Genomic DNA, 115,343 nt, shown 5'->3' on the forward strand with positions numbered 1-115,343 from the left:
TTCGTGTTCGGCGGTGACATGCAGTTTGTCGCGCAGCTTGCCTGCGCGAATGCCGCTCATGTCGCCGTTGAGGTTACGCAGGGCCGGACGCCCTTCCTTGTCGCGCACGAATTCAAGGTTGAGATCGAACGGACAGCGGATCATGAAATACCGGCTTTCCAAATTGATCACCGCGGGACAACGCGACGCCGATTTGGCGTGCTTCTTGTTCATATCCGCAGATCGCACGCGTTCTGGCGGGAAATAGACCACGCCGGCCTTTTTGATATTCAGGAACCAGCCGACCTGGACAGGGCCCGACCCCGCGGTCGTCCCTTCGGTGTTTTCAAAGCTCACTGACAAATGCATTTAACTAACCTTTTCACACGACAGGCCCTATTCTTGCGCAGCCCAGCAAAAACAAAAGTCCCCGGCAGGGCAAGAGCATAGAATTCAGGCGTTATTTTGACACTTGCGGCCCCAAGGTCACAAAGTCGTACTTTGCCAGAAACAGAACGATCCCGTTCAGGCGGGGTGCAAGTGCTGGCAGGCGTCCCAACAAATCCCCCATTGTGAGGGGTTGATGCGCGGCGATAAGCGCCAGCGTTTCAAAAACTTCGCTGTCCGGCGCGACCTTTCGCTTGTAGAGTTTGCGCCCGTTGATCATGTCCAAATCCGCCAGCTTTTCGGCGTCGAGGGGTTCGGCGGTCACAATGACCGTGTCGGCAGTCAGAGGCCTGCTTGGATAGTGCCGATAGGTATCGAACGGCGATGCTTCCATCGGGTTTTGCACGCGCGGGATCTGTTTCGCGCTCTGACGCTGGCGCGCAAGTTCGTCGGCCAGCGCCATATATTGCGGGATTACTGCGGACCAATCGAAATTGCGGGTGACATGCGCGCGCCCTGCCGCGCCCATCTTCTTGCGCAGATCCTTATTCTGCACCAGACGATCGAGCGCTTTTGTATAGGCTTGCACATCAAGCACGGTCTGTTGCTGCACGCAGGACAGATAATAGAGATATCCGTCACTGCCGTCAGCAAAACGCGAGGCCAGAAGCCTGCCTGTTGCATCATCTGGCGGCGCCATGATCGTCGGAACCAGCATTCCGGTCAGACCGTCCACGACTGTATCGCGAAAACCATTCCAATCCGGCATCACAACCGGCAAGCCAGCGGCCATTGCTTCAACCGGAACCAGACCAAATGTTTCCTGAATGTTGTCGACCGGCAGCGTGAAAATATCGGCACCCGACCAGATATGCCGGCGCACGTCCGGTTCGCGCCCATCAATGAAATGAACGGTGACAGATGGACAAAGCGCGTTCGCGCCCGTTTCATGCAGCACCCTTTCGCCTTCGCGGTCGCTCCAGCCAACCATCCAGAGGTGAACCTGCTGCCCGCCTTTCGCGATACGCTCCAAGGCCATGAACAGCGGCACGGGATTCGCCTTTTCAACCGACGTGAGGCGGCCCATGGTCATGACCACAACAGCGTCATCCGGTGTTTCGAACCTGCCACGCATCTGGGCGCGCCCGTCATCGGTTGGCGCAAAATCCGCCGCATGAATACCCAGCGGAATGATCGGCAGCTGCGGCTGTGGAATGACCTGCGCACCAAAGCGGGCCCTGATGTAATCCGCCTCAAGCGCGAACTGGCGCGCCACGACGGATTGAACGGCCCGGCTTGTGCAAATGATCGCGTCCCACGGCTCCACGGGTTGCAGCATCAGGTTATGCAGGTTCTCGACAATCCGGCGGGTCGATACAGTGTGTGTGATCCCGACAAGCGAACATCTGCGCATATCACCGCGGGCACGCTGCCAAACCGCGTTCAGATAGCCGGGCGAGGGAAAGAAAACCGTACCGAATTTGGTGAAATCATGTCGGTCGCGCAGTACAGCCGCGTTGACCGGGCGGGTTTCCCCAAAGTCTTCGGCCAGCGCGCGGAAATCATCCGCATGGGCAGCTGTTTCGGTGACAACATTGATCTGGTCGCCAGTGCCATAGCGCTGAAAAGCGCGCACAAAGGACTGCCCAGCCGACCGGCGACCAACCAGATCGGCCCCTTTTCCTTCGACAGCGTCCGGATGAAAGTAAATCGCAGGTGTCATGGCAACATCATCACGACAGTTGTGATGCGGCGCAAGACTTAGACCGGCAAGCTTCGACAACTGTCAGCATTGGATTCAACGGCCCGATCAAGGACCCGTTGCAAGGCGGCACCGCGGGTAAAATCGGGGCGCACCGAGTCACCTGACTGGATCGCCTTGATGAAGCGCACGTAATTCGTGTCCACGTCGGGTGTGGCGACCTCTTGCCATTCCGCTTTTTCCAGATTTGCACCGGTGCATTTGCGCAACTGGCTCTTCCCGCCTTCGAACAAGACTTCCAATCCGCCTTGGGTGCCATAAAGCCGCAAGCGCAGGTCGTTCAGATGCCCCGATGCAAAGCGCGTCGCATGGATCACACCGGCCGCGCCGTTAGCAAGCGTCAGGTGCATCGAAAAACTGTCATTTGCGTCCAGCACATAAGCCCCGATCCGGTTCCCTTCGGCCTTGGGAAATGTCGTCAACCGGCACGACACATCCGCCGCACCAGACCCTGCGGCGAACGTCGCGTAGTCAAGGATATGCACACCGACATCGCCCAGAACGCCAAGCGATCCATGCGCGGATGACAATCGCCACAACCACTGATCTTCAGTCTTCCAGTCGCCCCACGCAGGCTGGGTGAGCCAGCTTTGCAGATACGACGCTTCAAAATGCCGGACTTCGCCAATCTCGCCGGACGCGACAATATCAGCCCCCGCCATCAAGGCAGGTACGTTGCGATAGGTCAGGTTCACCATGTTGACGACACCTGCCGCCTGCGCGGCTGTGGCCATTTCCGCAGCATCCGCCGCCATCGCGGCGAGCGGTTTTTCACAAAGTACATGCTTGCCAGCCGCCAAAAGCGGCATGGTCGTGCGGTGATGCACCCCGTCGGGAGTCACGTTGGACACGGCATCGAAATCGCCCCACGCAAGGGCGGCAGAAACCGAGTCAAATCCATTCGGAATGCCGAATTCTTTTTGAAACGCGGCAAGGTTCTCGGGGTTGGTATCGACACCCGCGACGACACTGACACCGTCCATCGCCGCATAGGCGCGAGCATGGTCATGCGCCATCCCGCCTGTGCCGACGATCATCACGCGGATCATCAGCGGAACCCGTCTTCGCCGTCAGCGTGCAACCGCGGACCGCGTGCCTCGATCGGTTCAAGCGCACTTTCAACCGGCACATTCGGCGCATCCGTCACTCTAGACACGCGCGGTGCTGGGTTGTGTGCCCAGGCACACGCGTTGCGCAACACAGTCTGGACGTTCGCATCGTGATACGTCGGATAGGTTTCGTGCCCCGGACGGAAATAGAACACATTTCCGGCGCCCCGCTTGTAGGTGAGGCCAGAGCGGAACACTTCGCCACCCGCAAACCAACTGATGAACACGGTTTCAAGCGGTTCGGGGACGCCAAAGGGTTCGCCATACATCTCCTCGTTCTCAAGCTCGAAATGATCAGGCAGACCGGCAGCAATGGGATGATTGCGCGATGTGACCCAAAGACGTTCACGCTCGCCCGCCTCACGCCATGTTAGGTTACATGGCGTACCCATTAGGCGTTTGAAAATTTTGGCAAAATGCGCCGAATGCAGCAGGATGATGCCCATGCCCGCCCAAACATGTTCTGCGACCCGCTCGACAACCGCGTCGTCAACGTCGCCGTGTGCGGCGTGGCCCCACCAGATCAGCACATCGGTTTGGGCAAGACGGGCTTGCGTCATGCCGTGTTCCGGCTCTTGCAAGGTGGCGGTCGTCGCGGTGAAGCGCTTGTCGGTATTCAACGCATCTGCAATCGCCCCGTGCATCCCCTTGGGATAAAGTTCAGCGACGGTCTCATTACTTTGTTCGTGAACGTTTTCGCCCCAGACGGTGACATTGATCGGCATGGCTTTCGACTCCCAAAGCGCTTTGAAGGAACCTTGCGCAGAAACACGAAACAAGGCAATCCCGAATAAGGGGGGATCGTGTCACTTTGCCCCATGTGTCAACTTGACTTTACACTTGCCGACTCCCCAACTGTCCAACTAAACTGACACAATGACTGTCAGTTCTGCCATCCAGACGCCTCGCCGCTGGCCCGCACCACGGGCCGCCTTGCGTCTGATCAAACCCGTGACATGGTTTCCGCCGATGTGGGCCTATTTATGCGGCGCGGTTTCGGCAGGGGTTTCACCTGCGGGGCAGTGGTGGCTGGTGATACTCGGTGTCATCCTGGCAGGCCCGATCGTCTGCGGCATGTCACAGGCCGCGAATGACTGGTGCGACAGGCATGTGGATGCAATCAACGAACCGGACAGGCCAATCCCGTCAGGGCAAATCCCCGGACGCTGGGGGCTATGGATCGCACTGATCATGACGGTGCTGTCGCTTTTCGTGGGGTACCAGCTTGGCCCGTGGGGTTTTGCGGCAACCATCGCTGGTGTCGCAGCAGCCTGGGCCTATTCCTGCGAACCGATCCGCGCCAAACGATCCGGCTGGTGGGGGCCGGGCCTGTGCGGACTGGCCTACGAAACACTACCGTGGATCACCGGTGCCGCGATCTTGTCGGCGGGCGCACCTACAATCGAAGTTCTGATCATCGCAACACTTTACGGGATTGGCGCGCATGGCATCATGACGCTGAACGATTTCAAGGCGATCGAGGGCGACCGACAGATGGGTCTGAAATCGTTGCCGGTCACGCTCGGGCCGCGTCTGGCCGCAGGGGTGGCCTGTCTTGTGATGGCGGTCCCGCAGGTGATCGTTATCGGGGCGCTATTCACGTGGGACAAGCCAGTGCATGGCTTCGGCGTGGCTGCCATGCTTGGCGTCCAACTGGCCGCCATGCGGGTGCTGCTGCGCGATCCCGAAGGCAAGACGCCCTGGTATCAGGGCATGGGCATTCTTTTTTACATCAGCGGCATGATGATTGCCGCCTTCGCAATCAGGAGCCTCTGACATGCATCTTTCGTGGTTCCAGATTTTCCGGCTTGGTTTCGTGCAAATGGCGCTTGGTGCCATCGTGGTGCTGACCACATCGACGCTGAACAGACTGATGGTTGTCGAACTGTCGCTGGCAGCGATCCTGCCAGGGTTCCTTGTGGCACTGCACTACGGCATCCAGCTAAGCCGGCCGAAATGGGGCTTTGTCTCGGACGCGGGGGGCAAGCGCACAAGGTTTATCATCGGCGGCATGTTCGTGCTTGCGCTGGGGGCGATGCTGGCAGCGGGCGCGATCCTGGTCTTTCCAACATCGTTTGCGCTGGGCCTTGCCATTTCCATCCTCGCCTACGCACTGATCGGTGTCGGTGTCGGAGCGTCCGGAACGTCACTGCTCGCGCTGCTCGCAACAACCACACTGCCGCACAGACGGGCAGCGGCCGCGACAATCACCTGGCTGATGATGATCTTCGGCATCGCTGCAACGGCGGGCAGCGTCGGGGCAATGCTTGACCCTTACACGCCTGCACTGCTGATCAAACTGGTCGGCATCGTCTGCGCGGTAGCAACGCTTGCCACAATCATCGCCGTCTGGGGCATCGAAAAGCGTTTGATCGCGGTGAAAGAACCCGATCACACACCGTTCTTGGAAGGATTGGCACAGGTCTGGTCCGAAACACGGGCGCGCAACTTCACGATCTTCGTGTTCCTGTCGATGACCGCCTATTTCATGCAGGAATTGATCCTTGAACCATATGCGGGGTTGGTATTTGCATTCTCGCCGGGACAATCCACGGCCCTGTCAGGCGCACAGAACGGCGGCGTTTTCATCGGAATGCTCTGCGTGGGCATTCTTGCGACCGGCTTCAAGGTCGGCAGCCTGCGCAATTGGGTCATGGCCGGGTGCATCGGGTCTGCCGCATCACTCGCCGTGATTGCGATGCTGGGTCCACTCGGGCCGGGCGGGCCACTGACCCCGGCTGTGGTAATGCTCGGGTTTTTCAACGGGATGTTCGCGGTTGCCGCCATCGGATCGATGATGGCGCTGGCGGGCGAAGGACGCGCGCAGCGCGAAGGCACCCGCATGGGGCTTTGGGGCGCGGCACAAGCCATCGCCGCTGGCTTTGGCGGATTGGTTGGGGCTGGTCTGGTCGACGTGCTGCGCTTGTCCCTGCCTGACGATCAGGCCTTCGGATCGGTGTTCCTGTTTGAAGCTGCAATCTTTATCGCCGCGACTGTCATGGCCGCGAAAATCATGGACCGGCGCATGCCGTCCGCTGCAATGGTTCCGGGAGAATGATCATGGAATATGATGTAATCGTCGTAGGCGGCGGCCCATCGGGTGCCACAGCAGCCGAGGATCTTGCCAAGGCCGGGCACAGCGTTGCGATGCTGGACCGGGCCGGACGGATCAAACCCTGCGGCGGGGCCATTCCACCACGATTGATCGCAGACTTTGACATTCCGGACGAACAGATCGTGGCCAAGATCCAAACGGCCCGCATGATTTCTCCGACACAGCGACACGTCGATATCCCCATTGAAAACGGCTTTGTCGGCATGGTGGACCGCGAGCATTTCGACGAATTCCTGCGCACTCGCGCGCAAGAGGCTGGCGCGCACCGCTATTCCGGATCGTTTCAGGGAATCGAACGTCATGGCGACACGAAATCAGTCGTGTTCCGGGATGGCGTCAGCGGAAACGTTCAGAAAATGGACTGCAAACTGATCATCGGGGCCGATGGCGCACGATCCAATGTTGCCCGGCTCGAAGTGCCGGGGGGCGATACCATTCCCTATGTGATCGCCTATCACGAAATTATCGAAGCCCCTGCTCAGACCGAAACCTATGATCCCAAACGGTGCGACGTCATCTATGACGGGGCGATCAGCCCCGATTTTTATGGCTGGATTTTCCCGCATGGCGGACAGGCCAGCATCGGCATGGGGTCAATGATCAAAAGTGTCGACGTCAAGGAGGCGACCGCCGCCTTGCGCCGCACGGCAGGGTTGAGCGAATGCAAAACAATCCGCAAGGAAGGCGCACCGATCCCGCTGAAACCACTTGATCGCTGGGACAATGGCAAAGACGTCGTGCTGGCGGGTGATGCAGCAGGCGTTGTTGCGCCATCGTCCGGTGAAGGCATTTATTATGCTATGGTGGGCGGGCGCGTCGCGGCAACTGCGGCGGCATCGTGCCTTGCGACGGGTCGCGCCAAAGACCTGCAAATGGCCCGCAAACTGTTCATGCGCGAACACAAACAGGTGTTCCGTGTCCTTGGTGCGATGCAGAACGCTTATTACAAAAGCGACATGCGGCGCGAACGCTTTGTGTCATTGTGTCACGATGTCGATGTCCAGCGGTTGACCTTTGAAGCATATATGAACAAGAAGCTGGTCAAGGCGCGCCCGCTTGCGCACTTGAAAATCGGGATCAAGAACCTCGCCCATCTGACAGGGCTGGTATCGGAGCTGCGCACATGACGATCATGATCCCTGCCTGGGTGGACGGCAAACTCGAACCCGTGGAAAAACTCGCGGCGCATCAGCTTGGCTTGAAACACAAGGCAGTCAGCGTTTTCGTGATGAACCGCGGTCGGGTGCTGATCCAGCAGCGGGCGATGGGAAAGTATCACACGCCGGGCCTTTGGGCGAATACCTGCTGCACACATCCCGAATGGGATGAAGACCCTGCCGATTGCGCCGTGCGCCGCCTGAACGAAGAGCTTGGGATCAGCGGGATCTATCCCGCGCATCGCGATCAGGTGGAATACCGCGCCGATGTCGGCGATGATCTGATTGAACACGAGGTCGTCGAAATCTTTGTCGCCGATGCACCCGATGATTTGAAGGTCAACCCGAACCCGGAAGAGGTCATGGCGATCGAATGGGTCGGTTTCTACGACCTTGCCGCACAAGTCGCACGCACGCCTGACAAGTTCACACCCTGGCTGCGCATCTACCTGCAGGAATATAAGTCCGCGATTTTCGGTGACCTTGTCCGCGCCGGATAGGTCAGCCCGACACCAATCCAACCTTGCGCGGTGAAACGCCCGCTGCCTGCATCGCTGTCGCGGCGATATCGACTGCTGTCATGCCAGCCTCTGCATACATCGCGTCAGGGGCCGCCTGATCGATGTAGCGGTCAGGCAGGGTCACAGTCCGCAACTGGCAACGCCCGTCCAGCAACCCATCGTTTGCCAGATCATGCAGCACCATCGCGCCGAACCCGCCCTGACTGCCCTGTTCGACCGTGATCAGCGCCTTGTGGTTTTTCAGCAGTTGCCGGATCAGGTCACGGTCCAGCGGTTTCGCAAACCGCGCGTCAGCCAGCGTGACGGACACGCCCTGCGCCTCCATCAACGCGCGCGCCTTGACGCATTCGCCCATGTGCGCGCCGAATGACAGGATCGCGATGTCGTCCCCCTCGACAACGATGCGTCCTTTGCCGATCTCAAGTACGTCGCCCCGATCAGGCATCGACACGCCTTCGCCTTCGCCACGCGGGTATCGGAACGCAATGGGACCGTCGTCATAGGCGGCGGCCGTGCGCACCATGTGCATCAGCTCTGCCTCGTCCGAGGCGGCCATAACCACCATGTTTGGCAAAGCGGACAGATACCCGATATCGAACGCGCCCGCGTGGGTCGGACCGTCCGCCCCGACCAGACCCGCGCGATCAATCGCAAAGCGCACCGGCAAGTTCTGAAGCGCAACATCATGGACGATCTGGTCGTACCCGCGTTGCAGGAAGGTCGAATAGATGGCGCAGAACGGCTTGAGCCCCGATGCAGCCATGCCGGCGGCAAAGGTGACGCCATGTTGCTCTGCAATTCCGACGTCAAAGACCCGCGCCGGAAAACGGTCTGCCATGATGTTGACGCCGGTGCCTGATGGCATGGCGGCAGTGACCGCCACGATTGCCGGATCATGGGCGGCCTCTTGGGTCAGCGCCTCTCCGAACACCTTGGTGTAGCTTGGCGCGTTTGGCTTGCCCTTGGCCTGCTGGCCCGTGGCGGGATCGAATTTGCTGACGCCGTGGCCTTTGTCGGCGGCACCTTCAGCGGGAGCATAGCCCTTGCCCTTGGTCGTGCAGACGTGAATCAGGACCGGCCCCGTGGCCCGCGTACGCGCGGCACGCAGCACCGGTAAAAGCTGGGACATATCGTGCCCGTCAATCGGACCGATGTAGGAAAAGCCAAGCGATTCAAACAGCGTGCCCTGATTGCCTGGTGCGGCACCGGTCACAAGCTGGCGCGCGCGGCGGGCATGATCACGCAGGGGGCCAGGCAGAGCAGATTCGAACCCTTCGGCCATCTTCTGCATCTCACCAAAGGGAGAGGCATAAAGACCGGAGAGGTATTTCGACATCGCCCCAACTGGCGGCGCAATGGACATTTCGTTGTCGTTGAGGATCACGAACATGCGGCGGCCTTCGGCACCGGCGTTGTTCATCGCCTCATAGGCCATGCCGGCGCTGATCGACCCGTCACCAATGACAGCGATGGCGTCGCCCGTATCCATGCCGAGATCGCGGCCCATCGTGAAACCAAGGGCTGCGGAAATCGAGGTCGAGGAATGCGCTGCACCAAACGGATCAAAGCGGGATTCCGAGCGTTTCGTGAATCCGGAAATGCCGCCTTCCTGTCGCAAGCTTGTCATGCGGTCACGACGACCTGTCAGGATCTTGTGAGGGTAACACTGGTGACCCACGTCCCAGACCAGCTTGTCGCGCGGGGTGTCAAAGACGGCATGGATCGCCACGGCAAGTTCGACCACGCCAAGGGATGACCCCAGGTGCCCGCCGGTCTGCGACACGGATGCGATGACTTCATTGCGGACCTCGCGCGCAAGTTCCGCAAGGGCGCTGTCGGACAGGGCGCGCATGTCCGCCGGGCCTGCGATGCGGTCCAAATGGGGAGTCATGGTCATAACAGCACCTTTCTGATAAAAAAGCGCCGCAAGTGATGCCGGATCGGCACTCTTGCGACGCTAGTTCCTGTAGCCAACAGGAAGGGAACTGAGGTGTGGCCTTGGCCGCTCCTCAATATCGGACCCACCAGGGAGGGTGGCCCGATGGCAAGGGGGCGGGCAACTGGCGTCGCGCCGGCATGCCCGCCCCTGTCTCGGTCAGACGAAATACGTCTTCTGGACCAGCTCAATCGACGAGCGATTGATCGGATCGGGCGTGTCGCGGCTTTCGGCTGGCAGGGCGCGGCCAATGCCGATGATAACAGCCATGACGAACCACACGATCAGGCAGAAGGCGCAGGCGTAGCCGGCCCCTTTCAGCATCAACAGCAGAACATCACCATAAAGCCGTGACCGTCCTTCGACGCCAAGATAATCGGTATTCTCACTCATATCTTCGTCTCCTTAGTCTAGTGGGGCAAAGCCGTGGACCTGCGCCCAGACAAACCAGTTATCAACGACCGTTCCGGACAATAGGATCCCGATGCCGCCGGTCAATGTGGTCAGCACCGCAAACCACCATGCCCAGCGGTGGATACCTTCCATCGTGGCGTTAAAGCCCATGGTCCAGCGCCAGAACAAGGCCGCCCGTTCCGTCGCCGTGCCGCGGTCGACAATCTGTTCGATCTCGCGCTCGCCGCCGAAACGACTGACGGCAAGGATCGTTGCCCCGTGCATCGCGAACAACAAAGCGGACCCATAGAGGAACACAATGCTCAGCGCGTGGAACGGGTTGTAGAACAGGTTGCCATGCGTGATCGAAAACAGGTTCGTCCAGTCAAGGTGGCTGAACACGCCATAAGGCACCATTTCCGACCAGTCACCGATCAGGATCGGACGGATCAGACCCAATACAAGGAACAGCCAGATCGCAGAGGCGAATGCCCACGCCACGTGCTTGCCCATGCCCAGCGCCTCGGCACGCAGATATGTGCGCACCCACCACGTCAGAACAGAGATCAGCAGGAAGAACGAAGCGATCATAAAGTACCCGCCATCATTCATTGGTGGCATCGAAAGCCCGTAACCCGGCGGAGGTGGATCAAGCGAGAACCAGAAAAGATCGCGCATGAAAATCGCGGGGTTGTAGTCCGCCTGCGCCCAGAACGACATGCCCACCATGACAAACCAGACAAGGCCCGTCGCCAGTGAAATGACACCCATGTTGCCAAGGTAGATCGGCCCAAGCTGTGCGTTTCCAAAGTAGCCCGCCAGCGTCGAGAACCGCGCAGTGGTCCCCCGCTCGATCAGATTATCTTCGACGACACCCATTTCGGCCGGTCCCTGCACCTGAACCTGGGTGAAGATGTTTTGATATTCAGCCATTGTTCATGTCCTCCTATAGATCCCGCCACCAAGGCAGTTCGTAGTACCAATCCCACCAGACGATCCATTCCTCGAACCAGATGGTGCCCGAAATCACGATGCAGATCGCGCTCCACAGACCAGCGTTCAGCGCAAGGAACAGTCCAAGACGGTGGATGCCGAGTGGCCCGATCGAATAGCCGATCAGATCGCGGAAATACGTATCTTCGTGGTCCGGTGACTTGATAATGTCGCCCTTCTTGCCGGGATTCACGGCAGAGAGAACCAGCGATCCGTGCAGCGCAAGTGCGAGACAGGTCGTAAAGAAGAAGGTGATCGCGACCATGTGGGCAGGATTATAGTGGAAGTTGCCGTAGGCGTAGCCGACGTTGTTCACCCAATCGAGGTGGCTGAAGATGCCATAGGGAAATCCATGTCCCCAGGCCCCAAGCAGGACCGGACGGATAACGACCAGCGTCACATAAGCCAGGATCGCCACACCAAAGGCAAAAGGCACGTGATAGCCCATCCCGAGTTTGCGGCAGATTTCCACCTCGCGCATCATCCAGCTGACAAAGGCGCCGATGGCACAGATCGTGATGATCTGCCAAAGCCCGCCTTCCAGCAGCGGCGCGGCACCAAGGCCGTATTCAAGTGCCGGCGGCTCGATCGAGATCAGCCACGGGTTCCAGGTGTCCCCTTGCGAGGCCCCGTAAAAGATAAGGATCGTCCCAAGGACGGCGAAAAAGAACGTCGTGACCCCGAAGAAGCCAACGTAGAATGGCCCCACCCAGAAGTCGAACAGATCACCGCCGACCAGCGTCCCGCCTTGGACGCGGTATTTTCTTTCGAAGCTGAGCTGCGCCATCTTCCTACTCCAGTCTATCGACAAGCCCTGCGTCCCCGTTCGGGCGCGCCTTGTCGGCATGAAACTTTGTGTGTTTGCTATGGGCGGACGCCGGCCCGCCCATAGCTTTTCTTTTCAACGACCCAAGCCGGTTTATGCACCGCCGCCAAAGGCGAGGTTGAACCAGTTTGTGGATTCATTGCTGAGCAGGACGAGGTGAATCATCGCTGCAAGAAGGAACAGGAAAACGCCCTGTGCCACGAAAACGCGGCGCGGGTCGAAAACCAGCCAGATCTTGTAGAACTGTGCCATTTTGCTTTCCTTTCCTACCAGCTGAACCAGGGCAGTTTGATGTACGTCAGAATATGAGCAACGACTGCGATGATCGTGAAGATCCACAGACCGCTCATGTATACTGCGTGCAGTTCCTGCGCCTGCTCGTCTGTCAAACCTGTGAAGGACAGGTCAGATTTATCAGCCATTTTTTGTCTCCAAACATATGAACTGACGCCGCGTACCCCCCGCGGCCGGGTTACGACAGGGGCTCATCCCCTGCCCTAATCCATCACCCCGGGGGGGGATGACGAATGCTGGGTGCCGTTCATCCATGAAAGATGTGCGGCGTAATAATGCGGGCCTGCGACCAGGCCTTGGCGAGCGGACCTTTTTCAGGCAGCTCCATCCGGCGTGCCGCGCTCAGTCCCCAGGTCAGGAACGACAGCGGCAGCGTGGCCAGAAAGATGATCGCGAAATACGCGTAGTATTCCCGCTTTGGCGGGGCTGTGCGTGTGCGGATCAGCGGTGTGTCTGTGGTGAAGTCAGTCATGTGCGTCCTCCCGACGGTGATTGCAGTGCTGCGACGGTCTCGAGGACCACCCGGTCGTTGCCGGCGTCGAGTGCTGCGCGTTCTGCTGCGTCCCGCAGGGATTTGGCGGCAGAAATTCTGGTTAGGATGGGGTGGCTTGCCACGATCTCATCCAGTTTGGCCTGCGCATCGGCGTCCCAGGGGAAGTCGCGGCGCAAGGGTGTCAGTGTGGCGTCGGTCGCATCCATCTCACTGCCCAGCGGCAGGATATGGAACAGGCTGTCGAACAACCCGTTGCAGACCTCTTGCAGGACGTAGGTCGCCCCGGCGTAGCCCATCATCGGTGTGCCCGTTGCGCGACGGATCGCGGCGCCGGGGAAACTGGCCGGGATGAACGAAGGGCTGGGTCCGTGCCCGGCCTTCATTTCCGCCATATACATCTTTTCGTTGATCGACCCGAAGACGATCAGCGGACGTTTCGTGTGCATCAGACTGCGCACTTCGTCGTTGTTGGTTTTCTTGCCACGGCAACGCGCGACGGCGAAGGCACAAGGAAAGCCGAGATCGCCTTCGAGGTAATGCCGGATGCCGCGTGCATAAGTCTCGTTCGCGACGATGGCGAATTCAGCCGTTGCAAAGAAATCCTGCGTGACAGAGCGCCACAGATCCCAGACGGGTTTAATGGTCGAATGCTTTTCCTGTTCGATAAACGGTTCGGGATCGAGCCCTGTCAGCTCACCCAGCTTGCGCAGGAATTTCGTTGTAGAATCAATGCCGAAGGGCGCTTGCAGGTAAGGCTTGTTCAGCACCTCGGCCAACCCGCGCCCGAATTCGCGGTACATGCAGATGTTCACATCCGCGTTCACGAGATTGCGCATTTCGGCCAAATGGGCACCCAGTGGCATGACCATGTTGACCTCGGCACCGATGCCTTCGACAAGGCGACGGATTTCAGCAAGATCAGACGGCATGTTGAACGTGCCATACATCGGCCCAAGGATATTGACGCGGGGCTTTGCCCCTTCTTCGCGTTTCTTTTCGGGCGGCATCCGGCCTTTTGTCATGCCGAATTCCGTAAAGATCCACGTCATTGCACGGTCAGCACATTCCCACTGATCTTCATCAATGGTGCGCGGCAAAAAGCGTTGGATATTCGTGCCTTGCGGGGTCACGCCGCCGCCGATCATTTCAGCGATCGACCCTGTGACCACAACAGCGGGCAGGGCAGGATCAAGCGTTTTCCACGCTCGCTTCATCGCCTCTTCGGTGCCTTCGCCCATCTCGGATTCACCAAGGCCGGTGACGACAATGGGCAGCTCGTGAGGCGGCAAACCGTCGGTGTAGTGCAGGACGGATGTGACCGGCAGATTCTCGCAACCGACGGGGCCGTCGATGACGATCTGCAGGCCTTTTACGGCGCAGAATGCGTAGACCGCACCCCAGTATCCGCCTGCGCGGTCGTGATCCTGAACTAGCATGCTGACCCCCTCAATTCGGGTGTCACAAAGCGTGCACAAGGCGTGCACAGGGCGTATGACTGTGCGTGCATCAAATCATTGCCTCCGCAGCCTTGGCGCGGGCTTGCTTGTCGAGCTTTTTCTGATGCTGGGCGCGGAAGTCGGGGCGCAGGTTTGGCGCGCCCTCCCAGACACCGGCAGTATCACCATGACCGACGCCTTCGAAAAACGCCTTCATCTTGTTCATCTTTTCGCCACCGGCGATGGCTGCATTGACGACCTGTGCCAATGAACCGGCACCAGCAGGACCCATGAGTGGGCGTGCGGAAATCAGGTTCGTGAAATATAGCGACGGCGTTCCGCGTTCCTTGGCGTGTTGCACGACGGGTGTCGTACCGATGGCAAGGTCGGGGTTAATGGCATCGACTGCGGACAGATCGTCTTCGAGCGATGCACGGTATTTTACTTTGACGCCCTTGCTTTCGAGCCAAGCAGCATCGTCTGCGGACCATTCCGATTTCGCACAGGCTGTGCCGACATATGGCACGGTCGCACCGCTTTCGATCAGCAGGCGGGCAACGAGGAGTTCGCTGCCTTCATAGCCCGACAGCGTAATCGTGCCGTTGATTTTCGATCCGGCCAGCGCGCCTTTGATGGCAGGAAGGAATGCGTTTTGTGCGGCGGCAATCTGGTCTGGTTTGATATTGAAAGCGTCGCCGATATTGGCAAGCCACGCGGCAGTGCCATCATGACCGACAGGGGCGGAGCCGATGATCGGACGGCCAGCGGCCTCGAATTCACGCACGCTGGCGGAATAGAACGGATGGATCGCGGCGACCGCGCCACAATCAAGTGCTGCATAAAGTTCGCGCCATTCGCGGGTTGGCACGGTTGGCCCAGCAGCAAGGCCCATCGGGGCCAGCATCGCGCCGATCATCATCGGATCAGCGGGAAACATTTCACCCAACAGCGCGACGGTCGGGCGGTCGGATTTTCCGCCAACGGGGGCCTGCACCGGGCCAGCCTTAATTTCTTCACGGGCGTAGTTCAGCATCGCACCGGCGAGGACGTCCTTCGCCTCGGCATGGGTGGGGATGCCGAAACCGGGGACGTCGATCCCGACGATGCGCACACCGTTGATTTCCTTGGGAAGCAAGCGCAGCGGCACGCCGGAGGCCGTTGGCACACAGAGGTTCGTCACCACAATCGCGTCATAACGATCCGGGTCGGCCATGTCGTGCACGCTTTCGCGGATGTCTTCGAATAGCTTGCCTGTGACGAGCGTTTCGGAATTGAACGGGACGTAGCCGACCGAGCGACGCGCGCCGTAGAAGTGCGACACGAACGTCAGGCCGTAGACGCAGCAGGCAGAGCCAGACAGCACCGTCGCCACGCGCTTCATCCGCAGGCCCACACGCAAAGACCCGAATGCCGGACACATGGATTGTGGCTGGTCATGTGGTCCTTGCGGATAGTCCTTGGCGAACTGGTCAAGCATGTCGGACTGGCCCGCCTTGCGCGCGGCGTCCTCCATCGTCGCAGCACCGGCTGTGCAGCCACCGGACAACGCTGTGGCCTGCACATCATCAGACACATCGGGGCGGTCTACGCCTTCGATGATCTGAACGCTGCCCGCGTCGTCATAGCCGACTTCATAGCCCTCACGCGTCGTCATAGATCACCTCAAGGCTTTCTTTCGGCGCTGCGTTCTTGCCGCGCATGTCGACGTCGGTTGCGGGCACAAGCTGGTAGTCGCCACCTGTGTCCTTGCTGTCGAACAGGCCCAGCAGGCCGTCCTGATCCAGCGGTGTCGGGCGCACAGGTGGTGCGATGCCGACGGCTTCGGCCAGACCTTCGAACATGCTGCCCCACTTGCTTTGGTGGGTGCCGACGATCTGGTAGTTCGCGGATTTCTTGCGCAGGTCGTCGTCTTGCGGGATGGCCGCAAGGACCGGGATATCGACCGCTTTAGCAAAGGCTTGTGCTTCTCCCGTGCCGTCGTCCTTGTTGATCACCAGTCCAGCGACACCGACGTTCCCGCCAAGTTTGCGGAAGTATTCAACGGCCGAGCAAACATTATTTGCAACATAAAGCGACTGAAGGTCGTTGGAGCCGACAAGAATGACCTTTTGCGCCATGTCACGCGCAATGGGCAGGCCGAAGCCGCCACAGACAACATCCCCGAGGAAATCGAGGAGAACATAATCGAAGTCCCAATCGTGGAAGCCCAGTTTTTCGAGCAGTTCAAACCCGTGGATGATCCCGCGACCACCGCAACCGCGACCAACCTCTGGGCCGCCAAGTTCCATCGCAAAGACACCGCCGCGTTTGAAGCAGACGTCGCCGATCTTGACCTCTTCTCCGGCGATTTTCTTTTTCGCGGAGGTTTCGATGATCGTCGGGCAGGCCTTGCCGCCGAACAGCAGGCTGGTCGTGTCGGATTTCGGATCGCAGCCGATCAGCAGTACCCGCTTGCCCATTTCGGCCATCATGTGGCTGAGGTTCGCGAGCGTGAAGGATTTCCCGATACCACCCTTGCCGTAGATCGCGATGATCTGGGTCTTGGACGTGACTTCGCCTTGCGGCACTTCGAGTGTCGGTTCGGCCGCTTCGTCGCGCAGCGCTTTGTCGTAGTCCGTCAGGTTAGGGACTTCGTCTTTCATGTCGCGCTCCAATCGAGGATCATTTTGAGGCAGGCCGGATCGGTAAAGGCCGTTTCGTAAGCCGTTGCCGCATCGCGGGCCTTGGATGTGTGTGTGATAAGGTCGTCGAGCCGGAGCGTGCCGCTTTCGACCAGTGCCCGCGTTGCTGTCATGTCGTCAGCCTGCCATTCGGCGGCAATCCGGAACCGCGCTTCCTTCATGAAGGCGGGCGGGAAGGCGAACTGGATGGCTTGCGTATAGAAACCCGCGAGGACGATTTCGCCACCTTTTGCGATCCGCCCGACCATGTCGTTGAGCAGGTCCGCGCGCCCGGAGGCATCGTAGATGGATGTATAGTCGCGGCGTTCGTCAGTATCTGGATGGATCACGTCATAGCCCCGCGCGCCGTGCTGACGCTGCGGGTCGATTTCCCAGACTGTTGGTGCAGGCGCGCCGGAGGCAACTGTGAGGCGGGCCAGCAGACGTCCAAGGACACCGTGGCCGATGATCAGGTCCGGCACGGCCTTGCCCGGTCCCGCCATAGCGTGCCGCGCAGTTGCCGCCAGCGCCAGCAGCGCCCCTGCTGCCCCAAGCCCGCGGTCGATGCGCGTGACCCGGCTTGCCGGTGTGACCAGCGTTTGCGCCGCGGCCCCGAAAAGCCCGTGCGCACCATCGTAGCAGCTGGCACCTGGCACAAACACGTGTTCGCCAACGCGATAGCCGCTGTCTGCACCTGCTTCGACCACTTCTCCGGCGGCTTCGTAGCCGGGCACGAGCGGGTAGCCCATACCGGGGAATGGCGGCATGTCACCGGACCAGAAAAGCTTCTCTGTGCCTGTGGAAATGCCGCTGTGGGTGACCGACACGACAATATCCGCAGCAGCAGGCGGAACGATTCCGACCGAGTCGATTCCCAGTTTTCCGGGTGCGCTGAGTATTACTGCGTTGGTTTCCAACGATTTCTCCCCGTTGTCGCTGTGACTGCACTGCATGTGTCAAACTGCGACAATCTGTCCACTGTCAGTTTAAGCTTACACATTCACCTGTCAACGTATTTAGACAAGAAAGTTGTCAGGCTGGCTTGACACCTGTCACGACGGACGTGATGAACGGCCGCTTTGCGCGGGGTGTCAGCACGTTTTGAAAACCGGTTTTGCCAAGCAATGCCGCGATCTGGTCCTGCGATCTTGCGGTGCCCGTCTGCATCGCCATGCAATAGAGCGCGAAGTAGGCATCCCCTGCCCGTTCAGGCCTCTCACCACCTGTCATCGGTTCGGATATGATGATCCGCCCGCCGGGCGGCAGTGCTGTATAGGCTGCGGTCAGAAGCCTGCGCACGGTGTCATCGGTGTGATCATAAAGCACGCGCACCAGCGAAATCGCATCGGCACCGGTGGGCAGAGGATCATCCCGAAAGCTGCCGCTTTGAATTGTCGTGCGGTCGGCCAGATCCGCAGCGGCAAAGCGATTTGCTGCATGTGGCGCGACGGCTGGTAGATCGAAGAGCGTCATTTGCAAGGCGGGGTAGGCTGCGCCCACTGCTTCCAGAAACGCGCCTGTGCCACCGCCGACGTCCATCAGATGTTTCACACCCGAAAGCCGGATCGTTGCGAGCGTGTCTGCGGCGACGAGGGACTGGCTGTCGGCCATCAGCGCGGAATAGGTCGCGGCGGTGTTCGGGTCTTCTACGGCACCGGCCCCGAATACATAGGGCCAGAAAGCAGCAAGTTCGGGGTCGGTTTCACCGCGAAAGAATGCGACCGGATCAGCGAGATCGCGGTAAAGGACGTCGTGATGTGCGATCATGCCGGACAGCCCCGGCACACCGGCAAGCGCGGCACCCCGCACTGTCAGCGCATAAGAGCCATCACGCGTACGGCGCAAAAGATGTAGCGATTGCGCGGCTTGCAGCAGCACAGCGATGCGCTCGACAGGGGCCTGACAGCGCGCGGCAATCGCGCGGGCGGGCAGTTCTGCTTCCAGCAGCATGCCGGGGATGTCGAATTTCACGAGCGCCTGCAGGATCTGGCTGTGACAGAACCCCGCGACCAGATCGAACAAGGCCTCGCCTTCGTTGCGGACGATGCGGCGCAAGAGCGGCACGCGACTGGCCCAGCGCTGGAATGCAGGCGCCGCGGCTAGTCGCACAAGCCGAGAGGATTTGCGCGGGCGCGTCACGGCACATGGCAGATCGACGTCTGCCATTATTCGCCGGGAACGGTTGGTTTTTCGCGGGCGATGGCGGGCACCAGCCTGTCGGCGTAGGCCCGCACCATCTGCGCGAGTGCCGCTTCGCCCGGACAGGCGGGAATAGATGAGATCGCGCCGGCGAGAATATCGTCGAACCGCGCAACCGCGCCGCGCACGCCAAGCTGCGCCACGGCGTTCGGTCGCCCGTGCAGATCGTCCTGCCCTGCCGGTTTGCCAAGTGTGTCTTCGTCGCAAAGCGCGTCGCGCAGATCATCGGCGACTTGAAACGCCTCGCCAATGCGCGCGCCGAGTTCTGTCCAGGGTTCGGCATCCTGACCGGCGCAGAGCGCACCCATTTGCGTGGCCGCGATAAACAGCGCGCCCGTTTTCGACTGGTGATAGGCGGACAGGTCGATGACCTCTTCGCTTTCCCAGCCTTGCCCCGCACATATCCCGTAGGGCATGCCGGATCGGGTCGAAAGAACGTCGATCAGCGCGATTGCCGCCGTTGGATTGTGCTGCGCCGCGCGGGCGAGAATTTGAAATGCCATGATGATCAGGCTGTCACCTGTCAGCACGGCAATAGGTTCGGAGAATGCGCGATGTAGCGCCGGTTTGCCGCGCCGCAGTTCCGCATCGTCAAAGCAAGGCAGATCGTCGTGCACCAGACTGGCCGAGTGCAGAAGTTCGAGCGCCGCCCCTGCCGCATCTGTCAGTTTCGGATGCGGATCGCCGCAGGCCATTGCCACAGACGTCAGAATCGTCGGACGAATCCGTGCGCCACCAGGTGTCACCGCATAGCCAAGTGCGGCTGAAAGTTTGGCGGGTGCGGCAGATGCCTGCCCCCCTGCGATGGCGTGTGTAATCGCCGTTTCGATCCGTTCAGAAATGCGCATATGGCCCTCGCGTTGCGGTATGTCATTCTGATTAGACATGCCGTGTGTAAACTAGACTGGACAGTTTTCCGTTTCGAGTCAACTATTGGCAGTGGAGGTCTGCAATTGCGTGAGGCTGGAAATATCGTTGTGATCGGGGCTGGAGTCGGCGGACTCGCGGCCGCGTTGCGCTTGGCCGATGCCGGTTGCAGCGTCACCGTTCTTGAGGCGCATGGCACGCCGGGTGGCAAGATGCGCACTGTGCCTTCTGCCGCAGGCCCGGTTGATGCGGGCCCAACCGTTCTGACAATGCGCCCGGTGTTCGAATCCCTTTACACGCGTGTGGGCGAACGGCTGGAGGATCACCTGACCCTGACCCCGCTGCCAATTCTTGCGCGCCATTATTGGGATGACGGCACCTGTTTCGATCTGTCGGCCGACCCTGCGGAAAGTATCGCCCATGTCGCCGATGTCTTCGGTGACGGGTCCGCCGATGACTATCGCGCTTTTGCGGCACGCGCGCGACGCCTTTATGATGCGTTCGAAGGCCCAATGATGCTGAACGAGGCCCCGACGCGCGCCGCGCTGACTGCCAAAGTCATGCTGCGCCCGCGTCTGATTGCAGATATGGCACCGCATCGCACGATGGCCGGTTTGCTGAAGACCGCGTTTCGCGATCCGCGTCTGGCGCAGTTGTTCGGGCGTTATGCCACCTATGTCGGCGGATCCCCTTATGCGTCGCCTGCGATCCTGTCGTTGATTTCTGATGCAGAGGCACGCGGGGTTTGGTCGGTTGCCGGTGGTATGCATGCCTTGGCCGCATCGCTTGCCGGGTTGGCCGCCCATCGGGGTGCGCGTTTTCAGTATGACACACCGGTCCGGCGGATCGTGACGCAGGATGGTGTTGTCACAGGCGTGGATACCGATGCCGGGTTCATTGCCGCCGATCAGGTTGTGTTCAACGGTGATCCGCGGGCCTTGTCCGTCGGATTGCTGGGCGAGGGCGTACAAGGCGCGGTGCGGACCGATGCGGTTGAACCGCGGTCCCTATCAGCCTGCGTCTATGCTTTTGCCGCCGCCCCGCGTGGCGTTGATCTGGCGCATCATACGGTGTTCTTCGGCCATGATCCTGCGGCAGAGTTTGATGCACTGGCCCGCGGAGACATCCCCGAGGACGCCACCCTTTATCTTTGCGCCCAAGACCATGGTTGCGCCCCAGATGCCTTGCAGCGCTTTGAAATCATCCTGAACGCACCGCCGGTGCCCCGCCCCGAAGCAGAGGAACAGACACGATGTCAGACACAGATTTTCAGGCGGTTCGCGGACTTCGGGCTGACGTTCACGCCAACACCGGACGCGGACGCGCTGACGACGCCAATGGGGTTCGACCGGCTGTTTCCAGCCAGCCAAGGGTCGCTTTACGGGCGATCCCCACACGGGATGATGGCGGCATTCAAACGTCCGACAGCCCGCACGCCGATCAAGGGTCTGTACCTTTGCGGGGGCGGGACACATCCGGGGGCGGGCGTGCCGATGGCCACGCTCTCCGGGAAGCATGCGGCAGGGGCGATCTTGAGCGACCGAACTTTGATATCGACGTCCCCGCAAACGGCTATGCGTGGTGGTATGTCGACGGGATCAGCGACTGTGGCACCAAAGCCGTCTCGGTCATCGGCTTCATAGGATCGGTCTTTTCGCCATGGTATGCGTGGTCGGGGCGCAAGGACCCCGCCAACAACTGCTGCATCAATGTGGCGACCTATGGAAAGGGCGGGCGGTTCACGATGACGGACCGGGGTCGCGCGGCCTTGCGCACCTCTCGCGACACGTTGGAGGTGGGGCCGTCTTCGATGCATTGGGATGGTGATAAACTGGTGATCTCAATCGACGAAATCGCAAGCCCGCCGTTGGTCAGCCGCGTGCGCGGCACGATCACGGTGACGCCTTCTGCTTTGACGTCTGTGGAATTGCCCTTAAAGGCGGACGGGTCGCATGTCTGGCGTCCCTTTGGCCCGATTTCGGATATCTCTGTCGATCTGGAGGCAAACGGCTGGCAGTGGTCTGGCAAGGGATATTTCGATGCCAATTTCGGCACCCGCGCCTTGGAGCAGGATTTTGATTACTGGACCTGGGGCTGCTTTCCGGGCGCGCGGGGGGCAACGGCGTTTTATGACGTAACCCGGCGCGATGGATCGACGTTCGAAACTGCAGTCCGCTTTGATCCGGACGGGTCGGCAGAGCAGATTGCGGGCCAGCCGCAGACGCCGCTCAAGCGGTCGCTGTGGCAGGTCAAACGGGAAACGCGGGCCGATCCGGGCGCAGAGCCGCGACAGGTCTTGTCGATGCTGGATGCGCCGTTTTACAGCCGCTCGGCGGTGGAAACCGTGTTGGACGGCGAACGCTGTGTCGGCGTGCATGAGGCGTTGGACCTGACGCGGTTCCGCATGGCGGCGCTGAAGCCGATGTTGGCGGTCAGGGTGCCACGGCGACCGGCCTGGACGTTCGCTGCTGACTAACCAAGTGTCACGACTTCGCCGCCAGCGGCCGCAGCGTCCTCGGCGTCGTGGGTAACCATCAGTACCGGCAGTTGCAGGTCCTGCGCGCGGTCGAAAACCAGCGTGCGCACCTGTGCGCGAAGCGCTGTGTCGAGCCGCGAGAAAGCTTCGTCCAAGAGCAGCGCGCAAGGGTCCGCCAGAAGCATGCGCATCAGCGCAACCCGCGCCTTTTGACCACCGGACAGGGTTGCAGGATCGCGATCCGCGAAGCCTGCCAGATCGACCTGCGCCAGCGCGTCTTCGACCTTGGCCCTGCGGGTTGCCAATGAACCACCGGCTGGCAGACCGAAAGCGAGGTTGGCCCCGACTGACAGGTGCGGGAACAGCAGATCGTCCTGAAACAGGATGCCAACGTTGCGCTTGTGCGCCACCTCGTGGGTGATGTCGCGACCGTCCAGAATAACCTGACCTGTCGCGACGAAGGCTGGCGGCAGCGTGCCGGTGACGTAGGCGAGCAAGGTCGATTTACCGATGCCGGATGGCCCCATGACCGTCAGCACATCGCCCGGTCCGATCAACCGGTTCAACCTGACCAGCGGTTTTCCATCCTTGGTGATCTGCACATCGCGCAGTTCCAAACCGTCAGCCATGTCGCAATCCCTTTCGGTTGCGCCATACCATGGCAGGGATCAAAAGCGCGAGCGCGAAGGGGATCAGCGCCGCCGCCGTTTGCATCAGCCCGTAAACGCCAATAGCCCGCCGGTCACCGCCGGATGCAAGCGCCACGGCATCCGTCGTCAATGTCGCCACGCGCCCGCCGCCGATCAGAAGCGTCGGAAGATATTGGCCGACGGACACCGCAAAACCGACCGCCATCGCCGTGAGCACAGGCCGCAACAACATCGGTAAACGCACGTTCCAGAGGATGCGGTTCGGTGTCGCCCCGAGCGCGCTGGCAACGGTACCAACCCGCATATCCCACGCCCGGAACGGGTCGGCGAGAGATAGGAAGACGTAAGGGAGGACGAAGACCAGATGTGCGATCATCACCGGAATGCGCCCGATGTCCGCGCCAAGCGTCAAAAGGAACGTCTGGAACCCCGGTAGAAAGGCTGTTTGCGGGATCAGCAATGGCAGATAAAGCAACCACATGCCCCGTTGTGTCAGCTGCAAGCCATGGCGATGTTCGGCCTCCAGACAACCGATGGTGAGGATAATTGCCAGTAGCGTCACGACGATGGCAATCAGGGCGGTTTCACCAAATGACGCTAGCGCCCCGTCGCCGTGCCGCATCCAGTTTTGCAATGTGAAGCTGTCTGGCAGCGCATCCGGAAAGCCCCAGAAACCCGCAAATGACCAGACGGTCAATATGGCGATCCCCAGAAGGACAGACAGCGCGGAAACCGCCCCGAGCGATAGTGCCGTTGCGCTGACCGCGCGGTCCGCCCGACCGCGACCGCCCATCGCGGCCCAGCGGCGACCCAATCGCCCGACGATATGCTCTCCCGATCGCCAGAACAGCAGTGCACCGAGTACGAGGGCGAGTTGCAAGAGCGCTGCCGCAGCCGAGAGTGAGCGCATGCCAAGGTCCGGATCGCTCATCCATTTGACGATCTGGACCGAGAGGGGCGGCGGCGTGTTCGGCCCGAGGATCACCGCGACATCGACTGTCGACATCGCATAGGCCAGCACGACATAGACCGGTAGTCTGATCTGCGCATAGACACGCGGAAAGACAGTTTTCAGCCAGCCGGTGAGCCGCGAATACCCCAACGCTTGCGCCACGGCGACAGAGCGCGTCGCATCGACTTGCCCCAGCGCGGCGAGTGTCATCAGAAGAAGAAATGGCACTTCTTTCGCGACCAGGCCCGCCATCATGGCCAGACCGGCAGAGTCCTGAATAATCAGCACATCCGGCGGGCGGTCCCACCCTGTCAGCCAAGGTGACGCAGCACGCGAAATCCAGCCAGATGGGGCAATCAGAAAGGCGATCCCGAAGGCCGCCGCCGCATGTGGCACCGAAAGCAGCGGTGACAACAGCCGTTCGAGCGCACGAAAGCTGCGTGTTCCCGACCAGCCAGCCGTCAGCAACGTGACGATCAGCAAGGCAATAAGCGTCGATCCGATGCCGGTGACGACTGACAACCGCACCGCATCCGGCAGGCCCGGCCAAGCGAACAGTTTTGCAAACGGTGCAAGCGATGGCCCTGTCAGCCCTGCCAGCGGCAAATGGTTGAATGCCGGCAGGACCGTACCGTAAAGCCCCGCGACCACAGGGCCAAGCATCACGAGGATTGTGAGCAGGGGGAGTGGTCGCGCGATCATGACGTGTGAATGCGGCCTTGCGGCGTCACTGTTCGGACTACTGCGCCACGCCGTAGCGTGTCGCCCAGTCTTCGGCGATGCGCGTCATCCAGCTGGGATGTGGTTCTGCCTGTATCGTTCCGAGCTCGGCAGGGGACAGTGTCGCGATCCCAAGGTCGAGCGCATCGAACAGCGCGCGGTCCTCTGCTGTCAGCGCCCCCATATCCAAAACGGTGCCATAGCCCAGAATTGCCGGGTCCTGCGCGCGGGCCTGTGCCTCGGGTGACATCAGGAAGTTGGCGACGACCATCGCGCCTTCCTTGCTGCCCGAGTTGTAGGGGATTGCCACAAAGGAAGCGTTCCCGATTGTCCCGCCGCTGAGCACGAAGGTCCGCACCGTGTCGGGAAGCTGGTTGTTGGCAATGGCCGCTGTCGCTTCGCCCGGGCTGAAGGAAATCGCGAGGTCGATTTCGCCGTCCGCGATCAGTTGCAGTTGCGCAGGTCCGGTGGCGGGGTAGGCCTCTCCACTGCGCCAGAGGTTCGGTGTCAGCGCATCGAGGTAATCCCAGAGCGGGGCTGTGACCGTCGCGTATGTTTCGTCTGTTGCGGGTGCTTGCAGTACAGATGGATCGTCAAGCAGATCGACAAGCGCCTGTTTGAGGAATGTCGTGCCGAGGAAATCGGGCGGCTGCGGATAGGTGAAGCGCCCGGGGTTTGCAGCGCTCCATTCCAGAATCGCCTGCATGTCCCCAAGCGGTTCGGCAAGGTCCGCCGTGTCGTACATGAACACGACCTGCGCCATGGCCCATGGCGATTCATATCCTTCCGTCGGCACGGTGAAATCGCTCTGGACGGTTTTGCCTTCGGTATCGACCAAGGCCCAGTTCGGCAGTTGTTCGGCGTAGGGGCCAAACAGCAGACCTGCGTCTTTCATTGACGCGAAATTGGCACCGTTGATCCAGATCATGTCGATCGCACCGTCATCATTTTCGCCAGCCTGCTTTTCCGACAGCACTCGCGTCACTGCATCTGCCGTGTCTGTCAGTTTCACATGCTCCAGCGTCACACCGTACTCCTTGGACACGCGATCACCTACCCAAGCGATGAAATCGTTTGTCGTGGTCGAACCGCCCCAGGCGTTCCAGTACACGGTCTGGCCTTGGGCTGCAGCGGTCACGGCATCCCAGTCTGCCGGATCGGTATCGGCGAGTGCCACGGACGGGATCAGGGCGGCCAGAAGGGCGAGGTGTTTCATGAATTTGGTCCTTTGAAGGTCTGATAAGCGCCCCAGATCCGCAGGGCGGCGGTTGCAAAGCAAAGCGTGCCGAACACCCATGCGAGTGTCGCGAAGGATGCCGGGAACAAGCAGAGGATCACGAAGAAGACGATCGTTTCGGTCCCTTCGAGCAGCCCGTTCGAATAGTAGAGCGATTTCTGTCCCTGCGCCGTCGTCACGTGCCCGTGCTTTTCAGCGAGGATTGCAAACCCCAGAAAGCTGGTGCCGTTGAAATAGAAAGACGCCAGCAGGAAGGCCCCTGCTACGCCGTTCGCGGACGGGTCGGCAAGGACGAAGCCAAGGGGGATCATGCCATAGAACAGAAAGTCCGCCGCGATATCGAGGTAGCCACCGAAATCGGTCTTGTGCGTCGCGCGGGCGACAGCCCCGTCCAGCCCGTCGGCGATCCGGCTTGCCAGCAAAAAGACAAGTGCGAGTGCCGGCAGGCCCAGAGCAATGAGTAACGCTGCGACAAGCCCAAGCCCCAGCCCGATCAAGGTCACACCATCCGCTGTCAGCCCTTTGGCTGCAATGATCTGCCCCGCGCGGTTCAGCGGGGGGTCAATCAATCTGCGGGCGTAGCTGTCGAGCATGGATAAGCGTCCGTGAGTTGGCGAGTGTTTTGCAGCATGCGACCGTCCGACGCAATCCAGCCCACGCGAACGTGAGTTAGCTGTCATGCGCGATGCGTGGACGCCCCTGCGCGGTCACGGTCAGATCGGCGCTGATGAACATCGGCTGTCCTTCGATTTCGGCCTGCTGCACATCCCGCGCGATAATCACGTTCGGTGTTGGTACGCCTGCGCTTTGGGCTTGGGCGACGGCGTCTTGCGTGAGTGCATCTTCGAGCGCGCTGAGTGCGGCGTCCTGCGTTGCAAACTGCGCCGGGCCATTCAACAGATGCGCCACAAAACGCCCCGCGCCGGGCGAGGTGACGCTGCCTTTCGCCTGAATGGCGACTTGTCCCACAACAGCACCGATGGCGTTGGCCACGTCTGCGTGTGAGGGAAGTTCCATATCGGTGCCAAGCCGATCTCCCACCGGGCCATAATAGGCCGCGGCCGATGCGCCCAAGCCGATCACCGGCAAGCCAAGCCGCAATTCGGTACGGATCAATCCGTCGTGCCGATCCAGACCTGCGTTGGTCAGCGCATGTTGTGTCAGCTGCGCCGCACTGTTGTCGCCCCAATCGCGGGTATCTTCGCCGAATGCCGTTTCAAGCAGGCAGTCGACCGTTTGCTTGCGCAGTTGCGCGATGACTGCTGCTGCCATCTCTTCGGGGTTCTTCGCCAACCGCTCGCCCGCGCCGCTGCGCTGATAGGCGAAAAGCGTCAGCGCCTTGGTCGCGGCGTCCCCGTCCCAAGCGTCGGACAGCCCAAGGACGTGGGCGGCGTCAGAGGGCGTTACCCCTGCAATCATCGCATGGCCCCGCGCGACAATGCGCTGCAACGCCGGGCCCTCGATCCGGGTCGTCACCGCGTGACCCATCCTGAGCGGCCCTTGCGCCAGCCGGTCGATCACTGCCTGTTCGCGCTTGTCGCCACCTATGGGAGGATCGCCTTGCCAAACCGGAAACACGAAGCGCCCCCCATCAACCGCAGGCACACCGGTGCTGACTGCGGCATCCAGCGCCTTGTGCACAAGGTCCGGCTGGATCGTTGCAGCCAGTGAAACCGGCATCAGACGGCGCGGTCCAAGGAACAGACGGCCTTTCAGCCCTTCCTTGACATGCACCTCGCTATCGCCACCCAGACCTGTGGTGCGCATGGCAACTGCTTCGACCATCGTGCGGTAAGGTCCAACACGCGCGCCTTGCGGGTCGATTTTTGGGCGACCGTCGCGTAGCAGGCAAACATCCGTCGTCGTGCCGCCGATATCACTGATCAGTGCATCGGCGATACCAGTCAGCCAAGCGGCCCCTGCGATGGAGGCGGCAGGACCGGACAGGATAGTTTCAATAGGCTTTTCGCGGGCGATATCAGAGGAGACAAGCGCGCCGTCGCCGCGCACCACCATCAGGCGGGCGTCGATCCGCAGGCTTTGAAGATGGGATTCAACCGCAGCGATCAGCCCGTCGATCATCCCGATCAGACGGGCATTCAGCACAGCTGTCAGCGCCCGCTTTGGGCCGCCAAGGGCTGACGACAATTCATGCGAGCAGGTAACAGGTTTGCCTGTCCGGGTGCGGATCAGATCACGCGCGGCGATTTCATGCGCTGGGTTGCGTGTTGCAAAACTGGCGGCGATGGCAAATCCGGTGATGCTCTCGTCAAGCGTGGCAAGCCCGGCGGTCAATGCGTTTAGATCAAGCGGAACGATCTCGCCACCAGCGTGACTGTGCCCGCCAGCCACAGCGATGAGCGGATCACCTGCCAGCGCCTCTTGCAAGCCGGAGCGCATGACATCCGCAGGGTCAAAGCCGATGAAAATAAGCGCGACACGACCGCCCTGCCCTTCGACAAGGGCGTTGGTCGCAAGGGTCGTGGACAGGGACACCATGCCGATGGCTGTTGCATCGACCTCGGCACCGGCGATGGCGGCGTCGATTGCCTTTCCGACACCTATTGCCAGATCAGGACGCGTCGTCAGTGATTTGGCCTTTGCCAGCACTATGTCCGTGACATCGTCAAGGATCACCGCATCGGTGTATGTGCCGCCGGTATCGACGCCAAGAAGAAGGGGCATTTGGGCAGGCCTTTGGAACGTTTCGCGCACGTTGGCGCAGGAACGTTCGTTAGTCCATATGTGAACGAATTCTTGCCATCTGTGCAAACGAAAGCCCCGCCCCCTGAGAGGGCGAGGCTTCTTGTCGTGCGATGCGCCTTAGTTCAGCGCCTTATCCGTGATGGCATGTGTCCACGCACCTTCGGGCTCTGCCGTGATGACCGGGTCGGACCCCCCCGCAAGCAGTGTCGCCACTGTGCGATCAAAGTCCGCCGGATCAAGCGCGCCGTTTGACCCTGCAGTCAGTTTGGCGATTTCGCCCATCATGCGGATCTGTGCGGCCTCGGATTGGGCGCCGGTTTCGTCATATTCCAGCACGATGCCTGCCGCTTCTTCCGGATTCTCTTCGGCCCATTTCCAGCCTTTCATGGAGGCACGCACGAAGCGGACCATCTTGTCCTCGAACACCGGATCAGAGAGGTTCTCTTCAAGCACGTAGATGCCGTCTTCGAGTGTCGCAACACCCTGTTCTTCGTATTTGAAGGTGACCAGCTCGTCCTCGCTGACACCGGCATCAAGCACCTGACCGTATTCGTTGTATGTCATGGTCGAGATGCAGTCCGCCTGACGCTGCAGCAGCGGGTCGACGTTGAAACCCTGCTTGAGCACCGTCACGCCGTTTTCACCGCCATCGGTCGGAATGCCGACCTGGCTCATCCAGGACAGGAACGGATATTCGTTGCCGAAGAACCAGACACCGATGGTCTTGCCGCGGAAATCCTCGACCGTTTCAATGCCGGTGTCCTTCCAGCATGTCAGCATAAGGCCGGACGTCTTGAAGGGCTGCGCAATGTTCACAACGGGCAAGCCCTTTTCACGCGCGGCGAGTGCGGAGGGCATCCAGTTCAGCATCGCGTCAGCACCGCCACCGGCGAGCACCTGCGGCGGGGCGATATCGGGACCACCCGGCAGGATGGTGACGTTCAGCCCCTCTTCTTCGTAAAAGCCCTGATCCAACGCCACGTAGTACCCCGCAAACTGGGACTGCGTGACCCACTGCAACTGCAATGTCACATCATTGGCATGGCCGTCCGCCTGGGCAGTTCCACCTAAACCAACGGCAAGTGCTGCCGCCATCATCAACTTTTTCATTTTGACCTCCAAGTCAGTTTCATGTCGCGCGGGGTTCGCCCCGTCTCGTTATCTTTGCGAGGGGTGCCAGAAGGTCACCCGGGATTCGATAAATGCCACCAAGCCATAGAACGCCGATCCGGCGAGCGCTGCCACAACAATTTCGGCCCAGACAAGATCAAGTGCAAGCTGTCCGACCGATGTCGAGATACGGAACCCCATCCCGACCGTGGGAGAGCCGAAAAATTCAGCAACAATGGCCCCGATCAGTGCCAATGTCGTGGCGATCTTGAGACCATTGAAGATGAATGGCATCGCAGCCGGCAAGCGCAATTTCAACAAGGTCGCCCAATAGCCCGCCCCATAGGTGCGCATCAGATCGCGCTGCATCGCGGTGGTGTCGCGCAACCCCGCGACCGTGTTCACGAGGATCGGGAAAAAAATCATCACGGCGACAACGGCGACCTTTGATTCAGGCCCGCTGCCCAGCCATTTCACAAAGATCGGTGCCGTGCCGACAATTGGCAGGGCCGCCATGAAGCTGCCGACGGGCAGGATACCGCGCGTCAGGAAATCAGAGCGGTCTGCAAGGATCGCCATGGCAAAGGCGGACAGTGTGCCAAGGACATACCCCACCAGCGCGCCTTTGATGATCGTCTGGTTGAAGTCTGCCCAAAGCAACGGAATTTCAGCGGCAAACCGCGCGCCGATCATCGAAGGCGGCGGCAGGATTACGGCACTGATGCCCAGCCCCCTGACAAGAATTTCCCACATGATCAGGATCGTGATGCCGAAGATCGCGGGGATCAGCAGGCTGACACGCCGCGAATCCGACGATGGTCCATGCGCAAGCCGGGTATTCAGCCACCACCCTGCGATCCAGACGGCCCCTGCTGAAGCGAACGCCATCATGTCGCTTTCATCCCCATTCGGCGCAATGTGCCCCTCTCAATCATGTTGATGATGACGATCAGCAGCGCCGCCGTGATTGCAGCCGCAAACAAGGCGGCCCAGGTCACAAGTGGTTGCCCGTACTGATCGCCCACCAGCATCCGCGCGCCGAACCCGGCACGCGCGCCTGTTGGCAGTTCCCCGACGATCGCGCCCACCAGTGCTGCGGAAATCCCGATCTTGAGCGACGCAAAAAGATACGGCACCGACGCAGGCAAACGCAGTTTCCAGAACCCTTGTGACGCATTGGCATTGTAAGTGCGCAGCAGATCCAGCTGCATCGCATCCGGACTGCGCAACCCCTTAACCATGCCCACGACGACAGGAAAGAAGGAAAGATAAGCCGAAATCACTGACTTCGGAAGCAGACCCTGTATCCCGATTGCGCCCAGCATCACGATGATCATCGGAGCCAGCGCAAGGATCGGGATCGTCTGAGAGGTGATCGCCCATGGCATGACCGACTTGTCCATGGTGCGGCTGAACACGATCCCGACCGCCAACAGGATCCCGAGTGTGGTGCCGATCACAAAACCCAGAAGGGTCGCCGACAGGGTGACCCAACCATGATAAACCAAACTGCGATTGGATGTGGGGCGCTTGAGTGCGACAGTGTCCCAAAGTTCCGCCGCGACCTGATGGGGTGATGGCAGGCGTGGGCGTTCCTGCGTGAATGTCAGCGGAATGATCTGCGGATTCTTCAAGGCCAGCGTCAGTCCGACCAGCTCTTGCCGTGCAATCGGCGTATCGGGCTCCAATACCAAGCCGTCGCGCTGGGCCTGGTCTGCCGTCAAATGTGCATTCATCGGAATGACACAGACCACCCAAATCATCAAAACAGCACAAAGCACCGTGAGGACCGGAACAATGGACTTCATGCGCGCCCCGCCCCTTCATCTGGCCAGATAAACTCGCGCCGCAGGCTCCTACACATCAACATGGCCCGCCCGCAGCCCGTCTCGCACGCGGTGTGAAATCGCAATGAATTCCGGCGTGTCGCGTATATCCAGCGGCCGCTCTTTTGGCAGCGGACTTTCAATGACATCGGTGATCCGGCCCGGACGCGGCGACATGACGACGATCTTGGTCGACAGATACACCGCCTCGGGGATCGAATGGGTGACAAAGGCAATCGTTTTTTCCGTGCGCGCCCATAGCTGAAGCAGTTGTTCGTTCAGGTGATCCCTGACGATTTCATCCAGTGCACCGAAAGGTTCGTCCATCAGAAGGATATCAGCATCAAAGGCAAGGGCACGCGCGATACTCGCCCGCTGCTGCATCCCGCCGGACAGTTGCCACGGAAATTTCTTCTCGAAATTATCAAGATCGACGAGCGAGAGAACCCGCTTCACACGCTCTGCCTGTTCGACCTTGGAGAATCCCATGATCTCCAGCGGCAGGCGGATGTTCCCGCCAATCGTGCGCCACGGATAAAGTCCCGCTGCCTGAAACACATAGCCATAAGCCCGCGCACGCCGCGCGTCATCCGGGGACATGCCGTTGACAGTCAGCTCCCCCGCCGTCGGCGTCTCAAGCCCCGCGATACAGCGCAGGAACGTGGTCTTGCCGCAGCCCGATGGGCCGATAAACGAAACGAAATCACCCTTGTTGATCTCAAGGCTCACGTCTTTCAATGCGTGAACCGGACCGTCGTTGGTTTGGAAGGTAAGGTCGAGACGCGTGGCAGAGATCGTTGTTTCAGTCATGCACCATCGCCATCCCGGCCTCGATCAAGGACCTCTTCCCGCATCAGCGAATTCGTCGGTTCGATCAAATCCTCAGGTGGGCCAATAAAATCGTATTTGACCTCTTTCAGCATCTTTTGCGGCTCAAACGGGAACTGCAGGAAAATGCCAAGTCCTGCGGAGATAACGAAAAGGTAGCCCCATAAGCCCATTGCCTCACTTGCGGCTTGAAGGTTCAGGATTCCAAGAAGAATGACGCATGCCCACGCCAACGGTGCAAGCGGTCTGATTCCCAACCATGTCATTGCCAGACCTAATGCCAGTACAAACGGTAGCGGGATACTCAACCATGTTGTTGAAGCCGCGCCGAGCACCGCCTGAATGAGAACAGCTGTAACGGTAACGTTCAGGACAGCTGACAGTATGTAGTAGATTGACGGTGACCACGTGATGATCCGCCGGAGATAAAGCGGCGCGATCAGAAGGATACCAAAAATGCCTGACAGCATATCTGGACGAAGACTGACGTCCGAGCTCCCAAAGAACCCGGATTGCGTAAAGGTCATGCAACCGACAACCGTGGCAACCAAAAGAAGCACAAGCGACAAATACCGAATAGTGAGATGACCAAGTGCATCGTCGCCGACGATAATGGCATTCAACTTGCCTAGTCGGCCGTCATATTCATCAGGAGCTAGAACGTCTGTGGTTTTGGTGACTCTTTTGGACAATACTGACACTAGGTCTAAACCCCACTCGCCGGTATACCCGTTCGTTCCACTGGTCGCGGTGCGGTCAGTTCTTTCCATGATGACAGCGCCTTGTTCACCGGTGTGTTCCCTGCGCGCTTCACGAATTGGCCGTGGCCTTCCTCGGTTCTGATTTCGCCGTCGTGCACAGCGACCTGTCCGCGCGTCAGGGTGAACCGCGGCAGGCCCGTCACTTCCTTGCCCTCGAACACGTTGTAGTCGATGGCGGATTGCTGGGCGCTGGCCTGGATCGTCTTGGATTTCTCTGGGTCCCAGACGACAAGGTCTGCATCGGCCCCGACCAGCACCGCCCCTTTCTTGGGGTAACAGTTCAGGATCTTCGCGATATTGGTCGAGGTCACAGCGACAAATTCGTTCATCGTCAGCCGTCCGGTACGCACCCCATGGGTCCAGAGCATCGGCATCCGGTCCTCAAGCCCGCCGGTGCCGTTCGGGATCTTCGTGAAATCACCGACGCCATAGCGTTTCTGTTCGGTCGTGAATGCGCAGTGATCCGTTGCCACGACCGACAGCGAACCCGACTGCAAACCGGCCCAGAGGCTGTCCTGATGCTGCTTGTTGCGGAATGGCGGCGACATGACCCGCCGCGCGGCGTGGTCCCAATCCTTGTTGAAATACTCGGATTCATCCAGCGTCAGGTGCTGGATCAGGGGTTCGCCCCAAACGCGCTTGCCTTGCATGCGCGCGCGGCGGATCGCTTCGTGGCTGTCCTCGCAAGAGGTATGCACCACGTAGAGCGGCACGCCCGCCATATCGGCGATCATGATGGCACGGTTGGTTGCTTCACCCTCGACTTGGGGCGGGCGGGAATAGGCGTGTGCCTCTGGCCCGGTATTGCCTTGCGCCAGAAGTTTCGCGGACAGTTCCGCGACCACATCGCCGTTCTCGGCGTGAACCATCGCGATGCCGCCAAGTTCCGCGAGGCGCTGGAACGACGCATACATTTCGTCATCGTTGACCATCAGCGCGCCTTTGTAGGCCATGAAGTGCTTGAAGGTGTTGATGCCGCGGTCCTTGATGACCGACTCCATCTCGTTGAAGACCTGTTCGCCCCACCATGTGACGGCCATATGGAAGGAATAATCACAGTTCGCGCGGCCTGATTTGTTGTCCCACATCTGCAATGCGTCGTGCAGGCCCTGACCGGGGCTGGGCAGTGCGAAATCGACGACCATCGTTGTGCCACCGGACAGCGCCGCGCGCGTACCGGATTCAAAATCATCCGTGGAATATGTGCCCATGAACGGCATTTCGAGGTGCGTATGCGGATCGATCCCGCCGGGCATGACGTAGCAGCCGGTGGCGTCGAGTTGTTCATCGCCCTTCAGGTCCGGGCCGATTTCAATGATCTTGCCGCCGTCGATGAGGACGTCTGCCTTGTAGGTCAGATCAGCGGTGACGATGGTGCCGTTTTTGATGACTTTGGTCATGATTTTCCTCCACAGGCGGCTGCACGCGACCCCTCTAGTTTCGGCAGGCCATTTAGAGCGTTAAAAGCGGCCACCATTATAGGTTGGTCTGGAATTAGAACGCATTGCACATCAATGATCGTCCGAATTAAACTAGGGTCCACTTGAGTTATATTCGCTCTTTCTGCACAGACGTCAGTCCCTCCCAAATACAGGTTTGCTCCTGTCCAATAGCCTTGAACCCAATCTACTAAAGCTTGATCTTCAACACTGCCGAGTTTTGAGCAAGCAATTGATCCGATTCCGTCTGTCCACGCCAGTTCCGCTGCCACAGGCGGTGCCAAAAGCGGGATAGCAAAGAGTGTGCAGAAATGTCTCACCCCACAATCCCCGCCGTCTCTACCACCGCATGGAACAAGACATCAGTCCCTGCCGCCGCCCACTCCGGCGAAATCTCTTCAGCTTCGTTGTGGCTTAGCCCGTCTACACAGGGGCACATCACCATCGCTGTCGGGTAGATATCGTTGATCCAGCAGGCGTCGTGCCCGGCGCCGGACACGATATCCATGTGCGAATAGCCGAGCCGTTCGGCTGCGTCACGGACGGCTTTGACGCAGTTTTCATCAAACGCGGGCGGGTCGAATTGGCCGACGATTTCACATGAAAAATCTACACCTATATCTTCGCAGAGTTTCGGTGCCCGTTCGTTGAATTCCGCGACCATCCCGTTCAGTTTGTCCAGTAGGTGCGTGCGCATATCGACGGTGAAAACCACCTTGCCCGGGATGATGTTGCGCGAGTTCGGGTAGACGTCGATATGGCCGATGGCCCCCACCGCGTTGGGTTGGTTCTTCATCGCGATCTCGTGCACCAGCTCGGTCACCAGCGCCAAGCCTCGGCCAGCGTTTTTGCGCATGTGCATGGGGGTGGAGCCGGTATGGCTTTCCTTGCCCGTCACCGTGCATTCGATCCAGCGCAGACCCTGCCCGTGGGTGACGACGCCGATGTCTTTGCCCTCGGCTTCCAGAATGGGGCCTTGTTCGATGTGAAGTTCAAAGAAGGCGTGCATCTTGCGATCGCCGACCTTTTCATCGCCTTTCCAACCGATGCGTTCCAGTTCATCGCCGAATTTCTTGCCCTTTGCGTCGACCCGGTCGAGCGCCCAGTCAAGGGCATGCTTGCCCGCGAATACGCCTGACGCGAGCATTGCCGGTGCGTAGCGCGTGCCTTCCTCGTTCGTCCAGTTGGTCACGACGATCGGGTGCTTTGTCTTGATGTCGAGGTCGTTCAATGTGCGGATGATTTCCAGCCCGCCCAGCACACCCAGAACGCCGTCGTATTTGCCACCGGTCGGTTGCGTGTCGAGGTGGCTGCCGACGTAAACGGGCAACGCGTCAGGGTCGGTGCCTTCGCGGCGTGCGAACATATTGCCGATTTCGTCGACACCCATGGTACAACCCGCAGCCTCGCACCATGTCTGGAACAGGTGGCGGCCTTCGCTGTCTTCATCCGTCAGGGTCTGGCGGTTGTTGCCACCGGCAATACCGGGCCCAATCTTGGCCATTTCCATCAGGCTGTCCCACAGACGTTCACCATTGATGCGCAGATTTTCACCGGGGGCAGCCATGGTAACCTCATTCTTTTGACCAGATGGTAAAATGAAGGCTAACAGAGGCGGATAGGCAGTCAAGTTTCCTGTGTAAATTTGCGGCAAACGCCCAACTTTACCTCAGGGGGACTGGTTTCGATTGATGCGCGCCTAAATATCCAGCAAAGAATGGTTATGAGCAGTTCCGCACCCCGCACACGGATTCAGGAAAAAAACCGCAGCGTCATTCTGGCTGCGGGGCTGGAGGTATTTTCCCAGTATGGATTTCGCGGGACCACGCTGGACCAGATTGCCGATGCGGCAGGATTGTCCAAGCCGAACGTTCTTTACTACTTTGCGTCGAAAGAGGCGATTTACACAGAGCTTTTGACAGAGCTGTTGCGCACCTGGCTTGATCCGCTGATGGCGATGGATGCAGACGGAGATCCGGTCGCCGAGATTCTTGGCTATGCAAAGCTGAAACTTCGGATGAGTCGGGACTATCCGCGTGAAAGTCGCCTGTTCGCCAATGAAATCCTGCAAGGCGCGCCGCTGATCGGCGCTGCGCTGCGCGGTGATTTGAAAGAGCTTGTCGCCGAAAAGGTCAAGATCATCCGCGCCTGGCAGGTGGCCGGCAAGATCGCGGATATTGATCCGCATCACCTGATCTTTTCGATCTGGGCACTGACCCAGCATTACGCCGACTTCGATGTGCAGGTGCGCGCCGTGATGCCCGAAAGCGAGCCGTTTCCAGGGGCGGATGCCTTTATCGAGACCCTCTATCAGCGTCTTCTCAAGACCTGACGCATCCGTCCGTTTTCTGGAACGAAACGCGACATTGTCAGTTTCTCTGCCAAAGAGAGGTTACACTGACATGACACATACGCTGACGTTGCAAGGCATCAAACCGGTCACACATGACACGTATATGCTGACGTTCAATCGCCCCGAAGGTTTTGATTTCGAAGCCGGGCAAGCCACAAATCTGGCCTTTGACGAAAAGGGCTGGCGCGATGCCGAACGCCCGTTCACCATGACATCCTTGCCCGACCAGAAGAACGCGCTTGAGTTCGTCATCAAATCCTATCCCGAAAAGGATGGCGTGACGGATGAAATCCCGAACATGAACCCCGGCGATCAGGTCATCGCGGACGATCCGTTCGGAGCGATCACCGACCACGGCCCGGGCGTATTCATCGCCGCCGGTGCCGGGATCACCCCGTTTATTGCGATCCTGCGTGCCCATGCAAAGAAAGGCGCAATGAATTGCCAGCTGATCTATGTGAACGAAACGGACGCCGACATCATTCTGAAGGGTGAATTCGACCAGATGAACGGCCTTGAGACGATCTACCTTGTGTCGGATCAGGATGATACGGCGCATGAGAAGGGAAAACCTGACAAGGAAACCCTGTCAGGCATCATTTCCGATTTTGACCAGACGTTCTATATCTGCGGGCCCGGCGACATGGTCGACGACGTGCGCAATTCTTTAAAGGAACTGGGTGCGGCAGAAGACAAGATCATTACCGAGGACGGTTGGTAATTACTCTGCCGCGACAGCGCCGGGGTTGTTGGGATGGGTCGTCCAGTTGGCGTATTCCTTCTCGACAACCTTGCCGGTGCGGGGGTCGACCTCGCCCGGCGTCATCGGTTCCATCGTGATGCAGCCCTCGACCGGACAGACATCGACACAAAGGTTGCAGGCCACGCATTCTGCGTCGATCACGCTGAATGTACGATCCTCTGACATGGCAATCGCCTGATGGCTCGTATCTTCGCAGGCCGCATAGCACCGACCACAGGAGATACAGCTGTCCTGATTGATCTTTGCCTTGGCGACGTAGTTCAGGTTCAGATACTGCCAGTCTGTGACGTTCGGAACAGCCATCCCCACGAAATCGCTGGTCGACGCATAGCCTTTTTCGTCCATCCATAGTGACAAACCGCTGATCATTTCTTGTACGATCTTGAAACCGTAAGTCATTGCCGCTGTGCAGACCTGCACGTTGCCACAGCCCAGCGCCATAAACTCCGCCGCGTCCCGCCATGTCGTAATTCCGCCGATGCCGCTGATCGGCAAGCCATGCGTTTCGGGGTTGCGCGCGATTTCACTGACCATGGACATCGCGATCGGTTTGACTGCTGGGCCGCAATAGCCGCCGTGCGAACCCTTGCCGTCGATCGACGGTTCAGGGGACATCGTGTCCAGATTGACGTTCGTGATCGAATTGATCGTATTGATCAATGACACGGCATCCGCCCCGCCCCGCATTGCCGCTGCTGCGGGTTTGCGCACGTCCGTGATGTTCGGGGTCAGCTTCACGATGACGGGCTTGTCGTAGTATTGCTTGCACCAGCGTGTCACCATTTCGATATATTCGGGAACCTGCCCGACGGCCGCGCCCATGCCCCGTTCTGACATGCCATGTGGGCAGCCGAAATTCAGTTCGATGCCATCGGCACCCGTAGCAGCAACGCGCGGAAGGATCGTCTTCCATGCGTCTTCCTCGCAAGGGACCATGATCGACACAATCATCGCCCGATCGGGATAGTCGGCTTTGACGCGGGTGATTTCTTCGAGGTTAATTTCCAGAGGGCGGTCGGTGATCAATTCGATGTTGTTGAGACCAAGCAAGCGCCGGTCCGCACCGTAGATCGCGCCATAGCGCGGGCCGTTCACATTGACGACGGGCGGCCCCTCGGCCCCGAGCGTTTTCCAGACGACACCGCCCCATCCGGCCTCGAACGCGCGGCGGACGTTGTATTCCTTGTCTGTTGGTGGCGCAGAGGCCAGCCAGAACGGATTGGGGGATTTGATCCCCAGAAAATCTGTCGTCAGATCGGCCATTTTCTGTTCCTCTCTTGTCTTCATCTGGCAGAAAAAACTCCCGCCGGAGGCTCCCGCCGCCCCGTCAGGCGCTCAGGCTTGCATGGATATCCATCGCCGCATCACGCCCTTCGGCCACGGCAGTCACAGTCAGGTCATCACCACCGGCGGCGCAATCACCACCAGCCCAGACCTTCGGATTGCTGGTCCGACCAGTCGAGGTCACCGCGATCTTGCGACCGGCGAGTTCCAGACCGCCATCTGTTGTCAGGGTCTGGCCAATGGCCCGGAACACCTGATCTGCTGGCAGGCGGATGGTTTCGCCCGTCCCGCGCAGTTGGTTGCCGTCATCGGTTGTATATTCCAGCTCGATTTCGGCCACGCTACCGTTTCCGTGGATTGCCTTGGGCTGCACATTGAACATCAGCTTCACGCCGTTGGATGCGGCAAGGTCCTGTTCATAGCGGCTTGCGCTCATCCCTTCGCGGCCACGGCGATAGGCGATCGTGACGCTTTCGGCACCCAGAAGCTTTGACTGCACGGCCGCATCGATGGCAGTCATACCGCCGCCGATGACGACCACATGTCGCCCGACCGGAAGTGTTGTCAGGTCCTGAGACTGTCGCAATGTCTTGATGAAGGAGACCGCATCCTGCACGCCGTCCTTGTCATCCCCATCCGCGCGCAGGGCGTTCACACCGCCCAGTCCGACGCCAAGGAAGACGGCGTCATAGTCTTCCGTCAGGGTTTCAAGACGCAGCGCATCGCCAAGTGCCTTGCCGGTTTCCAGCCTGATCCCCCCGATGCCCATCAGCCATTCGACCTCGCGTGCGGCAAAGTCGTCTGTGGACTTATAGGCTGCAATCCCGAATTCGTTGAGGCCGCCCGGTTTGGCCTCGGCATCAAAAATGACGACATCATGCCCGTGCATCGCAAGCCGGTGTGCACATGACAGACCGGCTGGACCCGCGCCCACCACAGCAACCTTCTTGCCTGTGATGTCGGCACGATTGTAGGGATGGCCCTGACGCGCCATGAGGGTGTCAGTCGCATAGCGTTGCAGCCGCCCGATCTCGACCGGCTTGCCTTCGGCCAGTTCACGCACGCAGGCCTGTTCGCAAAGGTCTTCGGTCGGGCAGACGCGGGCGCACATGCCGCCGAGGATATTCTGGTCAAAGATGGTCTTGGCCGCAGCTTCGGGTGTGCCGGTGCTGATCTGCCGGATGAACAGCGGAATATCGATATCCGTCGGGCAGGCCGTGATGCAGGGCGCGTCGTGGCAGAAGTAACACCGATCTGCAGCGACAGCGGCTTCATGCGGGGCAAAAGGCGCGTGCAGATCATCGAAGTGTTCCGCGATCTGTTCCGCACTCAGGCGACCTGCGACAATTCCGGGCGTGCTTGTGGTGGGCATGGACTCTCCATCAGCAAATGATTTGCCTAGCCTGCCACAGATTATTTTTTTATCAAATGGTAAATTTTACCCGGACCGTTTTCAGAAATCGAACGCCGGAATATTGATCCGTTTGCCCAAGGTGAACGCATCCGACACATGCACCATGGGTGAGAGATCCACATCGGACGTTCCATTTGCCAGCAAATCGGACATGCGCGCGTAAAGCGCCGGATATTCATCAAGCGCCGTCTGCGACGTCTCTTCCCCGTTGATCAAACAGCGGTTTCCGCCTTCGATCAGCGTCACCTGATCCGATCCCGCGGTGATGTGAATTTCCCATTGTTCGTCTTTCTCCCGCGTCCAGTCGAAAGAAGCCGTGACATCCTGCGTGAACGTCAGGTCCGCCATGATCGGCGTGTCCCAGTTTTCAGGAAACCTGAGCGTCGCCCCTGTCAGATGCACCGCCATTGGCAAAACTTCGGTCATGATCGACAGGGCATTGATCCCAGGGTCCATGACCCCCATCCCGCCCGGTTGTGCGATCCACGTCTGGCCTGGATGCCATTTGCGCACGCTTTCCTGCCAGTCGATGTGAACATTGTCGATCTGCTTGTCTGACAGGAACGCCTTGGCTGCAGCGACCCCTTTTGCCATCCGGCTGTGCCACGTGGCGAACAGAACCACGCCCGCATCATCTGCCAGCCGCTGTAGTGCGTGCACTTCGGCCAATGTCGCGCCGGGGGGTTTTTCCAGCATCACATGCCGCCCTGCCGCAATCGCTTTTTTTGCATAGTCAAAGCGTGGCACCGGTGGCAGGCACAGCGATATAACAGAAATGTCCGGCCGTGCAGCCAGCATCGCGTCCATGTCCGTGAACGCCTCTACGCCTTTGAGGGATCCCGACCGGCTGACCGTTGCAGCCAGTTCCCAAGCGTCGCTGTTGCGAATGGACGGGTCATGCTGGTTGCGTGCGATTTCCCCGATCCCGACGAGTGCGATTTTGGTTGGCATCATTGGCTCCCTCGTCCCATATCGACCCGCCAGACACGGTGAGCGCGTACTAGTTACGCATGCCCGTCTTGCCCGAACATTTGATGACGTCGGGCATAGCGCGGCACCGGTGCGACTTCAAATATTTTGCTGGACCGCATTCCATCGGACCGCCAAACTTCGTTTCAGGAGGCCGCTTATGAACATTGCCCACAATCTCACGCACTGGACCGAACGGGTTGATCTGGCGGCAGCGTTCCGCTGGACCGCACGGCTGAACATGCACGAAGCGGTGGCAAACCACTTTTCGCTCGCGATCAACGATGACGGCACGCGGTTCCTCATGAACCCGAACCAGATGCATTTCAGCCGGATCAAGGCATCAGATCTGATTGTCGTGGATGCCAATGATCCCGCATCGCTGGAAGGCCCCAACGCGCCGGACCCGACTGCATGGGGCCTGCATGGCGGCTTGCACCGTCTGGTTCCGCATGCCCGCTGCGCCATGCACGTGCATTCGATCTTTGCGACGGTGTTGGCCAGTCTCAAGGACAGTTTCCTGCCGCCGATCGACCAGAACTGCTGCACGTTTTTCAACCGCTGCATTATCGATGAAGGCTATGGTGGACTTGCCTTCGAAGACGAGGGGGCCCGCTGCGCCACGATGTTCACCGACCCGAAAAAAAAGGTGATGATCATGGGCAATCACGGCGTTCTGGTCATCGGCCAGACAGTCGCCGAGACATTCAACCGGATGTATTATTTCGAACGCGCTTGCGAGACTTATATCCGCGCCCTGCAAACGGGTCAGCCGCTGCGCGTTTTGCCCGACGATATTGCGGAAAAGACAGCCCGTGAACTGGAAATCTATCCCGAACAGGACGCCCGCCATCTTTCCGAACTCAAGGCACTGCTGGATGAAGAGGGAAGCAATTATGCCAACTGACGGCAATGCCATCACCCACGAGGCCAGATGCTGAGATGATGTGTTTTTGGGATGACCTTTCGATCTGGACCAGTACGCGCCGCCCCGGCTGACTGCTGCCATTTCATCCTTGATCAGACCTTCCAGAACCGGGGCGACCACATGACCGTTTACGGCCTTTCAGACGAACAAAAGATGATCGCAGAGACCGTCCGCAGCTTTGTCGAGAACGAAATCTATCCGCACGAAGACCTTGTCGAACGTACGGGCGAAGTGCCGCCCGATATTGCGCAGGACATAAAACAGAAGACCATCGACCTTGGCTTTTACGCCTGCAATTTTCCCGAAAGCATCGGCTGCGCAGGTTTGAATCACGTTGAATTTGCGCTGGTCGAACGCGAGCTGGGGCGCGGGTCGATGGCGCTTAATCATTTCTTTGGCCGTCCCCAGAATATCCTGATGGCTTGCGAGGGCGAGCAGATCGAACGTTATCTGATGCCAGCCGTGCGCGGTGAACGGATGGACGCGCTTGCCATGACCGAGCCGGGGGCAGGATCGGACATCAGGGGCATGAAATGCAGCGCTGTGCGACAGGGCGGCGATTGGGTTGTCAACGGGACCAAGCATTTCATATCAGGCGCGGATCACGCCGATTTTCTGATCGTTTTCATCGCGACGGGTGAAGACCAGACCCCGAAGGGTCCGAAAAAGCGGATCACGGCGTTTCTGGTAGACCGGGACACGCCGGGTTTTACCATTCGCGATGGATACAAATCTGTAAGTCATCGCGGTTACAAGAACATGATCCTTGAATTCGACGACTGCCGCCTACCTGACGCACAGGTTCTGGGCGCGGTTGATGGCGGTTTTGCCGTGATGAACACCTGGCTTTATGCCACCCGCATCACTGTCGCCACCATGTCTGTCGGGCGTGCGCGCCGCGTGTTCGATTACGCCCTCGACTACGCGGCTGAGCGTGAACAGTTCGGCCAGCCCATCGGCAAGTTTCAGGGCGTCAGCTTTCAGCTGGCCGATATGATTACCGAGATTGACGCGGCCGATCTGCTGACACTTGCCGCTGCCGACCGGCTGGATCAGGGGCTGCCTGCCAATCGCGAAATTGCTTCTGCGAAGCTTTATGCATCTGAAATGCTGGGCCGCGTGACGGACGCGGCTATTCAGGTACATGGCGGGATGGGCCTGATGGATGATTATCCGTTGGAACGGTTCTGGCGCGATGCGCGGGTTGAACGGATCTGGGACGGCACGTCCGAAATCCAGCGGCATATCATCAGCCGTGAGTTGCTGCGGGCCCTTGGCGCATGACGGCAGACCTGACACGGCTGATGCGGTTCCGCTCGCTTGCTGTCATTGGCGGCGGGGCCTGGGGTGAAGCGGTTGTGCAGCAGGCGCAGAAGTTCGGGTTCTCGGGGAATATCTGGCCGATCCATCCGTCACGTGACAAAATCGCCGGGCTACGCGCCTATCGTGGCGTACCTGATCTTCCAGCCCCGCCTGATGCGGCTTTTATCGGGATCAATCGCGATGCGACCATCGGCGCTGTTGAACGTTTGCGTCGCGCCAACGCGGGCGGTGCTGTCTGCTTTGCGTCCGGGTTTGCCGAAGCACAGGCGGAAGATGCGACGGGCGGTGAGGCCCAGAGCCGTTTGCTGCGTGCGGCCGGTGACTTGCCCGTCCTTGGGCCGAATTGCTATGGCTTTATCAATGCGCTGGATGGGGCAATCATCTGGCCGGATCAGCATGGCATGACCCGGGTTGATCGCGGCGTCGCGATCCTGACCCAATCGTCCAACATCGCCATCAACCTGACCTTTCAAAAACGCAGCCTGCCGATCGCGATGATGATTACCTGCGGAAACATGGCGCAGCTGTCGCAGGCTGCCATCGCTTACGATCTGCTTGACGATCCACGCATCACTGCAATCGGATTTCACATCGAGGGTTTCGGTGACATCGCCGCTTGGGAAGCCGTTGCCCGCAAGGCGCACGGGAAGGACATCCCGCTTGTCGCCCTGAAAGCCGGGTTATCCGAAGCGGCCCGAATTGCCACGCAGTCCCATACCGCATCGCTTGCCGGTGATGATACAGGCGCGCAAGCCTTGCTGGATGCGTTGGGGATCGGGCGAGTGCAGTCGCCAACTGCGTTTCTTGAAGCGTTGAAACTGGGGCACGTTTGCGGTCGCCTTGCCAGCGCGAATGTGGCGTCGATCAGCTGTTCGGGGGGCGAAGCATCGCTGGCAGCGGATATCGGGCAGGACAAGGGCGTCCATTTTCCGCCGTTGCGTGATGATCAGGAGGTTGAGCTGCGTGATGTCCTTGGCCCAAAGGTCGCGCTGGCCAACCCGCTGGACTACCACACCTATATCTGGCGCGACCCCGACCGGATGGCCGCAGCCTGGTCGCAGATGGTATCGGACGCGGTGGCGATCACGCTGACCATCGTCGATGTGCCGGACGCCACCCGCGCGGATCCGGCAGACTGGCAATGCGCGATTGATGCAGCAATCAAGACGAAGATCGACACCGGCGGTTGCGTCGCCCTTGTGGCCACGTTGCCGGAAAACCTGCCGACGCATATCGCGGAGCAGCTTCTTGCCGCTGGTGTCGCGCCGCTTCAGGGCTTGTCGGATGCGATGAGTGCTGTTGCCGCCTTGGTGCGTCGCGTCCCAAAGAGCGGCATACTGTCAGGTGCATTCGGCGGTCCGGTCGTATCGCATTCCGAGGCTACGACGAAGGCAGCGTTGGCCGAGTACGGCGTGCCGGTACCGCGTGGCGCGTCCGTCGCGCAGGTCGCGACGCTGGCATTTCCGGTTGCCATGAAACGCACCGACCTGCTGCACAAGACCGACAAAGGTGGGGTCATCCTGGACCTGCCCGACGTGGCCGCGGTGCATGATGCGATAGCGAAATTGCCCGATGCTAGTGCGGTACTGATTGAGGAAATGGTCCAGGAGTGTGTCGCGGAATTGCTGGTCGCATTCTTGCGTGACCCGGCGCATGGTATCGTACTGACCATCGGTGCCGGTGGCACGCTGACAGAGCTGTGGCAGGATACGCAGCACATTCTGTTGCCCGTGACAGCGGATGACATTGAAAGCGCGCTTGCACGGCTACGCATTGCGCCGTTGCTTGCCGGTTACCGCGGTGGTCCTGCTGCAGATAGGGGCGCAATCGTTGAAGCGATCCTGCGGCTGCAAGCCTTTGTGGTTGACCATGCCAGCGGCTTTGTCGAGCTTGAGGTCAACCCGCTGATCTGCACCCCGCAATTCGCCATCGCCGCAGACGCGCTTTGGAGCCAATCCATGCCGGAGGAAGACACATGACAAATCCAATCAAGACACAGCGCGATGGTGCGATCCTTCAGGTCACACTGGACCGTCCGAAGGCCAACGCCATCGACTTGCAAACATCCCGCCGGATGGGCGATGTCTTTGCCAAATTTCGCGATGATCCGGATTTGCGCGTCGCCGTTATCACCGGCGCGGGTGAAAAGTTCTTTTGCCCCGGTTGGGATCTGAAAGCGGCCAATGATGGCGATGCGGTAGATGGCGATTATGGAGTGGGCGGCTTTGGCGGATTGCAGGAATTGCGCGGCATGAACAAGCCGGTGATCGCCGCAGTCAATGGCATTTGTTGTGGTGGTGGTCTGGAATTGGCGCTGGCGGCCGACATCATCCTTGCCGCGGACCACGCGACATTTGCGCTGCCGGAAATACGGTCGGGCACCGTCGCGGATGCTGCCAGCGTCAAACTGCCCAAACGTATCCCTTATCATATTGCCATGGAACTGCTGCTGACGGGGCGCTGGTTCGACGCACAAGAAGCCCATCTCTGGGGGATTGTGAACCATATCCATCCTGCGGCCGATCTGATGCATGCTGCCCGCGCGATGGCCGATCTGATCGCGTCGGGTCCACCGCTTGTCTATGCCGCCATCAAGGAAATCGTGCGCGATGCCGAAGACAGCAAGTTTCAGGATGCGATGAACCGGATCACGAAGCGGCAGCTTGCCAGTGTGGATACGCTTTATTCCAGCGATGATCAGGCCGAAGGCGCCCGCGCCTTTGCCGAAAAACGCGATCCGGTCTGGAAGGGGCGCTAGACCTTGGTGAAGGTCACGATCCGCGCCAGGTCCTGTCGATTCGGGGCGGCGGCGCGATCATCATAGATGCGCACGTCATGCGTTCTTAGATCCGCGATTTGTCCGGCCAATCCTTCAAATCCTGCAGCGAAGTCGGCGGCTTCGTGATGCTTTAGATTGACGGAGAGGGCGAAAACCGCTGCTGGTCGCGTGATATTCAGCAGCGGCAAAAGACCTTCGAATCCGACGTGTCCATGCGTAAAGGTTCCTGCACTGATGATACCGGCGTAATCCTCAGCACTGCCGCTGATCGGTTTCGTTACATCGGCCACCAGAATATTGCGATAAATCTGCTTGTTGCGCGCGACGTCCAGCATATCGACCGACAGATCAAGCGCGTCGATCGGGGTGACCCCCACACGGGCAAGCTGTTCTGCCACCAGCCCCGTACCGGCCCCGACATCCAGCACCGGACCTTTGCCGCCAGCCGCGACAAACGCGCGTGCGACGACGTTGGGCAGTTGATACCCCTGTGAATCGCTGAAGCCGACATCGTAACTGTGCGCCCAATTTTCATAGAGCGCAGTGACATCCTGCGCTGTTTTCAGCGCATAGGCGTCATCCAGATTTGGCGTTTTTTCGGACATGGCAGAAATCTATCACGCCCTTGCGCTTGCGCAATCCGTCCTGCACCTATGCGCCATGGAAAATACACTTCTTTCGTTCGGGCACGGCTATTCGGCCAAGGCGCTTTCGCGGCTGCTGCTGCCGCAAGACTGGCGTGTGATCGGCACAACGCGCAGCGAGGACAAGCTGGCGTCGCTGATGCAAAGCGGGATTGAACCGCGCATCTGGCCGGGTGCCGATATGACCCCAGCCCTGAATGCCGCGACCCATATTCTTGTGTCAGCGTCCCCCGATGACGACGGTGATCCGGTTCTTGCAGCACTGCGTGATGAGATCGCCGCGCGGGCGGATCAGTTCGCATGGGTCGGATATCTGTCCACCACTGGTGTTTACGGCGATCATGATGGCGATTGGGTGGACGAGAGTACCCCGCTGACGCCCACGACCAAGCGCGGCAAGGCGCGCGCGGACGCCGAAGCACAATGGGCTGCCATTCCGGGCCTGCCGCTTCATATCTTTCGCCTTGCGGGCATCTATGGGCCGGGTCGCGGACCGTTTTCAAAGGTGCGAAACGGCACCGCCCGGCGGATCATCAAGCAAGGTCAGGTGTTCAGCCGCACCCATGTATCCGATATCGCGCGCGTGTTGGAAGCCTCGATCAGGAAACCCAATCCGGGGGCGGCCTACAACGTCTGCGACGATGATCCCGCACCCCCACAAGATGTCATTGCCTATGCTGCGGAACTGCTGGGCTTGCCCGTTCCCGAAGCAGTGGATTTCGAGTCCGCGGATATGTCCCCGATGGCTCGCAGTTTTTATGCTGAAAGCAAGAAGGTGCGAAACGACCGGATCAAGGATGAACTGGGGGTCAGGTTGCTGTTTCCGGACTATCGGTCCGGATTACAGGCGCTGTTGGCTGCGGAAGAAAGCGCCGGATAAGCCACGCCAGCGCGGCAAAGCCCAAGAGGAACACGATCGCTACGCCGAAATTACTGGCATAGAACACCACCCGATCATCGAAGGTCAGATTGTTCAGGAACGGATAAGGCAATCCGGTGGTGACTGTTCCGCGCGGCGTGTCGTTCATGCGTTGCAAAACAAGTTCGCCCCACACAACGTAGATAGAGATCACGCCGAACAACCAGCCAAGTGCCGCAAACGGCCTGCGAAAACTGCGGTGGATGAACAAGGCGTCGATCCATTGCAGCAACGGTCCGGCAAGATGCAGGTACAATTCCAGATAGAGCGGCCCGATCTGCCCGTCGCTGGTCACGGACGCGGGGTCCGCGAAGAACAACCGCCAGTAAAGAAAGACGACCATTGCATTAATGACGGCAGTCATCGACACCATCCCATCAAAGCGGCGCGTCGTGCGTCCTTCTTCGCGCGCCATCATGCGGCTGGCACAGAAGAACGACAGGAACAGCGCCCAGACCGTCAGATACCGGAACGGTCCCGCGAATTCGCCGTAATCCCCCATGACGATCATGCGCAGACAATAGCCCGCGGCCAAAAGAAACACGATCCAACGGTAGAGGCGAACGGGGTAGGTAGACATGGCCGCAGACTGCGTCAGCGCGTACTGTTTCGTCCAGACTGACGATACGTCAGTCCGCGCATTTGGATCGCTGAAGAGGTCATCTGCCGATGAAACGGCACTGCTTTGCCATATCCGCGCAATGGGCCTTGTAGCGCTGGGTCTGCACCACATATCAAAGCCAAGTTTGTCAAAAGGAATACCGATGCGCCAACGCGTTGCCAGTCTGCTTGAAACATCCTGGGTCCGTTACGGGATCCTAGGGGTTATTCTGTTCAACGCGGCGATCCTTGGGCTGGAAACGTCCAAGCCTGTGATGGCGGTTGCCGGGGATTTGATCCTGTTTCTTGACGCGCTTTGTCTTGCGATCTTTGTGGTCGAGCTGCTGGCAAAGTTCTTTGCCTACCGGCTGTCGTTCTTCCGTAACGGGTGGAACGTCTTTGATTTCGTGATTGTCGGCATCTCGCTTTTGCCCAGCGCGGGTGGATTGTCGGTCCTGCGGGCATTGCGCATTTTGCGCCTGTTGCGCGTGGTGTCTGTCGCACCGTCATTGCGCCGCGTGGTCGAAGGTTTCGTGACCGCGCTTCCCGGTATGGGTTCGGTTTTCGTGCTGATGGGCATGATGTTTTACATCGGGGCCGTTATGGCCACCAAGCTGTTCGGCGACAGCTTTCCCGATTGGTTCGGCACATTGGGCGACAGCGGCTATACACTGTTCCAGATCATGACGCTGGAAAGCTGGTCCATGGGGATCGTGCGCCCGGTGATGGAGGTCTATCCGTACGCTTGGGCCTTCTTCGTGCCTTTTATCCTTGTGACGACATTCGCGGTCGTGAACCTGTTGGTTGGTCTCATCGTCAATTCGATGCAGGATGCCCATCACGCAGAAGACAACGCCAATACGGACGCCTACCGGGACGAAGTGCTGGCCAAGCTTGATGCGATTGAGCAGCGGTTGGATCGTTTGGGGCGGTGAAGTTTGCTTATGCGGTCATTGCATGACTGCCGGAACATTTCTCGGATCGCCGGACGGGAAGCTGAAACATGCCTTCTTATGTTTTCAGTTGCACGGTCCGCAGACCCGCGTTGTACCGGCCAAACTTCCGTTAGAAGCGCCCAACAGGCCTAGGCCCGCTTTCCCATTGTTACGACACCCATCACCTCGAGCACCTTCGCTTCGATATGTTCGGCGTTCAGTCCGGCGACTGCGTACATGTCGCGCGGGTTGGCCTGATCGATGAAGATATCCGGCAGGACCATGGACCGGAATTTCAGGCCGTGATCGAACACGCCTTCGTCGGCGAGGAGTTGCGCCACATGGCTGCCGAAACCGCCGACTGCGCCTTCTTCGATGGTGATCAACGCCTCGTGCTCTGATGCGAGTTTGAGGATCAGTTCGCGATCGAGCGGTTTGGCAAAGCGGGCGTCCGCGATGGTCGGGGTGATCCCTTTCGCGGCAAGCGATTCGCAGGCTGCTTCGACTTCTTGCAGACGTGTCCCGAATGACAGGATTGCTACTTGCTTGCCTTCGCGGATCATGCGGCCCTTGCCGATTTCCAAAGGTGTGGCGTCAACCGGGATATCAACGCCGACGCCTTCACCACGTGGAAAGCGGAACGCGATTGGGCCGTCGTCGTGCTGTGCTGCGGTGGCGACCATATGCACAAGCTCGGCCTCGTCCGCTGCGGCCATCACGACGAATCCGGGCAGGTTCGCCAAGTAGGCGACATCAAATGCGCCTGCATGGGTCGCACCGTCTGCGCCAACCAGACCGGCGCGGTCTATGGCAAAGCGCACCGGAAGCCGCTGGATTGCCACATCGTGTACGACCTGATCATAGCCACGCTGTAGGAACGTCGAATAGAGCGCACAGAACGGACGCATCCCGCCAGCGGCAAGACCCGCGCTGAATGTCACGGCGTGTTGTTCAGCAATACCGACGTCAAAACAGCGCGAGGCGTAGCGTTCCATGAACTTGTTCAGCCCCGTACCATCGGGCATCGCCGCTGTGACAGCGCAGATGCGGCTGTCTTCGGCTGCGTGTTTCAGAAGACTTTCGGCAAAGACAGAGGTGTAGGACGGCGCATTGCTTTTCGCTTTTTGCTGTTCGCCTGTTACGACGTCAAATTTACCGGTCGCGTGTCCACGATCACGGGCAGCCTCTGCCGGAGCGTAGCCTTTACCCTTTTTTGTAATCGCGTGGATCAGGATCGGGCCAGTGGCCCGTGCCTTGACGGTGCGCAGCACCGACAGCAGTTGTTCCATGTCGTGACCGTCAATGGGGCCGAGATAGCTGAATCCCAATTCCTCGAAAAGGGTGCCGCCGACGGTCATGTGCTTGACCATGTCCTTGGCGCGTTTGGCACCTTCGCGGAGAGGTTCGGGCAGCAGGGAAATTGCACCCTTGGCGGCGGCTTTCAATTCCTGAAACGGCTCGCCTGCGTAAAGACGCGACAGATAGGACGACATCGCTCCGACAGGGGGTGCGATCGACATATCGTTATCGTTGAGGATCACGATCAGCCGCTTGCCCAGATGGCCTGCGTTATTCATCGCCTCATAAGCCATGCCCGCCGACATCGCGCCGTCACCGATTACCGCAATTGCATCACCGCCCTGCCCGCCAAGGTCACGCGCAACCGAAAAGCCCAGTGCCGCCGAGATCGACGTGCTGGAATGGGCGGCGCCAAAGCAATCGTATTCGCTTTCGCTGCGCTTTGTGAAACCGGACAAACCATCCTTCATCCGCAGGGTGCGGATGCGGTCGCGCCGTCCAGTCAGGATCTTGTGCGGATAGCACTGGTGTGACACGTCCCAGATGATCTTGTCCTTGGGCGCGTCAAAGACTGCATGCAAGGCTACGGTCAGTTCGACAACGCCAAGACCCGCACCCAAGTGACCGCCTGTCTCGGAGACGGCAGAGATCGTCTCGGCCCGCACGTCGTCGGCCAGCTGGTGCAACTCTGCATCGGTCAGAACTTTCATGTCTGCCGGCACAGTCACACGATCCAGAATGGGTGTTTTGGGACGCTCAGCCATGAGGTGGCTCCTACTTCTTGCGGTGCAGAACGAACTGCGCCGCCGCGCGGAGTGTATCCGCATCTTTGCCATAAGGACTTAGCGCATCTTGCGCTGATTCCACCAGTTCCGCTGCGCGACGCTTCGCCCCATCAAGACCAAGAAGCGAAACAAAAGTGGCCTTTCCGGCGGCTTCGTCTTTGGATACGGCCTTGCCGACGGTCGCGGCGTCGCCTTCGACATCCAAAATGTCATCAGTGATCTGGAACGCGAGGCCGAGGGCGTCGCCATAGGTGCGCAAGGGTGTCAGTGACGCGTCAGCGATGATTGGCCCGACGAGACATGACCAAGTGATAAGCTCCCCAGTCTTGCCTTTTTGCAGCGCCATGATGCCGTCGAGGTCGAGCGGGTCTGCAGCGCTTTCGGCTGCGATGTCGGCGGCCTGACCCCCGACCATGCCTTGCCCACCGGCGGCCCGCGCCAAGGACCAGAGCAAGGCAACTTGAGTCTTTTCCGAGAAATCGGCGCGCGCCAGCAGTTCGAATGCTTTGGCATGCAATGCGTCCCCCGCGAGGACGGCTGTTGCTTCGTCCCATTTCTTGTGGACAGTCGGTTGGCCCCGTCGCAGATCGTCGTCATCCATGCAAGGCAGGTCGTCATGCACAAGGGAGTAAGCGTGCAAGCATTCGATCGCCGCCGCTGGCATGACCGCCTGCAATGCGGGCACACCGTGCAGACGCGCGCTTTCCATCGCAAGAAAGCCGCGCAGACCTTTCCCACCAACGACCGCGTAGCGCATTGCTTCGCCCAAGGTGACATTCAACGGTGTGTGTATCTCTGCTGCAAGAAATGACTGAACCGCAGTTGCTGCATCGGCCAAAGCAGCCTCGAAGTTCCTAGCCATCCAGCGGCGTCGTTCCGTTTGGCTGCCCATCCGGCGTTAGGGTGATCTTGGCGACTTTTTCTTCGGCTTCTTTCAGCTTCGCCTCGCAGCGCGCCTTGAGCGCAGCGCCGCGTTCGTAAAGCGCGATAGACTGATCCAGCGCGACGTCGCCGCGTTCCAGCTGGCCGACAACGGTTTCCAGCTCTTTCATCGCGTCTTCAAAACTCATCTCATCGACGTTTGGCGCGCTCATCCGGCAGCCTCCTTCAACACATTCACGTGCGCCCGTGCCGAGGCACCAAGCGCGGGCAAGTCATACCCGCCCTCCAACGCAGACACAACGCGACCCTGGCAATGTTTCGCTGCCAGATCGCAAAGCTGCAGCGTCACCCAGGCAAAGTCATCGTCGACCAGGTTCAACCCCGCCAGTGGATCATCCTTATGTGCATCAAAGCCTGCCGAGATCAGCAGGAATTCGGGAGAAAATGCATCAACTCGGGGCAGAACAACCCGTTCCATCACGTCCCGGAATGGTTTCGATCCATCCCCTTCCCGCAAAGGAACGTTCAGCACGTTGCCGACACCGGTTTCATGCGCGGCACCAGTGCCGGGATAAAGCGGCATCTGGTGCGTCGAGCAGAACAGGATGCGGGCGTCGTCTTCGACAAGATCCTGCGTGCCGTTGCCGTGATGCACATCGAAATCAACGATAGCGATACGTTTTAGGCCGTGATGATCCAGCAGATACTTTGCGGCAATTGCCACGTTCCCGAAGAAGCAAAATCCCATCGCCGTTTCGCGCTCTGCATGATGGCCCGGGGGGCGCATGGCGACAAAAGCATTGTCTGCTTCACCGGTCATCACCGCATCGACCGCACGGACGATGCCGCCGACGCCGCGAAATGCTGCTTCGAGCGTGCCGTCGGACATATGCGTGTCTGCATCGAGCGCGCGCCAGCCCTGTTCCGGTGCAGCCGCGCGGATGGCGTTGATATGGGCCTGCGGGTGGGCGCGCAGGATATCGTCCTCTGAACCCTGCGGGGCCTTGAGGCGCAGCAGGTCGATGTCTTCCAAGGCGCCAAGTACGGCATCAAGCCGTGCTACCTGTTCGGGATGTCCCGGTGGCGTTACGTGGTCATAGCAGGCGGGGTGTGTGATCAGAGCGGTTGTCATACGTCCAACTCATCCAATCCGGACGGAAACTGCAATGGCTATTCTGACCGCGCCATGCGGCAAACGTCACTCTGGCGCGAGCATGTATCCGGCACCGCGCACGGTTTGCAGATAGCGGGGCTGTTTTGGATCGACCTCGATCTTGCGGCGCAGACGGGTGATCTGAACATCGACAGCGCGTTCCTGAGTCTGCCCACCTGACCTGCTCAACTCCTCGACAAGGCGGGCGCGCGTCATCGCCTCGCCCGGGGACGCCGAGAAGATGCGCATCAGCTGGCTTTCCGTGGCGGTCAACCGCACCATGTCGTCGCCATTCCACATCTCGCCACGGGCGATATCATAGCGCACAGGCCCCATATGAAGGACCTTTGGGGCAATGGGGTCCGCTTCCACCTGAGGCACGCGGCGCAGGATCGCGTTGATGCGCAATAACAGTTCTTTCGGTTCGAACGGCTTGGCAAGGTAATCATCAGCGCCGGATTCAAGGCCTTTGATCCGGTCATCCGTTTCGCCCTTGGCGGTCAGAAGTAGGATCGGGGTCGTGATCGTCTGGCGCAGATCGCGGCACAGGGAAATTCCGTCCTCGCCCGGCATCATCACGTCCAGAACGATCAGGTCGAATTCCAGACCTGCAAGGATACGGCGGGCATGGGCCGCGTCGCGGGCCCCTGACACAAGGAACCCGTTCCGGGACAGAAACTTTTGCAGAAGTGTGCGAATACGTTCGTCATCATCGACAATCAGCAGGTGGGCATCGTCTGCAATCATTCAGCTCTGTCCTTCATCGTCTCGTATGCGCCGCGCATATCGTCATCCATCATAGCTTCCAGCACCTGCCGGAATCCGACAACGGCCTCTGGCCCTGCCGCCCTATAGGCGCTGCGCATACGGTCACGCTGTGCATTAGAAAGCTCTCGCTCCAAGGCTGCCCCCGCTTCCGTAAGATGCAGATGTCGTTCACGTTTGTCACGCGCCCCGACGGTTGAGGACACCAAACCGTCAGCAACCAGTGTGCGCAAGACACGATTAAGCGATTGCTTTGTAACTCCAAGGATGGCGATAAGGTTATTGACCGTGGTGCCGGGACTGCGGTGAATGAAGTGGATGGCCCGGTGATGCGCCCGGCCATATGCCTTTTCCGAAAGGATACGATCCGGGTCGGCGGTGAAGCCGCGGTAGGCGAAAAACATCGCTTCGATTCCCTGCCGCACCTGTTCATCCGTCAGAAACAGTAGGCTTTGCCCGACCTGCGGTTGCGTATTTTGCGACATTTTCAAACCCCTTAGCTGAAGTTGACGCAAGAATATGTCAGCCTTGTTGACATTCCAAGGCTGCATTGGTAGCGATTCACAGAAAATGCGTAACTTTATGTCCGTTTCGGACCTATTCACGCAATAAATGCAAAATTGAAGGAGTGGTCCGATGGCGGGCGCATATGATGATCGGGACGGTAAAATCTGGTTTGACGGCCAACTGGTCGAATGGCGTGACGCAAAGGTGCATATCCTGACCCACGCCATGCACTACGCCTCTTCCGTATTCGAGGGCGAGCGTTGCTATTCTGGCAAGATATTCAAATCGCGCGAGCATTCTGAACGGCTGATCAAATCTGGTCAGCTGATCGACTTTGACATCCCCTATTCGGTCGATGAGATCGAAGCTGCCAAGCAGGCCGCACTGGATGCCAACGGATTAAAGGACGCCTATGTCCGCCCTGTCGCCTGGCGCGGGTCGGGTGAGGACATGGGCGTTGCAGCAGCACGCAATCCTGTCCATCTTGCCGTCGCGGTCTGGGAATGGGGCAATTACTATGGTGATGCCAAAACCAAGGGCGCCAAGCTTGATATTGCGAAATGGAAGCGCCCGTCGCCGGAAACGGCACCATCTCAGGCCAAGGCCGCCGGGCTTTACATGATCGCCACAATGTCCAAGCACGCCGCAGAAGCGAAGGGCTGTTCAGACGCGCTGATGTTTGATTACCGCGGCTATGTGGCCGAATGCACCGGCGCGAACCTGTTCTTCGTCAAGGATGGTGAAGTGCACACACCCAAGCCGGATGCCTTTTTGAACGGCATCACCCGTCAGACGGTGATTGGGATGCTTAAGGAACAGGGTGTCACCGTGCATGAGCGTGTCATCATGCCCGAAGAGCTGGAAGGCTTCGAGCAATGCTGGCTGACAGGCACAGCGGCAGAGGTGACACCGGTCGGGCAGATCGGCGATTACAACTTCGAGGTCGGCGCGCTTGCGCTGGACGTAGCGTCGTCCTACGAAAAACTGGTGCGCAGCTAGGCCTTGTAGCCGCGGTCAATCCGCAGGAACGCTTTTACGCGTTGTTGCGCATGAGCCCGCGGTCTGCGCTGAAGATCAAGGGTCGCAGGCTTTGGTGTCGCGACCCGTTCAGCAGCGATCGCACGGGCGAGGTCGGTTTTGCGGGTATCTTCTGACTTGCGTTTTTGCATGATATCCTCCGATGTGGATGACAACCATACCACGAAATTACCCGTTGGTCTAACCGCCAAACTTGCCGGTAACGGCGCGTTGCCGCGCACGCTGCAGACCAAGGTGGCGTTCACGCAGAACAACAAGAATTCCAGCCGCAATCACGAGACTTGCGCCGATCAGCATTGGCGTCGTCGGCACTTCGCTGAAGACGAAATATCCGATAAATAACGCCAGCAGCATCGAGGTGTAATCAAAGGGCGCGATCAGCGATGCCTCTGCATGGCGGTAACTGGTGGTGACAAGCATCTGTCCGACGCCCCCCAAGAGGCCGGCGAGGACCAACAGAGCGGCCACGTCCCAAGACGGCACGACCCACCCCCATGGCAATGTCAAAAGTGACATGATCGTGGACGTCACCGTGAACCAGAACACGATTGTCGCCGTGCTTTCGGTGCGCACAAGTTTGCGGACCAGGACCTGCACCATGGCCACCGTCATCGCACCACACAGAACGACGATCACGCCAAGTGTTTCGGTCGAGTTCATCTTTGCGCCGAGCGACAAACGGGGCGAAATGACGATCAACACGCCAACCAGACCCAACGCGACTGCGCTGAGACGTACGACGCCAACCGGTTCTTTGAGATAGACAGCGGCGATGATCACAACGATCAGTGGGGCCGCATAGCCAAGAGCGGTCACTTCGGGAAGCGGTAAAAGGGCAAGTCCGGTGAACCCCAATCCCATTGCAATGGTGCCAAGTATACCGCGCCACAAATGACCAAAAGGTTTCTGCGTTTTCCACCCGTTACGCAATTCACGGCGCATGGCGAGCCAGCCAAGGATGATTGGCATGGCAAAGAACGACCGGAAAAACACGGCCTGTCCCGGTGGCACACTGTCAGCGGTCGCCTTGATCAAGCTTGCCATGATCATGAAAACAGCGACCGACGAGACCTTGAACAGGATGCCACGCAAGGGCTGCATTACTAGAAGTCCATGTCATCATAACTTGGCGCAACATGCACAGGGATTCCCGCAGCGCGCAAGGCACTGATAGCGTGAGCATCCTGACGCGGCCCGGCTTGCCGCAAAATAACGCGGGCGATCCGGCCTGGATGGCGTTTCACGGCATCGGCATAGACATGCGCATCGTGCTGGCCGGTGTCGCCGATCAACACAAAGGGCAAGTTCGGGTTCGCCGCGAGAATGGTGTCAATGGCCTGTCCTTTGTGGTCACCATGCGTTCCGGTGATGAATTGCGTTTCGCTGATCCCGTAATCGCGCAGAAACATCGGTGCTTCGGGCAGTTGGGATTTCGACATGATTTCACGCAGGAACGGATAGAAATTCCAAGGCGAAGAACTGACAAAGAACACCGGGCTCACAACCGTATTGAGCCGCGCCATCAGCCGGACTGCGTCTGGAAACACCAGTCGTGTCGCGGCATTTCCGGTCAATGAGGTCCAGATGTTGCGGGCCAAGGAATAGGCACCGGTCAGGATCATCGTGTCGTCGATGTCCGAAATGATCCCGTAGGACGCTGCCGTGTCCGGAATGATCACGGGACATTGCCAGCTTTTCTTGCCCAGCGTTACCGTGACGATCGTGCGGCCCGTTGCGTCACCGCGCGGCAGTTCCAGCGTGAAGTAGCCTTCTTCGTCGGTCCGCGTCATGACTTCGCCTGCGCTGACAATCACGTCGGCCATTTCGTCTGTGCGAAACAAACCTATCATCGCGCGGAAGTTCGCAAATCGCGACTGATCCGGCCGCATCAACCGTTCCTGCCGCGTGGCCAGAACACGCCCGCGCACAATCAGATGCTGGGGCGTCGCATAGCCGACATAGGGCGTGATGCTTGGTTCTGCCTTGCTGGGGCGACGAAGCACATCCGTCCACCGTTCGATACGCGCCGCGATACGGGCGAGGAGCAGCTTGAAATTCATTCGGTTGGCGTCACTCGCAGGATACCGCCATCCGCCGCATCAAGCAGCGCAAGCAAGCTGCCATCGGGAAGCAATTCAACGTCGCGCACCCGACCAACATCGGTCAAAAGACGTTCTTCGCCAACGACACGGCCGTCTTCCAGTTCAAGACGGACAAGACCGCCCGGACGCAGTGACGCGATGATCAGATCGCCTTGCCAAGGCGCGAAAGGTCCGTCGTAAAAGACCATGCCGCCGGGGGCGATCACCGGATCCCAGTAATAGACCGGTTGCTCCATCCCTTCGGCGACCGCTTCACCACCGCCGACGGGGCTACCATTGTAATTGATACCGTATGAAATCGCAGGCCAACCATAGTTCTTGGCCGCTTCCGGTTTGTTCAGTTCGTCCCCGCCGCGCGGGCCGTGTTCGATTGTCCAAAGCGCGCCGCTGGCATCAAGGGCTGCACCCTGAATATTCCGATGACCATACGACCAGACGGCGTCATCGCCATTTTCACCGACATAGGGGTTATCCATCGGTGCCAGCCCGTCCCACGTCACGCGGATCACCTTGCCGTAGGTAATGTTGATATCCTGCGCTTTGACAGCATCTTCGCGCACGGAGTGTTCGCCTGTGGTGATCCAGACCATGCCGTCGGGCATCGGGATGATCCTGCTGCCGTAGTGCATCGGGTTTTGCGACGGTGGCTGCTGAACGAAGATATCGCGCGCGTCAAGAATTTCGCCACCTTCAGAAAAAACCCCGCGGGCCGCTGCCGTCACAGTGCCGCCCGGCACGCCTTTGGCGTAGGTCCAGTACACTGTCTGGTCATTTTCAAAATCATGAGAGAGCGCGACGTCCAACAAGCCGCCCTGCCCGCGATTATCGACTGTCGGCAGGCCGGCGATCTCTCCTGACACACCGCCGTCGGCACCAACCAGACGCAAACGACCGGGCCGCTCGGTCACCAGATAACGCCCATCGGGCAGGCGGGCGATGCCCCAGGGATGTTCCAGTCCTTCGGCGAAGTTACTTACCTCGACGTTCGTTTTCGGCAATTGCGGGGCGCGGGTCTGATTTTCGAATGCCGGTTCGAAATTGGCGTTGGGTGGACCTTGTGGCACTTCGGCTGCGGCGCCTGTTGCCAGAATTGCGCTGAGGGTGGCAGCCTTGAATATCTTGTTCATCATCCTGATCCTACTTGGCTTGGGGCTATGTAAGTGACGCGTTTCAGATGAACATAGTGCAGATTTCGCGCTAGCCGAGGTTGGCAGACGTCACAATCCCGTCTGACCGGACCGTAGTTTGTCCACAGCCCAGCGCGCAGCATCGGCAACTGTCGGGTCGGGATCAGCCAACTGCGTTTCTGCGACAGACATCAACGCGGGCAGCCCTGAATTTCCGATGGCATAAAGCACATTGCGCACAAAACGATCACGTCCGATCCGCTTTATCGGCGACCCGGAAAAACGTTCGCGGAACGCTGCATCATCCAGAACAGCCAGTTCTGCCAGAGGTGGGTCTTTCACGTCAGCGCGGGCTGCGTATTTCGCATCCCGTGCGGTTTCGGCGAATTTGTTCCACGGGCAAATAGCAAGGCAATCATCGCAACCGTAGATTCGATTGCCCATCAGACCCCGCAGGTCGTCTGCAACCGGTCCTTTGTGTTCGATCGTCAAGTAGGAAATGCAGCGCCGTGCATCCAGTTTGTAAGGCGCTGGAAAGGCGTTGGTCGGGCAGATATCGAGACAAGCGGTGCAGCTACCGCAATGGCCAACCTCTGGCGGATCGGGATCAAGCGGTACGGTCGTGAACATCGCGCCCAAAAAGAACCAGTTGCCCAGATCGCGGCCCAGCAGATTGGTGTGTTTGCCTTGCCAGCCAAGCCCCGCCGCCTGAGCGAGCGGTTTTTCCATGACCGGCGCGGTATCTACGAAAACCTTGATTTCCGCATCTGGCACTTGCGAGATGAACCAGCGCCCGACCCGCTTGAGCCGCTTCTTGAGGACGTCGTGATAGTCGCGGCCCTGCGCATAGACAGAAATGGCGGCCTTGTCCTTGTGCCCCAGCACAGCCAGCGGATCATGTGTCGGTGTGTAAGGTTCGGCGAACATCACCACTGATTTCGCTGCTGGCCAAAGTGCGGACGGATCGCCACGCCAGTGCATCCTATCGGCCATCCAGCCCATCTGCCCGTGGTAACCAGCATCAACGAACTGCTCTAGCGACTGCGCAAGCGACACGGCATCGGGGCGGCAAACCCCGATTTTTGCGAACCCTTCGGCACGGGCAAAACTGTCGAGTTCGGTCCTTAGCGACATGACGCGCGTGGGTGGGATCCCCGCTTAGAAGTCAAGATCGGCATAGTGGGCAGGTTGCGGAAAACCGGGGACCTGATCGGCCAGAAGGGAACGGAACGCTGGGCGGGATTTGATCTTGGCATACCAGTCTTTCACGACCTCGTGGCGGTTCCAGTCAACGTCGGAAATATAGTCCAGACATGACAACTGTGCCGCTGCCGCGAAATCGGCGAGCGTCATGTCGTTGCCGGCAAGCCAGCGCCGCTGGTCCAGAAGGTGGGCCATGTAATCAAGGTGGTACTTGACCGCGCGGGATCCTGCCTTGACGTTCGTGCTGTCGGGATAGCCGGTGCCCATCACTTTGCGGAACACGCGTTCACCCAACAGCTTGGCGGTGACTTCCTTGTAGAATTTGTCATCGAACCACGCAACGATCCGCCGCGCTTCGTACCGGCCTTCCGCGCCGTTTGGAAGAAGCGGCGGGGTCGGATGGCTATCTTCGAGATATTCACAAATGGCCGTACTATCGGCCATTGTACGGTTGCCCATTTTCAGGACTGGCACCTTGCCAGCAGGGTTGCGGCGCAGGAAATCGGCATCCTGTTCCCAATACCGTTCCTCGACCAGTTCGACTTCGATTTTCTTCTCTGCCATGGACAGGCGCACTTTGCGCGAAAACGGAGACAGCGGGTAATGGTAAAGTCGGTTCATGGGGGCAACTCACGTTGTGGCTGCATCTTCAATGCCGCATCCCGCGCGTGCGTTCAACCTTCGAAGCAGTCCGCCCGTCCATCGGCAAGGATCGTTGCGGCCCCATCCATGATACTGGCCGCGCGGCGTCGCTGGGTGGGTGTCGGATTTGACGCACTGCGGGTCTTGGGCGATGGCAAAACCATCGCAAGCCGCGCCGCCTGACGTGGTGTCAGATCGGCAGCATCGACACCGAAATAATGTCGCGCCGCGGCCTGCACGCCGAACACGCCTTCATCGAATTCGGCGACGTTCAGATAAACCTCCAGCACGCGGCGTTTTGACCAGACAGCCTCGACCAGCGGGGTCCAGATGGCCTCTATTGCTTTGCGCATGTAAGATCGGCCATGCCAGAGATAGACGTTCTTGACGGTTTGCTGCGATATCGTCGATGCGCCACGATTGCTGCCTTCGTCGATTGCGGTCTGAATGGCGTCCACGTCCAGTCCCCAATGCAGACAGAAATTCGCATCCTCGGCGGCTACGGCGGATCGGGCCATCACGGGCGCGATATTTTCGAGCGCGACCCATTCCTGAGTGACACCACCCAGTCGGCGGCTTTCGCTGGCCATGTAGATATTTGTAGGCGGGTTCACCACGGTGAACAAAAGCGTCACCAGCACGACGAATGCAAAGACCCCGAACAGGCCACGCCAGAGCAGGCGACGCAACCGTGCCAATAGGCTCGGTTTGGGCGGTGCTTTCTTGCGTGTTGTCTTTTTGGTCTTGGGTTTTGCCATGCCACGTTAAGCCACGCCAATTTTGACATGGTCAAGGCAGGCTGATGGAAAACCCCGCGCAATGCGGGGTTCTCACAACAGTTATTCGGCTGGAATGGCCGCCTCTTCCTCTGTCAGCGGAACCGGAAGGTGGATGAGCATTTCCTTTGGACAGATTTGCAGGAAGTTTGATTTCTCTACATCCCAGTGCTGCAGGATTTCCGTCGCCTTGCGGCTGCCGGTTTCTGCGGCATGGCGCTTGATCAATCCGTGAAGCTGGGATTCCCAGTGATCCACCGTTACCGGACAGGTTACCAGTGTTTCCATATTGATCAAAACGCCGGAAAGACCCTCGGGATCATAAAGATAGGCCATGCCGCCTGTCATACCCGCACCGAAGTTTGCACCGATTGATCCGAGGATCACAGCAACGCCACCCGTCATGTATTCGCAGCCGTTCGTACCGCAGCCTTCGATCACGACTTTCGCACCGGAATTACGCACGGCGAACCGCTCGCCCGCCCGACCGGCGGCAAAGAGATATCCATCCGTCGCCCCGTAAAGGACCGTGTTGCCGATGATCGTGTTTTCGGAGGCCACAAGCGGACTTTGCATCTGCGGACGCACGATAATCGTGCCGCCTGACAAGCCCTTGCCGACATAGTCGTTCGCATCGCCCGACACTTCCAGCTTCAGGCCCGGCACTGCGAAAGCACCCAGCGATTGCCCGGCCGAGCCGCGCAGCTTTACGGTCAGATGGTCTTGTTGCAGGTCGTTGCGCATGCCGAACCGGCTGACGATATGCGAGGACGTACGTGTCCCGACCGTGCGCAGTGTGTTTTGCACGGCGTATTCCAACTGCATTTTTTCGCCGTCTTTCAGGAAGCGGTCGGCGTCCTTGACGATTTGTGCGTCCAGCGTGTCATCGACAGGGTTGCGTGGACGATTGCGGTCGTACTTGATCTTGGCCGCACCATCGACAGTGATCAGCAAGGGGTTCAGATCAAGATCATCCAGATGTGCAGAACCGCGTGACACCTGTGTAAGCAGGTCAGCACGCCCGATCACGTCATCCAGCGACCGCGCCCCGATTGAGGCGAGGATTTCGCGCACTTCGGTGGCGTAAAACGTGATCAGGTTCACGACCTTGTCCGCGTTTCCAGTGAATTTCTGGCGCAGGCTTTCATCCTGCGTGCAGACGCCGACAGGGCAGGTGTTTGATTGGCACTGACGGACCATGATGCAGCCCATTGCGATCAAGGCAGCGGTGCCGATGCCGTATTCTTCGGCACCCATCATCGCGGCCATGACGATATCGCGACCAGTGCGCAAACCACCGTCCGTGCGCAGCGTGATGCGTTCGCGCAGATTGTTCATCGCCAGGACCTGATGCGCCTCGGTCAGGCCCATTTCCCATGGCAGACCAGCGTATTTGATCGATGTCCCCGGGCTGGCACCCGTGCCGCCGTTGTGGCCCGAGATCAGGATCACGTCGGCCTTGGCCTTGGCAACACCGGCAGCAATCGTGCCGACGCCGGATGACGAGACGAGTTTGACCGTCACCTTACAACGCGGGTTGATCTGCTTGAGGTCATAGATCAGCTGGGCCAGATCCTCGATCGAGTAGATATCGTGGTGTGGTGGCGGCGAGATCAGTGTCACGCCCTTGGTCGAATGCCGCAAGCGGGCAATCAGGTCTGTGACTTTCATCCCCGGAAGCTGACCACCCTCGCCCGGCTTGGCACCTTGTGCGACCTTGATTTCAAGTTCTTCGCAATGGTTCAGGTATTCGGCCGTAACGCCGAAGCGGCCAGAAGCGACCTGCTTGATTTTTGCGGACGGATTGTCGCCGTTCGATTCAGGCACGAAATGCGCCGGGTCTTCGCCACCTTCGCCGGAGTCCGACTTGGCCCCGATCCGGTTCATTGCGACGTTCAGCGTTTTATGTGCTTCCGGGCTGAGTGCGCCCAGCGACATGCCAGGTGTCACGAACCGCTGACGGATCGATGTGATGCTTTCGACTTCTTCAATCGGGACCGGCTTGCCAAGCGGCTTGATTGCAAGCAGATCACGCAGGTGGATTGGCGGGTTGCTTTGCATGGACTTGCTGAACTGCTGCCACATCGCATAGCTCGCCTTATTGCAGGCGGCCTGCAGCATGTGCATTGTCTGCGCTTCCCACGCGTGTTTTTCACCCGAGCGGCGCGCTTTGTAAAATCCGCCAATTGGCAGGATATCGGTGCCTTGCTTCCAGCCTTTCGCGTGTACGTCTTCCAGCTTTGTCTGGATACCATTTGTGCCGATCCCGGAGATACGCGACTGCATACCCGGGAAATATTCGGCAACCATTGCGCGAGACAGACCCACCGCTTCGAAGTTCAGACCACCGCGGTAGGACGATAGAACCGAAATTCCCATCTTGGACATGATCTTGAGAAGGCCTGCGTTGATTGCATCGCGATAACGGTTCACGGCCTCTGTTAGCGTCCCGTCGATCAGACCACGATTCAGCCGGTCGGCAATCGAATCCTGTGCGAGGTAGGCATTCACGGTCGTTGCACCGCAACCGATCAATACGGCAAAGTAGTGCGGGTCGACACATTCCGCAGAACGGACGTTGATCGAACAGAACGTGCGCAGGCCCTTGGCCGTCAGACCGGAATGCACCGCCGACGTCGCAAGGATCATCGGCATCGCGACGCGGTCCTCGTTCTGGTGCTGATCGGTCAATATCAGATGACCAGCACCTGAGCGCACTGCATCCTCTGCCTCTGACCGGATGCGCGCCAGGCCTTTGGACAGTGATCCGGCACCAGGCGTGAAAGTGCAGTCAATTATGGATACATTTTCCCCGAAATGCCGCAACATTTCATCAAATTCACCGTTGGCGACGAATGGACTATCCAGCACCAGGATTTCTGTCTGGCTACCGTCTTCGTCCAATACGTTCTTGAGATTGCCAAAGCGTGTCTTCAGCGACATAACCCTGCTTTCGCGCAGGCTGTCGATGGGCGGGTTCGTTACCTGCGAGAAGTTCTGGCGGAAGAAATGGCTGAGCGGGCGATAGGTTTTGGAGAGCACCGCACTGGGTGTGTCATCGCCCATAGAGGCGATCATCTCTTTCCCGTCTTCGGCCATCGGGGCCAGCACCTGTTCCAGTTCCTCCATGGAATAGCCGGCAGCAATCTGGCGCTTGCGCAAATCAGATGCTTCGAACAAAGCCTTCTCTGGCACGTCACGCGTCAGATCGTTTAGATCGACAACTTTTTCGACCCATTCGCCGAACGGCTGGGACGCTGCAAGCTTGTCCTTGATTTCGACATCATGGAACAACTTGCCCTCTTGCATGTCGACGGCAATCAGTTGACCCGGACCCAGCGCGCCCTTTTCGACGACACTTGCTTCGTCGATTGGCACCATGCCGACTTCGGACCCGGCGATTAGCAAGCCATCACCCGTCACGACATACCGCAGCGGGCGCAAGCCGTTCCGGTCAAGGCCGCCACAAACCCAACGACCATCGGTCATGGCAAGCGCTGCGGGACCATCCCAGGGTTCCATGACCGCATTGCAGTAGCCGTACATATCCTGCCACGCCTGCGGCATCTCGACCGCTTGCTGAGACCATGCCTCGGGAACCAGCATCGTTTTGGCCATCGGCGCATTGCGGCCGGCACGCACAAGAACTTCGAACACGGAATCAAGGGCGGCGGAATCCGACGAACCACTTGATATGATCGGCTTGATATCATCGGCCATGTCACCAAACGCGCTGGAAGCCATGCGAATTTCGTGGCTGCGCATCCAGTTGATGTTGCCTTTGAGCGTATTGATTTCGCCGTTGTGCGCCAGCATGCGGAACGGCTGAGCCAGCTTCCACTGCGGGAATGTATTCGTGGAATAGCGCTGGTGGTAAATCGCGAAGGCGGATTCGAAACGTTCGTCCAGCAGGTCGGGATAGAATTCAGCAACCTGTTCGGCCAGCATCATGCCTTTGTAGATGATAGAGCGGCACGACAGCGAACAAATATAAAGATCAAGCGCGCTCGCAGCTTTTTCGATGCGGCGGCGGATGATGTAGAGTTCACGCTCGAACTCTTCTTCGGTCATGTCCTTTTCACAGCGGATCAGGATCTGTTCGATCTCGGGGCGGGTCGCGTTTGCCTTTGAGCCCAGAACATCGGTGTTCACCGGCACGTGCCGCCAACCATATATATAGTGTCCCATCCGCAAAACTTCGGATTCCACGATCGTGCGGCAATGTTCTTGCGCACCAAAATCCGTGCGGGGCAGGAATACCTGACCGACAGCGACAAGCTTGTCCTCGCTCGGCTCATGCCCTGTGCGGCGAATTTGGTCGTAGAAGTAGGGCACCGGAATCTGGATGTGGATGCCCGCACCATCGCCCGTTTTGCCATCGGCATCGACAGCGCCGCGGTGCCAGATCGCCTTGAGCGCATTGATCCCCTTTTCGACAACGCCACGCGATGGCGTTCCGTCAATCGAAACTACAAGGCCGACACCACAGGACGAATGTTCATCCACATCACGATACAGGCTGTTTTCGGCCATCCATTTGCGCTTTGCCTCTTCGGCAGCAACCCAGGTGGAATCATAGTTTGTCATGGCGGGGTCCTCTCCTGTGAAGGGGATCAGGTTTTGTTGCAATTAATCAGTCGAGCGGCGTGAAAGACGACAGCATTACACCGCACCCATGTTTCGGGTTGGCGGATAGAAAGCCGGTTTCTCCGGGGAAGATGAATTCGACAGGACTGTCGTCCTTTTCGAAACTGTCAGTTGGCGTTGTCACAGTCCCGGTCCCGGCAAGAAACATGCGCCAGCGGCGGCTGATGAATTCATTGCCCTCAGCGCTCCAGAGTTCTGTCCCGTCGGGTGCCAGTGCGCGGATTTGGTACTTTGTTTCTTCGAGGTCGATCCCGTCGATGGTGATCGTCCGTCCAGTCAGCTCGTCCTGTCCGACATAGCGCGTGGTTCCGATCTCGTCCGAGAGCGTTTCGAAATCGAACGTGTCCTTGCCTGTTATTGTTAGTTCAGTGAAGGACGCCGGATCGTTCTCTACTGGACTCAGGCGTTCGCTGTGTCCGGTAAACGGGTGATAACTGCCGACCCACTGCGTTTCGCTGTTAATGCTGCCGATATAGGTCAGGCCGCGTTCGGTCAGGCTGACACGTTGCTGGTGACCTGCGGGATCGCCTTCACAGGTGAAGTGATGATCGACGGAACAGTCATTGCTTTGCACCGTGAGGAAGGCTGTGCAGCCTGCAGGCAGGCTGAAGATCGCTGGACCTTCCTGTCCGAATGACGTGGTCGCGAGCGTTGCAAAGCCTATCGAGAAGGCGACCAGAGCTGACATGCTGGCCAATCGAGATTGAGCCGTGAAATGCATTGTTTGCGCATGCGCTGCGTATCGGTGGTGACGGATCATTCTGCGGCCACCGTGGCTGCGGAGGAGATGTAGGACAGGATTGCATCGGCAGCGTCCCGTCCATCCTTGATTGCCCAAACGACCAGTGATGCACCGCGGACGATGTCACCGGCGGCGTAAACACCTTCGAGACTTGTCGCGCCAGTCGTGAAATCAGCCTTGATCGTGCCCCAGCGGGTCACCTCAAGACCTTCGACACCCCAAAGCTGTGGTAGATCTTCGGGTTCGAAACCAAGCGCCTTGATGACAAGATCAGACTCTTCGATGTAGTCCGCGCCTTCGATCAATTCGGGCGATTGCCGTCCTGTCGCGTCAGGCTGGCCAAGGCGCATTTTCTGCACTTTCACGCCACTGACAGCGTTGCCTTCAAAACCGGCAGGTGCCGAAAGCCAGACGAACTCGACGCCTTCTTCTTCGGCGTTCTGCACTTCGCGTTGCGAGCCGGGCATGTTGGCGCGGTCACGGCGATAAAGGCATTTCACCGACTCGGCCCCCTGCCGGATCGCGGTGCGCACACAGTCCATTGCCGTATCACCACCGCCAATCACGACAACCCGCTTGCCAGCGGCATTTAACGTGCCGTCATCGAACTCTTCCACATCGTCGCCGAATGATTTGCGATTGCTGGCGGTCAGGTAATCGATGGCGTTCACGATCCCGTCGGCATCGCTGTCAGGCAGATCGCGTGTCTTGTAGACACCAGTGGCGATCAGGATTGCGTCGTGCTTGCCGCGAATGGCGTCAAAAGACAGATCCTCGCCTACATTGCAGTTCAGGACAAATTGCACACCGCCGTCCGTCAATTGATCCATGCGCTGCATGACGACGTCTTTTTCCAGTTTGAAGCCGGGGATACCGTATGTAAGTAATCCGCCACCACGGTCATAGCGGTCATAGACGGTGACTTGCACACCCTGACGGCGCAGTGCGTCGGCAGCAGCTAGACCGCCAGGACCGGCACCGATGATACCGACACTTTCAGAACGCTCTATGGCGGGACGGATCGGCTTGACCCAGCCCTCTTCGAACGCTGTATCGGTGATATATTTTTCGACAGACCCGATGGTCACGGTCCCATGGCCGGATTGTTCGATCACGCAGTTGCCTTCGCACAGGCGATCCTGAGGACAAATGCGACCGCAGATTTCCGGGAACGTGTTTGTGGCCTGCGATATTTCATAAGCTTCCTGAAGGCGGCCTTCGGCCGTCAGGCGGAGCCAGTCAGGGATGTTGTTCTGGAGTGGACAATGAGACTGGCAGTAAGGCACGCCGCACTGCGAACAGCGGCTGGCCTGCTCTGCCGCCTTTTCACGGGCGTATTCGGCATAGATTTCCTTGAAGTCATCCTTGCGAAGATCAGGCGCACGCTTTTCCGGCATGTCCCGCTCTACAGAAATGAACTTCAACATTTTCTGGCCAGCCATCACAATACTCCCGATGAAAGGTAGGTGAAGCAGACTTCTAAAACAGAGATGTTTGGATGAAAAGGCAGCAATGCTGACCTATATACGAAAAAATTGTCCGATTTAGTCACGCTTGTCGGTTTTTTGCCCGAAAATAGGTCAGTACATGATACCTATAATTGCAAATAGGCCAGTGCAGCAAAGCCCACAACGATTCGCCACCACCCGAAAAGCGCGTATCCGTTGCGGGTGATATATCCCAAAACCGCCCGTACCACGATCACGGCAGTGATGAATGCTGTCGCAAAACCGACTGCGATGTACCAAATGGCTGACAGATCAAGCACATCCCAGTTCTTGAGAAGATCGACAAATGTCGCGCCGAACATCACGGGCATTGTCAGGAAAAACGAAAACTCTGCTGCGGCCCGCTTGCTCACGCCCAATAGCATCCCGCCAACGATCGTTGCTCCGGACCGCGACGTGCCCGGCATTAGCGCTAGACACTGGAAAAGACCGATTGCAAAAGCCGTCCGTAACGGAACGGCCAGCGCGTCGTCATGGCGGACGGTCAGCTTGAGCCGGTCAACAAACAGCAGGATCACTCCGCCCACAATCAGCACGATCGCAATCGCAGACAGGCTGTTGAACAAGGTTTCCTTGATGAAATCATTCAGTGCAATCCCGAGCACGCCTGCCGGAATACAGGCCAGGATGATACTGACAAAGAACTGGCGCGCTTGCGGATCATGCGGCGTTCTTACGGCAACCCCCATAAGGCGCGTTGCATAAACCGAAAGAATGGCCAGAACCGCGCCAAGCTGGATGACGATTTCAAACGTCTTGGCCTTGCTTTCGAAGCCCAGAACCTCGCCAGCCAACAGGATGTGCGCGGTCGAAGATACGGGGATGAATTCGGTCGCACCTTCCAGCACGCCCAGCAACGCTGCGACCAGCGTTGTATTGCCGTCCATCAGGTATTCCGCAGGTTCTTGGCCGACTCTTTGATCTCGTTGTACTGGCCGGAGGGCCGGAAACGCCACAAGTAGTCAGGCAGGATCGCTTCCATCGCCGCCGGTTTGATGCCCAGCGCAGCGAAACCTTGCGCATCTTCGGACACAACATTGTTGATCCCCAGATTGATAACCTGATCTTTGGAGATCGGGGCCTTGACCAGCCCGAAGGACAGAAACTGCCCCGCACCAAAGACGGCGGCCATGATCCGTGCGGCAAAGAACGGAATATTCACGATAAGTCGCCGCCGCCGGATCACGTCCAGCATCAAGTGCATCAGTTCGCGGAAAGTGTGCACATCCGGGCCACCAAGTTCATAAACTCCGGCTGGAACATTGCCTTCCACTGCAAGTGCTGCCGCTGCGGCAACATCATCGACATAAACCGGCTGGAACCGTGTTTCGGCACCTACCACCGGCAGAACCGGCCCAAGCCGCGCCATGCTGCCAAAACGGTTGAAGAATTCGTCTTCCGGGCCGAACACGATGGAGGGGCGCAAAATAACGGTGTCTTTCATATGCTCTTGCACGGCTGCCTCACCTGCGGCCTTGGTGCGCGCATATTCAGAGGGGCTGTCAGGGTCCGCGCCGATGGCCGAAATCTGGACCATCCGCGCCACGCCATGCTTGGCCGCAAGTCGTGCGATCCGTTCAGCGCCTTCAATCTGCACGGATTCAAAAGTGTTCTTCCCGGCTTCGGCCAATAGACCGACGCAATTCACGACGACATCTGCCCCGTTCATCACAGCTTCGACGCTGGCGTCATCGCGGATATTGCAGAACACAGGCTCTACCTGACCGACAGCACCATAGGGGCGCACGAACATCGCTTCGTTCGGGTTGCGCACGGCGACACGAATGCGCCAGCCCTGCTTGGCAAGACGACGGGCGATATAACGCCCGATGAAACCGGATCCGCCGAATATGGTGACAAGCTGGGACATGGTCGTGCCTCTTTGCGAACGTTGTGTCGGGTTTACCTGCGCGCACCATTGCAGACAAGTTGAAAGGAAGCTTCAAAATCCCGCCGAATCCCGTTGACAGGGTGTCGATGCGTGTCTACATCCGCCGCTACTGACATCTGTGCCCAGATGGCGGAATTGGTAGACGCGCCAGCTTCAGGTGCTGGTGTCTGTATGGACGTGGAGGTTCGAGTCCTCTTCTGGGCACCAGTCGGATCCTCCAAACAGGAACAGGTTGTCGGTCATGCGCTTGCTCTCGCGATTGTTTGGTTTACGGACTTCGCCCGCTTTCCCGCCCGTTTCAGCCGATTCCCCTTTTTATGCCATTGGTGATATTCACGGGTCTTATCCGCTTTTGCAGGACTTGCTGAAACAGTGCGACGCGGGTCTGTTGCGCGTTTATGTCGGCGACTATGTCGACCGTGGTGATGAAAGTGCGCAGGTTCTGCGCCACGTGATGGCGGATCAGAACGCGGTTGCACTTATCGGAAATCACGAAGCGATGATGCTTGGCTTTATTGACGCGCCCGACAAAAAGGGATCGCGGTGGCTGCGTTATGGCGGGTTGCAGACGCTTGCGAGCTTCGGCGTTTCAGGTGTGACTGAATCGGCGTCTTCGGCTGCATTGCAAACCGCCCGTGACGCGTTGGTTGCGGCGATGGGGGAAGAGATGATCAGTTGGCTGCGATCCCTGCCCACGTCTTACACGAATGGAAATGTCGCGGTGGTCCATGCCGGTGCAGACCCGCGCGAACCGATGTCCTTGCAGTCGGCCAATACGCTGATGTGGGGTCACCCTGATTTCGCGACCGTTGCGCGTACCGATGGCATCTGGGTTTTACACGGCCATACAATCGTTGATGACCCTTATGCCGCAGATGGACGGATCGCGATTGATACTGGCGGCTATGCCACGGGACGGCTGACAGCGGCTCATGTCAGCCAGAGCGGCGTCACCTTTGTGACGACCTGACGCCAGACCGTAGAATTAATTCTACTTGCCGGCCAGATTTCGGCTTTTGAGATTGAGCATTCCGCGTTTGCGTACGTGGGATTGTTGAAGAAACGCCCCTCAATAAGAAGACGTAGGGTAAGATACGAGTTGTATCGATCGGTTTAATTTGTGGTGCGTAGTACGACCTGCAACAGCATGCTTTGTAGATCCACGCGTGCATCGAGACGGTTACACAACAGAAACGTTCCAGCGAATTTGCGCTGCAAATAAAGCACATCGACAGGTAAGGTAGGGGGCACGAAGCCCTCTTCTGCCAAAACCATACCTTCCCGTTGTAGCTGATTGGCCAATGACGTGTCGCTAAAATCGAAGTCGTCCCTGATCGCTGAGAAGACAGTCATGATCATGTTTTGGATGATGCTTCGATGCTTTGGATCGCATTGATCGTCAAAAAATCCAATTTGCTGCGCGATGCGCCCAACTTCATCAATATCCCCGTCAAGCCCAGCGGTCATCAGCGCTCTGTACTGATCGATGATGGTGCAAGATATCCTGCGCGTTGCGCCAAAGTCCAACAGGATGATCTTGCCGGTTTTCTGATCAAACCCATAGTTCGCGAAGTTCGGATCCGTCTGCATGACGCCGAAACTAAAAAGCTCTTCAAGCAAGAGTGTAATGAGGTTGGATGCAACCTCGTTCCGCTGCTCTTGCGGGGCTGATTGCAAGTCTTCAATGGGGATCCCGTTCACGAATTGCATTGCGAGGATCGCCGGGGTTGACCAATCCGCGTAGTGTTCGGGTACTGTGAAGGCGTTATTTTCTGCGAGCAACTGGCCGAATTCAGCCAGAAAAGCGCCTTCGCGGAGATAGTCAGTCTCTTCATGCAGTTGCTCGCGCGCGGCCTTGAGGTAGGGCGCAATGTCAAAACCCTTCGGGATCATGCCGGAAATGCGTAGAAGCGCCCCCACATTGGCCACGTCGCTGTCGATACTTCTGGCAACGCCCGGATATTGCACCTTGATTGCCATCTCGCGTCCGTCTTTCAAAGTGGCCTGATGCACTTGCCCGATCGAGGCCGCCGCGATTGGTCTGACGTTGAATTTCTTGAATTGGGACAGCCAGCCAGCGGGCCAATTCGTATTCAGCACCGACTTCAGTTGCGCCGGTGGCATGATGTGCGCGTCGTTGCGCAGACGTGCCATGACCTCGGCCAAGGCAGGAGGCAGAAATTCACCTGCGTCCATCGACAGCAACTGGCCGATCTTCATGGCCGCGCCGCGCATCTTTGATAGCTCGTCCACAATTCGACCGATATTGCGCGGGGTCATAAGCAGGTTTCGCAGCTCTGGTCGCTTTCCTTTACTTAGTTCCGCCATCCCGCCAAGCGCCATGTTTCCCGCGACCCCGGCAGTCAGCGATCCCAGGCGAGATAGCCGCGCAATGCGGCTGGCGGGAACGGGAAGGGGGCGACTCTCCGACATGTCGGTGTAACTAGTGTTCAATGCCGTGCCTGCAACTTCTGTGCGGCAGGTCCGCATCAATGGACAGCTATGGCAGTCGGTGGTATTTGGGATTGAGCAGTAGACAACCCATTCGGGGTGATTGCCCGTCTTTGGCGGATGATCGGAGGACTTTAAGGTTGCGAATACTTGTAGTTGCGGCGCTTGCGCTTGGATTGGCGGGGTGCGGAACAGTTTATCGCACATCAGACGTCATTGCCGGAGAAACGGGTGCGACGAAGGTGCGGGTCGTGCCGATGACCGCGGAAACTGTAATTCAAGCAAACCGCTCCCCCTTTCAGCCGCAGACGCTCCCTGCAGTGTTTTCGCTCACAGCAGGCTCCGGATCTGGTTTGCGCGGGGCTGGCGCGCTTCCTGAACCACCATCAATTCCGGAAAACCGACCCAATAATCTTGAGCTGCGCTTGCCGCCGGCAATCGACCCTGGTCCTTACGAGGTGGGTATCGGTGATGTCGTACTGCTGTCGACACCCAGTTCGGGAAGTACGGTCGAGGAATTATCAGGCCTGCTGGCTGCGCAAAACGCGCGCCAAGGTTATACCGTGCAGGACGACGGTTCGATTAATATCCCGAATGTCGGACGGGTGCGCATTGCCGGTCTTACGATTGAAGACGCAGAAGCGGAGTTGTTTCAGAGACTCGTTGAAAACCAGATCGATCCGACGTTTAGCCTCGAGATCGCTGAATTCAATTCGCGCCGTGTCTCGATAGGCGGCGCGGTGGCGAACCCGACTGTGGTACCCGTGTCTCTGACGCCTCTCTACCTTGAAGAAGCTCTGGCGGCGGCTGGCGGCATCACGGTTCAGGATCAGGATTTCGCGTCTATTCGGCTCTATCGTGAAGGAACACTTTATCAGATTCCGCTGAACCAGCTTTTTTCTCAGGCAGGTTTGACACGTACGCGGCTTTTGCCGGGTGACGCAGTATTTGTGGATACCGAATTTGAACTGGATCGAGCACAGGACTATTTCCAGCAACAAATCCTGTTAGTCGAAACACGCCAGCGTGCGCGTACGACTGCACTGCAGGAACTGCAACTTGAAGTGAACCTGCGGCGCGCTGACCTTGATGAAGCGCGGCAAAACTTTCGTGACCGGATCGACCTAGGTGCAGATAATAGAGACTATGTGTATTTGGCAGGGGAAGTTGGGACGCAATCCCGATTTGCGTTACCTTTCGAAAGCCGTGCGACTCTTGCAGATGCGCTGTTTGATGCGGGTAACGGGATCGACACCGCGACAGGCGATGTATCGCAGATCTATGTATTGCGCGGATCAAAAGACCCTCGTGAATTCGGAGCTGTGACGGCATGGCATCTCGATGGACGCAGTGCGGGAAATTTTGCGCTTTTGCCCGCTTTCGAATTGCGACCAGATGACATCATATTCATTGCCCAGCAGCCAGTAACTCGCTGGGATCGCGCTGTTTCTCAGATTGTCCCGACTCTCGTCTCTGTAGGAAATCAACTGTAATGACTGTTACGCCCGTCCTGTTGTGCGGTGGATCAGGGACCCGTTTGTGGCCTTTGTCGCGCAAAAGCTACCCCAAGCAGTTTGTCCCGCTTGTCGGTGATGAAACGCTTTTTCAAGCGACTGCAAAACGAGTGTCTCAAGGACGCTATGCGGCGCCATTGGTGCTCACAAATTCCGACTTTCGGTTTATCGTCACAGAGCAACTGGCAGAAATCGGTGTTGATCCAGGCGCAATACTGATCGAACCCGAAGGACGGAACACCGGGCCTGCGGTTCTTGCAGCTGCACTTTGGTTGGAAAAGTCCAATCCAGACACTGTGATGCTCGTGTCTCCATCAGATCACGTTATACCTGATAGCGTCGCATTCGATGCAGCGGTCGCAATCGCACAAGACGCCGCTGCCGACGGTGACATCGTGACCTTCGGTATTACGCCAACCCACGCCGAAACCGGCTATGGTTATCTTGAACTTGCATCACAGCCATCAGGTACAGAGGCCGTGAGCCTCACAAAATTTGTTGAAAAACCAGATGCAGCGAAAGCTGCCGCGCTGGTGGCGTCTGGAAAGCACCTTTGGAACGCTGGCATTTTTCTGTTTTCCGTTAAGACAATCATCGATGCGTTTCGCAAGCACGCGCCAGACCTGATGGAGCCTGTCCAGGCAGCTGTCGATGAAGCAGAAGCAGACCTTGGTTTTCTTCGTTTGGCGTCAGGGCCTTGGTCGAAAGCCGAAAATATTTCTATTGACTATGCTGTGATGGAACGCAGCAGTAACCTGTCGGTTGTTCCTTTTTCTGCGGGGTGGTCCGACCTTGGTGGCTGGGATGCGGTTTGGCGCGAGACAGGTCAGGATGACCGCGGTGTCGCTGTTTCAGGTCGTGCAACGGCGATTGATTGCGATAATACGCTTTTGCGATCCGAAGATGACCGTGTGGAAGTTGTCGGGATTGGCTTGAACCACATTGTAGCGGTGGCCATGCCAGATGCCGTGTTGATCGCCGATTCTCGACGCGCGCAGGACGTCAAGCTTGCAGTGCAGTCCCTGAAAGACCGCAATGCCGTTCAGGCCGAAGCGTTCCCGAAAGACCACCGGCCGTGGGGCTGGTTTGAAAGTTTGGTTATTGGCGAGCGTTTTCAGGTAAAACGGATCGTGGTTCATCCCGGAGCAGCGCTTAGCCTGCAAAGCCATCATCACAGGTCTGAACACTGGATCGTGGTTGAAGGAACAGCCAAGGTGACCGTTGACGAGACTGTAAAGCTCGTTTCAGAGAACGAGTCCGTCTATATTCCGCTAGGTGCTGTCCACCGCATGGAAAACCCAGGCAAGGTGCCAATGGTCCTGATTGAAGTACAAACCGGCAGCTACCTTGGCGAAGACGACATCATTCGTTACGACGATGTTTACGCTCGTGGGCAAGGAGCCAAAGGCTAGCCGTTGTGCGCGATTTGCAGATTCTGCATAGCCCAGACAGCTGCCTGCGTCCGGTTCGTGACGCCAAGTTTTCGAAATGCGGCTCTTAGATGCACTTTGACCGTCGCATCGCTGATACTCAGATTATTCGCGATCTCTTTGTTTGATTGACCGAGGGATATGCCGACGAGAATTGATGTTTCCCGGTCAGTTAAATGGATCGGCAGGCTAAGTTGGCGCGGCGGCATCGTTACTTCGCGATAGTGTTCGACCGGTTGCGGACCCGCCGGAAACGCGGCAGCCTTGGCATCCTGATGAGCGGATTGTAGGGCTGCAATGACCTCATCGGTTGAGGCCTGTTCAGTCACGACCGTATGCGCGCATTTGGCGAGACTGACGACTTTCTGCGTTTCCAGACCTTCGGTGACCATCACAACCACCTTGATGTCAGGATGAAGGCTGACCTGCGTGCAGACCCAAGAGGGCAGTTCAGTGTCAGATTCTTGATATTGGATGAAGAAGACTTCTCCGGGATTGACCCGACTAAGTCCATGGCAATCATCGTAAGCGCCTGATACTATGAGATTATTTTGTCGACAAGCGTAGACCATCAATTGGCGAAACGCGACATTTTCTGATACTATCGTAACCGTCATTTTGAACACATAACCCAGCAAATTGGTTAGCCCTCACGCGTCCGAGAGCGTAACCGGTACAACAATGAAATCGGGACGTTCTGCGCATGTAATAGCAGTCGACCCATAGTGAAATTTGTAAATCTACAGTTAAAATCTGGCATTTTCTGCCCAGTTTAACAAGAAGCTGACCTAGGGACAGGCAACGTTTGCGCAACCATCTGTGCGCTACGTTGACGATATATTCAGATATGCCAGTAGGTTAACAAATTTTTTCCAAAGGGTAAAAAAATGCTGCACGATTAAAATTTGCGCACGCTATGGTTGATTATTGATATAGAAATTCGCCTTTGAAGTATTCAAATATCCAAACGGCGTAATCCTTTCGATCTAGCTAATTCTGGCCGAATCATACGCCAACAAGGGTGAGTCTAGTAGTCCTGCGGGCGTAAAACCCATGCGTCAGCGACAACCCGCGCCAAATTGGTACTTTACGTCATTGATAAAAAGTATTTCGACCGGGGGGAAGAAATCGATGACAGCATTGAAGGCTGATGCCTTTTGCGCACCCATATCCGCGTATTCGAGTTGTTTGACGCGGACTGTTTCGGACCTGACATCCGATTGCGTCATTGTTCTTGACGCGAAACAACAGCGTATGCAGTTCGGGACTCATCCTGAAGGCGTAGGCATTGAGTTGCCTCGCCGCATTACGCCGCACGCCGATACAAGCCACCACTCCGGGCGGTTCGCAGAGATAGACCTTTGCGCAGAAATGCGAGAACGACTGGCACAGTACAATGTCAGTGACAACGACCGCCATGAATGGTTCGGATTTGGCGTGACACTAGCCGACGGCACCGCAGACGAAGCTTATCTTCGTCTTGATCCCTGTACGGATCGTGTTCTGGTCGCCTCTTTTCTTTCGACGATCTGGCGTATCTTGCGCGAAGACGTCCTGCAAGAACGCCAGCATAACGCAGAAGGTCCAGACGAAAGCGCTTGTGACGATGCTTTGCTTTGGATGATCTCTCAGAAGATCGGTCTTGGCGTGATGGTAATGAATGCTGAAGGGCTGATGCTGCGCGCGAATGCTGCAGCGAAGGCGATGCTGCTGTCGGGAGATGTTCTCCAACGCAGCAGCCATGGCATTATAGCACGCGACGATCTGCAAAGCCGCCTGTTTCGCGACGCCATCACGGAATGCTCTCATTCGGACGATCCCAACTTCGAAAAGGTGGTTTTGCTAGATTCAAGACAACACGGGCGTCGTGTCCCTGTGACGCTTGCGCGTTTCCGTCATGAAGGTAAGGCAACTGACCTTGTTACGGTACTCTTGCCAACGCCGCCTCAATCCGAAGCCGTGTTTCGTGTGGCCAAGAGCTTTGGACTGACGAAAGCCGAAGCTCGGATTGCTGCCCTGCTTCAGCTTGGCCTTTCAAACAAGGAGGTGTCCAAACAAGCGGGGCTGACTGAACAGTCCAGCTCCACCTATTGCAAGCGCGTGTTGAGCAAAATGAACGTGCACTCGCGTGCGGAAATTGCGCAATTGCTGACGTGGCAATCCAACTGTGGGGGCACAGGATGAACCAGATGAATACCCCGAGCACCGAAAATGCCGAGCCGACAAAGCCCGTTGCTGATCCGCTTGCTTCCCTTGTGGGAACCGGACCTGAAACGGTTGCGCGGCGCAAGGATATTGGTGAATTGCACAAGCGACTTGTCGCCATGATAACCACGGTTGGCACCGGTTTTGGGGAAGCCGAAGCCGCCCGGATCGAACGTGATCGCGCTGTTCTGTCGTCTCGTTTGGATGATGTGGAACGTGCTGTGAACAGCATGGAAGGTGCGTTGCGGATCGAGCTGGAGCCGATGTTGCGCAGTATTGTGGCCGATGCAACCGCCCAACGACAGAGCCGTATCGGGACAAAAATTTTAAAATTTCTGGGTCTGGGCGTCATATTTGGTGGCGGTTTGGTTGTCGGCGGAATTTTTGCCGCAGAAGTATTACAAATCAAAGACTTAGGAGTCGGATTTTTGACGAGATTTATGGGGAATTAACGAGATTTTATCCCCTTTTGGGGGCATTTTCGCGCCCCCGAATCGGCTTTGTTTGAGAATAGCTGAACTGCAACTTTTGCAACGGCGAACCGGGGAAGCCGGAAAAGTAACGGGTTTTTGGGGGGTCTTGTTTGACCGACTGAGCCCATAGATTGGAGTAATAGGTTATGCCTAATGAATTTGTTCCGTGGGAAGAATGTGAACTTCCAGATTGTGAAGTCGATCTTTCCAAAGAGGGTGGTAATAACGGTGTGACAGGAAGCGGTACCGTCGGCGACGATGCCGTCGATCTGCGTCTGCCAGGATCACCTGACAACTATGATGGCGGTGAAGGCGATGACTTCATAGTCGGCAACGCAAACAACAACGAGCTTGATGGCGAAGAAGACTGCGACACCATCTATGGTATGTCGGGTGACGACGCCATTTATGGCGGCGAGCACGACGACGAACTGTGGGGTGACGATGGTCACGGCACCAACCCAGAAGGCAACGACTGCATCGAAGGTGGGTCCGGCAACGACATCATCCACGGTGAAGGCGGCAATGATGGCCTAGATGGCGGCACCGGCAACGACGAGATTTATGGTGGCTGGGGTAACGACGGCATCGCTGGCGGTGAAGGCAACGACTATATCGAAGGTGGGACCGGCGACGATATCATCCTTGGTGATGACGGTGACGAGTTCTCGTTGGATGATGGCAATGACCTTATCTACGCTGGTGACGGCAATGACTGTGTCGCTGGCGAAGGCGGCGATGACTGCATCTTCGGTGGAAGCGGCGACGACACGCTGTACGGTAACGAAGGTAACGACGGCATTTCCGGTGGCGATGGCGATGATCGTATTTCTGGCGGTCTTGGCTTTGACGTAATCACTGGTAATGACGGCGAAGACGAAATCTTTGGCGACATCCGTCAGGGCAACGCCACTGATCTGGACCTGGGTTCCGACACTTGGGGTGGCGGAGACGTTGACGATTTCGTTGGTTCTGCAGACGTAATCTTTGCAGGCGCTGCCGACGACTATGTCGACGGTGGTGCTGGCGGTGACTGCCTCTATGGCGGATCCGGCATGGACCGCATGTTTGGTGGCCGCGGCGCTGACTACATGTACGGCGGTTCCGAAGATGACACATTGTCAGCCGACGAAGGCAACGACAAAGTCAGAGGCGGCTCCGGTGATGACTGGATCATGGGTCAATCAGGTGCTGACATCATCTATGGTGACTTTGGTGGCGAATTCATCAAAGGTATCGAAGTTTCTGCACAAGACGAAAGCGATGAAGGCGGCGAAGGTTGCATCGAAATCCGTCGCGAGTTCGACGAAGGCGTCGAAGGCTGTGACTTGATCTTTGGTGGGTCTGGTCGAGACAAGATCTATGGCGAGGGCAACCATGACTCTCTCTATGGTGGTACCGGCAAAGACACCATGTTCGGTGGTGACGGAAACGACTACATGGAAGGCAATGGCGGCCACGACACCATGAAAGGTGAAGAAGGCGATGACACCATGCTTGGTGGCTATGGCCGAGACAACATGTCTGGCGGCAACGGAAACGACTACATGGATGGCGAAGCACACGACGACAACATGTCTGGCGGTGCTGGCAATGACGAAATGTATGGCGGCACGGGCAACGACACCATGAATGGCGGCGATGACCACGACGCCATGTATGGTGGCGCTGGCAACGACGGCATGCTTGGTGGTTCCGGAAACGACTTCATGAGTGGTGGTGAAGGCAACGACAATATGAATGGCGAAACTGGCAACGACACCATGAATGGTGACGGTGGCAATGACGTTATGTTCGGTGCCAAAGGCTTCGACGTCATGTCTGGCGGCGACGGCAATGACGAAATGCATGGTGGTGCCGACGATGACCTTATGTATGGTGGCAACGACAAGGACACCATGTACGGCGACATGGGCGATGATGTCATGGACGGCGGCAAGCAGAATGACGTCCTTTACGGCGGTGATGGTAACGACGACCTCTCCGGCGGCAAAGCCAACGATGACGTAAACGGTGACGCAGGCGACGACGTCCTGAACGGTAACCAAGGGGATGACTTCCTTTGGGGAGGTGAAGGCGACGACGAACTGACCGGCGGTTACGGCAAGGACGTCTTTGAGGTTCACCTGACGTGGGATGGTGCAACGTTCACTTCGACTGATGGTGATGACGTCGTCTACGACTTCACCATGGCAGGTGACGCCGATGTGCTGACCTTCGTTATCAAAGACGAGTCCGGTGGTGTCAGCGCGACAGACGCATTCAATGCGCTGAACGCTGCAACAACGGTTGTCGATGATGGTGACACGCTCGTGTCGGTTGGCGGCGCGTCCATCGATCTGCTGGGTGTCGGCGGAGATCATCCGTTCAACTTCAGCTCGTTGGAACAGATCAACGACTTCTCGGATGGTAACTACCTCTACGAGGCCGTGGACATCGTGATCGTCTAATCGATCGTCAGGAGACGAAGGGGCCCGCCAGCTCCAAAAAAAGTTGGTGGGCCCTTTCTAGCCCTGGCTCGATGATTTCGAACTGGTCCCCCGGCCGTGGTCGCAATGACTTGAGCTAGGGTGCCTCAATATTAAAGATTGAGATTTTGTGAGTAAGTCCGGGGGGACAAGCAAATGAGAAACAGGAAGGTCTTCGACGGCCAACGCGGGTTAGTCCTCGCAATATTCATAACCAGCATGTTCGTGAACATCCTGATTCTAACGGCACCCCTCTATATGCTCCAGCTATTCTCGAAGGTGATGACCTCGGGAAGTCTGACAACTCTCGCTGCTCTCACGATTGGGGCAGCGATTGCACTTTTCTTCTACTTTACGTTTGACTGGCTGCGCCAACGGTTGGCCTCCCGGCTTGGGGCCCGCCTTGAAGTTGCCCATGGCCCGACAGTGATGTCAGGTCTGGTCGATGACCGCGAACTGTTCGATGCCGTTGGCAACCAGCCTGTGCGGGATCTTCAGGAGCTGCGCGGTTTCGTGACCAGCCCTTATTTCACGGCCCTTCTCGATGCACCGTGGTCCATCATGTTTGTGGCGGTCATTTTTATGTTCCATCCGCTTTTGGGCTTTGTGGCGCTGGCTGGCATCCTGACCTTGCTGGCACTGGCAATCATGAACGAGCTGACCAGCCGCAACGTGAACAAACAAGGATCGGCAACAGCACAGAAAGCCAACCGCACGGCGGATGAGGTGTTTCGCAACGCCGACGTTGCTCGATCGATGGGCAAGACCCCTGCCCTGATCAAACGCTGGCGCGCAGAAGCCCTGAACGCCGTCGACTACGCCAATACAGCCAACAACCGGATTTCGTTCAGCACCTCCATCGCCAAGTTCGTACGCATGGGTCTGCAAATCGCAATCATGGGCACAGGCGTTATTCTGGTGTTGCGCAACGAATTGTCGCCCGGCCTGATGCTGGCCGCCTCGATCCTGTTGGGTCGCGCAGCAGCCCCGGTCGAGCAGGCGATTTCCGGGTGGAGCGCATTCCTGCAAGTCCGCCAGTCCGTGCAACGGCTGAATTTCCTGTTTGCCCGCCGCGCCGCAACCAAAGACCTGATGGAACTGCCAGCGCCCGAAGGTTACCTGGCTGTTGAGGATGCGACCGTGATTGTGCCGGAACACCAGCAACCGCTTGTCTTTGGCGTTGATTTCCAGCTCAAGCCGGGCATGTCGCTGGGCCTGATCGGTCCCAGTGGTGCCGGCAAGACGACGCTGGCCCGCGCGATTGTCGGGTTACAACCTTTGACCCGCGGCTTCATTCGCATCGACGATTCCGCGCTGACCGACTGGCCTGTTGAACAGATTGGCCAGTACATCGGCTTTTTACCACAGCGGGTCGAACTGTTCGCTGGCACCATCGCTGAAAATATTGCGACGATGGACCCCGACGCAGCCCCGTCCCTGATTGTTGAGGCAGCGAAAACCGCGCAAGTCCACGACCTGATCCTGAGTATGCCAAAGGGATATAACACTGACGTCGGCCAGATGGGTGAACGCCTGTCTGCCGGACAGCGTCAGCGGATCGGTCTGGCCCGCGCCTTTTATGGCGATCGCAAACTGATTGTGCTGGATGAACCTAACGCGAACCTTGATCCCGATGGCGAACAGGCGCTGGCCCGTGCAATCGGTACGGCGACAAGTCGCGGTGCAGTTGTCGTGATCGTAACCCACCGTCACAACATTTTGCGCCAACTGACGCATGCCGGTATGATGCAAGGTGGGCGTTTGGTGAAATTTGGTCCGTCCAAAGACGTTCTCAACGCGGCAACCACACCAATTGCCGAAGCAGCAAAAGCCGATGGGTCAAATGTCACCATGTTCCGGCGGCATTCGGGTGCGCAAACACAAGCAAAAGTAGTGGGAGAAAGCTCATGACACGCGCTGTAGCACCCCAAGCCAAGGCAACGGATGTCGGTTTTTCAGACACGATGCCCAAGAAAACGAACATGCCGGAACCAAAACTCGGAATCAGCGGACTCGTGTTTACAATGCTGATCCTGATCGTTGCCCTTGTCGGTGGGATTGGCACCTGGGCCGTCACAGTTCCGATGCGAAGTGCGGTTGTTGCATCAGGAAAATTCGAAGTGCTGGGCGACCGATTGATCGTGCAGCATATGGATGGCGGCATCGTTAACGAAATTAACGTCAAGGATGGCGATATCGTTGCTGCGGGTGACGTAATTGCCAAGTTGGACTCGACCCGATCAACGGCGTCCCTTGGTATCCTGAAAGGTCAACTTGCCAGTGCGCTTGCCGAAGGGGCAAGGCTGGAGGCTGAGTTTACCTGGGCAGATACAATGACATTGCCCAACGCGTTGGAGCAGATGATTGAAGAAGAGCCGTTGCTTGCCAAGACGGTTGCACTTCAGAACGAAGTTCTGGCGGCCAATCTTGATAACGTCTCGGGTCAGATCCAGATTTTGGAGAACCGGATCGGACAGCTGCGCGGTCAGGACGAAGGCACAACGCGCCGCCTCGAAACACTTGAACAGCAGCTTGCGTTGGCGACAAGCGAGCTTGAAGGTCAGGAAAAGCTTTTTGATGAAGGGCTGATTACAAAGCAGCGCTATCTTGAAATGCTGCGCGATCAGACAGCGATCTTGGGTGAAATCCAAATCATCGAAAGCGAGCGCCAGACAACGCTGCAGCAAATCTCTGAACAGGAAGAGCGCATCTTGCAGGTTCGTCGTGACTGGATGACCCAGATCAGCGAACAACGCCAAGCAAATGAAGCCGAGGTGTTTGACCTTGAGCAACGTGTCTTTGCTATCGCAGATCAGCTGAAGCGCCACACAATTCTGGCCCCAGTCGATGGTCGGATTGTTGAATCAACGATCAATACGCTTGGCCAGGTCATCGAAGCTGGTCAGCGCCTTGTCGAAATTGTGCCAACAGATAGCGAGTTCGTCGTCGCTGTGAGCATTCTACCGCAGGACATCAATGAGGTGCGTGAAGGCGGTGAAGCCAGAATTCGACTGACCGCTTACAATTTTCGCACCACGCCCACGATACTCGGGGACGTGATCTATGTTGCCCCGGATGTGACCGTCAACAACGAAACTGGCGAGCAATTCTATCGTGCACATATCCGTGTGCATGAAGACGAGCTTGCCGCTTTGACACAAGTCGAGGTCCAGCCAGGAATGCCCGCACAAGCCATGCTGACCACAGGTGAGCAGACTTTGGCGGACTATTTGCTTGCTCCGGTTATTGGTGGATTTGAAACCGCGCTGGTTGAAGCAGAATAGCGCGCGCGATCCTTGCCGGATTGGTCAAAAATCGAACAATTGCTTGCGTTTTGATGCAAAGTTCCTGACACGGTGAGCGTGACAACCGTTTCTTGGTGGACCCGCACTGCATGATAGTGACGAACAACAGTTGCCTGCGGATGCTTGCCATTACTGTGCGTGCTGATATCGGCGGCGGTCCTGAACATCTTTTTCAGCTTGGGTCAAACTTCAGTGCGGATGTCGATCTATTGATCGCCTGCCCGAACGAACCCCCTTATTGGGACCGCTTCACAAGCATTGTCGGCCCGCAAAACATGACGGTGATACCCCATCGCGCGTTCAGTTTCAGCGTCTTGTTTCGCCTCGCCCGCTATATTCGTGCGCGAAAGGTGGATGTTATTCATTCACATGGAAAGGGTGCTGGACTTTATGGCCGCGCCCTAAGCTTGCTGACTGGTGCCAAAAGCCTCCATACATTTCACGGGCTGCATGTCGGCGAATACGGGCCCGCCAAAAAGTGGATGTATCTGACACTGGAACGTCTCATGGGATTACTGACAGCGGCCACAATCACTGTATCGGAGAGTGAGCGCCGGGCGATCCTTGCCCATGGACTGGTGACGCCTACGAAATTGTATCTTGTTCAAAATGGCGTCGTCGTGCCCGAAACATTACGGCCAGAGGTGAAGAACGATATTCTGCGTATCATCGCAGTCAGCCGGTTCGACTTTCAAAAGAACGCTGACCTGCTGATCGATATCGCTGCAGGATTGAAGAAGACTGGGAAACCTTTCCACCTTACAATCCTGGGGCAAGGCGAAGGCTATGATGCAATCGCCACGCGTATCGTGCAAGAAGGATTAACCCAGAATTTGACCTTGGCAGGGCCCCACTCCACGCCCCGTGATGTCTTTCGAAAAAACCATTTCTTTCTTTCCACATCTCGTTGGGAAGGTATGCCTCTGGCCGTTCTCGAGGCGATGTCGGAAGGGCTCTGTCCTGTTGTTACGCGGGTAAACGGACATGTCGACTTGATCGATAGCGGGACGAACGGCCTTTTGTTTGAAACGGCTGAGGAAGCGGTCGAGGCACTTGTCAGCACTTCTGCGAATGAACGTAGCCGCATGGGCGATTGCGCACGCCAAAATGTTGCCGAAAATTACGCCGTCTCGCGCATGGCCGCAGCGACCGAGAGCATTGCAGCAAGCCTTGTGAGCAAACAAGCGGTCACACCTCATGCCTGAACGTTCTGATCAGCCGCAGAAAGTTGCCATCGTGCACTACTGGCTTGTCAGTATGCGCGGCGGCGAGAAGGTTCTGGAAGAAATCTGCAAGCTGTTCCCTGACGCAGATATTTTTACTCATGTCGTAGATCGCCAGAGGATTTCTGACACGATCCTGTCGCACAAGATAACCGAGACTTTCATTGGGCGCCTGCCATTCGCAAAACGGCTTTACCAGAAGTATCTTCCCTTCATGCCGCGTGCGTTAGAGTCAATTGATCTGTCGGGATATGATCTTGTGATTTCGGCAGAGGCTGGACCAGCGAAAGGTGTTATCTGCGACCCGGATGCGCTGCACGTCTGCTATTGTCATTCGCCAATGCGATACCTGTGGGATCAATATCATATCTACAAGAACCAATCAGGCATTCTTACGCGTACATTCCTAAGTCTTTTGGCACCGCGACTGCGTTTGTGGGACGCTGTGGCGGCAAATCGGGTTGACCTGTTTATCGCAAATTCCGCGTTCGTTGCGCGCCGGATCAAGAAAACGTGGCGACGCGATGCGACCGTCATCCATCCACCCGTAGATTTTCAGGCGTTTGCGAGGAATGATGATCTTGAGAGTGACGATTTCTACCTCTGTGCCGGCGAATTGGTCAGCTACAAACGGCCAGATCTTATCGTTGACGCATTCAACAAGTCCGGCCGTAGACTCGTTGTCATTGGTGAGGGTGGTGCAGAGAAAATGCTTCGCGCAAAGGCTGCATCCAATGTGACTTTTCTTGGACGCGTCGATTCACAGACGCTCAAAGACCATTACGCGCGGTGTAAGGCCCTCGTTTTTGCGGGTGTGGAGGACTTTGGTATTGTCCCGCTCGAAGTGATGTCCTCTGGGCGACCTGTCATTGCATACGCCAAAGGTGGTGCGACAGAAACGGTCATTGATGGGAAGACCGGCGTGCTGTTTGACAAACAAACGGTTGACGCAGTCAACGATGCGATTTCACGAGCCGAAACGATAGATTTTGATCCCAAAATCATCGCTGAGCACGCGAAGAGATTCGATGGTCCAATTTTTCAAAGTGCCTTGCGCAACTTCATCGAACGGGCTTGGTCCGCGCATCGCGCCAAGATCTCGCGATGATCAAAAAGACATTTCAAACTATCGGTATAAGGCTCATCGGAACCGCCGCCACCTTCGCGCTTAGTGTGTTCGTGGCACGTGGTCTTGGCCCAGACGGTGCTGGATATTTTTTTTACGGCCTTGCGGTGATGGTTGGGGCGGCGACGCTTGGCAGACTTGGTTTGACAGAAGTCGCGGTAAGATTTGTTTCAGCGAATACAGGTCCGGATAATGCCGCAGGAGCGTATGCAGTAACGGCGCTTGCGATCGTTGCTATTCTAAGCATAGCAGTCGCGCTGTTTGTCTGGATACTTGGGCCAGTTGTGATGACCTATTTCAACCCGAACGGAGCCGCATTTGGTTTGGCCATCGCCCAGTTAGCCTACGCGATCCCCGCAGTGGCCATGACAGTCGTGCTTTGTGGGGTTCTGCAGGGGTACCGTCGCCCCGTCACCGCATCGTTTCTCGAAACAGGCTTCGTTCCGCTTCTGGTCCTTCTTGGTGCGATTACGCTGAAGACAGACAATTTGTCCTCATTCATTGGCTTATACGTTGGGGCAAGTATGCTAGGGCTTATTTGCGCTACTGTTCTTGCAATGCGGCAGGCAGGACCTGGGGCGATGTTGTCCGCGAACAAGGCACGGGAATTGGTCCACGCCGGGCATCCGCTGCTTAGCGTGAACATGATGGGGTACATCATTCGTTTCGCCCCGCTTCTTTGTCTCGGAATATTTGCGACACCTTCAGATACGGGCGTCTACGCCATTGTCATTCGTTTGGGATTGATTTTCGGGATTATTCTGCAATCCCTTAACAATGTACTAAGGCCCGCGTTTGCAGTTGCCCATCAGACCGGAGCGCTCGTGGATTTGCAGCGTCAGATTCAGTCCGGCGGACTTTTCCTTCTTGCAATTGGCCTGCCGCTGATCGCTGGCACAATGTTTTTCCGCCAACCGATCCTTTTGCTGTTTGGTCCTGAATTTGTAGGCGGAGGGTTGGCGCTTGTTATTCTTCTCCTTGGTCAGACCGTAAACCTCATCACAGCCTCATCAGGGGCGATTTTGGCGATGACCGGAAACGAACGGACGTTGCGCACATATACCTTCATCACCGCGCTCCTGTGCATTCTGCTATCCGTTGCGCTGATTCCGCCTTTCGGTCTGATCGGGGCTGCGTCGGCAACTGCGCTGACAATTGCATTGCAAGGCTTACTTGCCGCGGGCGGCGTCTATCGCAAAGTCGGCGTTTGGCCATTTGTCTCATTTCAGTCTATCCAACACTAACCATGACCACACCGCACGGACCACATTTCCTCGGAATTGGCGCTCAACGCGCCGGAACGACGTGGGTACATCAAATGCTGTTCGGAAACCCAAGTGTGTGGTTACCACCGATCAAGGAATTGCATCATTTCGATTTATTCGACCAATCCGGCAATCTGATCAGTGATCGATTGCACGACCATCGTGCATCACGCATACGCGCTTGGGCGAAGCAACCGTGGCACAAAGAAATGCGCAATCCGTTCAGGCCAGAGGGGCGGGAGCGGTTCGCGGACGTCTGGGCGATGGCCCGGTACGAACTTACGACAGTATTAAGCAAACCAACTGTCACCAACTATCTGAAGCTGTTCGAGAATGCTCGGAGACGCGGACGGATCGCGGGTGAAATCACACCTGCCTATGCAACGCTGAAACCTCATCAGGTTGCCGAAATCAAGGACGCGGTTGGACCCGACTTGAAAGTTTTCTTCATCTTACGCGATCCGATTGACCGTATGTGGTCGCATGCAACCAAACATTTCGTGCGGACAAGAGGCAAACGCCCCGGCGAAGTCGATCACGCAGACTACCTCGCGTTCGTGAAAAGCGTACCGTGCCAGATCAGGACGGATTATGCGACGACGCTTGCCACGTGGCGAAGCGTATTTGGAGATGCAAACGTCCTGACCTGCTATTTTGACGATATTCGAGACGCACCTCAGGATCTGCTTGATCAGATCGAAACGTTTCTTGGTGTACCCAGCGACAGGCGACGACCGCTGCTGCCAGCCAACAATTCCTACCGCAACAAGGACGACGGTATTCCCCCAATGCTGCGCCCATGGCTTTCCCATTTCAGCATGCAACAATGTATGGCGTTAGCAGAACGTGATCCGCATCCGCATATAATGCGGTGGATGGAACGCGCCAAAGAGATGGCGCAGAATGTTTGATTATTGCTTCATATCCTACATCAGCCGATCAGGGTCTACGCTGCTCGCGCATCTGCTAAGCGATCGATTTCAGGTCTGCGTCACACCAGAAGGGTCGTTTCCAGCAGAAATGCTTGGTGTTAACGGCTTTGCACCAGTTGAACTTAAAACCGCAGCCAGCGCGGCAAGTTATCTTGATGCACTTACAAGCGTGTCAAAACTCGCGTCTTGGAATATCGAACCAACGATCACGAACTCATTGCCGGTAGATGGCGTTACGATCTTTCAGGGCTTGCTTCGTCAATACCGCGACACCTTTTTCCCCAGTGACCAAATGATCTGCTACAAGGGCGATCCAGTCATGCCATGGGAGATCACCAAGGCCCTGTCGTACCACCGATCGGCGGGCGCGATCGTTATTCTGCGTGATCCAAGGGCCATTCTACATTCACAGTTGAACGCAGCGTATGCATACCGTGGCGGGAAGTTCAGCCATGCCGTTGCGCAAAACGCACGCGAATGGGCTCAAATGGTATCAGCCATTGAAGCGCTGGCCGACGATCCCCGAGTTCATGTTGTGCGATATGAAGAACTGGTGACTGACACGGACGCTGCACTTGCCAAGTTGGCGGCATTTCTAGAAGTGCGATGCCGCGATAAGGCGCAGGAAAGGGGCTTTGCTGACACAATCGCTGATGAAGAGCGGCACTTGCATGTGCGCGCAACCGAAGCTCCTGACGCATCCCGATTGGACGCATGGCGCACGACGCTTGATCCGCGCAAGCAGGCATTGCTGGAACAGTTGATCGGAGAACAGATGCGACGCCATGGGTATCAACCTGACGCACCTATTTCAATTAGCCGCCTTTCTGTTTGGGGGTCCGTCGCACTGGACTATTTCGCGAAACTGACGCAGGCAGCACGCCGTCACGGAAAAACATCTGTAACTAATCCGCACTATTTTTTACAAAAGGTAACAGCACGTTTGAAGCCGCGACAAAGTGGGGACGCGGATGGTTGACTATACGTTAGTCTACATTGGCCCAATCGGATTTAGCGGTTCGACTTTGCTGGATGTCGCCTTGGCCCAAGGCGATGATGTATTTAGTATGGGCGAGGTCTTTCAGATCGCTGAGTGGATGCGCGAAAACCACCTTTGCACCTGTCGCAAACCTATTGGCGAATGCGCCTTCTGGCCAGGTGTCTTGAAAGACATCACGCCAAACGCGTTGGCGACACCGGCAGGCATCGGGCGTGAGGATTTAAGAGCACGTACCATCTCAACAGATGAAGAAACATCGCGATACGTCGCAGCGCATTGGGATCTCATAGATAGGGTCGCCGAAGCTTCTGGTGCTCGATTGATTATTGATGGGTCAAAGCATCTTTGGCGATTGAAGCTTTTGGCCGATGCGAGGCCGGACAAGATCAAGTTCATCCAGCTTTGTCGCGATCCTTTGGCCGTGATGCAATCAGCGAAGATACCAAAGGCGCGATTAGCTGTTTCGAGCACTGCGATGACCAAACCAAGTTCTGGCTTGCGAACGCTTACAAAGTGGATTTTGTCGCATCGTGCAGCTCGCCAGTTTGCTGATCAAAATAGGATTCCACGATTATCTGTGTCGTACGACAGGCTGACACACGAGCCAGAAAAGTCCTTATCGGCAATTTGTGACTGGATCGGCATGTCCTACGATCCTGCAATGTTAACGCTCAAAACCCCGGACCTTCACAATATTGCTGGAAGTCGGTGGCGACTGACCAAGGATCAATCCACGATCTCTCCCGCGTCAGATACGGGTCGGAACAGCTTGATTTCTAAGACTGCGACGGCTCTGGCGGGTCTTTCTCGATGACTGCACCTCTATTCAGTCTCATCTTGTGTACGGTAGCTTCAGACCGGCGCGTGGCGGAAATAGAACGGCTGCTCTCTTCGTTGATGCAGCAATCCTGCAGCGACTTTGAAGTTGTCGTCGTAGACCAAAACGATGAGTTTGACCTGTCAATCCTATTGGCACCGTTTCAGGACAAACTGAGCATACATCATATAACGTCGCCAAAGGGGCTGTCTCGCTCGCGCAATCGCGGCATGGCTGTTGCGACAGGCCAGTTCTTCGCATTTCCGGACGACGATTGCTGGTACGCACCAGATGTACTTTCGCGGGTCGCAGCTTTCTTCGCAAATAACCCAAGCTCTGCGGGTCTTCACGGAAAAGGGTCCGATCCGCAAACAGGTTTGGACATGGCCCGTTTTGACAAACGGAAAATGGATATGACCCGGGAGACTGCTTTCGAGATGTCGGTATCCTGTGCAATGTTCTATAGGTCTGGTGCTATCCGTGATGTTGGCGGCTTTGACGAAACGCTGGGACTTGGCAGTGGAACGCGCTGGCGTGGCTGCGAAGACTACGACCTTCCAATTCGCCTAGTTGATCTTGGCCATAGCATTCATTACGACCCAACGCTTGTTATCTATCACCCTTGCCCTGCTGTTAGCTATGACAGTGCTACAATCGCAAGGGCGAAAGACCAATCGCCAAGTTTTGGGTACCTCTTGGGAAAGCACGGCTATGCCAAGAGGGTCGCTTTGGCGAAACTTGGGCGACCGCTGGGCGGCGTTGTTTTGTCGATGTTGTCAGGTAAGTTCGGAAAGGCACGTTTCCACTTGGCAGCACTCATCGGACGCGCAAATGGCTATCTAGCCGGTCGCAGAGAAAGGACACCAGACTGACGTGATCATTCGGCAATCGCATATGATGATGGCGCTCACGTTCTCGATCGCGTTCAGCCAAGTCGTTGAAATGCAGGTCAGCATCGGCGGCCCTACCGTCTCTCTTGACGAACTGCCACTGCTCGCCTGCGCTGGCATCCTTTTGCTGTCCGGAAAGATCGGGCGGGTGTCGGGACTACTGCTTGCTTTCGGGTTAATCGAATTGGGAGTCCGGTCGATCTACCCGCTCGTAAACGGGCAAATAGTGCCTCTGATCTCGGAAGTAATTAAGCTCGTCATTCTGTTGGCTGTTTACGGGACCTTGGCGAATAATGCCAAAGACGATGTGGATAGTTCGTTTGCCCTGTTAGCGCGATACTGGGTAATTCTCGCTGTCATCAGTGCGGGTGTCATTCTGCTTCAGTCTGCAGATCTGTTGCCAAAGCAAGCGCTGGTCCAAGGATCCATCAAGACATTCCCACGGCCCACAGGTATCCAGAACGACCCGAATTTTGCCGCGAACTCACTTGCCTTAGCGGTCTTGTTTCTCAAAATGTTGCGATTGAGACCGCTTTATCAGAACGGGTTGATCGGTCTGATGCTGATAGCAATATTCCTGACCGAGTCACGTATGGGGCTAGTTCTTGCGGTCTTTATTCTGACGTACTGGTGGTTGATCAGTTGGCGAATATCGAGCCTCAAAGCTGTACGATCGCGAGTCCTTGGCACGCTTTGCATTATCGCGGTGGTTGCCGTCGGGTCATTCACTCTCGCCCAAAGCGATCGCAACTTCAGGGTATTTGAACGCTTCTCATCAATAGTTGCAACGCTTGAGGCAACGACACTCCTTAGCCTCGAACGCACCCGCGGGCTGCAACGGGAATCCGCTCAGGAACGTCTCATCCTTGCGTATGCAGGATACCGGGTCTGGCGAGACAACAAATTAATTGGCGTTGGTCAGGATAGGATCGCGCAGGAATTGCGGATTACCGCCGGCATCGAAAAATCGACGCATAACGGATACATCGACCGAATGATGATTGGCGGTGTGTTTGGAATTTTGTTCGTGGGATTCGTGGCCTATCTGCTGCTTTTGTCGACCCGCCTCCGCTTACGGCAGTCGAAAAATCACACCATCTTAGGCGTGAAAGTACTGCTTCCAACCGTATGTATTGCGTCAATGCTGTTGAACGTATCGTTCTGGCCGGTACTTACGATGCTCGCAGCGTGTCTTGCGTCACAGAATGTCAGCTTGCGTATCAGGCGATCGGCACCAGCCGCTCAATTGGTGTAGTACTTCGTTCCGTAAGCGGAGTAGCTTCCGTACTTACCGCCATATCCATAGCGCTTCATACCCTTTTCGCTAATCTGGCTGAGAACCAGACCGGTAATGCGCTGATTTGAGTTATGAAAGAGTCGCATAGCCTCTTCGACCAGCTGCCGATTTGTGCTGTCCCATTTGACAGAAAACAGGATTGCGTCAGCAACTTGTGAAATGATCCTCGCATCAGGCACAACCAAAACGGGCGGAGTATCTATGATGATTACATCGTATTTCGCCCTCATCTCTTGTATCAGGGCTTTGAATTTATCAGACGAGAACAAGTCGGCAGCGTTGAGTGAGGATTTGTCGCCGGCGAGCACGTCAGCACCGAAACTTTCAGGGCGATAAACCGCTTCTTCAAGCGTGATGTCCCCGGCAAGAACAGAAACGATACCTTTCTTGGGCATATCCTGAAAATACTCGTTCAATGTTCGTCGACGGATGTCGCCTTCTACAAGAAGTACAGATTTGCCAAGCCCGAGGAGGTTTTGCGCGAGGGCAAGCGAATTGGTCGTCTTTCCTTCACCCGGGATGGAAGAGGTCGAGACAATGATTTTCGGTGGATTGTCGACGTTTGACAGCATGACAGACGTGCGAAGGTTTCGCACGGCTTCTGCAGCCGCAGAGGTGGGTTTTTCCGCAAGATACGTCAGCACCTTGATGCGACGGCGAGCCGGAATAAGCGGAATTTGCCCCATCACGGTATAGCCTGTGAACGCTTCCAGATCACGCGCTGTGCGGAAACTGTTGTTGCGCGCCTCGCGGTAGAGAACCCAAGCCGCCCCAACCAATAGCCCGAGGATTGTCGATAGTACTAGGATCAGTGGCTTGCGTGGTTCGGCTGGAGCATTTGGGATGATGGCGTGAGAAAGGATGCGGCTGTCTGCTTGCTGAATACCTTGCTGTGCAGAAGTTTCCTTCAGCCGGGTTAGGAAGTACTCGTAAAGCAAACGGCTTGCCTCAGCCTCGCGGGTAAGCTGCTGAAGCTTGATAAGGTCTTCACCTTGTCGCTCTAACTGCGCATCGAGTTCCATCTCTGATGCAAGCAACGCGGCAAGTTGCTGATCCGCCCTTAGGAGTTCCAACCGAGCACGATCAACGACAAGACCGAAACGAGTATCGAATGCAGTCCGAATTGCATCGTCGGACTCGGCCCTTTGCGCGAATCTGGAAAGCTGCGTGTCATTCGCAATTCGAACCTTGTCGTCAACAGTTACGGCGTTTTCGAGGCTGGTCAATCGTGCCTGAGCCGTGACGCGCGCTGCTTCGGCGGATCCGATCCGATCACGCAGCTCCTTTATCTGGCGCTCTAATCCCTGCAACCCTTCGATCGACACAAGGTCGGTAGATGCACTGAAGTCCTTGACCGCCGCCTCCGCCTCTTCAAGTTCAAGCTGAAGCTCGGAGACCCTGTTGCTAAGCCAGGTCGTGGCCTGTTCGGTTGCTTCGAATTTCACTTCGATCTGGTTGAGGATATAGAGTTCGACAATCGTATCGGCGATCAGGGCTGATTTTTCGGCAGACTCCGTTTCGACCGTAATCTGGAACACGAGGCTGAGCGGCACGTTCCGAATTGTAACCTTGTCGAGAAGGCGGGTCACCACGCCATCGCGTTTGCGTACCACAGCCTGCTCTGCGGGAAGAATGACACGCTGCTCGGGCAGTCCGATCAATTCGCGAACATATGTTTCTGCACGTTCGAACACGGTTTCAGGCTGAAGCGCCTTGTTGAATTCCGGGTCGTTCACCAAATCCAGACGATCGACGACCTTTCCCATAAGATCGCGGGCACGCAGTACCTCGACCTCGGAATTAACTTCCGTCGTATCACCGGAGATTCCGCCTACTACACTTTGCAGATCGACGATCTGATCCTGATTGGTTTCGAGGATGACAACTGTTGTGGCGCGATACAGCGGCGTGGCAAGTGAAAATACGTAATATGCAGCAATGGAGATCGCGATGATTGTGACAAACGCGATCGTCCACTTGCCCCGCCAAAGCGCAGCAAGCAATTCGCCAAGGTCAAGAATTTCCGTGTCGGATTTTTCGGAACCAGTTGCGTTTGCCCCTGCAATGGGCTGCTTGCTCGTTATGCTGTCTGACATCACAATAGGATTTGCACTGCTCGTCTTGTACGGGACTGCACATCTCTAGCGCAGACAGCACAGCTTTGACAGCGGCTAATTATCGTCCGGTCCGACCAAAGATCGCGCTGGCGGTCTTTATGATAAGGAGACAATCCAGACGAAACGAAATCTGGTGACTGTAAAGAATGTCGAACCGTACGCGCTCATCATAGCTTGTGTCGTTGCGTCCAGATGTCTGCCAAAGGCCGGTTATGCCGGGCGTCAGTGACAGGTACGTCGCTTTTCCATGCCGGTACCGGAGCAGTTCATCCGCGATAACAGGCCGCGGTCCGACAAAGCTCATCTCTCCTTTGAGGACATTCCAAATTTGTGGAAGTTCATCCAAGCTGGTTGAGCGTAGAATGCGGCCGAAACGCGTGACGCGCGGGTCGGTTGTAAGTTTCTGCGAACTCGCCCATTCAGCTGCAGCTTCGGGATTGTCCTTTAGATAAGTCGTCAGCTTCTCTTCTGCATTGGCAACCATCGAGCGGATCTTCCAGCATTGAAAGCGCACACCGTTCTTGCCGATGCGTTCATGACCATAAAAGCCAACACCGCCATCCCGAACGGTCAACACCCAAAGCATGAAAATCACAGGAATAAGAAATGGTAGCAGGAGTATCGCAAACACGATGTCGAACGCCCGTTTACCGAAAGCCGTGTAGAAACCATCACCCTGCCCTGCAGCTTGCGCGACATAGAATTCGCCAGTTGCGGACAAGGAATCGCTGTTCTCGTGTTTCAAATTAACCCCCCCGGGAACCAAGACCCTTAACAATCAAAATCTCACAAAGTACTTTTTGGAACGTAAATTCTTACTCAGTCGATAAATTTCATTTAACACACTTACAATTAGCAGATTTCTTTCGAATCAGAAATGGCAAGATGATGCCTCATAAAGGGGTTTTTTGTGCCTATTTAGTGGTCGTTATCCAAGAAAAGTCTACTTTTGTAACAATCAGCAAAGCCTAGACATATGATTCGTCCGAATCACCCGCAAGAAGTGCGAGTCTCGGCCCCTCGGTCGGGCACTGGTAATGTGCAGCCTCTGTAGCTTTCTGATGTGCATGTCCTTTCGGGATAATCTGTCGTTGTCGAGAGGAATATTGGCCCATTGCTCCATGCAATCGATCCTTGGCCATCAATCGATTGAAAAATACAGGCAGCCAGGAAACCCGCCTGTGCAGGTCGTCAGGTGTCGATCACGACAGAAGCTTCAAGATCGGATATCGTGATCTTTGCTGCTGAATTCACCATAACGGATCGACCCTTGTGCCACATCAGGATCGAATGATCCGTAATCTGGCGGTACTCTGGCGTAGCATTCCATGCGGTCAGATTGATTTCTTCACCGATCTCCCAATCCGTGATCTGGCAGGAACCGGCACGTCCGATGATGAACGTGTCCTTGCCCTGTCCCCCGCTCATGATGTCATCGCCTAGGGATATCAGCGTATCCTTGCCCTGACCACCGAACATTGTATCGCGCCCCGGACCGCCGATGATCAAGTCATCCCCCATGCCCCCATCAAGATAGTCGTCACCAGACCCGCCATCCAGCGTGTCCGCGTTTTCGCCGCCATAAAGCTGGTCGTCACCGGTGCCGCCATACGCAGACGACTCACCGATGATGATGCTGAGATGATCGTCCCCGGCTCCACCATAGATGCCCGCGCCCGAGCGTGCGGTCAGCGTGTCGTTACCGTCATCACCATATCCGACGGCCTCGGGGCCGCTGACGTGAACTTCGTCATCGCCATGCCCACCGTAAAGCGTCGATTTGTTCGGACCCGTCATGATATCGTTGCCACCATAGCCATAGCCAACGTAAGACCGCTGCGGTCCGTCCACGCGGTTATCAAGATTGTTAAGGTGGATTTCCGGCATCGTCGGCGCACGCTTGACGGCAAGGAACAGGTTTTCGATCCCGTCTGGAAGCGTATAAGTCGTATCGCCCTGCCAGCCGCCCAGATAGATCGTGTCGTTACCGCCATCGTCCTTGATTTCGACGTCGGCACCTTCCCACAGAAAATAGGAATCGTCGCCCGTGCCGCCATGCACGCTTGCGCCGGCCTGCAGTGCATATTGCAGCGCCTCGGCAATCGGCGGCAGCACGTCGGACGTGTGGAAAAGCCCGTTGCGCGCGCTTTCGACCACCAGTCGGTTGCGCATGTCTGCAATCAATTCCGCCTCGTCGATCAGGTTCTTTGACTGCTGCGGATCGGCCACGACGTTGTAAATTTCTTCGTCGCCATTGGGATAGAGAATATAGCGGTAATCCCCGGCACGAATACCAGTCGCGCCATAGACTGACGACAAGGCCCCGCGTTTTTCGTATTCGCCGGGCTGGTCAGGCAACAAGGGGCGCAGGGATTGCGATTGAATGCGTGCCGGAATGTCTTCGCCAATCAGATCAAGACATGTTGGAAAAATGTCCATCAGGGTGACGGGTTCGTCGACTTCGCTGCCTTTGGTCTGACCGGGCATCTTCACGATCAGCGGTGTACGCGCCGCTTCTTCCCAAAGCGTGAACTTGCCCCAAACATCGTGATCACCGACGTGGTAACCGTGATCTGACACAACAACGACAGCTGTATCCTTGTCCTTGCCGCTGGCTTCCAGCGCGTCCAGAAAACGGCCGATGTGATGATCGACATGGGTGATGCAGGCCAGATAGGCACGCACGTGGTGCTGCCACGCCTCGAAATCTTTGCCAGGCCAGACGGTGCCGTCGCCCATGAACTGTTCCGCATAGGTGGTCGGCCGCGGCAAATCACCAAGCGCCCAGCTGGTCGGTTCTTCTATCAGCGTGCGGTCATAGCGTTCGTAACACCACTTGGGCGCGATGTAGCGGGTATGAGGATGCTGGAACCCCAACATGACCGTCCAAGGTTTATCTTCGGGTAGACGCTCCAGCGCGTCGATCCCATATTGCGCCACGCGATAGTCATAAAAGTCTTTATCATGTCCTTCGATCCCCTCGATCCCGAGAGGCGATTCAAAATAGACCTCGCGATCTTCCGGCGCGGCCTGCGTCGGAAAGAAAAGCCCCCGCGGCATGACTTCGTGGTGCATTTGCCGCTGCTGATGAACGGGCTGCGGGTAATAGCCGTGCATGATCTTGCCCGCATGGACAACGTAATGCCCTGCCCGTTTGATGACGGATGACAGGTTATCTCGCGTCGGGATGAACTGATACCATTCCTGCCCATGGTTGGAATGGACACCGGATTCAAACGGGCTCCAGCCTGTCATTGCAGATGCACGCGACGGACCGCAAATAGGGATAAAGGCGTAGGCTGCGTTGAATACCGTCGCGGTTTCGCAAAGCTTGTCGAGGTTCGGGGTTTGGATGGGCTGACCAAACGTATTCCTGAACAGGCGATACGTGAACAGATCGTCAATGTAGATCAGTGCAAGATTAGACACGCGACGGACTTTCGACGTAGATCTCGGTAAAGTAGCGATCAAGCAATTCCAGCGCATCGCCTTCACTCAGAATGTCCGTGTCAAACGCCAACATTTCAAGAAAGTGGCCGCGCCAAGACCGTGGTGCAGAAGGTGTTGGCGCATCTGGTTTTTCTGCAATCTGATCCGCAGCGAACACGACGCTGCAAGGTTGTTCGTGCGGATTCTCAAAAGCCACTTCGCCAATTTCGCCGGTCTTGGTCAAATCACGCACGCGAAACCTGACTTTGCCGTCTGACGCAGATAGAATCGCAAGAAAAACGCCGGCGGCGTCCCATTCTGCCGGCCCTTCCAGAATATCCTGACCATTGTGCTTCACGATGTAGCGATCGGCCTGACGTAACAGACGAACGCTCTTTTGCTTGCTGCAAATCGCGAACAAGGTCTGTGGTGAGTTAATCAGCGCTTCGAGATCGCAGACAGCAGCAAGACTGAAACAAGAACCGTCAAGATTGGTGTCCACGCCAAGGTAGTCAAGAACATCGCGTTCATGAAAGGCTGCCGGAAAGCCCGCAGTTTCGGACAATTGCGGGCCCATGCTGAATTCCGGTGCCCGCAGCGCAAGGTTGCCTGCACGGGGGCGAATTTCAACGATACTCTCGTCCACGACCTCCAGATCGGGAGAGTCCACCGTGCACCATGTCAGGCACTGTCCAGTCGCGTTCATCTGGCCGCTGTAGTCCGTCAAGTTCAGCCCCAACCCCGGTGCCGGTCCGTCGATCCTGATGGTCATGAACGCCCCCTAAATCCTGAATTCAAATGCAAACGCGTAGCGATGCAACGTCTTTCCGGTGACAGACCTCGCGGACCAGTCATCGCGCATATCACCACCACTGCAAAACAATGAACCGGACAGGTCAAAAGACGCCTCGATGTTGTCATAGGCATAGCGGATGCGACCGTTTTCCGGCACTCCGGTCAAGACAACCCGCAGGCGGGTCAGGTCTTCAGTGACGGGATCGGGTACAATTTCCCACCCTTCGATTTCAATATCGTTGTCGCTGATGAGCGATAGCCCGTGCGTCGGTGCAACCAATGCATGGCCTTTCATGACCTCAAAATCAATCGTGACCACATTGCCATCACGTTCGGCTAGAAACGCGAGCGGAGGCAGCCAATCCTTCGTTGCCAAGCCGTCCAGCTCGGCAAGCATTGTCATGCTTTCGGGAGTGACCTGAACCAAACTACCCGCGCGGCGTTCACACCAATAGATCGGCGCAACAAGGACAACAGGCAGCGCGCCGCGTTCTACGAATGCTTTGGGTGTTTGCAGAACAGATGCGTAGTCAGCCCTGAACGCATCACCGACCGGCTGGTACAGATTGATCTGGCGCGCGCCGAGGCTTTGCGCGATCTCACCACAAAGGGTCAAAAGGCGGGCAGCATAATCGGAACTGTCTTCGGTTGCGCCTTGCAGGATGCTTACAGTTTGCACCGCCGGATGGCGACCGTAAGGTTCCAGTGCGCGACGAAACTGCGGAATGGTTTCGATCAAATTGCGCAGTCCAGCGCCTTGCGTCAGTTCGTTCAGTTCTGCACCCATGACCGTTTCGGCGCGTACGCCATGCCAGTGCTTGGGGCCGCGGCAATGGCGCAAATAAGTATCCGCCGCAGTAGAGGCAAAACCGCGACTGGGTCGCTGAATATCATCAGCGTCACGCAGCTTTTCTTCGCCATTCAGTCCCGCCTGACCGCCTTCATCGTTGAAGGTCAGGATATGTGTGAAATGGTCGATCTCGACCGATGGCGACGTGTCGGTGAATTCATCTCCGAAGACAAGGCGCAGCAACACTTCGCGATGGGCATTTGCCCATGGATCACCTGGACCATAGCGAAGGTATTCCCGCGCCGTCGGACCCCAGATATGCGCATTGAAATACAGCGTATCGCCGTCTTTCCGCACGTTCCATGCATCGAAATCAGGAACCATCTCCGGTCCGACAGGACGGCCACCGGGAACATTGAACCGGGCGGCGATGTCCGCCAATGCGTCTTCGGACAACCGCAGATCAATGAGGCCAGACTGGTCGACGCCTGCGACAATTTCATCCCCAATGGATATTAGTGGTAACGCATCGCCGCGACCGAGCCGCACCGCATCGCGAGGTAATTCATGTTCAGGCAAGACGCGGGCCAAATCAGCTATCGTGCTGGGGTGAAGCCGCGCAACAAGTCGCCCAGATGCATCGATACTGACGACACTTTCGCCGCCCAATGTCACGAGCGACGGTGTATCACCGCGTCGAAGTTTGGCCTCTGCACGCGTTTGATACCGTTCGGTAATCTCCTGCGATGACCAGTTTTCCCCAGCGCTGAGGCGCCAGTATAAACAGATGCGTTCCGCCCCAAGAAACACGACAAGTCCAACCGTATCCGGCATGTCGGCAAGCGCACCATCCACATCCGCGACGTCCGCCAGAATGCGGATATGAGGCGGGATGGAAGCGTCGGCCTTAGTCATGGGGGAATGTATAGTGATCTTTGCGGACAAGAGTATAGATACCTCTTTCAGAAATCGGAATCTGACTCATATACGGCTAGAAGAAAGCGATGTTTCACGTCGATTTTTGTCGGTTTTGCTTGAGGCCAGACTAAATCTGCCACAAACAGGTCAGACCTCAGGCCTTTAGATCAGGAGTTCGCGTGTCCCTCTTCCTTATCGTTGCCTTGCCCTTTTTGGGCGCGTTGCTTCCCGGATTGATGTATCAGGCCGGACGTCAGGCCTGTGCTTCAGTCACGTTCACCGTCACGCTCGCCGCGTTCATCGGATTGCTGACCAATCTCCCGGCAGTTTGGTCGGGACAGGTCGTGCAGGCCGGGGTCGACTGGATACCGTCGCTGGGGCTGAACGTAACGTTCATGCTGGATGGACTTGGGTTCTTTTTCGCGCTGCTGATCCTGGGGATCGGCCTTCTGATTATCACCTACGCACGCTATTACCTTGCCCGCGAAGACAACATGGGCGAATTCTTTACCTATCTGCTGTTGTTTCAGGGCGCGATGGTGGGGATTGTCCTATCGGACAACATCCTGCTTTTATTGGTATTCTGGGAGCTGACGTCGCTTTCTTCCTTCCTATTGATTGGGTATTGGAAACATCTGCCTGCTGGTCGCCAAGGTGCCCGAATGGCGCTGACCGTGACAGGCATGGGTGGGCTGGCCATGATTGGCGGGATGCTGATCCTTGGGCAGATCGTCGGGAGCTATGACCTGTCGGTCATACTGCAAAATCGCGAAATCATTCAGGAATCGCCGCTTTACCTTCCAGCGCTTATCTTGATCCTGATGGGTTGCTTCACGAAATCCGCGCAGTTTCCGTTCCATTTCTGGCTGCCGCATGCGATGGCAGCACCGACACCTGTTTCGGCCTATTTGCACTCTGCAACCATGGTAAAAGCGGGGATCTTCTTGATGGCCCGAATGTGGCCCGTTCTTTCAGGGACGCCGGAATGGTTTTATATTGTAACGACCGCTGGGCTCATCACGATGGTGCTGGGTGCGGTCATTGCGCTGTTTAAGCATGATCTGAAAGCGCTGCTTGCCTTTTCAACGGTCAGCCATTTGGGGCTGATAACCATGTTGCTGGGAACCGGCACCGCCTTCGGCGCGTTTGCCGCCGTATTTCACATTTTGAACCATGCAACGTTTAAAGCCGCGCTCTTTATGTCAGCCGGGATCATCGATCACGAAACGAAAACCCGCGATATTCGGACTCTTGGAGGTCTACGTTTCCTTATGCCGATCACCTTTGTGATCGCAACGTTGGCCGCGCTTTCCATGGCGGGGATACCTTTCCTGAACGGATTCCTGTCCAAGGAAATGATGCTAGAAGAAATGGAACATACATACCTCTTCGGTCCCGAATGGCTTGTTCCAGCACTCGCGACATTCGGTTCTCTGTTTTCTGCAGCTTACTGTTTCCGATTGATTTCTCACACATTTCTTGGGCCGCGGCGGAAACCTGAAAGCTATCCCGCCAAACCGCACGATCCCAGTTTTGGCATGTGGGGCCCTCCTGCCCTTCTCGTCGTACTTGTGGTGATCATCGGCTCTGCGCCGTTCCTTGTCGAAGATTTCGTCAAGCTGGTTACGGCATCCGTCCTTGGCCTCGCAGCTGAGGTGCCAGACAAGCACATCAAGATCTGGCACGGTCTTGTGCCAGCGCTTTACATGTCGATCATTGCGGTGATCGGCGGTCTTGCGGTGCTGGCGCTGTTCACGCCGCTGTCAAAGGCATGGGAGGCAACGCCAAGGCCCGAAGCAAAAACGATCTTTGACGCTGTCATTGCTGCGTTTGTAAAGCTTGCCCGCGTCCTGACGCATCCGCTGCATGATGGCGCGTTCTCGCGATATGCGTCAATCTTTGCCATCACCGTAATCGGAGCGGGCTATTTTGCTTGGTCGACAGGCACCACGGGCATGGCCACGCGCGTAATGCAGCCGCCAGATCCGGTAGCCATTGCGGGCTGGCTGATGCTTGTGGCAGCCACACTTGGCCTTGTTTTTCTACATCGCAATCGTCTTCTGGCGTTGATCCTCATCGGTATCGTCGGATTGATGGTTTCAGTTGGTTTTGTGTACTTCAGCGCGCCGGACCTTGCGATGACCCAAATCACGGTCGAGGTGGTGACAATCATCCTGTTACTACTTGCGCTTAATTTCCTACCCAACCGCACGCCGATCGAAAGCAGCGTCCTGCGCAGAACGCGCGACGGGATCATCGCCGTCGCAGGCGGTCTTGGTGCGATGGCATTGTCGTATCACTATCTACTGCGCGATGCCGTCGCGACACCAATCAGCGAATTCCACCTTGCGAATTCCTACAAAGGCGGCGGCGGGACGAATGTAGTGAACGTGATCCTCGTTGATTTCCGTGGCTTTGATACCTATGGGGAGATAATCGTCCTTGGGATTGCTGCCCTGCTGATCTTTGCGCTGACAGAAACTCTGCTTAGCAGCAATGTTCGCGCCAGATTGCTGAACCGCCTGCCGGACCAGCCGCGTGCAGGCGACCGGCATCCAATGATGATGGTTGTTTTGACCCGCGTGCTGATGCCCGTCGTCCTGCTTGTCGGATTCTACGTTTTTCTGCGGGGTCACAACGAACCGGGCGGTGGTTTCATCGCAGGCCTGGTCGTGTCGATTGGCGTGGTGATGCAATACATGGCCTCTGGCTACAAATGGGCGAATGACAGGCTGCGCTATCCATATCATGGAATTATCGGTGCCGGCGTTCTGGTGGCCGGTTTCACGGGTATCGGGTCATGGTTCGTGTCCAAACCATTCCTGACATCCGATTTCACATACGTCCGTATCCCGCCATTCCAGGAATTCGAACTTGCCACTGCGGCGCTTTTCGATGTGGGCGTATTCCTTGCGGTTGTGGGCGCGGTGATGCTGTCGCTTGATAGTTTCTCGCGGCTTGCCCGCACAGCAGAAACAGAAGATCCCGAACACCCGATGGATATCGACCCATCCCGCAAAGACACGCAGGAGGCAAACTGATGGAGCTTCTTGTCGCGTCAGCAATTGGAATCCTTACGTCAGCAGGATTGTACCTTGTGTTCCGGCTGCGCACTTTCCCCGTAATTATCGGGGTGTCGCTGCTGACTTATGCAGTGAACGTGTTCCTGTTTGCATCTGGGCGATTGACAGTTGGTGCGCCGCCGATCCTACGGGACGGAGTGTCGATATATACCGATCCTCTGCCGCAAGCACTTGTGCTGACGGCCATCGTTATCAGCTTTGGCATGACTGCCGTTGTCGTGATGGTTGGGCTGGGGGCGTTTCTTGGGTCTGACGACGATCATATCGACGAGCCGAAGGCCGAAATCGCGGAGGAGGCGGAATGACCCACTGGATCATCTTTCCCGTTATTCTTCCCGCGATCCTTGCACCCTTTATCGTGCTGGCCGCCCGATACCACATCGGTATCCAGCGTGTCTTTTCAATCGTGGGCGTTTTGGCGCAAATCGTCATCTGCACAAGCCTTGCGTGGCAGTCATCCGACGGGACGATCACCCTTTATCAACTTGGTGATTGGGCGGCACCCTTCGGGATTGTTCTGGTTGGTGACAGACTATCCACGATGATGGTGCTGCTCACCGCGGTACTTGCGCTTTTCGTTTTGCTTTACGCGATAGGCTCGGGCTGGGATGAACGCGGGCGGCATTTCCACGCATTGTTCCAGTTCCAACTGATGGGGATCATGGGCGCATTTCTGACAGGTGACCTTTTCAACCTGTTCGTCTTTTTCGAAGTCCTTTTGATCGCGTCGTACGGGCTCATGATCCACGCAGGCGGCAATGAAAGACTGCGGGCGGGCGTACAATACGTAATGTTCAATCTGCTCGGATCGACGCTTTTCCTTTTTGCCCTCGGTTCAATCTATGCGGAAACCGGCACGCTCAACATGGCCGATCTAGCGCAACGGGTCACCATGGTTAGTGCGTCAGAGACAGTCGGCATTCGCATCGCAGCCGTGCTTCTACTGCTGGTGTTTGCCATCAAGGCCGCAGTCGTTCCGCTGCACTTTTGGCTACCCTCATCTTACGCTGAGGCTCCTCCTCCCGTTGCGGCGCTTTTCGCAATTATGACAAAGGTCGGTGCCTACGCCATCATCCGGGTCTACACGTTGGTATTTCATCCAGACCTCGATGTGACTGCCGGACTGCAGACGACCTGGCTTTTGCCAGCTGCACTCTTGTCGCTCGCGGTTGGGATGGTGGGTGTTCTTGCGGCTAAGAAGCTGGACCGCCTCGTGGCATTCTCTGTGATCGGCTCAATGGGAATGGTGCTGGTGGCGATTTCGCTGTTCACGGCGTCCAGCATCAGCGCTGCGCTTTATTACATCGTGCATTCGACTCTGGCTGGTGCTGCTCTGTTCCTCATTGTCGATCTGGTCAAAGCAAGCCGAGAAAACCTTGAAATCAAGGCACAGCAACCTGTTGCTGGCGCGGCGCTGACATCGGCGATGTACTTCACCGCTGCCATCGCCATGGCTGGTCTCCCGCCTCTCTCTGGCTTTGTTGGAAAGCTGATGATCCTCGAATCCGCTTTTGAGAACAATCATATGACTTGGATCTGGGCGATTATTCTTGGAGCGTCATTGATCAGTGTCGTCGGTTTCGCGCGCGCGGGTTCAACACTGTTCTGGAAGGCGAAGACAGTGGACGTTTCAAGTGCCTCGCCGCCCCCGGCTGTTTTGTCTTACGTTGCAGTGGGGGGGCTTTTGACCCTGTTGATTGCGCATACCGTTCTAGCAGGTCCGATCAAGGACTATATGAACGCGACTGCAGGACAGCTATTTGCACCGCAGCCTTATATCGACACCGTGCTTGGAACCCCTGGCAAGCTGTCAGATGGCGGCAAGAAGGAAGGAGACCACTAAGATGTTGTCACGCGCCTTCTACTGGATATTTCCGCACCCATTCCTGACGATCCTGTTGGCAGTCGTCTGGACGCTGCTGCAGAACCAGGTGTCCGCGGGTATGGTCGTCTTTGGCATCATCCTGGGGATCATTCTGCCGAAGCTGACATCAGTGTGGTGGCCGGACCGACCCACCGGTTTCCGGGTTGGAAAGATGACAAGTTACGCAATCATGGTCCTTTGGGACATCATGGTCGCAAATGTACAAGTCGCATGGATCGTTCTGACCGTGCCGAACGCCAAACTGAAACCGGCATGGATCGTTGTGCCGCTCGACCTCAAGCAACCCGAAGCGATTACCATGCTGGCGGGGACGATTACTCTGACGCCCGGGACTGTGTCGGCGGACCTCTCTGACGAGGGCCACAGCCTCCTTGTGCATGTCCTGCATACCTTTGATCCCGACGGCGTCAGAGACGACATCAAGAACCGCTACGAGGCACGTTTGAAGGAGATTTTCGCATGACCTTCGCAGACACACTTATGCAATATGCATTGATTGCTGCATTTATTGTGGTGGCGCTTGGGCAGATCATGTCGATGATCCGCCTCGTGATCGGGCCTGATACAGGGGACCGAATTCTTGCGCTTGATACGATGGTGGTGAATGCCATCGGAATGATCGTACTGCTGGGAATTGCACAAGGCATCCAGATCTATTTCGAAGCAGCGATGATCATCGCAATGCTCGGCTTTGTATCGACAGTTGCTTACGCACGATTTGTCCTAAGGGGGGACATCATCGAATGATTGAAACCATCGGGACATATGCAACGGCGTTCTGGCTAATTGTCGGTGCGGGCTTTGCGCTGGTCGGCGCAATCGGAATTCTGAAGTTCAATGACGGCATGACACGGCTGCATGCACCGACAAAAGTCGGCACTGTGGGGGTCGGTGCACTTTTGCTGGCGTCGATGATCCACAGTTTTACCATTGGAGCGGGATCATTCCACGAATTGCTGATCATGTCGTTTCTCTTTGTGACAGCACCGATTTCCGCAAATTTCATCGCTAAAGTGCACATTCACAAAAAATCATGCGATACACCACCACCCCCACCACGCGACGACACGTGGTCGACCCTGAACACGCCAGCAGACCAACAACTGGCACCACAGGCAGAAGAAACAGACAAAGTGAGACTGTAGCATCAACTATTGTTGTCGGCCAGATTTTGGCTTTGGAGGTTGAGCACGACGCGCAAGTCAATGATTCCAGCGGCCCGATGGTCGATTTGCGCGTTACCATGCGGCGGGATGCGACGGCGGCCGCATTGACTACAATCAACCAGATATCCTTGGTTAGTTCGCGTTTATCGAAGGCATCTTGAACACTGCATTACCTTTGGAGGTGAAAGGGCCGGCGACTGTACTCATTCGACCAACGCAACGGTGCCATTTGAGCGCTCTGCAACGTCAGGAATGTGTCAGTCCGCGTTTTCTGTAAAAGGTCAAAGTGGGACCGTAATCCTCAAATCTTTCGACAATGAAGGATTTGTCTAACCGCTCTCGCCACGCCGCTTCGATCTCATCCGCAATGTCGTCATAGATCTCTTCTGGGTAGTCATTGAGCGAAGCTATATCATAAACATGAAGATGATTTAGAAGCCGCTCAATTTCATGCGGTGGCAGGCCTTCTTTGAACCAGCGGTCTATGTTCCGATCATCAGTGATGTCTGCGTTCAAAAATAGTCCGCGGTACTCGCGGACACTGATATTTTTCGCCTTTTCGATATAAGTCTTGAAGACTTCGTCGAATGTCTCGGTCATGGAAGCTCGCTTGGGAACGCTGGTCGTACATCCGATCGCTTGTTTGCGAACACGTTCCCATTAGGTGCCGTATTCCTATCCCAGTGGACGACGTGAGGTGTGGAAACGCCACCGTGCGCGGCACCTGTGATATCCACTCTATGCGATGGCAGACCATCGGTTCCCCAAACCTGATAGTGGGTGACGTTGCCGTTTGCATCAGCCCGATACATCACGGTATTTGGTGCTTGTTGTGTCGTCGGGAAACGACCTTGGTGTTGCGTTCCGACTGTGGTGACATCCGCTCCGGCAACTGGTGGCTTTGCGAACCTTCCGCGCGTATCTCGCCATCTACCAGCGTTGTGATCAAACCGTACGCATCCAGCCAAGCCGAGCGGATCAATCCAGGTATTAGGGTCAGAGACATATCCCTGCGGTCTTGTACCGCCTTCAAGTCCAATTGGATCAGGCGTCAGATACTGCGTCGCCTCTGGGTCGTAGTAACGGAACCGATTGTAATGCAGTCCGCTTTCCTCGTCGTACCACTGCCCTTGGAACCTGATATTGCAGGTCAACGGAGCGTGGTCATCGTTTGCGGCCTTGGGCGTTTTCCAGACTTGCTGATCCTGGATATCGCCCCACAGTCCGATCCGGGCGCGCCATGCTGCGCGCTTTCCGTCCTCGGTGACAAGCTCGCGTGGGGTGCCAATATGGTCGGTGACGACATAGTAAAGCTCGTCGCCTAAGATCTTTGCCACGGGCAGGAATGTACCAGGTTCATAAACCCATGACTCGGCCTGATCCCATGCGATAGTTCCGTCGGCGTAGACAGGCGCTTCGGCAGCGATCTGGTCACCATCCCACTGATAGGCACGGCCTGCTCCCGGCGGCAGATACCCCGGTGCGTCAGATTCTTCGGATGCACCAGCGACCAGCTTCAGGCGGCGGATCCGGCGACCAAGCGCGTCATAGCCATAGGCCCAAACAGCGCCATCTGGTGTGGTCAAGCGCACAAGCCTGCATTCGCCATCCCACTGCATTGCCCAGGTCTTGGGCCGAAAGCCGGGTTCCTCGACCCGTTTTTCAATGACGCGCCCACAGGCATCGTAGCGATAAAAGGCACGGCCCCGTGACAGCACACGGCCACCAGGGGACGACTTGACGTCATCCTGTCCTTTTGCCGTTTGAATGGCGGTGATGTTTTTGGTGGCGTCATAGGCAAAATGAGCCCGCGCAACTTCGTACCCGGATTTGTCAATGTGCTGCGTCGCGCTAACCTGACCGCGCGGATCATAGCCCATGCGCGTTTCACCCCAGCGGGCATCTGTAATCCCGACGGCACGCCCCGCCTTGTCCCAGTCATAACTGCGATAGGCCCGAGCCACAGCACCATAGCTTGCGTCATAGCGCGTCGAGACCGAAACCATTCCCTGGCGTGCATCATTGGGTAGTTGGTCGATATGCCCCACAATCTGCGTTTTGAGCTGCGCATTGGGCGTATAACCCTGCGCCATTGCAAAGCCTGCCGCGCTTTGGCGCAACACTTCAAGTCCGCGTTTGTCATACTGAAAACGCAAAGAGTCGTGCCCGGAAACCCGCAGGTCCTTCAGCAAGCCACCATTTGAATAGCTGCTTTCCAGGGGCAAAACATCACCTGAGCGTGCAATGCGAAGGCCTGATGATGCGGCATAGTCCGATTTGACCTCGCGCCCATTCAGCTTTTCCGATTTCACGCGGCCGAGGGCGTCGTAAACATATTCGACCTTGGCGTCCCGGTTTTCGGCCAGCGTCATGCGCCCGCAGGCGTCATATTCGAACCGCGTCACCGCATCAGCGATACGCATTTCGATCAGGTCACCACGTTCGGAATAGCTGTAATCTGTCTTGATGCCATCGGGTGCGATCTTGCGGATCACGCGTGATGCCTTGTCCCGCTCGTATCGGGTGACGAGACCAGAGAAATCTCGCTCGACGATCAATGCACCGACTGCATCATATTTGTATTCGTAACGTTCACCCGCTGCGTTGATCACGGCGGTCAGACGCATTTCGCGATCGTGCTCCAGCGTGATCGTTTTACCAGCGGCATCCGTGGCAGAGATCGGAAGGTCGAACGCACCAAAGTCATAGCGGCTTGTCTGACCTTCGGCGTCGGCAAAAGATGCAAGCTGACCTTCGATGTCCCACTGATAATGCGACGTGCTGCCATCCGGCATCCTGATCTGTCGAACCGTGCCACGCGGATTCTGCGGACCACGTGTGACATCGTATTTGATAACCTGACCTTCACCGTCCTGCATCATGGTCAGGCGACCTTCGACGTCATATCGCATGCGGCTTTCGTGCCCGTCACCGGAAACAAACATGCGCGGGCGCATCATATGATCGTAATAGACACGTTCCTGCCCACCACCGGGCAATTCAACGCGCAAAATTTCGCCTTTTTCGCCGCGACGATAGGCAATTTCGCCCCCTAACGCGTCTGTAACGCTGCGCACATTTCCCTTGTCGTCGTAGTTGAACGTCTCGACCGACCCGTTCGCATCCTTGCGAGAAATCAGTAGACCTGCCTCGTCGTAGGTCCATTCGAGTTTGGCTCCGCTTGGATCCTCGGCTGAGGTCATGTTGCCGTAGTCGTCAAAACTATAGGTTGACGTGTTCCCCAGTGGATCGACACGCTTTGTCACGCTGAACTGGTTGTTCCATTCAGTCAGCCATTCGCCACCCAAGGCGTCGATTTCGCGGGTGACAAGTCCGTCGGCATTATAGTGGAAGACCGTCTGGTGTCCGGCCGAATTGGTTGCAATCGTGAATCGTTCTTCTGGGTGGTGGTCCAGCAAAGCCCCCATGTGTCCGCTGCTTGACCATGATCGCTCAATCCGATTGCTATGATCGTATTCGTAGTAGACCTCGGTCGCTTTCGCGTCCGCCCAACGGACGATACGACCCTTTTCGTCATAGTTGTATTTCAGCGTGCCCTTCTGCGCTGACCGTACCTCTGTCAGCTGACCAGCACGGGAATAATCCCAGTTCACAACGCAATCACCGTCAGGATGTTCGCGTACCGCGACTGTGCGCATGAGGCCATTTTCAGACATGACGTCCAACGCAAAACCGTCGGAATGAACGACCTCTTTTAGCCCGTGCTTGTCATAGCCAAAGCTGATGCGGTTCTTGTTGCGATCCTCGATCCCGGTGAGAAGGATGCGATCTCCATCGCGCCAGCCGAAGATATAGAATAGCTGCTCTCGACGATCATAAAGGAATATGTCTTTGCTCTTTTGCCCCATCATTTCCAGATGCGGCATCCGCAGGTTACTGGAATCGATGCGTTCGTCCGGGACGTAGAAGGTTACGTTGACCCCATCGGGATCCTGATAAACAAAAGTCGGCCCATCAACGCGCAGATGCTGACCCCAACTACTTGCCCAGCCGCGCCCTAGAAGCCCCGTTGCCTTTGGGGCGTAGCTGCGGGTCAATTCGAGAGGGATCGTACCCGGAATACTGAAATCAGTGCGCACATCTGTCAGTTGGCCAGTCGCGACATCAATCGGATCAGCGTAAGTCGTGCGGGTCAGCGCAGGGGTCGAGTCCACCGCGTTCGCAACATTGCTTGTGCGTTTCGGACGCGGGAACTGGACAAAGTTCAGTGCGACAAGAAAGGTCCGCGTAATTCGCGTATCCCAGCCGCGATCAATGTCCAACGCGAAGGTGCTGATGTCGATGTCGATTGCAATATCGGGGCACCCGTCATTGATCGTCGCATCACAGGTCGTTTTATTCCCGATCCGGGCGATCGGCAGACTGTTAGCGAAGACGGTTTCTGCACCGGTCGCGCAGGCGTGCGGTGAGGACGAATGTCTCGTGCACGCCACAAGGTCGGTCACACGCGCGACCGGCTTGTTATTGAAAAAGACGTTTGTGGATCCTTTGGCAATCGTGCCGGCGTAGGACCCGTATTGACCTGCGGCACTGGCAAAACCCGCACCCAAACCTGCGAGGAAACCGCCCGCCAAGGCACCAAGGGCAATCATCGCCAAGCCGCCTGTCGCCGCGATCAAGCCACCAACAACAACTGCGGCGACAGCACCAACAACCAGTGCGCCCAAGGTTGCCCATCGGCTGGTATGCGCAATCTCCATCCCCATCGTCGCGGGCATTTCCCCGTTTTCTGGCAAACGCTCAAAGCCAGGGATGCGGCTCATCACTGTGTGACCCAGTGCATCACCCGCCGCGACACCGATTTTGGCACCGACCCAACCAGCGCCAACTGCAATAGCAATCGGGGCAGCTCCCATCAGCGCACCTGCCGCAACACCAGTGCCCGCTGCACTCGCGGCCATACCACCAGCAACCGCGCTATATCCCAATACACCGCCCGCAATACCATAGTTGAAGACAGGGCTTTCCGCGACATTCAGGAGATTGTCGTAGTTGCGCTCAAAACCATTGCGGCCGAACTCCTGACTGTACTGGTTCTCGCCATCCCACGTTGGAAGAACGCTATCTTGTGTGACAGTTCCGCCAACACGCGAAGCGTTCAGACCGGGATCAGACAGTGCACCAGCGAGGATACCCATGGGATCAGGCTACGTCCTCTTGCGGTTTGAAGTTCAAGGATGACGTGATTCGCCGCACTTCCGCCTTTTGCTTGTCGGACAACGGACCTTGTTGAGAAGCCGTCAGAACCATCGCGCCTGTCGGTGCGTTCACCGTCGTGATAATCTGGTTCATGTCACCCTGCTTGGCTTTCCATGTGCACTCGATCTCGACCGCATCGACACCGCAGATGGTCAGGGACTTCTTCGTCAGAACAGTAAACTTCGTCAGCGCCTCACCGGCTTGCTTCAGCTCGCCCTCGACATACTCAAAGAAATCCATGCCCCAGGGGATTTGGTCACGGGTGATCGTAAATGTCATGCCCGCACCGCCACCGTTTGCCGATACGACATTGATCGACTGGTCTTTCCACTCATCGGGGAGATCAATCGTGCCTTCGTTAATCGTATACATGCTTATCCTGCGCTGTCTTTGTTAAGGTGGATCATCGCCGCGACCTGGTCGATGAAGTCGGCGTTCAAAAGGATCTGCGATCCGTTGGAATTGATCACAATGGCGTCGGGCGTCATGACGATATAACTGTCACCCGTCGCAAGCGTGATCATGTCGGTTGCCGTCAGCGTTGTCGTCCCCGCACCGCCTTCGCCTGCACTGGAATGGCTTTCGATATCCGATGCGGTGATAAGATGCTTTTTGGCGACGTGCTGGCTCAGGTTCCCCGCGACAATCGTGTCTGTCATGTTGCCGGTGACGATATTCGTCGTCTGATCCCCAGTTTGAACCGTGATCGTGCGGTCGCCCTGATCGACATATGTGGACTCGTTATCCAGAATGATGCGTTCCAGATCTTTCTGGGCATGAATAAAGATTTTTTCCTGACCGGCCTGATCTTCGAGGGTGAGTTCATTAAATCCTTCGCCCTCGTGGGTCTTTGTCTTGAATCCGCTCTTGGTCTTGGCCGCAGGTAAGCCTTCGGCCGGCATGTTCTTTGAGTTATAAACACAGCCGACTATGATCGGTTTGTCCGGATCACCGTCCAGGAAGTCGACAATCACTTCCATGCCAATCCGCGGAATAACCATGCCTCCCCAGCCGCCATGCGCCCAGTTCTGCGATACACGCACCCGCATGGAAACCGCACCGGCCAAATCCCAATGGAACCGAACAAGAACGCGGCCGAACTCGTCACAGTCGATTTCACCTTCGCCAACAACAACCGCAGTCTGCGGACCTTGGACAACTGGCCGTTCAGTCTTGCGCGGCGGCGCGAGCGGGGACGTGACTGGCATCATCTTGTAACTGCCCGAATAGGCGAAGCCATCGCTTTTTGTATCGCCGCTTCCGTATGCGTCAGAGACATAGGAATGAGTCGCGGACAGACATAGGTACTCCTGACCGACTGCACCCGGCAGCGGGTCACCGGTCAACACAACACGCATCCCGGCACCCAGCGACGTGCAATCCCCGATGGCACGGTGGCGATGGTCCCTTCCCCGCTCCTGATTTGTGCGCAGCGCGGCCAATGTCTTGCCAAAGGCTTGATCCAGATAATCGCCCGGATATTCGAAGCTTTCGAGCTGACCGTTGGCAAATGCCGCGTCGCCGATCCGTTCAACTTCCATAGCCGCAAGCGGCGTTTTGAAGTTGTAGTCGATCATGCGGACCGCACCCGTGGTCATGTTGCGCTCAGGATGCCATTCCCAGAAGTGTTCTGAGCCGGCCTGCGGATTGCCGTCATGCGCTTTGTATTCCCGCGTGGTGCCGACGACATAAGGGTGGTCTTCGACGCCATCGGTCAGGACAAGTCTATGATTTCCGGCCACATGGCGGAAATGATAGCTGATGCCGAATTTTTCCATCAAACGGCATGCAAAATTGAAATCACTCTCGCGATACTGAACTGTATACTCAAGCTCCGGATAGCTGTTGACGAGACTGACATCGAGGTGCGGCTTACCCAAACCCGAATAGTCGGCCAGCAACTCTTCAATAATCTGCACGACCGTCTTGTTGTGAAAGATACGCTGGTTCCGGCGGCGCGTCGCTAGCCAGAACCAAGGACGCAGGATCAGCTTGTACTTGTTGCCGTTCTCACCAACGCCTGCCCAGCGGGCTTGAGTCACGATCCCGTCGAACACCCGTGGTTCATGGTCCTGCGATTCTATCGCAACTGATGCGTGTGTGCCTATCAGTTTGTCAAAATCTAGGTTCTGTTCGGTGCTAAGCGCATGGACTTCGTACTCAAAGCACTTATTGATGAAATCGTTACCCTCAAATCGCAACAACACAAGGACATCCTTGCCAAGTGCAGTTGTCAGCCGGCCAGCGCGCTGGTCTTGAGTAAACAAAACATTCATTGGGCTAATTCCCTGTCACAATTGGAAACGGCACGGCAAAAATCTTGGGCCTATTCGCGAAGAACGTGTGGGCACTCTACCGACTGCCCGAAGAACATCAAGCAAGGAGAACCTGACCTTTTCAAGTCGGCAACAGTGTTTCCATAAGGTGATATTCTGTTGTCAGATTAGGAACAGAGCAGGTGCAATGTTCAAAAGGAATAACCTCAAGTTTGGCAAGAGATTAGTTTTTGAGATTGAGCATCCCGCGCAAGTCACAGTTTAAAGACCATCGCTTTCCGCGTGAAATCATACTCTGTACCGCGCGTTCGTATCTCCGCGATCCCATTTCCGACTAAAACGTCGGCAATCTTTTTGACAGAGCGCGTAGTCACGGTAGATTGCCCTACAGTGTTGCGCTGGTTCCAGAATAAACCAAGCGCTCCGAGAAGTATCTGTGCCCGGCGAGCGTAGGCTGG

100 protein-coding genes and 1 tRNA gene (1 of these 101 only partly in view) are annotated in these 115,343 nt (G+C 57.2%); 38 read left to right on the forward strand and 63 right to left on the reverse strand.

What is annotated here, in order from left to right:
• The 4 genes from BMY44_RS13940 to BMY44_RS13955 form a co-directional block, all read right to left on the reverse strand.
• On the reverse strand, positions 1-348 hold the 5' end (the start) of the coding sequence (locus tag BMY44_RS13940; protein ID WP_089996068.1) for a hypothetical protein. Its footprint begins 438 nt before the window's first position; the window shows 348 of its 786 coding nt (coding positions 1-348); it begins with the start codon at positions 346-348; its stop codon lies beyond the left edge, outside the window.
• A 91-nt stretch (positions 349-439) separates the two neighbouring features.
• Positions 440-2,089, reverse strand: a complete 1,650-nt coding sequence (locus tag BMY44_RS13945; RefSeq protein WP_131801615.1) for a glycosyltransferase family 4 protein — start codon at positions 2,087-2,089, stop codon at positions 440-442.
• A gap of 38 nt (positions 2,090-2,127) precedes the next feature.
• On the reverse strand, positions 2,128-3,177 hold the full coding sequence (locus BMY44_RS13950) for a Gfo/Idh/MocA family protein (protein WP_207510550.1): 1,050 nt from the start codon (positions 3,175-3,177) through the stop codon (positions 2,128-2,130).
• Positions 3,177-3,962: a ThuA domain-containing protein gene (locus BMY44_RS13955; protein ID WP_089997174.1), complete on the reverse strand. Its 786-nt coding sequence runs from the start codon at positions 3,960-3,962 to the stop codon at positions 3,177-3,179. The genes BMY44_RS13950 and BMY44_RS13955 overlap by 1 nt, the downstream gene beginning before the upstream one ends.
• A gap of 151 nt (positions 3,963-4,113) precedes the next feature.
• On the opposite strand from BMY44_RS13955, the gene chlG reads away from it, so the two are divergent.
• The 4 genes from chlG to idi are packed head-to-tail and all read left to right on the forward strand — an operon-like array spanning position 4,114 to position 8,009.
• Entirely contained in the window at positions 4,114-5,013 is a 900-nt protein-coding gene (gene chlG / locus BMY44_RS13960; RefSeq protein ID WP_089996073.1) for a chlorophyll synthase ChlG, read from the forward strand.
• A 1-nt stretch (position 5,014) separates the two neighbouring features.
• Positions 5,015-6,295 (forward strand): BCD family MFS transporter, encoded by a 1,281-nt coding sequence (locus BMY44_RS13965; protein ID WP_089996075.1) that lies wholly within the window; start codon positions 5,015-5,017, stop codon positions 6,293-6,295.
• Positions 6,296-6,297: 2 nt separating this feature from the next.
• Entirely contained in the window at positions 6,298-7,479 is a 1,182-nt protein-coding gene (locus BMY44_RS13970; RefSeq protein WP_089996078.1) for a geranylgeranyl diphosphate reductase, read from the forward strand.
• Positions 7,476-8,009: an isopentenyl-diphosphate Delta-isomerase gene (gene idi, locus BMY44_RS13975; protein WP_089996082.1), complete on the forward strand. Its 534-nt coding sequence runs from the start codon at positions 7,476-7,478 to the stop codon at positions 8,007-8,009. Before BMY44_RS13970 ends, idi begins: the two co-directional genes overlap by 4 nt.
• 1 nt (position 8,010) lies before the next feature.
• Here idi and dxs (BMY44_RS13980) read toward each other — a convergent pair whose 3' ends face one another.
• From dxs (BMY44_RS13980) to BMY44_RS14040, 13 genes are all read right to left on the reverse strand, one after another.
• Entirely contained in the window at positions 8,011-9,921 is a 1,911-nt protein-coding gene (gene dxs, locus BMY44_RS13980) for a 1-deoxy-D-xylulose-5-phosphate synthase (protein WP_423219760.1), read from the reverse strand.
• Between the two features lie 204 nt (positions 9,922-10,125).
• Positions 10,126-10,359: an RC-LH1 core complex protein PufX gene (gene pufX, locus BMY44_RS13985; RefSeq protein WP_089996086.1), complete on the reverse strand. Its 234-nt coding sequence runs from the start codon at positions 10,357-10,359 to the stop codon at positions 10,126-10,128.
• Positions 10,360-10,371: 12 nt separating this feature from the next.
• The gene (gene pufM, locus BMY44_RS13990) at positions 10,372-11,292 is read right to left on the reverse strand and encodes a photosynthetic reaction center subunit M (RefSeq protein WP_089996087.1); all 921 of its coding nucleotides are present in this window, start codon (positions 11,290-11,292) and stop codon (positions 10,372-10,374) included.
• 13 nt (positions 11,293-11,305) lie between these two features.
• Positions 11,306-12,139, reverse strand: coding sequence for a photosynthetic reaction center subunit L (gene pufL / locus BMY44_RS13995; RefSeq protein ID WP_089996090.1), 834 nt, complete (start codon positions 12,137-12,139; stop codon positions 11,306-11,308).
• A 132-nt stretch (positions 12,140-12,271) separates the two neighbouring features.
• Complete coding sequence (gene pufA, locus BMY44_RS14000) at positions 12,272-12,430, reverse strand: light-harvesting antenna LH1, alpha subunit (protein WP_089996093.1); 159 nt, start codon at positions 12,428-12,430, stop codon at positions 12,272-12,274.
• Positions 12,431-12,444: 14 nt separating this feature from the next.
• On the reverse strand, positions 12,445-12,600 hold the full coding sequence (gene pufB, locus BMY44_RS14005; RefSeq protein WP_089996095.1) for a light-harvesting antenna LH1, beta subunit: 156 nt from the start codon (positions 12,598-12,600) through the stop codon (positions 12,445-12,447).
• A gap of 119 nt (positions 12,601-12,719) precedes the next feature.
• Entirely contained in the window at positions 12,720-12,944 is a 225-nt protein-coding gene (gene pufQ, locus BMY44_RS14010; protein ID WP_089996098.1) for a cytochrome PufQ, read from the reverse strand.
• On the reverse strand, positions 12,941-14,401 hold the full coding sequence (gene bchZ, locus BMY44_RS14015) for a chlorophyllide a reductase subunit Z (RefSeq protein WP_089996101.1): 1,461 nt from the start codon (positions 14,399-14,401) through the stop codon (positions 12,941-12,943). Before bchZ ends, pufQ begins: the two co-directional genes overlap by 4 nt.
• A gap of 70 nt (positions 14,402-14,471) precedes the next feature.
• Entirely contained in the window at positions 14,472-16,055 is a 1,584-nt protein-coding gene (gene bchY / locus BMY44_RS14020; protein ID WP_089996104.1) for a chlorophyllide a reductase subunit Y, read from the reverse strand.
• The gene (locus BMY44_RS14025) at positions 16,042-17,043 is read right to left on the reverse strand and encodes a chlorophyllide a reductase iron protein subunit X (RefSeq protein ID WP_089996106.1); all 1,002 of its coding nucleotides are present in this window, start codon (positions 17,041-17,043) and stop codon (positions 16,042-16,044) included. The genes bchY and BMY44_RS14025 overlap by 14 nt, the downstream gene beginning before the upstream one ends.
• Positions 17,040-17,978: a chlorophyll synthesis pathway protein BchC gene (gene bchC, locus BMY44_RS14030; RefSeq protein WP_207510551.1), complete on the reverse strand. Its 939-nt coding sequence runs from the start codon at positions 17,976-17,978 to the stop codon at positions 17,040-17,042. The genes BMY44_RS14025 and bchC overlap by 4 nt, the downstream gene beginning before the upstream one ends.
• 115 nt (positions 17,979-18,093) lie before the next feature.
• Positions 18,094-19,227 (reverse strand): methyltransferase, encoded by a 1,134-nt coding sequence (locus BMY44_RS14035; protein WP_089996112.1) that lies wholly within the window; start codon positions 19,225-19,227, stop codon positions 18,094-18,096.
• Positions 19,227-20,108 (reverse strand): polyprenyl synthetase family protein, encoded by an 882-nt coding sequence (locus BMY44_RS14040; RefSeq protein ID WP_089996114.1) that lies wholly within the window; start codon positions 20,106-20,108, stop codon positions 19,227-19,229. Before BMY44_RS14040 ends, BMY44_RS14035 begins: the two co-directional genes overlap by 1 nt.
• A 105-nt stretch (positions 20,109-20,213) precedes the next feature.
• Between BMY44_RS14040 and crtD the strand changes: the two genes are divergently transcribed.
• Both crtD and crtC read left to right on the forward strand, forming a co-directional pair.
• Complete coding sequence (crtD, locus tag BMY44_RS14045) at positions 20,214-21,770, forward strand: 1-hydroxycarotenoid 3,4-desaturase CrtD (RefSeq protein WP_242650569.1); 1,557 nt, start codon at positions 20,214-20,216, stop codon at positions 21,768-21,770.
• Complete coding sequence (gene crtC / locus BMY44_RS14050) at positions 21,725-22,603, forward strand: carotenoid 1,2-hydratase (protein ID WP_089997176.1); 879 nt, start codon at positions 21,725-21,727, stop codon at positions 22,601-22,603. Before crtD ends, crtC begins: the two co-directional genes overlap by 46 nt.
• Here the strand turns inward: crtC and BMY44_RS14055 are convergent.
• The 12 genes from BMY44_RS14055 to BMY44_RS14110 all read right to left on the reverse strand — a co-directional run bounded on the left by BMY44_RS14055 (position 22,600) and on the right by BMY44_RS14110 (position 36,399).
• Positions 22,600-23,232 (reverse strand): ATP-binding cassette domain-containing protein, encoded by a 633-nt coding sequence (locus BMY44_RS14055; RefSeq protein ID WP_089996119.1) that lies wholly within the window; start codon positions 23,230-23,232, stop codon positions 22,600-22,602. The genes crtC and BMY44_RS14055 overlap by 4 nt on opposite strands.
• Positions 23,225-24,907 (reverse strand): ABC transporter permease, encoded by a 1,683-nt coding sequence (locus tag BMY44_RS14060; RefSeq protein ID WP_089996122.1) that lies wholly within the window; start codon positions 24,905-24,907, stop codon positions 23,225-23,227. Before BMY44_RS14060 ends, BMY44_RS14055 begins: the two co-directional genes overlap by 8 nt.
• Before the next feature lie 37 nt (positions 24,908-24,944).
• A complete protein-coding gene (locus tag BMY44_RS14065) occupies positions 24,945-26,141 on the reverse strand; it encodes an ABC transporter substrate-binding protein (RefSeq protein ID WP_089996125.1) in 1,197 nt (398 codons plus the stop codon).
• Positions 26,138-26,755: a CDP-alcohol phosphatidyltransferase family protein gene (locus BMY44_RS14070; RefSeq protein WP_089996129.1), complete on the reverse strand. Its 618-nt coding sequence runs from the start codon at positions 26,753-26,755 to the stop codon at positions 26,138-26,140. Before BMY44_RS14070 ends, BMY44_RS14065 begins: the two co-directional genes overlap by 4 nt.
• A gap of 76 nt (positions 26,756-26,831) precedes the next feature.
• A complete protein-coding gene (locus BMY44_RS14075; RefSeq protein ID WP_089996132.1) occupies positions 26,832-28,847 on the reverse strand; it encodes a hydantoinase/oxoprolinase N-terminal domain-containing protein in 2,016 nt (671 codons plus the stop codon).
• 138 nt (positions 28,848-28,985) lie between these two features.
• A complete protein-coding gene (locus tag BMY44_RS14080; protein ID WP_089996133.1) occupies positions 28,986-29,978 on the reverse strand; it encodes an ABC transporter substrate-binding protein in 993 nt (330 codons plus the stop codon).
• A gap of 48 nt (positions 29,979-30,026) precedes the next feature.
• Complete coding sequence (locus BMY44_RS14085; RefSeq protein WP_089997177.1) at positions 30,027-30,866, reverse strand: ABC transporter permease; 840 nt, start codon at positions 30,864-30,866, stop codon at positions 30,027-30,029.
• The gene (locus BMY44_RS14090; RefSeq protein WP_089996136.1) at positions 30,866-31,786 is read right to left on the reverse strand and encodes an ABC transporter permease; all 921 of its coding nucleotides are present in this window, start codon (positions 31,784-31,786) and stop codon (positions 30,866-30,868) included. The genes BMY44_RS14085 and BMY44_RS14090 overlap by 1 nt, the downstream gene beginning before the upstream one ends.
• A gap of 48 nt (positions 31,787-31,834) precedes the next feature.
• Positions 31,835-32,614, reverse strand: a complete 780-nt coding sequence (locus tag BMY44_RS14095; protein ID WP_089996139.1) for an ABC transporter ATP-binding protein — start codon at positions 32,612-32,614, stop codon at positions 31,835-31,837.
• A complete protein-coding gene (locus BMY44_RS14100; protein ID WP_131801616.1) occupies positions 32,611-33,402 on the reverse strand; it encodes a hypothetical protein in 792 nt (263 codons plus the stop codon). Before BMY44_RS14100 ends, BMY44_RS14095 begins: the two co-directional genes overlap by 4 nt.
• On the reverse strand, positions 33,339-34,793 hold the full coding sequence (gene hydA / locus BMY44_RS14105) for a dihydropyrimidinase (protein ID WP_089996144.1): 1,455 nt from the start codon (positions 34,791-34,793) through the stop codon (positions 33,339-33,341). Before hydA ends, BMY44_RS14100 begins: the two co-directional genes overlap by 64 nt.
• A gap of 355 nt (positions 34,794-35,148) precedes the next feature.
• Positions 35,149-36,399: a Zn-dependent hydrolase gene (locus tag BMY44_RS14110; protein WP_089996147.1), complete on the reverse strand. Its 1,251-nt coding sequence runs from the start codon at positions 36,397-36,399 to the stop codon at positions 35,149-35,151.
• Positions 36,400-36,549: 150 nt separating this feature from the next.
• Between BMY44_RS14110 and BMY44_RS14115 the strand changes: the two genes are divergently transcribed.
• On the forward strand, positions 36,550-37,164 hold the full coding sequence (locus tag BMY44_RS14115) for a TetR family transcriptional regulator C-terminal domain-containing protein (protein ID WP_423219753.1): 615 nt from the start codon (positions 36,550-36,552) through the stop codon (positions 37,162-37,164).
• A gap of 70 nt (positions 37,165-37,234) precedes the next feature.
• Positions 37,235-37,906 carry an FAD-binding oxidoreductase gene (locus tag BMY44_RS14120; protein WP_089996152.1) on the forward strand — a complete coding sequence of 224 codons (672 nt, stop codon included), beginning with the start codon at positions 37,235-37,237 and terminating at the stop codon, positions 37,904-37,906.
• Here the strand turns inward: BMY44_RS14120 and preA are convergent, their stop codons facing one another.
• From preA to BMY44_RS14135, 3 genes are all read right to left on the reverse strand, one after another.
• Complete coding sequence (gene preA, locus BMY44_RS14125; protein ID WP_089996155.1) at positions 37,907-39,211, reverse strand: NAD-dependent dihydropyrimidine dehydrogenase subunit PreA; 1,305 nt, start codon at positions 39,209-39,211, stop codon at positions 37,907-37,909.
• Between the two features lie 64 nt (positions 39,212-39,275).
• The gene (locus BMY44_RS14130) at positions 39,276-40,604 is read right to left on the reverse strand and encodes an NAD(P)-dependent oxidoreductase (protein ID WP_089996157.1); all 1,329 of its coding nucleotides are present in this window, start codon (positions 40,602-40,604) and stop codon (positions 39,276-39,278) included.
• Positions 40,605-40,685: 81 nt separating this feature from the next.
• Positions 40,686-41,597, reverse strand: coding sequence for a Gfo/Idh/MocA family protein (locus tag BMY44_RS14135; protein WP_089997178.1), 912 nt, complete (start codon positions 41,595-41,597; stop codon positions 40,686-40,688).
• 178 nt (positions 41,598-41,775) lie between these two features.
• Between BMY44_RS14135 and BMY44_RS14140 the strand changes: the two genes are divergently transcribed.
• The 4 genes from BMY44_RS14140 (at position 41,776) to BMY44_RS14155 (ending at position 46,624) form a co-directional block, all read left to right on the forward strand.
• Entirely contained in the window at positions 41,776-42,522 is a 747-nt protein-coding gene (locus BMY44_RS14140; RefSeq protein ID WP_089996160.1) for a class II aldolase and adducin N-terminal domain-containing protein, read from the forward strand.
• A 141-nt stretch (positions 42,523-42,663) separates the two neighbouring features.
• Positions 42,664-43,827: an acyl-CoA dehydrogenase family protein gene (locus BMY44_RS14145; protein WP_089997179.1), complete on the forward strand. Its 1,164-nt coding sequence runs from the start codon at positions 42,664-42,666 to the stop codon at positions 43,825-43,827.
• On the forward strand, positions 43,824-45,845 hold the full coding sequence (locus tag BMY44_RS14150) for an acetate--CoA ligase family protein (RefSeq protein WP_089996164.1): 2,022 nt from the start codon (positions 43,824-43,826) through the stop codon (positions 45,843-45,845). The genes BMY44_RS14145 and BMY44_RS14150 overlap by 4 nt, the downstream gene beginning before the upstream one ends.
• A complete protein-coding gene (locus BMY44_RS14155; RefSeq protein ID WP_089996166.1) occupies positions 45,842-46,624 on the forward strand; it encodes a carnitinyl-CoA dehydratase in 783 nt (260 codons plus the stop codon). Before BMY44_RS14150 ends, BMY44_RS14155 begins: the two co-directional genes overlap by 4 nt.
• Here the strand turns inward: BMY44_RS14155 and BMY44_RS14160 are convergent.
• Positions 46,621-47,250 carry a class I SAM-dependent DNA methyltransferase gene (locus tag BMY44_RS14160; RefSeq protein ID WP_089996169.1) on the reverse strand — a complete coding sequence of 210 codons (630 nt, stop codon included), beginning with the start codon at positions 47,248-47,250 and terminating at the stop codon, positions 46,621-46,623. The two genes, BMY44_RS14155 and BMY44_RS14160, sit on opposite strands and share 4 nt — an antisense overlap.
• A gap of 55 nt (positions 47,251-47,305) precedes the next feature.
• Here BMY44_RS14160 and BMY44_RS14165 point away from each other — a divergent pair, with 55 nt between their 5' ends.
• Complete coding sequence (locus BMY44_RS14165; RefSeq protein WP_089997180.1) at positions 47,306-48,169, forward strand: SDR family oxidoreductase; 864 nt, start codon at positions 47,306-47,308, stop codon at positions 48,167-48,169.
• Here the strand turns inward: BMY44_RS14165 and BMY44_RS14170 are convergent.
• Positions 48,099-48,788: an androgen-induced gene 1 family protein gene (locus BMY44_RS14170; RefSeq protein WP_089996171.1), complete on the reverse strand. Its 690-nt coding sequence runs from the start codon at positions 48,786-48,788 to the stop codon at positions 48,099-48,101. The two genes, BMY44_RS14165 and BMY44_RS14170, sit on opposite strands and share 71 nt — an antisense overlap.
• Positions 48,789-48,972: 184 nt before the next feature.
• Between BMY44_RS14170 and BMY44_RS14175 the strand changes: the two genes are divergently transcribed.
• Complete coding sequence (locus BMY44_RS14175) at positions 48,973-49,743, forward strand: ion transporter (protein ID WP_089997181.1); 771 nt, start codon at positions 48,973-48,975, stop codon at positions 49,741-49,743.
• A gap of 149 nt (positions 49,744-49,892) precedes the next feature.
• On the opposite strand, the gene dxs (BMY44_RS14180) is transcribed toward BMY44_RS14175, so the two are convergent.
• The 6 genes from dxs (BMY44_RS14180) to BMY44_RS14205 all read right to left on the reverse strand — a co-directional run bounded on the left by dxs (BMY44_RS14180) (position 49,893) and on the right by BMY44_RS14205 (position 55,112).
• The gene (gene dxs / locus BMY44_RS14180; RefSeq protein WP_089996173.1) at positions 49,893-51,806 is read right to left on the reverse strand and encodes a 1-deoxy-D-xylulose-5-phosphate synthase; all 1,914 of its coding nucleotides are present in this window, start codon (positions 51,804-51,806) and stop codon (positions 49,893-49,895) included.
• A gap of 10 nt (positions 51,807-51,816) precedes the next feature.
• Complete coding sequence (locus BMY44_RS14185) at positions 51,817-52,689, reverse strand: polyprenyl synthetase family protein (protein WP_089996176.1); 873 nt, start codon at positions 52,687-52,689, stop codon at positions 51,817-51,819.
• Positions 52,682-52,921 carry an exodeoxyribonuclease VII small subunit gene (locus BMY44_RS14190; protein ID WP_089996179.1) on the reverse strand — a complete coding sequence of 80 codons (240 nt, stop codon included), beginning with the start codon at positions 52,919-52,921 and terminating at the stop codon, positions 52,682-52,684. Before BMY44_RS14190 ends, BMY44_RS14185 begins: the two co-directional genes overlap by 8 nt.
• Positions 52,918-53,841 carry a histone deacetylase family protein gene (locus tag BMY44_RS14195; RefSeq protein WP_089996181.1) on the reverse strand — a complete coding sequence of 308 codons (924 nt, stop codon included), beginning with the start codon at positions 53,839-53,841 and terminating at the stop codon, positions 52,918-52,920. Before BMY44_RS14195 ends, BMY44_RS14190 begins: the two co-directional genes overlap by 4 nt.
• 66 nt (positions 53,842-53,907) lie before the next feature.
• Positions 53,908-54,609 (reverse strand): response regulator, encoded by a 702-nt coding sequence (locus tag BMY44_RS14200; RefSeq protein ID WP_089996184.1) that lies wholly within the window; start codon positions 54,607-54,609, stop codon positions 53,908-53,910.
• Positions 54,606-55,112 carry a MarR family winged helix-turn-helix transcriptional regulator gene (locus tag BMY44_RS14205; protein WP_089997182.1) on the reverse strand — a complete coding sequence of 169 codons (507 nt, stop codon included), beginning with the start codon at positions 55,110-55,112 and terminating at the stop codon, positions 54,606-54,608. The genes BMY44_RS14200 and BMY44_RS14205 overlap by 4 nt, the downstream gene beginning before the upstream one ends.
• A 151-nt stretch (positions 55,113-55,263) precedes the next feature.
• Between BMY44_RS14205 and BMY44_RS14210 the strand changes: the two genes are divergently transcribed.
• On the forward strand, positions 55,264-56,133 hold the full coding sequence (locus BMY44_RS14210; protein ID WP_089996186.1) for a branched-chain amino acid aminotransferase: 870 nt from the start codon (positions 55,264-55,266) through the stop codon (positions 56,131-56,133).
• Here BMY44_RS14210 and BMY44_RS18240 read toward each other — a convergent pair.
• From BMY44_RS18240 to BMY44_RS14270, 12 genes are all read right to left on the reverse strand, one after another.
• Positions 56,130-56,303 (reverse strand): hypothetical protein, encoded by a 174-nt coding sequence (locus tag BMY44_RS18240; RefSeq protein WP_165611851.1) that lies wholly within the window; start codon positions 56,301-56,303, stop codon positions 56,130-56,132. The genes BMY44_RS14210 and BMY44_RS18240 overlap by 4 nt on opposite strands.
• A gap of 49 nt (positions 56,304-56,352) precedes the next feature.
• Positions 56,353-57,273, reverse strand: coding sequence for a DMT family transporter (locus BMY44_RS14220; protein WP_089996192.1), 921 nt, complete (start codon positions 57,271-57,273; stop codon positions 56,353-56,355).
• 2 nt (positions 57,274-57,275) lie between these two features.
• Positions 57,276-58,232 carry a phosphatase domain-containing protein gene (locus BMY44_RS14225; RefSeq protein ID WP_089996195.1) on the reverse strand — a complete coding sequence of 319 codons (957 nt, stop codon included), beginning with the start codon at positions 58,230-58,232 and terminating at the stop codon, positions 57,276-57,278.
• Positions 58,229-59,404 (reverse strand): PQQ-dependent sugar dehydrogenase, encoded by a 1,176-nt coding sequence (locus tag BMY44_RS14230; protein WP_423219754.1) that lies wholly within the window; start codon positions 59,402-59,404, stop codon positions 58,229-58,231. Before BMY44_RS14230 ends, BMY44_RS14225 begins: the two co-directional genes overlap by 4 nt.
• 87 nt (positions 59,405-59,491) lie before the next feature.
• Positions 59,492-60,535, reverse strand: a complete 1,044-nt coding sequence (gene queG, locus BMY44_RS14235; protein WP_089996197.1) for a tRNA epoxyqueuosine(34) reductase QueG — start codon at positions 60,533-60,535, stop codon at positions 59,492-59,494.
• 24 nt (positions 60,536-60,559) lie between these two features.
• Complete coding sequence (gene fzlA, locus BMY44_RS14240) at positions 60,560-61,225, reverse strand: FtsZ-binding protein FzlA (RefSeq protein ID WP_089996200.1); 666 nt, start codon at positions 61,223-61,225, stop codon at positions 60,560-60,562.
• Between the two features lie 53 nt (positions 61,226-61,278).
• A complete protein-coding gene (gene mtgA / locus BMY44_RS14245) occupies positions 61,279-62,004 on the reverse strand; it encodes a monofunctional biosynthetic peptidoglycan transglycosylase (protein WP_089996202.1) in 726 nt (241 codons plus the stop codon).
• An 81-nt stretch (positions 62,005-62,085) separates the two neighbouring features.
• Entirely contained in the window at positions 62,086-66,609 is a 4,524-nt protein-coding gene (gene gltB / locus BMY44_RS14250; protein ID WP_089996205.1) for a glutamate synthase large subunit, read from the reverse strand.
• A gap of 46 nt (positions 66,610-66,655) precedes the next feature.
• Positions 66,656-67,357 carry a hypothetical protein gene (locus BMY44_RS14255; protein ID WP_242650570.1) on the reverse strand — a complete coding sequence of 234 codons (702 nt, stop codon included), beginning with the start codon at positions 67,355-67,357 and terminating at the stop codon, positions 66,656-66,658.
• Between the two features lie 68 nt (positions 67,358-67,425).
• On the reverse strand, positions 67,426-68,853 hold the full coding sequence (locus BMY44_RS14260) for an NAD(P)-dependent oxidoreductase (protein ID WP_089996208.1): 1,428 nt from the start codon (positions 68,851-68,853) through the stop codon (positions 67,426-67,428).
• Positions 68,854-69,005: 152 nt separating this feature from the next.
• Positions 69,006-69,806 carry an undecaprenyl-diphosphate phosphatase gene (locus tag BMY44_RS14265; RefSeq protein WP_089996210.1) on the reverse strand — a complete coding sequence of 267 codons (801 nt, stop codon included), beginning with the start codon at positions 69,804-69,806 and terminating at the stop codon, positions 69,006-69,008.
• Entirely contained in the window at positions 69,806-70,789 is a 984-nt protein-coding gene (locus BMY44_RS14270) for a complex I NDUFA9 subunit family protein (protein ID WP_089996212.1), read from the reverse strand. The genes BMY44_RS14265 and BMY44_RS14270 overlap by 1 nt, the downstream gene beginning before the upstream one ends.
• A 141-nt stretch (positions 70,790-70,930) precedes the next feature.
• Between BMY44_RS14270 and BMY44_RS14275 the strand changes: the two genes are divergently transcribed.
• Together BMY44_RS14275 and BMY44_RS14280 are read left to right on the forward strand one after the other, a co-directional pair.
• Positions 70,931-71,017 (forward strand) — tRNA-Leu (locus BMY44_RS14275).
• A gap of 34 nt (positions 71,018-71,051) precedes the next feature.
• Complete coding sequence (locus BMY44_RS14280) at positions 71,052-71,780, forward strand: metallophosphoesterase (RefSeq protein WP_089996215.1); 729 nt, start codon at positions 71,052-71,054, stop codon at positions 71,778-71,780.
• A 143-nt stretch (positions 71,781-71,923) separates the two neighbouring features.
• Here the strand turns inward: BMY44_RS14280 and BMY44_RS14285 are convergent, their stop codons facing one another.
• On the reverse strand, positions 71,924-73,243 hold the full coding sequence (locus tag BMY44_RS14285; RefSeq protein ID WP_089996217.1) for an ABC1 kinase family protein: 1,320 nt from the start codon (positions 73,241-73,243) through the stop codon (positions 71,924-71,926).
• A 269-nt stretch (positions 73,244-73,512) separates the two neighbouring features.
• Here BMY44_RS14285 and BMY44_RS14290 point away from each other — a divergent pair, with 269 nt between their 5' ends.
• Positions 73,513-74,754 (forward strand): polysaccharide biosynthesis/export family protein, encoded by a 1,242-nt coding sequence (locus tag BMY44_RS14290; protein WP_089997185.1) that lies wholly within the window; start codon positions 73,513-73,515, stop codon positions 74,752-74,754.
• A complete protein-coding gene (locus tag BMY44_RS14295) occupies positions 74,754-76,187 on the forward strand; it encodes a mannose-1-phosphate guanylyltransferase/mannose-6-phosphate isomerase (protein WP_089996220.1) in 1,434 nt (477 codons plus the stop codon). Before BMY44_RS14290 ends, BMY44_RS14295 begins: the two co-directional genes overlap by 1 nt.
• On the opposite strand, the gene BMY44_RS14300 is transcribed toward BMY44_RS14295, so the two are convergent.
• The gene (locus BMY44_RS14300) at positions 76,184-76,843 is read right to left on the reverse strand and encodes a response regulator transcription factor (RefSeq protein ID WP_207510555.1); all 660 of its coding nucleotides are present in this window, start codon (positions 76,841-76,843) and stop codon (positions 76,184-76,186) included. The genes BMY44_RS14295 and BMY44_RS14300 overlap by 4 nt on opposite strands.
• 493 nt (positions 76,844-77,336) lie before the next feature.
• On the opposite strand from BMY44_RS14300, the gene BMY44_RS14305 reads away from it, so the two are divergent.
• The 13 genes from BMY44_RS14305 to BMY44_RS14365 all read left to right on the forward strand — a co-directional run bounded on the left by BMY44_RS14305 (position 77,337) and on the right by BMY44_RS14365 (position 93,164).
• Positions 77,337-78,389, forward strand: a complete 1,053-nt coding sequence (locus tag BMY44_RS14305; protein ID WP_165611852.1) for a helix-turn-helix transcriptional regulator — start codon at positions 77,337-77,339, stop codon at positions 78,387-78,389.
• A 5-nt stretch (positions 78,390-78,394) separates the two neighbouring features.
• Entirely contained in the window at positions 78,395-78,862 is a 468-nt protein-coding gene (locus BMY44_RS14310) for a hypothetical protein (RefSeq protein WP_131801617.1), read from the forward strand.
• A gap of 167 nt (positions 78,863-79,029) precedes the next feature.
• Positions 79,030-81,333, forward strand: a complete 2,304-nt coding sequence (locus tag BMY44_RS14315; protein ID WP_089996227.1) for a calcium-binding protein — start codon at positions 79,030-79,032, stop codon at positions 81,331-81,333.
• A gap of 174 nt (positions 81,334-81,507) precedes the next feature.
• On the forward strand, positions 81,508-83,262 hold the full coding sequence (locus BMY44_RS14320) for a type I secretion system permease/ATPase (RefSeq protein WP_089996229.1): 1,755 nt from the start codon (positions 81,508-81,510) through the stop codon (positions 83,260-83,262).
• Positions 83,259-84,635, forward strand: coding sequence for an HlyD family type I secretion periplasmic adaptor subunit (locus BMY44_RS14325; protein ID WP_089996232.1), 1,377 nt, complete (start codon positions 83,259-83,261; stop codon positions 84,633-84,635). Before BMY44_RS14320 ends, BMY44_RS14325 begins: the two co-directional genes overlap by 4 nt.
• Positions 84,636-84,745: 110 nt before the next feature.
• On the forward strand, positions 84,746-85,861 hold the full coding sequence (locus BMY44_RS14330) for a glycosyltransferase (RefSeq protein WP_089996235.1): 1,116 nt from the start codon (positions 84,746-84,748) through the stop codon (positions 85,859-85,861).
• Complete coding sequence (locus BMY44_RS14335; protein ID WP_089996237.1) at positions 85,854-86,987, forward strand: glycosyltransferase; 1,134 nt, start codon at positions 85,854-85,856, stop codon at positions 86,985-86,987. The genes BMY44_RS14330 and BMY44_RS14335 overlap by 8 nt, the downstream gene beginning before the upstream one ends.
• Positions 86,984-88,249 (forward strand): oligosaccharide flippase family protein, encoded by a 1,266-nt coding sequence (locus tag BMY44_RS14340; RefSeq protein WP_089996240.1) that lies wholly within the window; start codon positions 86,984-86,986, stop codon positions 88,247-88,249. The genes BMY44_RS14335 and BMY44_RS14340 overlap by 4 nt, the downstream gene beginning before the upstream one ends.
• 2 nt (positions 88,250-88,251) lie before the next feature.
• Positions 88,252-89,181, forward strand: coding sequence for a sulfotransferase (locus BMY44_RS14345; RefSeq protein WP_089996245.1), 930 nt, complete (start codon positions 88,252-88,254; stop codon positions 89,179-89,181).
• Positions 89,174-90,181, forward strand: coding sequence for a sulfotransferase (locus BMY44_RS14350; RefSeq protein WP_089996247.1), 1,008 nt, complete (start codon positions 89,174-89,176; stop codon positions 90,179-90,181). The genes BMY44_RS14345 and BMY44_RS14350 overlap by 8 nt, the downstream gene beginning before the upstream one ends.
• Positions 90,174-91,016, forward strand: coding sequence for a sulfotransferase (locus BMY44_RS14355; protein ID WP_089996250.1), 843 nt, complete (start codon positions 90,174-90,176; stop codon positions 91,014-91,016). Before BMY44_RS14350 ends, BMY44_RS14355 begins: the two co-directional genes overlap by 8 nt.
• Positions 91,013-91,891 carry a glycosyltransferase family 2 protein gene (locus BMY44_RS14360; RefSeq protein ID WP_089996253.1) on the forward strand — a complete coding sequence of 293 codons (879 nt, stop codon included), beginning with the start codon at positions 91,013-91,015 and terminating at the stop codon, positions 91,889-91,891. The genes BMY44_RS14355 and BMY44_RS14360 overlap by 4 nt, the downstream gene beginning before the upstream one ends.
• A 22-nt stretch (positions 91,892-91,913) precedes the next feature.
• Positions 91,914-93,164, forward strand: coding sequence for an O-antigen ligase family protein (locus tag BMY44_RS14365; RefSeq protein ID WP_089996255.1), 1,251 nt, complete (start codon positions 91,914-91,916; stop codon positions 93,162-93,164).
• On the opposite strand, the gene BMY44_RS14370 is transcribed toward BMY44_RS14365, so the two are convergent.
• The 5 genes from BMY44_RS14370 to BMY44_RS14390 form a co-directional block, all read right to left on the reverse strand.
• The gene (locus BMY44_RS14370) at positions 93,152-95,302 is read right to left on the reverse strand and encodes a polysaccharide biosynthesis tyrosine autokinase (RefSeq protein ID WP_089996258.1); all 2,151 of its coding nucleotides are present in this window, start codon (positions 95,300-95,302) and stop codon (positions 93,152-93,154) included. The genes BMY44_RS14365 and BMY44_RS14370 overlap by 13 nt on opposite strands.
• A 79-nt stretch (positions 95,303-95,381) precedes the next feature.
• The gene (locus tag BMY44_RS14375) at positions 95,382-96,068 is read right to left on the reverse strand and encodes a sugar transferase (RefSeq protein WP_242650573.1); all 687 of its coding nucleotides are present in this window, start codon (positions 96,066-96,068) and stop codon (positions 95,382-95,384) included.
• A gap of 446 nt (positions 96,069-96,514) precedes the next feature.
• A complete protein-coding gene (locus tag BMY44_RS14380) occupies positions 96,515-98,752 on the reverse strand; it encodes a sulfatase-like hydrolase/transferase (protein ID WP_165611854.1) in 2,238 nt (745 codons plus the stop codon).
• Complete coding sequence (locus tag BMY44_RS14385; protein WP_089996264.1) at positions 98,745-99,524, reverse strand: hypothetical protein; 780 nt, start codon at positions 99,522-99,524, stop codon at positions 98,745-98,747. The genes BMY44_RS14380 and BMY44_RS14385 overlap by 8 nt, the downstream gene beginning before the upstream one ends.
• 9 nt (positions 99,525-99,533) lie before the next feature.
• Positions 99,534-101,252 carry a hypothetical protein gene (locus BMY44_RS14390; RefSeq protein ID WP_089996267.1) on the reverse strand — a complete coding sequence of 573 codons (1,719 nt, stop codon included), beginning with the start codon at positions 101,250-101,252 and terminating at the stop codon, positions 99,534-99,536.
• A gap of 182 nt (positions 101,253-101,434) precedes the next feature.
• Between BMY44_RS14390 and BMY44_RS14395 the strand changes: the two genes are divergently transcribed.
• Genes BMY44_RS14395 through mnhG form a run of 6 tightly spaced genes read left to right on the forward strand, consistent with a single transcriptional unit; the run spans position 101,435 to position 107,368 of the window.
• Entirely contained in the window at positions 101,435-104,296 is a 2,862-nt protein-coding gene (locus BMY44_RS14395; RefSeq protein WP_089996270.1) for a monovalent cation/H+ antiporter subunit A, read from the forward strand.
• Complete coding sequence (locus BMY44_RS14400) at positions 104,296-104,643, forward strand: Na+/H+ antiporter subunit C (protein WP_089996272.1); 348 nt, start codon at positions 104,296-104,298, stop codon at positions 104,641-104,643. Before BMY44_RS14395 ends, BMY44_RS14400 begins: the two co-directional genes overlap by 1 nt.
• Positions 104,640-106,181 (forward strand): monovalent cation/H+ antiporter subunit D, encoded by a 1,542-nt coding sequence (locus tag BMY44_RS14405; RefSeq protein WP_089996275.1) that lies wholly within the window; start codon positions 104,640-104,642, stop codon positions 106,179-106,181. Before BMY44_RS14400 ends, BMY44_RS14405 begins: the two co-directional genes overlap by 4 nt.
• A gap of 4 nt (positions 106,182-106,185) precedes the next feature.
• Positions 106,186-106,686: a Na+/H+ antiporter subunit E gene (locus tag BMY44_RS14410; RefSeq protein WP_089997187.1), complete on the forward strand. Its 501-nt coding sequence runs from the start codon at positions 106,186-106,188 to the stop codon at positions 106,684-106,686.
• Entirely contained in the window at positions 106,683-106,970 is a 288-nt protein-coding gene (locus tag BMY44_RS14415; RefSeq protein ID WP_089996277.1) for a K+/H+ antiporter subunit F, read from the forward strand. The genes BMY44_RS14410 and BMY44_RS14415 overlap by 4 nt, the downstream gene beginning before the upstream one ends.
• Positions 106,967-107,368: a monovalent cation/H(+) antiporter subunit G gene (gene mnhG / locus BMY44_RS14420; protein ID WP_089996280.1), complete on the forward strand. Its 402-nt coding sequence runs from the start codon at positions 106,967-106,969 to the stop codon at positions 107,366-107,368. The genes BMY44_RS14415 and mnhG overlap by 4 nt, the downstream gene beginning before the upstream one ends.
• A gap of 267 nt (positions 107,369-107,635) precedes the next feature.
• On the opposite strand, the gene BMY44_RS14425 is transcribed toward mnhG, so the two are convergent.
• Genes BMY44_RS14425 through BMY44_RS14440 form a run of 4 tightly spaced genes read right to left on the reverse strand, consistent with a single transcriptional unit; the run spans position 107,636 to position 114,885 of the window.
• Complete coding sequence (locus tag BMY44_RS14425; protein WP_089996282.1) at positions 107,636-107,989, reverse strand: hypothetical protein; 354 nt, start codon at positions 107,987-107,989, stop codon at positions 107,636-107,638.
• Positions 107,986-112,548 (reverse strand): RHS repeat-associated core domain-containing protein, encoded by a 4,563-nt coding sequence (locus tag BMY44_RS14430; RefSeq protein ID WP_089996285.1) that lies wholly within the window; start codon positions 112,546-112,548, stop codon positions 107,986-107,988. The genes BMY44_RS14425 and BMY44_RS14430 overlap by 4 nt, the downstream gene beginning before the upstream one ends.
• A gap of 4 nt (positions 112,549-112,552) precedes the next feature.
• Positions 112,553-112,981 carry a DcrB-related protein gene (locus BMY44_RS14435; protein ID WP_089996287.1) on the reverse strand — a complete coding sequence of 143 codons (429 nt, stop codon included), beginning with the start codon at positions 112,979-112,981 and terminating at the stop codon, positions 112,553-112,555.
• 2 nt (positions 112,982-112,983) lie between these two features.
• Entirely contained in the window at positions 112,984-114,885 is a 1,902-nt protein-coding gene (locus BMY44_RS14440; RefSeq protein ID WP_089996290.1) for a type VI secretion system Vgr family protein, read from the reverse strand.
• Positions 114,886-115,343 lie beyond the last annotated feature (458 nt).

Source organism: Cognatiyoonia koreensis, from assembly GCF_900109295.1.
In the GTDB taxonomy this organism is placed as follows: domain Bacteria; phylum Pseudomonadota; class Alphaproteobacteria; order Rhodobacterales; family Rhodobacteraceae; genus Cognatiyoonia; species Cognatiyoonia koreensis.

Excerpts from the sequence above, each read along its gene's own strand:
- dxs (WP_423219760.1), bottom strand. The coding sequence starts at position 9,921 with ATGACTCCCCATTTGGACCGCATCGCAGGCCCGGCGGACATGCGCGCC.
- BMY44_RS14135 (WP_089997178.1), bottom strand. The coding sequence starts at position 41,597 with ATGCCAACCAAAATCGCACTCGTCGGGATCGGGGAAATCGCACGCAAC.
- bchY (WP_089996104.1), bottom strand. The coding sequence starts at position 16,055 with ATGACGACGCGTGAGGGCTATGAAGTCGGCTATGACGACGCGGGCAGC.
- BMY44_RS14200 (WP_089996184.1), bottom strand. The coding sequence starts at position 54,609 with ATGATTGCAGACGATGCCCACCTGCTGATTGTCGATGATGACGAACGT.
- gltB (WP_089996205.1), bottom strand. The coding sequence starts at position 66,609 with ATGACAAACTATGATTCCACCTGGGTTGCTGCCGAAGAGGCAAAGCGC.
- BMY44_RS14325 (WP_089996232.1), top strand. The coding sequence starts at position 83,259 with ATGACACGCGCTGTAGCACCCCAAGCCAAGGCAACGGATGTCGGTTTT.
- fzlA (WP_089996200.1), bottom strand. The coding sequence starts at position 61,225 with ATGAACCGACTTTACCATTACCCGCTGTCTCCGTTTTCGCGCAAAGTG.
- bchZ (WP_089996101.1), bottom strand. The coding sequence starts at position 14,401 with ATGCTAGTTCAGGATCACGACCGCGCAGGCGGATACTGGGGTGCGGTC.
- BMY44_RS14345 (WP_089996245.1), top strand. The coding sequence starts at position 88,252 with ATGACCACACCGCACGGACCACATTTCCTCGGAATTGGCGCTCAACGC.
- pufX (WP_089996086.1), bottom strand. The coding sequence starts at position 10,359 with ATGAGTGAGAATACCGATTATCTTGGCGTCGAAGGACGGTCACGGCTT.
- pufB (WP_089996095.1), bottom strand. The coding sequence starts at position 12,600 with ATGGCTGATAAATCTGACCTGTCCTTCACAGGTTTGACAGACGAGCAG.
- queG (WP_089996197.1), bottom strand. The coding sequence starts at position 60,535 with ATGTCGCTAAGGACCGAACTCGACAGTTTTGCCCGTGCCGAAGGGTTC.
- BMY44_RS14280 (WP_089996215.1), top strand. The coding sequence starts at position 71,052 with ATGCGCTTGCTCTCGCGATTGTTTGGTTTACGGACTTCGCCCGCTTTC.
- idi (WP_089996082.1), top strand. The coding sequence starts at position 7,476 with ATGACGATCATGATCCCTGCCTGGGTGGACGGCAAACTCGAACCCGTG.
- BMY44_RS14400 (WP_089996272.1), top strand. The coding sequence starts at position 104,296 with ATGGAGCTTCTTGTCGCGTCAGCAATTGGAATCCTTACGTCAGCAGGA.
- BMY44_RS14075 (WP_089996132.1), bottom strand. The coding sequence starts at position 28,847 with ATGCCCCTTCTTCTTGGCGTCGATACCGGCGGCACATACACCGATGCG.
- BMY44_RS14340 (WP_089996240.1), top strand. The coding sequence starts at position 86,984 with ATGATCAAAAAGACATTTCAAACTATCGGTATAAGGCTCATCGGAACC.
- hydA (WP_089996144.1), bottom strand. The coding sequence starts at position 34,793 with ATGACCAAAGTCATCAAAAACGGCACCATCGTCACCGCTGATCTGACC.
- BMY44_RS14315 (WP_089996227.1), top strand. The coding sequence starts at position 79,030 with ATGCCTAATGAATTTGTTCCGTGGGAAGAATGTGAACTTCCAGATTGT.
- BMY44_RS14220 (WP_089996192.1), bottom strand. The coding sequence starts at position 57,273 with ATGCAGCCCTTGCGTGGCATCCTGTTCAAGGTCTCGTCGGTCGCTGTT.
- BMY44_RS14065 (WP_089996125.1), bottom strand. The coding sequence starts at position 26,141 with ATGAAACACCTCGCCCTTCTGGCCGCCCTGATCCCGTCCGTGGCACTC.
- BMY44_RS14055 (WP_089996119.1), bottom strand. The coding sequence starts at position 23,232 with ATGGCTGACGGTTTGGAACTGCGCGATGTGCAGATCACCAAGGATGGA.
- BMY44_RS14310 (WP_131801617.1), top strand. The coding sequence starts at position 78,395 with ATGAATACCCCGAGCACCGAAAATGCCGAGCCGACAAAGCCCGTTGCT.
- BMY44_RS14270 (WP_089996212.1), bottom strand. The coding sequence starts at position 70,789 with ATGTCCCAGCTTGTCACCATATTCGGCGGATCCGGTTTCATCGGGCGT.
- BMY44_RS14040 (WP_089996114.1), bottom strand. The coding sequence starts at position 20,108 with ATGCGCATTTCTGAACGGATCGAAACGGCGATTACACACGCCATCGCA.
- BMY44_RS14170 (WP_089996171.1), bottom strand. The coding sequence starts at position 48,788 with ATGTCTACCTACCCCGTTCGCCTCTACCGTTGGATCGTGTTTCTTTTG.
- BMY44_RS14145 (WP_089997179.1), top strand. The coding sequence starts at position 42,664 with ATGACCGTTTACGGCCTTTCAGACGAACAAAAGATGATCGCAGAGACC.
- BMY44_RS14425 (WP_089996282.1), bottom strand. The coding sequence starts at position 107,989 with ATGACCGAGACATTCGACGAAGTCTTCAAGACTTATATCGAAAAGGCG.
- BMY44_RS14070 (WP_089996129.1), bottom strand. The coding sequence starts at position 26,755 with ATGCTCGACAGCTACGCCCGCAGATTGATTGACCCCCCGCTGAACCGC.
- BMY44_RS14350 (WP_089996247.1), top strand. The coding sequence starts at position 89,174 with ATGTTTGATTATTGCTTCATATCCTACATCAGCCGATCAGGGTCTACG.
- BMY44_RS13950 (WP_207510550.1), bottom strand. The coding sequence starts at position 3,177 with ATGATCCGCGTGATGATCGTCGGCACAGGCGGGATGGCGCATGACCAT.
- BMY44_RS14255 (WP_242650570.1), bottom strand. The coding sequence starts at position 67,357 with ATGTCAGCTCTGGTCGCCTTCTCGATAGGCTTTGCAACGCTCGCGACC.
- BMY44_RS14225 (WP_089996195.1), bottom strand. The coding sequence starts at position 58,232 with ATGAATTTCAAGCTGCTCCTCGCCCGTATCGCGGCGCGTATCGAACGG.
- pufM (WP_089996087.1), bottom strand. The coding sequence starts at position 11,292 with ATGGCTGAATATCAAAACATCTTCACCCAGGTTCAGGTGCAGGGACCG.
- BMY44_RS13965 (WP_089996075.1), top strand. The coding sequence starts at position 5,015 with ATGCATCTTTCGTGGTTCCAGATTTTCCGGCTTGGTTTCGTGCAAATG.
- BMY44_RS14285 (WP_089996217.1), bottom strand. The coding sequence starts at position 73,243 with ATGTCGGAGAGTCGCCCCCTTCCCGTTCCCGCCAGCCGCATTGCGCGG.
- mtgA (WP_089996202.1), bottom strand. The coding sequence starts at position 62,004 with ATGGCAAAACCCAAGACCAAAAAGACAACACGCAAGAAAGCACCGCCC.
- BMY44_RS14355 (WP_089996250.1), top strand. The coding sequence starts at position 90,174 with ATGGTTGACTATACGTTAGTCTACATTGGCCCAATCGGATTTAGCGGT.
- BMY44_RS14155 (WP_089996166.1), top strand. The coding sequence starts at position 45,842 with ATGACAAATCCAATCAAGACACAGCGCGATGGTGCGATCCTTCAGGTC.
- BMY44_RS13945 (WP_131801615.1), bottom strand. The coding sequence starts at position 2,089 with ATGACACCTGCGATTTACTTTCATCCGGACGCTGTCGAAGGAAAAGGG.
- dxs (WP_089996173.1), bottom strand. The coding sequence starts at position 51,806 with ATGGCTGAGCGTCCCAAAACACCCATTCTGGATCGTGTGACTGTGCCG.
- BMY44_RS14435 (WP_089996287.1), bottom strand. The coding sequence starts at position 112,981 with ATGTATACGATTAACGAAGGCACGATTGATCTCCCCGATGAGTGGAAA.
- BMY44_RS13970 (WP_089996078.1), top strand. The coding sequence starts at position 6,298 with ATGGAATATGATGTAATCGTCGTAGGCGGCGGCCCATCGGGTGCCACA.
- BMY44_RS14060 (WP_089996122.1), bottom strand. The coding sequence starts at position 24,907 with ATGATCGCGCGACCACTCCCCCTGCTCACAATCCTCGTGATGCTTGGC.
- BMY44_RS14165 (WP_089997180.1), top strand. The coding sequence starts at position 47,306 with ATGGAAAATACACTTCTTTCGTTCGGGCACGGCTATTCGGCCAAGGCG.
- BMY44_RS14295 (WP_089996220.1), top strand. The coding sequence starts at position 74,754 with ATGACTGTTACGCCCGTCCTGTTGTGCGGTGGATCAGGGACCCGTTTG.
- BMY44_RS14035 (WP_089996112.1), bottom strand. The coding sequence starts at position 19,227 with ATGGCAGACGTCGATCTGCCATGTGCCGTGACGCGCCCGCGCAAATCC.
- BMY44_RS14205 (WP_089997182.1), bottom strand. The coding sequence starts at position 55,112 with ATGTCGCAAAATACGCAACCGCAGGTCGGGCAAAGCCTACTGTTTCTG.
- BMY44_RS14175 (WP_089997181.1), top strand. The coding sequence starts at position 48,973 with ATGCGCCAACGCGTTGCCAGTCTGCTTGAAACATCCTGGGTCCGTTAC.
- BMY44_RS14360 (WP_089996253.1), top strand. The coding sequence starts at position 91,013 with ATGACTGCACCTCTATTCAGTCTCATCTTGTGTACGGTAGCTTCAGAC.
- BMY44_RS14095 (WP_089996139.1), bottom strand. The coding sequence starts at position 32,614 with ATGACTGAAACAACGATCTCTGCCACGCGTCTCGACCTTACCTTCCAA.
- BMY44_RS14260 (WP_089996208.1), bottom strand. The coding sequence starts at position 68,853 with ATGGCTGGCCAGAAAATGTTGAAGTTCATTTCTGTAGAGCGGGACATG.
- BMY44_RS14150 (WP_089996164.1), top strand. The coding sequence starts at position 43,824 with ATGACGGCAGACCTGACACGGCTGATGCGGTTCCGCTCGCTTGCTGTC.
- BMY44_RS14405 (WP_089996275.1), top strand. The coding sequence starts at position 104,640 with ATGACCCACTGGATCATCTTTCCCGTTATTCTTCCCGCGATCCTTGCA.
- BMY44_RS14140 (WP_089996160.1), top strand. The coding sequence starts at position 41,776 with ATGAACATTGCCCACAATCTCACGCACTGGACCGAACGGGTTGATCTG.
- chlG (WP_089996073.1), top strand. The coding sequence starts at position 4,114 with ATGACTGTCAGTTCTGCCATCCAGACGCCTCGCCGCTGGCCCGCACCA.
- BMY44_RS13955 (WP_089997174.1), bottom strand. The coding sequence starts at position 3,962 with ATGCCGATCAATGTCACCGTCTGGGGCGAAAACGTTCACGAACAAAGT.
- BMY44_RS14320 (WP_089996229.1), top strand. The coding sequence starts at position 81,508 with ATGAGAAACAGGAAGGTCTTCGACGGCCAACGCGGGTTAGTCCTCGCA.
- pufQ (WP_089996098.1), bottom strand. The coding sequence starts at position 12,944 with ATGACTGACTTCACCACAGACACACCGCTGATCCGCACACGCACAGCC.
- BMY44_RS14385 (WP_089996264.1), bottom strand. The coding sequence starts at position 99,524 with ATGACCATCAGGATCGACGGACCGGCACCGGGGTTGGGGCTGAACTTG.
- BMY44_RS14365 (WP_089996255.1), top strand. The coding sequence starts at position 91,914 with ATGATGATGGCGCTCACGTTCTCGATCGCGTTCAGCCAAGTCGTTGAA.
- BMY44_RS14025 (WP_089996106.1), bottom strand. The coding sequence starts at position 17,043 with ATGAAAGACGAAGTCCCTAACCTGACGGACTACGACAAAGCGCTGCGC.
- BMY44_RS14440 (WP_089996290.1), bottom strand. The coding sequence starts at position 114,885 with ATGAATGTTTTGTTTACTCAAGACCAGCGCGCTGGCCGGCTGACAACT.
- BMY44_RS14330 (WP_089996235.1), top strand. The coding sequence starts at position 84,746 with ATGATAGTGACGAACAACAGTTGCCTGCGGATGCTTGCCATTACTGTG.
- BMY44_RS14370 (WP_089996258.1), bottom strand. The coding sequence starts at position 95,302 with ATGTCAGACAGCATAACGAGCAAGCAGCCCATTGCAGGGGCAAACGCA.
- BMY44_RS14210 (WP_089996186.1), top strand. The coding sequence starts at position 55,264 with ATGGCGGGCGCATATGATGATCGGGACGGTAAAATCTGGTTTGACGGC.
- BMY44_RS14110 (WP_089996147.1), bottom strand. The coding sequence starts at position 36,399 with ATGGCTGCCCCCGGTGAAAATCTGCGCATCAATGGTGAACGTCTGTGG.
- BMY44_RS14085 (WP_089997177.1), bottom strand. The coding sequence starts at position 30,866 with ATGGCGTTCGCTTCAGCAGGGGCCGTCTGGATCGCAGGGTGGTGGCTG.
- BMY44_RS14115 (WP_423219753.1), top strand. The coding sequence starts at position 36,550 with ATGGTTATGAGCAGTTCCGCACCCCGCACACGGATTCAGGAAAAAAAC.
- BMY44_RS14390 (WP_089996267.1), bottom strand. The coding sequence starts at position 101,252 with ATGACTAAGGCCGACGCTTCCATCCCGCCTCATATCCGCATTCTGGCG.
- BMY44_RS14305 (WP_165611852.1), top strand. The coding sequence starts at position 77,337 with ATGACAGCATTGAAGGCTGATGCCTTTTGCGCACCCATATCCGCGTAT.
- BMY44_RS14430 (WP_089996285.1), bottom strand. The coding sequence starts at position 112,548 with ATGGGTATCCTCGCTGGTGCACTGTCTGATCCCGGTCTGAACGCTTCG.
- BMY44_RS14265 (WP_089996210.1), bottom strand. The coding sequence starts at position 69,806 with ATGGACGGCAATACAACGCTGGTCGCAGCGTTGCTGGGCGTGCTGGAA.
- BMY44_RS18240 (WP_165611851.1), bottom strand. The coding sequence starts at position 56,303 with ATGCAAAAACGCAAGTCAGAAGATACCCGCAAAACCGACCTCGCCCGT.
- BMY44_RS14080 (WP_089996133.1), bottom strand. The coding sequence starts at position 29,978 with ATGAAAAAGTTGATGATGGCGGCAGCACTTGCCGTTGGTTTAGGTGGA.
- preA (WP_089996155.1), bottom strand. The coding sequence starts at position 39,211 with ATGGCCGATCTGACGACAGATTTTCTGGGGATCAAATCCCCCAATCCG.
- BMY44_RS14190 (WP_089996179.1), bottom strand. The coding sequence starts at position 52,921 with ATGAGCGCGCCAAACGTCGATGAGATGAGTTTTGAAGACGCGATGAAA.
- BMY44_RS14090 (WP_089996136.1), bottom strand. The coding sequence starts at position 31,786 with ATGAAGTCCATTGTTCCGGTCCTCACGGTGCTTTGTGCTGTTTTGATG.
- BMY44_RS14195 (WP_089996181.1), bottom strand. The coding sequence starts at position 53,841 with ATGACAACCGCTCTGATCACACACCCCGCCTGCTATGACCACGTAACG.
- BMY44_RS14335 (WP_089996237.1), top strand. The coding sequence starts at position 85,854 with ATGCCTGAACGTTCTGATCAGCCGCAGAAAGTTGCCATCGTGCACTAC.
- BMY44_RS14185 (WP_089996176.1), bottom strand. The coding sequence starts at position 52,689 with ATGGCTAGGAACTTCGAGGCTGCTTTGGCCGATGCAGCAACTGCGGTT.
- BMY44_RS14100 (WP_131801616.1), bottom strand. The coding sequence starts at position 33,402 with ATGGAAAGAACTGACCGCACCGCGACCAGTGGAACGAACGGGTATACC.
- pufA (WP_089996093.1), bottom strand. The coding sequence starts at position 12,430 with ATGGCACAGTTCTACAAGATCTGGCTGGTTTTCGACCCGCGCCGCGTT.
- BMY44_RS14230 (WP_423219754.1), bottom strand. The coding sequence starts at position 59,404 with ATGATGAACAAGATATTCAAGGCTGCCACCCTCAGCGCAATTCTGGCA.
- pufL (WP_089996090.1), bottom strand. The coding sequence starts at position 12,139 with ATGGCGCAGCTCAGCTTCGAAAGAAAATACCGCGTCCAAGGCGGGACG.
- mnhG (WP_089996280.1), top strand. The coding sequence starts at position 106,967 with ATGATTGAAACCATCGGGACATATGCAACGGCGTTCTGGCTAATTGTC.
- BMY44_RS14415 (WP_089996277.1), top strand. The coding sequence starts at position 106,683 with ATGACCTTCGCAGACACACTTATGCAATATGCATTGATTGCTGCATTT.
- BMY44_RS14120 (WP_089996152.1), top strand. The coding sequence starts at position 37,235 with ATGACACATACGCTGACGTTGCAAGGCATCAAACCGGTCACACATGAC.
- BMY44_RS14130 (WP_089996157.1), bottom strand. The coding sequence starts at position 40,604 with ATGCCCACCACAAGCACGCCCGGAATTGTCGCAGGTCGCCTGAGTGCG.
- BMY44_RS14160 (WP_089996169.1), bottom strand. The coding sequence starts at position 47,250 with ATGTCCGAAAAAACGCCAAATCTGGATGACGCCTATGCGCTGAAAACA.